This window comes from Pengzhenrongella phosphoraccumulans, assembly GCF_045689905.1.
Classification (GTDB): domain Bacteria; phylum Actinomycetota; class Actinomycetes; order Actinomycetales; family Cellulomonadaceae; genus Pengzhenrongella; species Pengzhenrongella phosphoraccumulans.
In genome coordinates this window covers 56754-170729 of record NZ_CP144210.1, presented here as the reverse complement: position 1 = coordinate 170729, position 113976 = coordinate 56754, and the positions used below count along the sequence as shown (strand labels likewise).

Annotated in this window: 108 protein-coding genes, 2 tRNA genes and 1 pseudogene (2 of these 111 running past the window's edge); 54 read left to right on the top strand and 57 right to left on the bottom strand. The window is 70.0% G+C overall.

Going from position 1 to position 113976, the window contains the following annotated elements; all coding sequences use genetic code 11:
* On the top strand, nt 1-164 hold the end of the coding sequence (locus tag VTA80_RS00830; protein ID WP_407343536.1) for a hypothetical protein. Its footprint begins 427 nt before the window's first position; 164 of the gene's 591 nt are visible here — the last part of the coding sequence; its start codon lies off the left edge, out of view; it ends in the stop codon at nt 162-164.
* 401 nt (nt 165-565) lie between these two features.
* Here the strand turns inward: VTA80_RS00830 and VTA80_RS00825 are convergent, their stop codons facing one another.
* Genes VTA80_RS00825 through VTA80_RS00815 form a run of 3 tightly spaced genes read right to left on the bottom strand, consistent with a single transcriptional unit; the run spans nt 566 to nt 5533 of the window.
* Nucleotides 566-1621: an Eco57I restriction-modification methylase domain-containing protein gene (locus tag VTA80_RS00825; protein WP_407343535.1), complete on the bottom strand. Its 1056-nt coding sequence runs from the start codon at nt 1619-1621 to the stop codon at nt 566-568.
* Nucleotide 1622: 1 nt separating this feature from the next.
* Entirely contained in the window at nt 1623-4982 is a 3360-nt protein-coding gene (locus VTA80_RS00820; RefSeq protein WP_407343534.1) for a DEAD/DEAH box helicase family protein, read from the bottom strand.
* Complete coding sequence (locus VTA80_RS00815; RefSeq protein ID WP_407343533.1) at nt 4979-5533, bottom strand: hypothetical protein; 555 nt, start codon at nt 5531-5533, stop codon at nt 4979-4981. The genes VTA80_RS00820 and VTA80_RS00815 overlap by 4 nt, the downstream gene beginning before the upstream one ends.
* A 359-nt stretch (nt 5534-5892) precedes the next feature.
* Here VTA80_RS00815 and VTA80_RS00810 point away from each other — a divergent pair, with 359 nt between their 5' ends.
* A complete protein-coding gene (locus VTA80_RS00810; protein WP_407343532.1) occupies nt 5893-6153 on the top strand; it encodes a helix-turn-helix transcriptional regulator in 261 nt (86 codons plus the stop codon).
* A gap of 78 nt (nt 6154-6231) precedes the next feature.
* The gene (locus tag VTA80_RS00805; RefSeq protein WP_407343531.1) at nt 6232-7425 is read left to right on the top strand and encodes a tyrosine-type recombinase/integrase; all 1194 of its coding nucleotides are present in this window, start codon (nt 6232-6234) and stop codon (nt 7423-7425) included.
* 288 nt (nt 7426-7713) lie between these two features.
* Here the strand turns inward: VTA80_RS00805 and VTA80_RS00800 are convergent.
* Nucleotides 7714-7787 (bottom strand) — tRNA-Leu (locus tag VTA80_RS00800).
* A gap of 164 nt (nt 7788-7951) precedes the next feature.
* On the opposite strand from VTA80_RS00800, the gene VTA80_RS00795 reads away from it, so the two are divergent.
* Together VTA80_RS00795 and VTA80_RS00790 are read left to right on the top strand one after the other, a co-directional pair.
* Complete coding sequence (locus VTA80_RS00795; protein ID WP_407345639.1) at nt 7952-8575, top strand: ANTAR domain-containing response regulator; 624 nt, start codon at nt 7952-7954, stop codon at nt 8573-8575.
* Nucleotides 8576-8788: 213 nt separating this feature from the next.
* On the top strand, nt 8789-10033 hold the full coding sequence (locus tag VTA80_RS00790) for an ABC transporter substrate-binding protein (RefSeq protein WP_407343530.1): 1245 nt from the start codon (nt 8789-8791) through the stop codon (nt 10031-10033).
* A 179-nt stretch (nt 10034-10212) separates the two neighbouring features.
* Here VTA80_RS00790 and VTA80_RS00785 read toward each other — a convergent pair whose 3' ends face one another.
* The 4 genes from VTA80_RS00785 to VTA80_RS00770 are packed head-to-tail and all read right to left on the bottom strand — an operon-like array spanning nt 10213 to nt 14310.
* The gene (locus tag VTA80_RS00785) at nt 10213-11013 is read right to left on the bottom strand and encodes an ABC transporter ATP-binding protein (RefSeq protein ID WP_407343529.1); all 801 of its coding nucleotides are present in this window, start codon (nt 11011-11013) and stop codon (nt 10213-10215) included.
* Nucleotides 11010-11939: an ABC transporter ATP-binding protein gene (locus VTA80_RS00780; protein ID WP_407343528.1), complete on the bottom strand. Its 930-nt coding sequence runs from the start codon at nt 11937-11939 to the stop codon at nt 11010-11012. The genes VTA80_RS00785 and VTA80_RS00780 overlap by 4 nt, the downstream gene beginning before the upstream one ends.
* Nucleotides 11929-12915, bottom strand: coding sequence for a branched-chain amino acid ABC transporter permease (locus VTA80_RS00775; protein WP_407343527.1), 987 nt, complete (start codon nt 12913-12915; stop codon nt 11929-11931). Before VTA80_RS00775 ends, VTA80_RS00780 begins: the two co-directional genes overlap by 11 nt.
* Nucleotides 12916-12930: 15 nt before the next feature.
* Nucleotides 12931-14310, bottom strand: a complete 1380-nt coding sequence (locus VTA80_RS00770; protein WP_407343526.1) for a branched-chain amino acid ABC transporter permease — start codon at nt 14308-14310, stop codon at nt 12931-12933.
* Nucleotides 14311-14633: 323 nt separating this feature from the next.
* On the opposite strand from VTA80_RS00770, the gene VTA80_RS00765 reads away from it, so the two are divergent.
* Nucleotides 14634-15401, top strand: coding sequence for a GNAT family N-acetyltransferase (locus tag VTA80_RS00765; protein ID WP_407343525.1), 768 nt, complete (start codon nt 14634-14636; stop codon nt 15399-15401).
* Here the strand turns inward: VTA80_RS00765 and VTA80_RS00760 are convergent.
* Nucleotides 15311-15730 (bottom strand): PaaI family thioesterase, encoded by a 420-nt coding sequence (locus VTA80_RS00760; RefSeq protein WP_407343524.1) that lies wholly within the window; start codon nt 15728-15730, stop codon nt 15311-15313. The two genes, VTA80_RS00765 and VTA80_RS00760, sit on opposite strands and share 91 nt — an antisense overlap.
* Here VTA80_RS00760 and polA point away from each other — a divergent pair.
* A complete protein-coding gene (gene polA, locus VTA80_RS00755; RefSeq protein ID WP_407343523.1) occupies nt 15729-18467 on the top strand; it encodes a DNA polymerase I in 2739 nt (912 codons plus the stop codon). The genes VTA80_RS00760 and polA overlap by 2 nt on opposite strands.
* Nucleotides 18468-18480: 13 nt before the next feature.
* Here the strand turns inward: polA and VTA80_RS00750 are convergent, their stop codons facing one another.
* On the bottom strand, nt 18481-19284 hold the full coding sequence (locus VTA80_RS00750; RefSeq protein ID WP_407343522.1) for a class I SAM-dependent methyltransferase: 804 nt from the start codon (nt 19282-19284) through the stop codon (nt 18481-18483).
* A gap of 172 nt (nt 19285-19456) precedes the next feature.
* On the opposite strand from VTA80_RS00750, the gene VTA80_RS00745 reads away from it, so the two are divergent.
* The 6 genes from VTA80_RS00745 to VTA80_RS00720 all read left to right on the top strand — a co-directional run bounded on the left by VTA80_RS00745 (nt 19457) and on the right by VTA80_RS00720 (nt 27336).
* Nucleotides 19457-20482 carry a 6-phosphofructokinase gene (locus VTA80_RS00745; RefSeq protein ID WP_407343521.1) on the top strand — a complete coding sequence of 342 codons (1026 nt, stop codon included), beginning with the start codon at nt 19457-19459 and terminating at the stop codon, nt 20480-20482.
* A 152-nt stretch (nt 20483-20634) separates the two neighbouring features.
* The gene (rpsA, locus tag VTA80_RS00740; RefSeq protein WP_407343520.1) at nt 20635-22143 is read left to right on the top strand and encodes a 30S ribosomal protein S1; all 1509 of its coding nucleotides are present in this window, start codon (nt 20635-20637) and stop codon (nt 22141-22143) included.
* Between the two features lie 136 nt (nt 22144-22279).
* Nucleotides 22280-23161, top strand: coding sequence for a siderophore-interacting protein (locus tag VTA80_RS00735; RefSeq protein ID WP_407343519.1), 882 nt, complete (start codon nt 22280-22282; stop codon nt 23159-23161).
* A gap of 118 nt (nt 23162-23279) precedes the next feature.
* Complete coding sequence (gene coaE, locus VTA80_RS00730) at nt 23280-23906, top strand: dephospho-CoA kinase (RefSeq protein ID WP_407343518.1); 627 nt, start codon at nt 23280-23282, stop codon at nt 23904-23906.
* A gap of 83 nt (nt 23907-23989) precedes the next feature.
* Nucleotides 23990-26089 (top strand): excinuclease ABC subunit UvrB, encoded by a 2100-nt coding sequence (gene uvrB, locus VTA80_RS00725; RefSeq protein WP_407343517.1) that lies wholly within the window; start codon nt 23990-23992, stop codon nt 26087-26089.
* Nucleotides 26090-26322: 233 nt separating this feature from the next.
* Entirely contained in the window at nt 26323-27336 is a 1014-nt protein-coding gene (locus VTA80_RS00720; protein ID WP_407343516.1) for a TerC/Alx family metal homeostasis membrane protein, read from the top strand.
* Here the strand turns inward: VTA80_RS00720 and VTA80_RS00715 are convergent.
* The 4 genes from VTA80_RS00715 to VTA80_RS00700 form a co-directional block, all read right to left on the bottom strand.
* Nucleotides 27315-27605 carry a YciI family protein gene (locus tag VTA80_RS00715; protein ID WP_407343515.1) on the bottom strand — a complete coding sequence of 97 codons (291 nt, stop codon included), beginning with the start codon at nt 27603-27605 and terminating at the stop codon, nt 27315-27317. The genes VTA80_RS00720 and VTA80_RS00715 overlap by 22 nt on opposite strands.
* 78 nt (nt 27606-27683) lie before the next feature.
* Entirely contained in the window at nt 27684-28091 is a 408-nt protein-coding gene (locus VTA80_RS00710; protein WP_407343514.1) for a hypothetical protein, read from the bottom strand.
* 92 nt (nt 28092-28183) lie between these two features.
* Nucleotides 28184-28891, bottom strand: a complete 708-nt coding sequence (locus VTA80_RS00705) for an MBL fold metallo-hydrolase (RefSeq protein ID WP_407343513.1) — start codon at nt 28889-28891, stop codon at nt 28184-28186.
* Nucleotides 28875-30746, bottom strand: a complete 1872-nt coding sequence (locus VTA80_RS00700) for a glycoside hydrolase family 15 protein (protein ID WP_407343512.1) — start codon at nt 30744-30746, stop codon at nt 28875-28877. Before VTA80_RS00700 ends, VTA80_RS00705 begins: the two co-directional genes overlap by 17 nt.
* 87 nt (nt 30747-30833) lie before the next feature.
* Between VTA80_RS00700 and uvrA the strand changes: the two genes are divergently transcribed.
* A complete protein-coding gene (uvrA, locus tag VTA80_RS00695; protein ID WP_407343511.1) occupies nt 30834-33812 on the top strand; it encodes an excinuclease ABC subunit UvrA in 2979 nt (992 codons plus the stop codon).
* Nucleotides 33813-33849: 37 nt separating this feature from the next.
* Here the strand turns inward: uvrA and VTA80_RS00690 are convergent, their stop codons facing one another.
* Nucleotides 33850-34344: an OsmC family protein gene (locus tag VTA80_RS00690; RefSeq protein ID WP_407343510.1), complete on the bottom strand. Its 495-nt coding sequence runs from the start codon at nt 34342-34344 to the stop codon at nt 33850-33852.
* A gap of 37 nt (nt 34345-34381) precedes the next feature.
* Between VTA80_RS00690 and VTA80_RS00685 the strand changes: the two genes are divergently transcribed.
* The 10 genes from VTA80_RS00685 to VTA80_RS00640 all read left to right on the top strand — a co-directional run bounded on the left by VTA80_RS00685 (nt 34382) and on the right by VTA80_RS00640 (nt 44232).
* Nucleotides 34382-34951: a GNAT family N-acetyltransferase gene (locus VTA80_RS00685; protein ID WP_407343509.1), complete on the top strand. Its 570-nt coding sequence runs from the start codon at nt 34382-34384 to the stop codon at nt 34949-34951.
* A gap of 78 nt (nt 34952-35029) precedes the next feature.
* Nucleotides 35030-37159: an excinuclease ABC subunit UvrC gene (gene uvrC, locus VTA80_RS00680; RefSeq protein WP_407343508.1), complete on the top strand. Its 2130-nt coding sequence runs from the start codon at nt 35030-35032 to the stop codon at nt 37157-37159.
* Nucleotides 37156-38106, top strand: coding sequence for an RNase adapter RapZ (rapZ, locus tag VTA80_RS00675; protein ID WP_407343507.1), 951 nt, complete (start codon nt 37156-37158; stop codon nt 38104-38106). The genes uvrC and rapZ overlap by 4 nt, the downstream gene beginning before the upstream one ends.
* 4 nt (nt 38107-38110) lie before the next feature.
* On the top strand, nt 38111-39109 hold the full coding sequence (gene yvcK / locus VTA80_RS00670; RefSeq protein ID WP_407343506.1) for a uridine diphosphate-N-acetylglucosamine-binding protein YvcK: 999 nt from the start codon (nt 38111-38113) through the stop codon (nt 39107-39109).
* Nucleotides 39110-39125: 16 nt separating this feature from the next.
* Complete coding sequence (whiA, locus tag VTA80_RS00665; protein WP_407343505.1) at nt 39126-40106, top strand: DNA-binding protein WhiA; 981 nt, start codon at nt 39126-39128, stop codon at nt 40104-40106.
* 189 nt (nt 40107-40295) lie between these two features.
* Complete coding sequence (gene gap / locus VTA80_RS00660; RefSeq protein ID WP_407343504.1) at nt 40296-41303, top strand: type I glyceraldehyde-3-phosphate dehydrogenase; 1008 nt, start codon at nt 40296-40298, stop codon at nt 41301-41303.
* Nucleotides 41304-41422: 119 nt separating this feature from the next.
* Nucleotides 41423-42622 (top strand): phosphoglycerate kinase, encoded by a 1200-nt coding sequence (locus VTA80_RS00655; protein ID WP_407343503.1) that lies wholly within the window; start codon nt 41423-41425, stop codon nt 42620-42622.
* A gap of 48 nt (nt 42623-42670) precedes the next feature.
* Nucleotides 42671-43468, top strand: a complete 798-nt coding sequence (gene tpiA / locus VTA80_RS00650; RefSeq protein ID WP_407343502.1) for a triose-phosphate isomerase — start codon at nt 42671-42673, stop codon at nt 43466-43468.
* A gap of 135 nt (nt 43469-43603) precedes the next feature.
* Nucleotides 43604-43849, top strand: a complete 246-nt coding sequence (gene secG / locus VTA80_RS00645) for a preprotein translocase subunit SecG (RefSeq protein WP_407343501.1) — start codon at nt 43604-43606, stop codon at nt 43847-43849.
* Between the two features lie 32 nt (nt 43850-43881).
* The gene (locus VTA80_RS00640) at nt 43882-44232 is read left to right on the top strand and encodes an RNA polymerase-binding protein RbpA (RefSeq protein WP_407343500.1); all 351 of its coding nucleotides are present in this window, start codon (nt 43882-43884) and stop codon (nt 44230-44232) included.
* Nucleotides 44233-44348: 116 nt separating this feature from the next.
* On the opposite strand, the gene pgl is transcribed toward VTA80_RS00640, so the two are convergent.
* From pgl to tkt, 6 genes are all read right to left on the bottom strand, one after another.
* On the bottom strand, nt 44349-45107 hold the full coding sequence (gene pgl / locus VTA80_RS00635; RefSeq protein ID WP_407343499.1) for a 6-phosphogluconolactonase: 759 nt from the start codon (nt 45105-45107) through the stop codon (nt 44349-44351).
* Nucleotides 45104-46018, bottom strand: a complete 915-nt coding sequence (gene opcA, locus VTA80_RS00630) for a glucose-6-phosphate dehydrogenase assembly protein OpcA (protein ID WP_407343498.1) — start codon at nt 46016-46018, stop codon at nt 45104-45106. Before opcA ends, pgl begins: the two co-directional genes overlap by 4 nt.
* Nucleotides 46019-46100: 82 nt before the next feature.
* Nucleotides 46101-47642, bottom strand: coding sequence for a glucose-6-phosphate dehydrogenase (gene zwf / locus VTA80_RS00625; RefSeq protein ID WP_407343497.1), 1542 nt, complete (start codon nt 47640-47642; stop codon nt 46101-46103).
* Entirely contained in the window at nt 47639-49420 is a 1782-nt protein-coding gene (locus VTA80_RS00620; protein ID WP_407343496.1) for a glucose-6-phosphate isomerase, read from the bottom strand. The genes zwf and VTA80_RS00620 overlap by 4 nt, the downstream gene beginning before the upstream one ends.
* Nucleotides 49417-50571 carry a transaldolase gene (gene tal, locus VTA80_RS00615; protein WP_407343495.1) on the bottom strand — a complete coding sequence of 385 codons (1155 nt, stop codon included), beginning with the start codon at nt 50569-50571 and terminating at the stop codon, nt 49417-49419. Before tal ends, VTA80_RS00620 begins: the two co-directional genes overlap by 4 nt.
* Before the next feature lie 91 nt (nt 50572-50662).
* On the bottom strand, nt 50663-52825 hold the full coding sequence (tkt, locus tag VTA80_RS00610) for a transketolase (RefSeq protein ID WP_407343494.1): 2163 nt from the start codon (nt 52823-52825) through the stop codon (nt 50663-50665).
* Nucleotides 52826-53109: 284 nt separating this feature from the next.
* Here tkt and VTA80_RS00605 point away from each other — a divergent pair, with 284 nt between their 5' ends.
* From VTA80_RS00605 to xerC, 13 genes are all read left to right on the top strand, one after another.
* On the top strand, nt 53110-54129 hold the full coding sequence (locus VTA80_RS00605; RefSeq protein WP_407343493.1) for a heme o synthase: 1020 nt from the start codon (nt 53110-53112) through the stop codon (nt 54127-54129).
* A gap of 39 nt (nt 54130-54168) precedes the next feature.
* Entirely contained in the window at nt 54169-55122 is a 954-nt protein-coding gene (gene xerD / locus VTA80_RS00600) for a site-specific tyrosine recombinase XerD (RefSeq protein ID WP_407343492.1), read from the top strand.
* Nucleotides 55123-55234: 112 nt separating this feature from the next.
* The gene (locus tag VTA80_RS00595; RefSeq protein WP_407343491.1) at nt 55235-56122 is read left to right on the top strand and encodes a ParA family protein; all 888 of its coding nucleotides are present in this window, start codon (nt 55235-55237) and stop codon (nt 56120-56122) included.
* A complete protein-coding gene (locus VTA80_RS00590) occupies nt 56106-56993 on the top strand; it encodes a segregation and condensation protein A (protein ID WP_407343490.1) in 888 nt (295 codons plus the stop codon). The genes VTA80_RS00595 and VTA80_RS00590 overlap by 17 nt, the downstream gene beginning before the upstream one ends.
* A complete protein-coding gene (locus VTA80_RS00585) occupies nt 56990-57757 on the top strand; it encodes an SMC-Scp complex subunit ScpB (protein WP_407343489.1) in 768 nt (255 codons plus the stop codon). The genes VTA80_RS00590 and VTA80_RS00585 overlap by 4 nt, the downstream gene beginning before the upstream one ends.
* A complete protein-coding gene (locus VTA80_RS00580; protein WP_407343488.1) occupies nt 57754-58629 on the top strand; it encodes a pseudouridine synthase in 876 nt (291 codons plus the stop codon). Before VTA80_RS00585 ends, VTA80_RS00580 begins: the two co-directional genes overlap by 4 nt.
* 7 nt (nt 58630-58636) lie before the next feature.
* Nucleotides 58637-59764: a prephenate dehydrogenase gene (locus VTA80_RS00575; RefSeq protein ID WP_407343487.1), complete on the top strand. Its 1128-nt coding sequence runs from the start codon at nt 58637-58639 to the stop codon at nt 59762-59764.
* An 11-nt stretch (nt 59765-59775) separates the two neighbouring features.
* On the top strand, nt 59776-60504 hold the full coding sequence (gene cmk / locus VTA80_RS00570) for a (d)CMP kinase (protein ID WP_407343486.1): 729 nt from the start codon (nt 59776-59778) through the stop codon (nt 60502-60504).
* Nucleotides 60501-61199 carry a lysophospholipid acyltransferase family protein gene (locus VTA80_RS00565; protein ID WP_407343485.1) on the top strand — a complete coding sequence of 233 codons (699 nt, stop codon included), beginning with the start codon at nt 60501-60503 and terminating at the stop codon, nt 61197-61199. The genes cmk and VTA80_RS00565 overlap by 4 nt, the downstream gene beginning before the upstream one ends.
* Before the next feature lie 26 nt (nt 61200-61225).
* Nucleotides 61226-62764, top strand: coding sequence for a ribosome biogenesis GTPase Der (gene der, locus VTA80_RS00560; protein WP_407343484.1), 1539 nt, complete (start codon nt 61226-61228; stop codon nt 62762-62764).
* A gap of 299 nt (nt 62765-63063) precedes the next feature.
* Nucleotides 63064-63137: transfer RNA gene (locus VTA80_RS00555), tRNA-Pro, on the top strand.
* Nucleotides 63138-63364: 227 nt separating this feature from the next.
* Nucleotides 63365-63601 (top strand): helix-turn-helix domain-containing protein, encoded by a 237-nt coding sequence (locus VTA80_RS00550; protein WP_407343483.1) that lies wholly within the window; start codon nt 63365-63367, stop codon nt 63599-63601.
* 6 nt (nt 63602-63607) lie between these two features.
* Entirely contained in the window at nt 63608-64954 is a 1347-nt protein-coding gene (gene xerC / locus VTA80_RS00545) for a tyrosine recombinase XerC (RefSeq protein ID WP_407343482.1), read from the top strand.
* A gap of 70 nt (nt 64955-65024) precedes the next feature.
* Here xerC and VTA80_RS00540 read toward each other — a convergent pair whose 3' ends face one another.
* The 9 genes from VTA80_RS00540 to VTA80_RS00500 form a co-directional block, all read right to left on the bottom strand.
* Nucleotides 65025-66047 carry a hypothetical protein gene (locus VTA80_RS00540; protein ID WP_407343481.1) on the bottom strand — a complete coding sequence of 341 codons (1023 nt, stop codon included), beginning with the start codon at nt 66045-66047 and terminating at the stop codon, nt 65025-65027.
* Nucleotides 66044-66658, bottom strand: coding sequence for a hypothetical protein (locus VTA80_RS00535; RefSeq protein ID WP_407343480.1), 615 nt, complete (start codon nt 66656-66658; stop codon nt 66044-66046). The genes VTA80_RS00540 and VTA80_RS00535 overlap by 4 nt, the downstream gene beginning before the upstream one ends.
* A gap of 13 nt (nt 66659-66671) precedes the next feature.
* Entirely contained in the window at nt 66672-67121 is a 450-nt protein-coding gene (locus tag VTA80_RS00530) for a hypothetical protein (protein WP_407343479.1), read from the bottom strand.
* Nucleotides 67122-67287: 166 nt separating this feature from the next.
* A complete protein-coding gene (locus VTA80_RS00525; protein WP_407343478.1) occupies nt 67288-69060 on the bottom strand; it encodes a type IV secretory system conjugative DNA transfer family protein in 1773 nt (590 codons plus the stop codon).
* Nucleotides 69057-69623 (bottom strand): hypothetical protein, encoded by a 567-nt coding sequence (locus tag VTA80_RS00520; protein WP_407343477.1) that lies wholly within the window; start codon nt 69621-69623, stop codon nt 69057-69059. Before VTA80_RS00520 ends, VTA80_RS00525 begins: the two co-directional genes overlap by 4 nt.
* Nucleotides 69620-70714 carry an ArdC-like ssDNA-binding domain-containing protein gene (locus VTA80_RS00515; RefSeq protein WP_407343476.1) on the bottom strand — a complete coding sequence of 365 codons (1095 nt, stop codon included), beginning with the start codon at nt 70712-70714 and terminating at the stop codon, nt 69620-69622. Before VTA80_RS00515 ends, VTA80_RS00520 begins: the two co-directional genes overlap by 4 nt.
* Before the next feature lie 27 nt (nt 70715-70741).
* Complete coding sequence (locus tag VTA80_RS00510; protein ID WP_407343475.1) at nt 70742-72256, bottom strand: ATP-binding protein; 1515 nt, start codon at nt 72254-72256, stop codon at nt 70742-70744.
* A 106-nt stretch (nt 72257-72362) separates the two neighbouring features.
* Nucleotides 72363-72821 (bottom strand): hypothetical protein, encoded by a 459-nt coding sequence (locus tag VTA80_RS00505; RefSeq protein WP_407343474.1) that lies wholly within the window; start codon nt 72819-72821, stop codon nt 72363-72365.
* Nucleotides 72822-72879: 58 nt separating this feature from the next.
* Nucleotides 72880-73491: a prepilin peptidase gene (locus VTA80_RS00500; protein ID WP_407343473.1), complete on the bottom strand. Its 612-nt coding sequence runs from the start codon at nt 73489-73491 to the stop codon at nt 72880-72882.
* A 101-nt stretch (nt 73492-73592) separates the two neighbouring features.
* Here VTA80_RS00500 and VTA80_RS00495 point away from each other — a divergent pair, with 101 nt between their 5' ends.
* The gene (locus VTA80_RS00495) at nt 73593-73835 is read left to right on the top strand and encodes a helix-turn-helix transcriptional regulator (RefSeq protein WP_407343472.1); all 243 of its coding nucleotides are present in this window, start codon (nt 73593-73595) and stop codon (nt 73833-73835) included.
* Here the strand turns inward: VTA80_RS00495 and VTA80_RS00490 are convergent.
* The 20 genes and pseudogenes from VTA80_RS00490 to VTA80_RS00395 all read right to left on the bottom strand — a co-directional run bounded on the left by VTA80_RS00490 (nt 73822) and on the right by VTA80_RS00395 (nt 90381).
* Nucleotides 73822-74055, bottom strand: a complete 234-nt coding sequence (locus VTA80_RS00490; RefSeq protein WP_407343471.1) for a hypothetical protein — start codon at nt 74053-74055, stop codon at nt 73822-73824. The genes VTA80_RS00495 and VTA80_RS00490 overlap by 14 nt on opposite strands.
* Before the next feature lie 96 nt (nt 74056-74151).
* Nucleotides 74152-75615 (bottom strand): SCO6880 family protein, encoded by a 1464-nt coding sequence (locus VTA80_RS00485; protein ID WP_407343470.1) that lies wholly within the window; start codon nt 75613-75615, stop codon nt 74152-74154.
* Complete coding sequence (locus VTA80_RS00480) at nt 75612-76871, bottom strand: conjugal transfer protein TrbL (protein ID WP_407343469.1); 1260 nt, start codon at nt 76869-76871, stop codon at nt 75612-75614. The genes VTA80_RS00485 and VTA80_RS00480 overlap by 4 nt, the downstream gene beginning before the upstream one ends.
* Before the next feature lie 29 nt (nt 76872-76900).
* On the bottom strand, nt 76901-77206 hold the full coding sequence (locus VTA80_RS00475; protein WP_407343468.1) for a DUF6112 family protein: 306 nt from the start codon (nt 77204-77206) through the stop codon (nt 76901-76903).
* A 35-nt stretch (nt 77207-77241) separates the two neighbouring features.
* Entirely contained in the window at nt 77242-77532 is a 291-nt protein-coding gene (locus tag VTA80_RS00470) for a DUF6112 family protein (RefSeq protein WP_407343467.1), read from the bottom strand.
* Nucleotides 77529-78731, bottom strand: a complete 1203-nt coding sequence (locus VTA80_RS00465) for a M23 family metallopeptidase (RefSeq protein WP_407343466.1) — start codon at nt 78729-78731, stop codon at nt 77529-77531. Before VTA80_RS00465 ends, VTA80_RS00470 begins: the two co-directional genes overlap by 4 nt.
* A gap of 12 nt (nt 78732-78743) precedes the next feature.
* A complete protein-coding gene (locus tag VTA80_RS00460; RefSeq protein WP_407343465.1) occupies nt 78744-79418 on the bottom strand; it encodes a hypothetical protein in 675 nt (224 codons plus the stop codon).
* Between the two features lie 10 nt (nt 79419-79428).
* Nucleotides 79429-80421, bottom strand: a complete 993-nt coding sequence (locus tag VTA80_RS00455; RefSeq protein WP_407343464.1) for a ParB N-terminal domain-containing protein — start codon at nt 80419-80421, stop codon at nt 79429-79431.
* Nucleotides 80414-81244, bottom strand: a complete 831-nt coding sequence (locus VTA80_RS00450) for a hypothetical protein (protein ID WP_407343463.1) — start codon at nt 81242-81244, stop codon at nt 80414-80416. The genes VTA80_RS00455 and VTA80_RS00450 overlap by 8 nt, the downstream gene beginning before the upstream one ends.
* Entirely contained in the window at nt 81241-81495 is a 255-nt protein-coding gene (locus VTA80_RS00445) for a hypothetical protein (RefSeq protein WP_407343462.1), read from the bottom strand. The genes VTA80_RS00450 and VTA80_RS00445 overlap by 4 nt, the downstream gene beginning before the upstream one ends.
* Before the next feature lie 173 nt (nt 81496-81668).
* The gene (locus VTA80_RS00440) at nt 81669-82586 is read right to left on the bottom strand and encodes a bifunctional DNA primase/polymerase (protein ID WP_407343461.1); all 918 of its coding nucleotides are present in this window, start codon (nt 82584-82586) and stop codon (nt 81669-81671) included.
* A 539-nt stretch (nt 82587-83125) separates the two neighbouring features.
* Nucleotides 83126-83423 (bottom strand): annotated as a pseudogene (locus tag VTA80_RS00435) (transposase); the annotation flags it as partial.
* Between the two features lie 59 nt (nt 83424-83482).
* On the bottom strand, nt 83483-84106 hold the full coding sequence (locus VTA80_RS00430) for a sulfocyanin-like copper-binding protein (protein WP_407343460.1): 624 nt from the start codon (nt 84104-84106) through the stop codon (nt 83483-83485).
* A complete protein-coding gene (locus VTA80_RS00425; RefSeq protein WP_407343459.1) occupies nt 84103-84387 on the bottom strand; it encodes an SHOCT domain-containing protein in 285 nt (94 codons plus the stop codon). Before VTA80_RS00425 ends, VTA80_RS00430 begins: the two co-directional genes overlap by 4 nt.
* A gap of 775 nt (nt 84388-85162) precedes the next feature.
* The gene (gene fdxA, locus VTA80_RS00420; RefSeq protein WP_407343458.1) at nt 85163-85486 is read right to left on the bottom strand and encodes a ferredoxin; all 324 of its coding nucleotides are present in this window, start codon (nt 85484-85486) and stop codon (nt 85163-85165) included.
* A gap of 184 nt (nt 85487-85670) precedes the next feature.
* Nucleotides 85671-86681: an electron transfer flavoprotein subunit alpha/FixB family protein gene (locus VTA80_RS00415; protein WP_407343457.1), complete on the bottom strand. Its 1011-nt coding sequence runs from the start codon at nt 86679-86681 to the stop codon at nt 85671-85673.
* Nucleotides 86682-86753: 72 nt separating this feature from the next.
* Nucleotides 86754-87557, bottom strand: a complete 804-nt coding sequence (locus tag VTA80_RS00410; protein ID WP_407343456.1) for an electron transfer flavoprotein subunit beta/FixA family protein — start codon at nt 87555-87557, stop codon at nt 86754-86756.
* A 194-nt stretch (nt 87558-87751) separates the two neighbouring features.
* Nucleotides 87752-88351 carry a vitamin K epoxide reductase family protein gene (locus tag VTA80_RS00405; protein WP_407343455.1) on the bottom strand — a complete coding sequence of 200 codons (600 nt, stop codon included), beginning with the start codon at nt 88349-88351 and terminating at the stop codon, nt 87752-87754.
* A 105-nt stretch (nt 88352-88456) separates the two neighbouring features.
* Nucleotides 88457-89881 carry a 4Fe-4S binding protein gene (locus VTA80_RS00400; RefSeq protein ID WP_407343454.1) on the bottom strand — a complete coding sequence of 475 codons (1425 nt, stop codon included), beginning with the start codon at nt 89879-89881 and terminating at the stop codon, nt 88457-88459.
* A 29-nt stretch (nt 89882-89910) separates the two neighbouring features.
* A complete protein-coding gene (locus tag VTA80_RS00395; RefSeq protein ID WP_407343453.1) occupies nt 89911-90381 on the bottom strand; it encodes a hypothetical protein in 471 nt (156 codons plus the stop codon).
* Nucleotides 90382-90823: 442 nt separating this feature from the next.
* Here VTA80_RS00395 and VTA80_RS00390 point away from each other — a divergent pair, with 442 nt between their 5' ends.
* Together VTA80_RS00390 and VTA80_RS00385 are read left to right on the top strand one after the other, a co-directional pair.
* Nucleotides 90824-91225, top strand: a complete 402-nt coding sequence (locus VTA80_RS00390) for a hypothetical protein (RefSeq protein WP_407343452.1) — start codon at nt 90824-90826, stop codon at nt 91223-91225.
* A gap of 138 nt (nt 91226-91363) precedes the next feature.
* Nucleotides 91364-92794 carry an FAD-dependent oxidoreductase gene (locus tag VTA80_RS00385; RefSeq protein ID WP_407343451.1) on the top strand — a complete coding sequence of 477 codons (1431 nt, stop codon included), beginning with the start codon at nt 91364-91366 and terminating at the stop codon, nt 92792-92794.
* Between the two features lie 268 nt (nt 92795-93062).
* On the opposite strand, the gene VTA80_RS00380 is transcribed toward VTA80_RS00385, so the two are convergent.
* Nucleotides 93063-93707, bottom strand: a complete 645-nt coding sequence (locus tag VTA80_RS00380; protein WP_407343450.1) for a DUF3105 domain-containing protein — start codon at nt 93705-93707, stop codon at nt 93063-93065.
* Between the two features lie 575 nt (nt 93708-94282).
* On the opposite strand from VTA80_RS00380, the gene VTA80_RS00375 reads away from it, so the two are divergent.
* A complete protein-coding gene (locus VTA80_RS00375; RefSeq protein ID WP_407343449.1) occupies nt 94283-94975 on the top strand; it encodes a DUF305 domain-containing protein in 693 nt (230 codons plus the stop codon).
* Nucleotides 94976-95042: 67 nt separating this feature from the next.
* Here the strand turns inward: VTA80_RS00375 and lnt are convergent, their stop codons facing one another.
* The 5 genes from lnt to VTA80_RS00350 all read right to left on the bottom strand — a co-directional run bounded on the left by lnt (nt 95043) and on the right by VTA80_RS00350 (nt 99822).
* A complete protein-coding gene (lnt, locus tag VTA80_RS00370; RefSeq protein ID WP_407343448.1) occupies nt 95043-96617 on the bottom strand; it encodes an apolipoprotein N-acyltransferase in 1575 nt (524 codons plus the stop codon).
* A 14-nt stretch (nt 96618-96631) separates the two neighbouring features.
* A complete protein-coding gene (locus VTA80_RS00365; RefSeq protein ID WP_407343447.1) occupies nt 96632-96946 on the bottom strand; it encodes a hypothetical protein in 315 nt (104 codons plus the stop codon).
* Between the two features lie 155 nt (nt 96947-97101).
* Nucleotides 97102-97908 (bottom strand): prolipoprotein diacylglyceryl transferase, encoded by an 807-nt coding sequence (locus VTA80_RS00360; RefSeq protein WP_407343446.1) that lies wholly within the window; start codon nt 97906-97908, stop codon nt 97102-97104.
* 178 nt (nt 97909-98086) lie between these two features.
* On the bottom strand, nt 98087-99544 hold the full coding sequence (locus VTA80_RS00355) for a multicopper oxidase family protein (RefSeq protein WP_407343445.1): 1458 nt from the start codon (nt 99542-99544) through the stop codon (nt 98087-98089).
* Between the two features lie 2 nt (nt 99545-99546).
* Nucleotides 99547-99822: an SHOCT domain-containing protein gene (locus tag VTA80_RS00350; protein ID WP_407343444.1), complete on the bottom strand. Its 276-nt coding sequence runs from the start codon at nt 99820-99822 to the stop codon at nt 99547-99549.
* A gap of 257 nt (nt 99823-100079) precedes the next feature.
* Here VTA80_RS00350 and VTA80_RS00345 point away from each other — a divergent pair, with 257 nt between their 5' ends.
* From VTA80_RS00345 to VTA80_RS00330, 4 genes are all read left to right on the top strand, one after another.
* A complete protein-coding gene (locus VTA80_RS00345; protein ID WP_407343443.1) occupies nt 100080-100478 on the top strand; it encodes an antibiotic biosynthesis monooxygenase family protein in 399 nt (132 codons plus the stop codon).
* A 64-nt stretch (nt 100479-100542) separates the two neighbouring features.
* Complete coding sequence (locus VTA80_RS00340; RefSeq protein WP_407343442.1) at nt 100543-100845, top strand: heavy-metal-associated domain-containing protein; 303 nt, start codon at nt 100543-100545, stop codon at nt 100843-100845.
* Complete coding sequence (locus VTA80_RS00335; RefSeq protein ID WP_407343441.1) at nt 100842-101024, top strand: hypothetical protein; 183 nt, start codon at nt 100842-100844, stop codon at nt 101022-101024. Before VTA80_RS00340 ends, VTA80_RS00335 begins: the two co-directional genes overlap by 4 nt.
* A 29-nt stretch (nt 101025-101053) precedes the next feature.
* Nucleotides 101054-103330, top strand: a complete 2277-nt coding sequence (locus VTA80_RS00330; RefSeq protein WP_407345638.1) for a heavy metal translocating P-type ATPase — start codon at nt 101054-101056, stop codon at nt 103328-103330.
* A 154-nt stretch (nt 103331-103484) separates the two neighbouring features.
* Here the strand turns inward: VTA80_RS00330 and VTA80_RS00325 are convergent, their stop codons facing one another.
* On the bottom strand, nt 103485-103919 hold the full coding sequence (locus VTA80_RS00325) for a hypothetical protein (protein ID WP_407343440.1): 435 nt from the start codon (nt 103917-103919) through the stop codon (nt 103485-103487).
* Between the two features lie 311 nt (nt 103920-104230).
* On the opposite strand from VTA80_RS00325, the gene ftsW reads away from it, so the two are divergent.
* The 9 genes from ftsW to VTA80_RS00280 all read left to right on the top strand — a co-directional run.
* Nucleotides 104231-105607, top strand: coding sequence for a putative lipid II flippase FtsW (gene ftsW, locus VTA80_RS00320; protein ID WP_407343439.1), 1377 nt, complete (start codon nt 104231-104233; stop codon nt 105605-105607).
* A 251-nt stretch (nt 105608-105858) separates the two neighbouring features.
* Complete coding sequence (locus VTA80_RS00315; RefSeq protein ID WP_407343438.1) at nt 105859-106431, top strand: TlpA family protein disulfide reductase; 573 nt, start codon at nt 105859-105861, stop codon at nt 106429-106431.
* On the top strand, nt 106428-107285 hold the full coding sequence (locus tag VTA80_RS00310) for a cytochrome c biogenesis CcdA family protein (RefSeq protein ID WP_407343437.1): 858 nt from the start codon (nt 106428-106430) through the stop codon (nt 107283-107285). The genes VTA80_RS00315 and VTA80_RS00310 overlap by 4 nt, the downstream gene beginning before the upstream one ends.
* Complete coding sequence (locus tag VTA80_RS00305) at nt 107285-109006, top strand: cytochrome c biogenesis protein ResB (protein ID WP_407343436.1); 1722 nt, start codon at nt 107285-107287, stop codon at nt 109004-109006. Before VTA80_RS00310 ends, VTA80_RS00305 begins: the two co-directional genes overlap by 1 nt.
* A gap of 35 nt (nt 109007-109041) precedes the next feature.
* On the top strand, nt 109042-109980 hold the full coding sequence (gene ccsB, locus VTA80_RS00300) for a c-type cytochrome biogenesis protein CcsB (RefSeq protein WP_407343435.1): 939 nt from the start codon (nt 109042-109044) through the stop codon (nt 109978-109980).
* Nucleotides 109981-110508: 528 nt separating this feature from the next.
* Nucleotides 110509-111873 (top strand): peptidoglycan DD-metalloendopeptidase family protein, encoded by a 1365-nt coding sequence (locus VTA80_RS00295; protein ID WP_407343434.1) that lies wholly within the window; start codon nt 110509-110511, stop codon nt 111871-111873.
* A gap of 56 nt (nt 111874-111929) precedes the next feature.
* Nucleotides 111930-112613 (top strand): DUF302 domain-containing protein, encoded by a 684-nt coding sequence (locus VTA80_RS00290; protein WP_407343433.1) that lies wholly within the window; start codon nt 111930-111932, stop codon nt 112611-112613.
* A 201-nt stretch (nt 112614-112814) separates the two neighbouring features.
* Nucleotides 112815-113096 carry an SHOCT domain-containing protein gene (locus VTA80_RS00285; protein WP_407343432.1) on the top strand — a complete coding sequence of 94 codons (282 nt, stop codon included), beginning with the start codon at nt 112815-112817 and terminating at the stop codon, nt 113094-113096.
* A 265-nt stretch (nt 113097-113361) separates the two neighbouring features.
* Nucleotides 113362-113976, top strand: the 5' portion of a protein-coding gene (locus VTA80_RS00280; protein WP_407343431.1) for a response regulator. 135 nt of this gene lie beyond the right edge of the window; only the first 615 of its 750 coding nucleotides appear in the window; the start codon lies at nt 113362-113364; its stop codon lies off the right edge, out of view.

The following is a 113976-nucleotide window of genomic DNA, read 5'->3' as shown; positions in this document are numbered from 1 at the left end:
GGCTCGACCCCGGGATCGTGGCATTGGCTGGGCGCCACAAGAGTCAGGAGGCTGTCCGCGCTAACGAACGGTCCGCCGACATGGATCGAACGTCTACACACCAGCGACGGATGGAGGCGGACCGTGTCATTCGAGATGCGGAAGAATTGCTCCGTGGGTACTGAGTACCCCCAATAGGCTCAGCTGAAAGCGGTATTTCATATCTGTTCTCAGTCTTCGACGACACTGTGACCTGGGACAATGCGCGGCGTACTAGTGGTTTGCGGCGTACCCTTGGGCTTGTTGGCTTGCGCATGTCATCGCGTGACGGCCCGGCGACGAGAGTGTCTGAGCGCTCACCAGGCGTACTCGCGGCTCCTGCACGAACACGCTGATCTTCTCGCCGTCGTTGAGGGTGCCCAGGTCCTGACCGCCGATGACCGAACCGTCATCGGCGGGTGTCAGAAATCGAGAGTCAACCGGATGAGTTCACGGTGGGCTTTGACCTCTTCCAGGACCCCGACGACCGCCCTCGGGCATGGCCCATGCTCCATTCAGGCTTCGGCACTTGACGAGATTTCGGTCGTTACTCCATTGGCTTGACGTTCGACTCGATGAACTCGATCTCGTCGTCGGTGAGCCGGTACTTGGCGTAGAGCTGGGCGTCGATGCCGGGGAGGTCCTGCGACCAGTCGATGTCCGAGGTGGGCGTGAAGTCCTGGGTCGGGACGTGCCGCCAAGTGTGCGCGGCGTTGTGTTGCGTCACCTTGAGGACGCCGAGCATCGCGCGAGCGAACTTCGACTTCACGTACTTCAGCAACGCGTCGGCCTCAGCCTTGGTCTCAAACGCTCCGATGGTGAGGAACGTGCCAGTGACGCCGACGTTCGGCCCAAGCACGGTCGGGTTATTCAGTGCTACGCCAAAGAAGTCAGTTGTCGATCCCGACCCGTTCGCCGCCGCGACCGCCACCTTGTAAGCACCGAACGAGGGAGGACCTGTGATGTAGTCGCGGCGGAGCCAACGGGTGGTGCGCTTCCTTCCCGATAGCCCGGACACCTCAACGTAGTCGCGCCCATCAAGGGGCACGTCCTCATGGAAGAGGAATGGAAGTCGCCCGAAGGCGCCAGCGTCGAGCTTGTTTGGGTTGCCTTCCGACATCAAAGCCCTTGCGTCAGGGTTCTCCTCGTGCATCTTGTCCGTGTAGCGATGCTGACGGTCGTTGGTGATGCCTAGGTCGGTGAGCGATCGACTAGCGGACGCCTCGACCTTGTACAGAATTGCATTCAGGTCGGGGTGCTGGGTGAAGAAGCCGATGGGCCCGAGCTTGCGCTCCGAGTCGCGGTAGGTGACCGCGATGCCGCCCTTGATGGGGTCCGTCAGGTCCGGAAACAGTCGCTTTGAGTCGGGCTCGAAATGTGCCACCCTCAAATGCTCGTCCGCGAGCATCTTCTCGTTCCACGCCTTGTCCGTGTAGCCGGCTTTGAAGAGGAACCGTGCCGGCGTGATCAGCACGACCTTGGTGCCCACCTCGTACGCGGCGGCCATGAACTTGTCGTAGATCGGCATGTTGTGGGTTGACTCGCCCACTGACCCTTCCTGGTAGGGCGGATTGCCTATAACGACATCGAACTTCTTTGCCATGTCAGTCGTCTCCCAACATTTCGTCTACCAGCGACTCACGCTCCGCAGGGCTCATCCCGGCCAGGTTCCCGACCCGGAAGTGCCCGGAGTGTTCCAGCCACGCTCGGCGCTCGGGAACGCCGCCGCTGACGGCTTCCAGTGTGATTTCGTGAAGGATCGCGTTGTGGCTCATCTCGAAGACCTGCTTGGTGAAGATGTGCTGTAGCCGCTCGGCGGGGTCCGGGATCACGTCAGCTAGGCCCTTGTCGAGCCGACGGACCAGCTCCATGCAGAACAGCCCAGCGGTGGAGAACAGGTCCGCGAACGTCTTGTCCGGGTCGGTAAAGATGCCCGGCGTCTCCGCCTCCAGGGTGTCGCACATCATCTGCACGACTGGCTTGGGGGTGAAGACGAGGCTTGTCTTCTGCTGCGGGATGTAAGCGAAGATGTCTTCGGTCAAAGCCGGGTCGAAGTAGTTGGCGAGTTCGTTCTTCTTGTCGAGGAACTCCAAGATTGCCTGGTCGAACACTGTCTCGTCGAACAGGCCCGGGACGTGTGTGGTCTCGCCGGTCTTTGGGTCGATGACGTCTCGCCCGTCACGGAGCTTGCGGAAGTCCTCCTCGGAGATGCCTGCGATCTCAGCGAAGACGTCGTCGGGGGTGTAGTCGTCGAAGTTGGCGAGCGTGGTGTTGCGGTCGCCGTAGGCCATGAGGAACATCGGGATGGTCCGGGCGAACCCGCGCAGGTGGTCTCGGGCGGCGTCGAGGGTCTTGTTGACCGCCGCCTGTGCCTTCTTGGTCTCTTCGCGATTGACGACGGTCTCGGTGACGTTGTCGAGGGTGTCGTGGAAGATCGCGAGCACCTGGGCGTCAAGGTCGGCCTTCGCCTCAGACTTCTTCGCCTCGAGTGCCTCGAACTCGGCCTCCGTCGCCGACTCCTTGCTTGCGGCCTCGATGTGGTTGAGCGCGATCTGGTGGTCGATGTAGACGCGCTCCACTTGGGCCTTCACCTGCGCCTCGGTGGCCTTCTCGTCGGCGGTGACCTGCTTGCCCGTCAAGTCGTACTCGGCGGCCAGCCTCTCGCGGGTTTCGCGGGCCTTGTCGTTGACCACCGCAGCGATTTTCTTGGCAGCCTGATCGGCCTTGACCGTGGCCGGGTCGAGCACCGGCACGTCCTCATCGCTGTAGATCGGCTTGCCGATCTGGGCGACCTTCGGGTTGATGACGGTCCCGAAGTCGACCTTCACGTTGCCGTCGGCGTCCGTGGTCGGCGGTGGGGTCGGCACCTCGACGGGCTCGCCCTTCTCGGTCTTCTTCTGCCTCGCGACCGGAAGCTTGTTGAGGATGTCCTCGAAGTGCTCCACGGCCCGAAAGATGCCGTGCACGTTGGCGAATAGCAGGTTCGACAGGAAGCCTCGCCGCACGACCTCGCGCGCCTTGAACACCTGCGGGAAGGTGAGCACCTTCTCGGCGTCGAGCGGGATCATCTGGCCCTCGGTGTCCTCGCCCAAGACGGGGAAGAAGTTGAGCAGCCGTCGGATGTTCGCCCCCCGCTCGCCGCGGTCGACGGGCGGGTGCAAGGCGAGGTTGTTGGCGAACTCGTCGAAGATCATCAGCGTGCGCTCGGGCGCGAAGTCGAAGATGTAGGCGTTCTTCTTGATGTACACCTTGTCGCCGCGCGTGAACGTACAGGGGTTCTGCGACCGGAATGCCGCCTGCATGTAGAGCGCAGGGGACGACAGGTTGGACAGCATGATGACCGCCGTCCACTCGGGGACGGTGACCCCGGTCGTGAGCTGACCGACCGACAGCGTGATCGTCTTGCCGCCTTCGGCCTCCGCCTTGGCGATGGCGTCACGCACCCTGTCGAGTGACCTGCCGATGGTCACCGAGTCGTTGGCGTCCTCATCGAGCCCGTCACCGTCGTCGGTGTTGGGCCGTCCGTCGCCGGCCGCCAGGATCACCGTGTATTCGGAGAACACCGGGTGCGTATTGAGCATCCGTTCCAGCGCCTTGGCTGAGGCGACCCGGTTGAGCAGCCAGAACGAGTGCCTGATCTCGTCACGCAGCTCAGAGGTAGAGAACGGGTACTTCTCCTGGGTCGTCAGCGCATCCAGGAACCGCGCGACGTCGGACTCGTAGACGAAGTAGCCGTTGGCTTTCGTGGAGAAGAACTCCGCCAGATCGAACGTGTAGTCGACGTTCCCGGACTCTTCATCCAGCGCGACGCCTTCGGCTAGGCGGTCGGCCACCATGCGGGAGACCTGGTAGGTGAGCAGGTTGAGGGTCGGGAGCTGGGCATAGGGGTTGTCCTGCGTCCCGTCGGACCACTGGGCCTTGGCGGTCTGCTCGTCCTCGTAACTCCAGTTGTAAATCTGGTCCTGGGTGAACCGGCCCTTGGCGAGCGCCTTGAACGGGGTGCCGGACAGGTGCAGCGTGTGGGTCCGCTTGATCTTGTCGACGGCTATGTCGGTCTTCGTGGTGTCGACGCCCTCGTGCGCCTCGTCGATGACAAGCAAGTCCCACTCGGTGTCAGCGATGTACTTGAGCTTGTCGAACGACCCGCCGAAGAACAGCGATCCCTTGAGGTCTTGGAGGGAGACGAACTCGATGATGCGTGGGTCCAGGTCGATGTTCTCCCGCGAGTACGCCTTCCACTGGTCGCGGGTCATCGGGGTGCGCTTGTCAAGCGACGGGGAGTCGGACACGAACTGAAAGTTCGTCTGGTGGCCGATGAAATTCTCGAAGTCGTCGAACCACGAGTTCGCGATGGCTGGCCGGTTGGTGACGATCAGGGCGCGCTTGACGTCCATCTTGCGCATGAGGTCGTACGTCGTCAGCGTCTTGCCGAACCGTGGCTTGGCGTTCCACAGCGCCTCGTCGCCCTCGACGGTGGGGCCGAACGCGGTCATGGCGTGGTCGACGGCCCGCCGCTGCTCGGGGCGCAGCGTGTAGCCCTGCGGCTCCACGGTCTGCGCGGCAGCAAAGTCCTGCATGATGAACGTTGAGAAGAACCTCTGCGACGTCTTCGGCGCCCCGGCGAACTGGTGCCACTCGGTCTTGCCCTGGTCGACGAACCGCTTGATGCCCTGCTGGTGCAGGTATTTGTGGAAGTCGTGGTCGGTGAACCAGCCGCCGCCCTCGGTGATGAACCGAGCCTTGTAGGCCCAGAGCTTGTGCTTCTCGACGAACGTGCCCATCTGCGACGCCTGCTGGGCGATACGGGCATCGACGGTGTCCTGTTCGGTGTACCCGATCTTTTCCCAACCGCCGTCCTTAAGGGACGTTGCGTGGCAGGTCGGGGTGACGTTCGGGGTCGTCCAGGAGTAGATCATCGGGACGATCTCGTCGAACGTCTTGATCTTGGGGCTATTGGGTGTCACGGGGCTTCCTCGGCGAAGACGCCGTCGATACGGCACGGCGCGTAGACGACCGACTCAATTGAGGCGGCGAACAGGTCGACGACGGGAGGGCTGGCACGTAGGGACCTGAAAGTGAACGGCTCCCGAATCACGAGGTTGTCCGGTGTGCGGTGCCACCACGAGAACTTGATCTCGGACCCGTCCGGCTCCTTGCCGTTCAGGGTGTTGCCGCGCCGGATGTTCGCCTCGATGAGAAACTCCGCCGCCCGGTACAAGTTCGTGCGCTCACCGACGCTGGTGCCGTGCTGCCTATGCCAGGCGAGGAACAGGTGGAGCATCGTGGCCTGCGCGTCAGCGTGGTTGTCTTCCAGCAGCTCGATGCCGTAGATCGAAGCGAGGGCGAACAGAGACTCTCGCTCCCACACCTGCGACGGAAGTCGTGCCTCGACCGCAGCGAGCTTGCGACCCAAGATGGCGATGAGGAAATTCCCATCGCCAGCGGCAGGCTCAAGGAAGGTCGTGTCGACGAACTCCGGCCCGGTCTCCAGTTCTTCGGAGACGATGTCGAGCATCTGGTTGACCATGTGGGCGGGTGTGAACACCTCGCCGTGCGCCTTGACGCGCTTCTTCGACTTGATGAGCGACTCACCCCCCTCGCTTCGCTCGCCGGCCCCCGCAACTACGTCAGGGAGGAGGGCGGTAGCGGTCACGGGTGTGATCGTATCGGCGCTCCGGGCCAGCGAAACCCAGATCCACCTCGAGTGGTGTGGTGTCCGACGCGTCTTGTGCGCATGGAGGTTGCTCTCTGTGTCAGGGAGTCTTCCTGGTTTTCCGACGGCAGTCGGGAGAGCAAGCGGTGGCGGGCTCGATCGATCCGCGAGATCCCCTGCACGGCCCAGAGGAGTTCCCACGCTAGGAAGCAGGCGGGCAGATGGCAACCAAGAATCCGATCGTTAGCAGTCCGGCGACCATCGCGACGAATGGCGGTGACGATGACGGGGTCTTCTCGAACGCAGGGGGGCTCATGTCGATCGACCAGCTCGCCGCCTACACCGGGATCCCAAAGAACACGCTCTACTACTGGCGTGCCCAGGGAAGCGGTCCCCGGGGGATGAAGCTCGGTAAGTACGTGCGCTACCGCCGCGCAGACGTCCAGGACTGGCTCAACGCGTCCCTGGAGCAGGGTCAGTAGTCGCGATGAACGGCGCCGTCCTTGTCTTGTACGCGGCCCTCGTCGGACGGGCCGAGAGACGCCGTGGCTAGGCCGCCGATGCCGCTCGGTACGTGGGGAAAGGTCCAACGTGTCGAGCAGCCGTCTGGAAGGTGGGTCGCCCAGGCCCGTGTCCGGGATTTCGACGGCAAGACCCGGCGCGTCACGGCCTGGGGCAAGACCGGGGCCGCGGCGGAGCGGGCTTTGCTGGCCTCGCTCCACGACCGGGTCGCTACGGAGACCGGAGCGGCAGTGACCCGCGACATGCGGGTAAGCCGACTTTGTGCACTGTGGCTCGAGGAGATCGAGGCGGAGGACCGACTCAAGCCGCAGACCATCGATAGGTATCGCGGGATCGTCCACCACGCCATCATTCCGACGCTTGGCGACATCCGCGTTCGTGAGGTCACGGTGGCGCTGACGGACCGGTTCCTGAGGGCCTACGCAGCCGACGCGCCTGCGCAGGCGCAAGCGGTCAAGCAAGTGTTCGGCCAGATCATCGGTATGGCGGTTCGCCACGACGCGATCCCGATCAATCCCGTGCGAAACGTCTCGCGACTGCGCACGGTGAAGAAGGAAGTCCGAGCGCTCGACGAAACGCAACTTGAGATCGCACGCAGGGGTGTGCGTCAGTGGCGTCAGGAGGACTCATCGGGTCGCCGCCCTGTCGGGCCGAGCCCGAACGGGAACCTGCCGGACATCGTGGACATCTTCCTAGCGACTGGGCTCCGGATCAACGAGGTGCTCGCCCTGCGTTGGTCTGATCTCGATCTTGAAGCTGTCCGTCCGACCCTCACCGTCAGCGGGACGCTCGTACAACTCGAGGGCCGCGGCATCGTTCGTCAAGACGCGACGAAGTCCGCTGCTGGTCGACGCACCGTTTACTTGCCGTCCTTCGCCGTCGACGTGCTGATGCGTCGTCGGGCGGGCGCCACACCAAACGCTCTTGATGCGGTCTTCACCACACGAAATGGCACGTGGGTTTCAGGCCACAACGTGCGCCGACAGTGGCGCTCCATCCGTGAGGGCACTGGGCTGGAGTGGGTCACACCCCACGCGTTCCGCAAGACCGTCGCGACCATGATCGAGCGCGAGGCCAACTCGAAGGACGCAGCCGCGCAGCTAGGGCATGCATCAGAGTCGATGACGGAGACCTACTACGTCATGAAGACCCACCTGGCCCCAGACCTGACACGCATCCTCGAGAAGTTCGCCCCGACCGAGCAGCCCACCCCGGGTGACCAGAACTCCTGAACCCGACTGGGTGGCGAACTTCGCCGGCTGAGAACTTCGCTGCACCTCGACGGTTTCACCCCTGAATCGAGCCGGGCGGTGGCCCGGCGGCCCCTCCTGCGGCCCGGGATCGGCCTCGATTGGGACCGCGTGATCGCGCTAGCTCAGTCGAGTCCGCTCTGGTTCGAGGAAGCCCTCAGGTCAGTCCGTGAATCCATTTCTGGCTAGTTAACGACGAGTAGCGCCGGATTCCGGCCTCGGCCGGGCGACGTTCTCGAACGTTTCCCCAGGTCAAACGCTATCTAGAGGTGCCCCGAGCGAGATTCGAACTCGCACTGGATCGGGTTTGAGCCGAACGCCTCTGCCGATTGGGCTATCGGGGCAGCCCGCCGCGAACGACGTGCCCGGTCAGGTTACCGGGTGTGTGGTGCACAAGACGCCGCAGGCGCGCGTCGGCCCCCGATCACACCGGTAGTCTTGACCGGTGACTTCAGAGAACGCGAAAACGGACAAGCCGACGTCGGCCGTCCCACTTGATCTCCCCGCACTGCTTCCCGAGCCCGTCGCGGCGCCGGTCGCGGCCGCTGGGCGTCCCGCGCGCCGCGCCGTGGTGGCCGAGGACGAGGCGCTCATCCGCATGGACGTCGTCGAGACGCTCCGCGAGGCGGGGTTCGACGTCGTCGGCGAGGCGGGCGACGGCGAAGAGGCAGTCCGGCTCGCGACGGAGTTCAAACCCGACGTCGTGATCATGGACGTGAAGATGCCCATCCTCGATGGCATCTCCGCGGCGGAGCGGATCGGTAAGGCGCACCTCGCGCCGGTCGTGCTGCTGACCGCGTTCTCGCAGAAGGAGCTCGTCGAGCGGGCACGGGACGCAGGCGCCATGGCGTACGTCGTCAAGCCGTTCAGCCCCGCGGACCTGCTGCCCGCGGTCGAGATCGCCATCTCGCGCTACGCGCAGATCAGCGCGCTCGAGTCCGAGGTCGCGGACCTGGCGGAGCGGTTCGAGACGCGCAAGCGCCTGGACCGGGCCAAGGGCCTGCTCATGACGAAGATGGGGCTGTCCGAGCCCGAGTCCTTCCGCTGGATCCAGAAGACGTCGATGGACCGCCGGCTGACCATGCGCGAGGTGGCCGACGCCGTCATCGAGCAGGTCGGCGGCGCGAGCTGAACCGAGTGCCCTGAGCGCTCGGCCCCCGAGGCCCGGTCCCACCCCACCAGGGGAGGGGCCGGGCCTCGCTTGTGTTGCGACTTGGTAACCACCCGGTTTGAGACAGCATTTGTCACATGCCGGACACATATGCCAGGTACCTTTCCGGCACAGACCTCGTCAGGGTGGATCCCCCGCCCCGAGTTGCAGCAATGAGCAGAGGGGTACGACAGCATGATTCGATCCACCAATGCACTCCGCGTGGCCGCCCTGGCCGGAGCGGTTGCCCTCGTCCTGACCGCGTGCAGCAGCAGTGACGGCACGGGTGACGCGTCGCCGGCGGCCGCTCCGCTCATCGTCGGCACCCTCCTGCCCCAGACCGGCTCGCTCGCGTTCCTCGGCCCGCCCGAGATCGCCGGCGTGGGCCTCGCGGTCAAGGAGATCAACGCCGCGGGCGGGGTTCTCGGTGCGGACGTCAAGCTCGAGAACGCCGACTCCTCCGACGCGGACAACGCGGAGATCGCGACGCAGTCCGTCACGGACCTCAAGAGCAAGAAGGTCCAGGTCATCATCGGTGCCGCGTCGTCGGCCGTGACCCGGAACGTGGTCGAGGACATCACCAACGCCAAGATCGTCCAGATCTCGCCGGCCAACACCGCCACGGACCTGAGCGGCAAGAGCCCGTTCTACTTCCGCACCGCGCCGTCGGACATCCTGCAGGGTGCCGCGCTCGGCAAGCTGATCACGGGTGACGGGCACGCGAACATCGGCGTCCTCGTGTTCAACGACGACTACGGCACCTCGCTGCGCGACGTGCTCAAGACCACCGTCGAGGCCGCGGGTGCCACGATCTCGTACGGCAACCAGGGTCAGGAGTTCGACCCGAAGGCCACGAGCTTCGCGGACCCCGTCACCGCCGTCCTCGCGACGAACCCGGACGCGATCGCGATCATCGCCTTCGCTCAGACCAAGCAGATCATTCCCGAGCTCGTGGCCAAGGGCTACGACATGAAGAACGTCTACTTCGTCGACGGGAACCTCAGCGACTACAGCAAGGACTTCCAGCCCGGCACGCTCGAGGGCGTTCAGGGCACGTTGCCCGGTGCGTTCCCCGATGACGCGTTCCAGAAGAAGCTCCTGGCCGTCGACCCCGCGCTGAAGGACTACTCGTACGCCGCGGAGTCCTACGACGCCACCACGCTCGCCGCGCTCGCCGCAGTCAAGGGCGGCGCGACCGACGGGGTGACGATCCAGAAGAACCTGGCGGCGGTCTCCGGCGCTGACGGTGGCACCGAGTGCACCGGCTTCAAGGAGTGCGCCGACCTGCTCGCCGCCGGCAAGGACATCGACTACAACGCGGTCTCCGGCGCTGGTTCGTTCAACGCGCAGAACGACCCGTCCACCGCCCTGATCGGGGTCTACCAGTACGGCGCGGACAACAAGTACACCTTCATCAAGTCCGAGGCCGGCTCGCTCTGATCGAGCGCCGCTGAACCTCGTACGACCGCACGACGACGCGGGCCCGGTGGGATTCCTCCCACCGGGCCCGCTGTTCGTGTGCCGTGCCTCGCCGGCGGGGTGCACGACGACGCGGGCCCGGTGGGGGTTTCCTCCCACCGGGCCCGCAGCTGGTCATGCGTGGTGCCGTGCAGTCAACGCTAGGCGCGCTTGGCCTTGTCCGCTGACTCCTGGTCGGCGGCGAGCGTGCCCAGGTACAGCTCGATCACCTTGGGGTCGTTCATGAGCTCGCGGCCGGGGGCCGTGTAGGCGTTGCGTCCCTGGTCGAGCACGTAGCCGCGGTCACAGATCTGCAGCGCCCGGCGGGCGTTCTGCTCGACGATGACGATCGACACGCCGGCCTTGTTGATCCGGCGGGTGCGGATGAAGGTCTCGTCCTGCCGCACGGGCGACAGACCGGCCGACGGCTCGTCCAGGAGCAGCACCGACGGCTCCATCATGAGCGCGCGGGCCATCGCGACCATCTGGCGTTCCCCGCCGGAGAGCGACCCGGCGCGCTGCTTGCGGCGGTCCCCGAGGATCGGGAACAGGTCGACGATGAACGCGAACCGTTCCGCGAACCGCTTGGGCGCCTGGAACAGGCCCATCTGCAGGTTCTCCTCGATCGTGAGCGAGGGGAACACGTTGTTGTTCTGCGGCACGAACCCGACCCCGCGGCGCACGAGCGAGTCGGCCCGGTGGTTGGTGATGTCCTGGCCGTCGAGCGTGACGTTCCCCGAGCGGACGTTGACGAGCCCGAACAGGGCCTTGAGCAGCGTCGACTTCCCGGCACCGTTCGGACCGATGATCCCGACCAGCTCGCCGCGGAAGACCTCGAGGTCGCACCCGTTGAGGATGTTCACCCCGGGGACGTACCCGGCCACGAGGTTGTCCGCCCGCAGCAGGGGCTCGTCGGTGCGGGGGGTCGTGGCACCCGTGCCGGTGGTGGTCGTGGTCGTCATCGTCGGTTCCCCTCGCGCAGCGCCTCGGCCTCGAGCTGTTCGGCGACCTCGTCGGTCAGCAGGCTGTCGTCGCCGAGGTCGGTGTCGTGGTGCGCGCCGAGATAGGCGTCGATCACCGCGGCGTCGTTCATGACGGCGTCGGGCGGGCCCTCCGCCACCAGGCGGCCCTCGGCCATCACCACCACCCAGTCGGAGATGTGCCGCACCATGTGCATGTCGTGCTCGACGAACAGCACCGTGGTGCCGTCGTCGCGCAGCGCCTTGATGTGGCCGAGCAGCGACTGGGTCAGGGCGGGGTTCACCCCCGCCATCGGCTCGTCGAGCATCACCATGGTGGGCTTGCTCATCAGGGCGCGTGCCATCTCGAGCAGCTTGCGCTGCCCGCCGGACAGGCTCCCGGCGAACTCGTCCCGCTTCTCGATCAGCTTGAACCGCTCGAGCAGCTCCTCGGCCTGGGCCGTGATCTCCCGCTCGCGCGCGCGCCACAGCGGTGGGACGAGCGCGACGAAGAGGTTTTCGCCGCTCTGCCGCGTGGCCCCCAGACGCATGTTCTCGATCACGGTCATCCGGCTCAGGGCCTTGGTCAGCTGGAAGGTGCGGACCATCCCGGCCTGCGCGACGCGCGCGGCGGGCACCCCGGCCAGCGAGCGCCCCTCGAAGCTCCAGGTCCCGGTGTTCGGCTTGTCGAAACCCGTCAGGAGGTTGAAGAGCGTGGTCTTGCCGGCTCCGTTCGGCCCGATCAGGGCCGTGATCGAGCCGCGCTGCACCTCGAGGTGGTCCACGTCGACCGCGTGCACGCCCCCGAAGGTGCGCTGGACGCCGTCGGCCACGAGGATCGCGTCGGGCTTGCGCGCGCCGGGCGTGGGGGAGATCTCCTCCTGCGGCACGGCACCGGTGCCCGGTGTGGTCAGGGGTTCAGTGGTCATGGATCGCCAGCTCCTTCTTGTCCCCGAGGATCCCTTGTGGTCGGAAGATCACCAGCAGCATCAGTGCGATACCCACCAGGACCCAGCCGAACATCTCGATCTGTTCCGGTCGCATGACCGACGCCGGGATGACGTCGCGCATCACGGTCTTGATGAGCATGAGCACGGTCCACAGCAGGATCGACCCGAGCACCGGCCCGAACACCGCGGCGGCGCCCCCGAGCAGCAGGATCGTCCAGATGTAGAACGTCACCGGGCGGCCGAGGGAGTCGGCCTGGACCGCGCGGGGCAGCACGAACAGGATCCCGGCGATGGCACCGAGCACGCCGCCGAGCACGAGCGACTGCATCTTGTACGAGAACACGTTCTTGCCGAGCGAGCGCACCGCGGCCTCGTCCTCGCGCACGCCCTTGAGCACGCGGCCCCACGGGCTGTTCATCAGGCGCCAGACCAGCAGGCAGGCGAGCCCGACGATCACCCACGCGACGATGCGCAGCCACCAGCTGTCGGACAGGTTGTTCGAGTGCTGCCAGGGGCCGAGGGTGAAGTCCCCGTCCGGGAAGGGGGACAGGTTCTCGAAGGTGTACTTGTACTTGTCCCCGGCCAGGCCGGCGTTGCCACCGGTGATCGCGGTCATCGAGGTCGATCTGCCGATCAGGCGCACGATCTCGGCTGCGGCGATCGTGACGATCGCCAGGTAGTCGCCCCGGAGCTTGAGCGTGGGGATCCCGAGGATCGTGGCGAAGACCACCGCACTGGCGATCGCGACGAGCACCGCGGCCCAGATCGGCCAGCCCGCGATCGTGGCGATCGCGAACCCGTACGCACCGAGCAGCATGAAGCCTGCCTGGCCCATGTTGAGCAGCCCGGTGAGCCCGAAGTGGATGTTCAGCCCGATCGCGGCGAGCGCGTAGGCGGCGGTCGTCGGGGCGATGACCTCACCGGCGACCTGACTGAGGATTCTGGTCCAGTCCATGGTTGAGACCTTTCGTCAGCCGACGCGCTCGGCCCGGCCCAGGATGCCCTGGGGCCGGAAGAGCAGGACGAGGATGAGGATGAGCAGTGCGCCGCCGTAGCGCAGGTCCGAGGGGATGACCAGGCTCGACATCTCCGAGACAAGGCCGATGACCAACGAGCCGACCAGGGCGCCGAACGCCGTGCCGAGGCCGCCCAGGGTCACCGCGGCGAACATGAGCAGCAGGATCGTGGCGCCCATGTTCCAGGCGGTCGCGTTGAAGTACAGACCGAGCAGGACCCCGCCGAGGGCCGCCAGGCCGGCACCGAGCGTCCAGACGATGCGCACGATGCGCTCGACCGAGATGCCCGACGCCGCCGCGAGGGCCGCGTTGTCCGAGACGGCGCGCGTCGCTCGCCCTGTCCGGGTCGCCACGAGGAAGTAGGCGACGCCGCCGAGCGCGATGGCCGAGATCGCCAGCGAGATGAGCGACTGCTGCGTGATGACCACGTCGCCGAGGGACACCGTCGTGGGGTTGTCCGTGACGATCCGCAGCGGGCTGCCGCCGAGGAAGAACTGGAAGGTGTACTGCAGCGCCATCGCGAACCCGATGGTGACGATCATCTGCTGGGTCGTGCCCAGGCCGCGCTTGCGCAGCTTGTGCCAGATGAGCGAGTCCTGCAGCCACCCGCTCGCCGCCCCGATCACGACGGCGAGGATCCCCGACAGCAGCAGCGGCATCCCGAAGATCTGGCAGCCGATGTAGGCGAGGATGCCGCCGAAGGTGACCTGCTCGCCGTGGGCGAAGTTGCTCAGGCCCGTCGTGCCGTAGATCAGGGACAGGCCGACCGACGCGAGCGCGAGCAGCAGGCCGAACACGATGCCCGAGGTGAACTGCTGCGCGATGCGCCCCCCGGTGATGCCCGAACCGGCGGCCGGGGCGCTCGTCGACCCGGTCCCCGGCGTGGCTGAGCTGCCGCCGCTCGGGCTGGCCGCGGACCCGCCCGCCGCGGGCGTACCGAGCGGGAAGAGCGCGGCGCCGCTGCTTCCGAGCTCGACCGCCACGGTGCGGGGGTTCTGCGCGGGATCGCGCAGCGTCTCACCAGCGGGCAGGGTCGCGGGGTCGAGCTTCACGACGTAGCTGCCCGCGGCGGTCACGGTGATGGACCACCGACCCTCCGGCCCGGTGGTGACCGCGTGCACGCCATCCGGACCGGTCGCCTCCAGCGCGATGCCGACGGCGGGAGCACCCGCGGCCGTGCGGATCGTGCCGTTGATGCACGCGACCGTCGGACCCGCCACGCACGCCTCGTCCGCCGCATGAGCCGGGCCCGCGGGCACCAGCAGGGCAAGGAGCGCCAGGAACGCCACCAGGGTGGCGAGGAGCGTTCGGCGGGCAAGAGGGGAGTGGTCCATGGTCGCAGCTAGCCGCACCTGGGGCCTCCGTCCGGTCGTCATGAGGGGTCTGGCACGAAGCGGCCACGCTGGCCGACGAACGGGGTCGCTCTACCGGTTGGGACAGGACCCTAGGGAATGAATGTGTCGTGAATATGTCATAGACGGCCGGTTCAATCTGGTCATTGGTCCAAGAGTCACCGGTTGGGGTGATACCGGACTCAAGTCCCCGGGGGTTAGGGTCGATGTCATCAAGGCAGGCGTTGTCCTGCCATCGGGGGTGGGCTGCTCGAGACGAGCGTTCCAAGACGGCCCCGTCCGCCACGTGAAGGAGGCTCGTCGACGTGCGCCCAGGTGCTCAGGTCAGGCTGGCGGTCGCGGAAGACCTCGAGGGTTTGGTCGCGCTCTGCCTGGCCGCCCGGACCGAGTCGCCGGCGAGTCCCGATCCGCGGGGCACGGACGCCGAGGTGCTGCGTGACCAGTTCGCCACCCTCCTGGTCACCCCTGGTACGAAGGTCCTGATCGGCGTGCTGGACGACGACGTCGCGGGGCTCCTGCTCGCGCGAGTCGTGGGGCGCGGTCCCTTCGCCCCCGACATCACCCTGCATGTGGAAGCGCTCTACGTCGCCGACAGCGCCCGTCGGCGCGGCTTGGGTCACGCCCTCCTCGCGGGCGCGTGCGCGGCTGCCGAGCAGGCCGGCGCGACCCAGGTGTTCGCCGTGCACCTGCCCGGAGCGCGCGGCGTCCAGCGGTTCTTCGTCCGGATGGGTTTCGCGCCCGCGGCCGCGCACCGGGTGGTGGCCACGCAGACGCTCCAGCGGCGGCTCGCGGGGGAGCCCGCGAACTCAGGCTTCCGCAAGCGCGGCGCGACCCGAGGGCTCGAAGACCTGATCGCCCGGCGGCGTCAGGTCCGCATCGAGACGGAGACCGGACCGCTCGACCTGCGGGACGTGCGCGCGGTGCTCGACGCCGAAGCAGCAGCGGCGGCGGCAGCGGCCGACGCCGGCGGCCCGGCGGCGGGTCAGACCGCCGGCCGCGAGTCGATCAGCATGCACGTCAAGCGTGCGGTCGCCAGCCGCCGTGACTCGGAGTCTTCCACCACGATCTCGTAGGTCGCGGTGGTCCGGCCCAGGTGCAGCGCCGTCGCCGTCCCCGTGACGAGGCCCGACCGCGCCGAGCGGTGATGGGTCGCGTTGACCTCGATTCCGACCGCGATCCGACCCGCGCCGGCGTGCGCCATCGCCGCCAACGACCCGAGGCTCTCCGCGAGCACGACGTTCGCGCCGCCGTGCAGGAGGCCGTACGGCTGGGTGTTGCCTGCGACGGGCATCGTGCCGACGGCGCGCGACGCGCTGACCTCCAGGATCTCGATCCCCATGCGTTCGAGAAGGGTGCCGGCGGCGAGCGCGCGCAGGCTCTGGGCGGATTCGGTGTCGGTCATGGCAGATAGGTTGGCACCCGTGAGCGTCAATCCACCATCCGCCGCGCCTCGCGCGGCCTCGTCTCCGCCCCGTCTGCTGATCATCGACGGGCACTCCATGGCTTATCGGGCGTTCTTCGCCCTTCCGGTCGACAAGTTCTCGACCTCGACGGGGCAGCCGACGAACGCCGTCTACGGTTTCACCTCGATGCTCGCGAACCTGCTCCGCGACGAGGCGCCGACCCACGTCGCGGTCGCGTTCGACGCCGGCCGCACGACGTTCCGCACCGAGGTGTACCCCGAGTACAAGGGCACGCGCGATGCGACGCCCGAGCCCTTCAAGGGGCAGGTGCCCCTGATCCGCGAGATCCTCGCGACGCTGCACATCTCGGTCCTCGAGAAGGTCAACTTCGAGGCCGACGACATCCTCGCCACGCTCGCGGTCCAGGCGCGCGGGGCCGGGATGGAGGTCCTCATCTGCACGGGTGACCGCGATGCGCTGCAGCTCGTCAACGACCAGGTCACGGTGCTCTACCCGGTCAAGGGGGTCTCGGAGCTCACCCGCATGACGCCCGCCGTCGTCCAGGCGAAGTACGGCGTGCCGCCGGAGCGCTACCCGGACATCGCGGCGCTCGTCGGCGAGACGAGCGACAACCTCCCGGGCATCCCGGGCGTCGGGCCCAAGACGGCCGCGAAGTGGATCCACGCCTACGGCGGGCTCGAGGGGATCGTCGCGAGCGCCGACCAGGTTCCCGGCAAGGCCGGGGAGTCGCTGCGGGCGAACCTCGACCAGGTGCTGCTCAACCGCCAGCTCAACCGGCTGCTCGTCGACCTCGAGCTCCCGCTCGGGCCGGAGGACCTCGCCGTGCGCCCGTGGGACCGCGAGGCGATGCAGACCGTCTTCGACGCGCTCCAGTTCCGCGTGCTGCGCGAGCGGCTGTTCGCGATGGTCCCGTCGGAAGGGGACGACACCGGTCCGGGCGAGGCCGCCGAGCTGTCGGTCGCCGCGCTCGACGAGGGAGCCCTCGAGGCCTGGCTGGCGGAGCGCGTGGGCACGCGGCTCGGGCTCGACGTGCGCGGCTCGGGGGCGTCCTCGGGCGGGGACGCCTGGGGCATCGCCATCGCCGACGGCGCGGGCGAGGCGGTGGCCTTCGACCTGACGGCCGTGATGCCGGTCGACGAGGCCGCGCTCGCGGCCTGGCTCGCCGACCCGACCGCGACCAAGGCGGTGCACGCCTCGAAGGAGGCCTGGCACGCGCTCACGGGTCGTGGCTTCACCCTGGCGGGGGTCACCTTCGACACCGAGCTCGCCGCGTACCTGTGCCAGCCGGACCGCCGCGGGTACGAGCTGGCCGACCTCGCGATCGGGTACCTGCACCGCGAGCTGCGCAGCGACGACTCGTCGGGGGGCGGGCAGGGCGCGCTCGACCTCGAGATGGACGGTTCCGACGAGGGACGGCGCGCGGGGGTGCGCGCCGCCGCCGTCGTCGAGCTGGCCGAGGTCCTCACCGGCGAGCTCGCCGACCGTGGTGGCCTCGAGCTCCTCGAGTCGCTCGAGCTGCCGCTCGTCGACGTGCTCGCGCGGATGGAGCACGCCGGGATCGCGGCCGACGTCGGCTACCTGTCCGAGCTCGAGAAGCACTTCGACGCGATCGTCGTCGGCGCGGCGGCGGACGCCTACCTGGTGATCGATCGCGAGGTGAACCTCGGGTCGCCCAAGCAGCTCCAGGAGGTCCTGTTCGACCAGCTCGGGATGCCGAAGACCAAGAAGATCAAGACGGGCTTCACGACCGACGCCGCGGCGCTGACGGACCTGTTCGAGAAGACGGGGCACCCGTTCCTGCAGCACCTGCTCGACCACCGCGACGCGATCCGGTTGCGGCAGACGGTGGAGGGGTTGCTGCGGTCCGTCGCGGACGACAGCCGGATCCACACCAGCTTTCAGCAGACGATCGCGGCCACGGGTCGGTTGTCCTCGACCGACCCGAACCTGCAGAACATCCCGATCCGCACGGAGGCGGGTCGGCGCATCCGGCGCGCGTTCGTCGTCGGCGCCGGCTACGAGACGCTGCTGACCGCCGACTACAGCCAAATCGAGATGCGGATCATGGCGCACCTGTCCGGCGACGAGGCCCTCATCGAGGCGTTCAACACCGGTGAGGACCTGCACAACTACGTCGCGTCGCGGGTGTTCTCGGTGGGCGTGGACGAGGTGACGCCGGCGATGCGCTCGAAGATCAAGGCGATGTCCTACGGGTTGGCCTACGGCCTGTCCTCGTTCGGGCTGTCCAAGCAGCTCAGCATCGAGGTGGGCGAGGCGGCGAAGCTCATGGAGGACTACTTCTCCCGGTTCGGCGGTGTGCGGGACTACCTCACGGGCGTCGTCGACGAGGCGCGGGCCACCGGCTACACGGCCACGATCCTCGGCCGGCGCCGCTACCTGCCCGACCTCACGAGCGACAACCGGCAGCGCCGCGAGATGGCGGAGCGGATGGCGCTGAACGCGCCCATCCAGGGCAGCGCCGCCGACCTCATCAAGGTGGCGATGCTCGGGGTGGACCGCGAGCTCACCTCCCGGGGGCTCGGCACCCGGCTCTTGCTCCAGGTCCACGACGAGCTGCTGCTCGAGGTCGCGCCGGGCGAGCGCGAGGAGGTCGAGGCGCTCGTGCGCGCCGAGATGGGGGCGGCGGCCGTGCTGACGGTCCCGCTGGACGTCTCGGTCGGCGTCGGCGAGAGCTGGCACACCGCTGGGCACTGACCCTTGGGAGAGGTCAGGGGCGGCGGGTGACGAAGATGGCGGTGCCGGGGAGCAGGGCGCCGCGCACGGGTCCCCAGCCGCCCCAGGTGCGGTCGTGCCCGGCCGGCCAGGTCGGCTCGACCAGACGCTCGACGACCAGGCCCGCGGCCACGACGTCGGCCAGGTGGTCCCCGAGCGTGCGGTGGTACTCCGCGTAGATCACGCGCCCGGCGTCGTCGGTCTCGACGTACGGCGTGCGGTCGAAGTAGGACCGGGTCGCGGTCAGGCCGCGCTCGCTCGGGTCGTCCGGGAAGGCCCACCGGATCGGGTGCGTCACCGCGAACACCCACCGCCCGCCCGGCCGGAGCACGCGGGCGACCTCGGCGTGGACCCGGTCGGCGTCGGGCACGAAGGGCAGCGCCCCGAACGCGGTGAACACGCAGTCGAACGACCCGTCGGCGAACGGCAGGGCGCGAGCGTCCGCCTGCAGCGCGGGCGTGGCGACGCCGGCGGCCGCGTCCAGGCCCCGGCCGGCGGCCAGCATGCCGTGCGACACGTCCGTGGCCACGGCCCGCGCACCCTGCGTGCGCAGCCAGCGCGAGCACTGGGCGGCGCCCGAGCCCACCTCGAGCACGTCCCGACCGGCGACGTCGCCGAGCAGGTGCGCGTCGGCCTCCCGCAGGCCTTCCGGGCACCAGCAGAAGTCGGCGTCCCCGAGGAAGTCGCCGTGCTCGTCCAGGTACTCGAGCGCGTTGGCGTCCCACCAGCCCCGGCCCGCGCGGCCGCCGTCGTCGGGCGGGACGTCGCGAAAGCCCGCGAAGGAGCGTGAGGAGGCCATGGCGGTAGTTTCGCAGTCCGGGGACCGGACGCTTGCGCGGGCTCCGGCGCGCGGGCGGGACCATCGGACCCGGGGAGGGCGACCGGCGGCCCCTAGGCTGATCGTGGCCGGTGCGCAGCAGCGTCGCTTCCCCGGAAATCTGCTCGACACGGGAACGAACTAAGGAGTGCGCATGCGAATCGGTCTGCTGACTGGCGGCGGTGACGTCCCCGGCCTGAACGCAGCGATCCGCGCCGTCGTCAAGCGTGGCGAAGGCGAGCACGGGCACACGATCGTCGGGTTCCGCAACGGGTGGCGCGGGGTGGTCGACGGCGACGTCACGCCCGTCTCGCGCCAGCAGATCCGCAACGTGCTGCAGGTCGGCGGCACGATGCTGGGCACCGCGCGGTACCACCCGACGGCGGCGGACGGCGGCATCGAGGCTGTGCTGGCCACGCTGGAGCAGGAGCGGATCGACGCGCTGATCTGCATCGGTGGCGACGGCACGCTGCACGCGGCGAGCAAGGTGGCCGAGGCGGGCGTCAAGATCGTCGCGATCCCCAAGACCATCGACAACGACGTGTACGGCACCGATCAGTCCATCGGCTTCGACACCGCCGTCTGGATCGCGACCGAGGCGATCGACCGGCTGCACACCACGGCCGAGAGCCACAACCGCGTCATGGTGGTCGAGGTCATGGGGCACCACGCGGGCTGGATCGCGGTGACGTCGGCGATCGCCGGCGGGGCCGAGGTCGTCCTCACCCCCGAGGAGCCGTTCGACATCGAGAAGATCGTCAAGTACCTCAAGCACCGGCACCGTTCGCACGCGAGCTTCTCGATCGTCGTGGTCGCGGAGGGCGCTGTCCCGCTCAAGGGTTCGGCGATGGACTACGAGGTGCCGGTCGGCAAGTTCGGCGAGATCGTCGCCGGAGCCATCGGCGAGCGGGTCAAGAACGAGATCGAGCAGCGCACCGGGTTCGACGCGCGCCTCACCGTCCTGGGCCACGTCCAGCGCGGCGGCAGCCCGACCCCGACCGACCGGATCCTCGGCTCGCGCTTCGGCGTCGCGGCCGTCGATGCGGTCACCCGCGGCGAGTCCGACGTGATGACGGCACTGCGCGGCGAGGACATCGTCATGGTTCCGCTGCCCGAGATCGCGGGCAAGATCAAGGTCGTCCCCGCCGATCTTCTCGACGTCGCGCGGGCGCTGGCCTGACGGAGCGCCCCGTAGCCGCTTTGACCGTGCTACGCGGCACCGATAAGATTCACGCCGGTGACGCACGTCCATGTGACGTCCGGCCGCCATCGAACGCAATCGCACGGTCCCTGTCCGCACTAGATCCTGTCCGCATCGGAGCAAACGACTCAATGACCATCTCCACCTCGGCGAAATCCGCCACCCCGCAGGTCGCTATCAACGACATCGGCTCGGCTGAGGACTTCCTCGCCGCCGTTGACGCCACCATCAAGTACTTCAACGATGGCGACATCGTCGAGGGCACCATCGTCAAGGTCGACCGCGACGAGGTCCTTCTCGACATCGGGTACAAGACCGAAGGCGTCATCCCCTCCCGCGAGCTGTCCATCAAGCACGACGTGGACCCCGGCGATGTCGTCAAGGTCGGTGACGTGGTCGAGGCTCTGGTCCTCCAGAAGGAGGACAAAGAGGGTCGGCTGATCCTGTCGAAGAAGCGCGCCCAGTACGAGCGTGCCTGGGGCACGATCGAGAAGATCAAGGAAGAAGACGGCGTCGTCACCGGTACCGTCATCGAGGTCGTCAAGGGTGGACTCATCCTCGACATCGGCCTGCGTGGCTTCCTGCCCGCCTCCCTCGTGGAGATGCGTCGCGTCCGCGACCTCCAGCCGTACGTCGGCAAGGAGATCGAGGCCAAGATCATCGAGCTCGACAAGAACCGCAACAACGTGGTCCTGTCGCGCCGTGCCTGGCTCGAGCAGACCCAGTCGGAGGTGCGCTCGACCTTCCTGCAGACCCTGCAGAAGGGCCAGGTCCGCCCCGGTGTCGTCTCCTCGATCGTCAACTTCGGTGCGTTCGTCGACCTCGGTGGCGTAGACGGCCTCGTGCACGTCTCCGAGCTGTCCTGGAAGCACATCGACCACCCCTCCGAGGTTGTCGAGGTCGGCCAGGAGGTCACCGTCGAGGTTCTCGACGTCGACTTCGACCGCGAGCGTGTCTCCCTGTCGCTCAAGGCGACGCAGGAAGACCCGTGGCAGGCCTTCGCCCGGACGCACGCCATCGGTCAGGTCGTCCCCGGTAAGGTCACCAAGCTCGTCCCGTTCGGCGCGTTCGTTCGCGTCGAGGACGGCATCGAGGGCCTTGTGCACATCTCGGAGCTGGCCGTGCGCCACGTCGAGATCCCGGAGCAGGTCGTCCAGGTCGGCGACGACGTGTTCGTCAAGGTCATCGACATCGACCTCGAGCGTCGCCGCATCTCGCTCTCGCTGAAGCAGGCGAACGAGGGCCTCGACGCCACCAGCGAGGACTTCGACCCCGCGCTGTACGGCATGACGGCCGAGTACGACGAGGCCGGGAACTACAAGTACCCGGACGGTTTCGACCCGGAGACGAACGAGTGGCGCGAGGGCTTCGACGCCCAGCGCGAGGTCTGGGAAGGCCAGTACGCGACCGCGCACGAGCGTTGGGAAGCACACCGCAAGCAGGTTCTCGCGGCCGCGAAGGCGGACCTCGAGGCTGCGGCCGGTGGCTCCTCCTCTTCGAGCAGCAGCTCGTCGAGCAGCTCTTCCTCGAGCAGCTCGTCGTCCAGCTACTCGTCGGCCGCCCCGGAGGACGAGGCGTCTGGCACGCTCGCGTCGGACGAGGCGCTCGCCGCACTGCGCGAGAAGCTCACCGGTAACTGATCCACCTGCACGTCCCAGCCGGGCCGGTCACCGCAAGGTGCCCGGCCCGGCTGTTTTTGTGCGCCCGACCCCCTGGGCGCCACCGACCCCTGGTGCGCCCGGCCTCGGCTGACGCGTGTGGGTTAGGGTCTTTCCTGTGAATCAGGTCGTGCGGGGCAGCTCCTTTTCGTCCGGTCCGGTGCAAGGGGTGGCCCGACGGCGGATCCCGCACCCGCTCGCGGTGCGGCACCTGACGGTGTCCGCGGTGACGCGGGTGACCCCCGGCATGGTCCGGGTCACGCTCGTGGGTGCGGAGCTCGCCGGGTTCGAGTCCACCGGGCCGACCGACCACGTCAAGGTCTTCTTCCCCGATCCCGCCACCGGTGAGCTCGCCGCCCCGACCCTGACGCCCGACGGCCTCCAGCCGCCCGCGCAGGGCGTCGTGCACTCGCGCAACTACACCCCGCGCGCGTTCCGGCCGGGCGGTCCCGGCGCGACCGCGGAGCTGGAACTCGACCTCGTCCTGCACGACGGCGTCGGGCCCGCTGCGGCCTGGGCCGCTCGCGCCGCGGTCGGCGACCCGCTCGTGGTGGCCGGCCCCAAGACCTCGAAGCTCGTGCCCGAGGGGTTCGCCTCGTACCTCCTGGTCGGCGACGAGACGGCGCTGCCCGCGATCGCGCGCTGGCTCGAGCTGCTGCCCGCCGGCACGTTGGTCCGAGTGCTCGCCGAGGTGTCCTCGGTGGCCGACGAGGCCTACCTGCCGACGCTGCCGCGGGGCACCGAGGTCCTGTGGCTGCGCCGCCGCGGCGAGCCGGGCACCTCCGACGTGCTCGAGCAGGCCGTGCGCCTGTGCGGTCCGCTCGGCGAGCGCACCTATGTGTGGGCCGGCGGGGAGGCGGGGTCGCTCGTGGGCGTGCGCCGGTACCTGCGTCGTGAGCTCGCGCTGCCGGCCCGGCAGGTCGAGATCGAGGGTTTCTGGCGCCGCGGGACGGACGACTTCGACCACCACGCGCCGATCGACCCTGCCGACGTCGACTGAACCAGCTGACCGGCTGAACCGGGCGAAGCGGTCGCTGTCGGACAGGGGTCCTCGGAAGGCGGCCGTCCGCGGGGTGGTCGGCCTGCGCGCGTCGGGTGTGGTGCGGCATCATGGCTCGATGCAACGCATCGGACTGACCGGCGGGATCGCGGCGGGCAAGTCGGTGGTCGCGAGCCACCTGGCCGAGCTCGGGGCTGTCGTCATCGACTCCGACCACTTGGCGCGTGAGGCCGTGCGGCCCGGGTCGATCGGCCTCGAGCAGGTCGTCGAGACGTTCGGCGAGGGCATCCTCGGCGCGGACGGGTCGCTCGACCGCGAGGCGCTCGGCCGCATCGTGTTCGCGGACCCGGCGGCGCTCGCGCGGCTCAACGCCGTCGTCCACCCGATCGTGCGGCGACTGGCCGCCGAGCGTGAGGCGGCCGCCGCGACCGCCGACGCCGGGGCCGTCGTCGTGCACGACATCCCCCTGCTCATCGAGACCGGGCAGGCGGAGACGTTCCACCTGCTCGTCGTGGTGCACACGCCCGCGGAGCAGCGGATCCGCCGCCTCGTCGCCGAGCGTGGCCTGTCCGACGCCGAGGCGCGCGCCCGCATCGGGTCCCAGGTCGACGACGCGACCCGGCTGGCCGTGGCCGACGTCGTGCTCGACGGCACGCGGACCGTCGATGACCTGGTGGCCCAGGTGGACGAGCTGTGGGCCCGGATCTTGCAGGAGCGCAACGCCGAAGTGAACGCCGAGCCCTGAGGTCCCGCAGCCGCGCGGGGCCGCCGTCGTCCGGGTCCTGGGGCCCGACCGCGCGTGTGGGTGGCGCGTCGTACGGTTGACGCATGCGTCCAGTCACTGATCTGCAGCGAACCGTTGCGCCGTTCGAGGTCATCTCCGACTACACCCCGTCGGGCGATCAGCCGAGCGCGATCGCCGACCTCACGAACCGGATCCAGGCGGGGGAGAAGGACGTCGTCCTGCTCGGCGCGACCGGGACGGGCAAGTCCGCGACCACGGCGTGGCTCATCGAGAAGCTGCAGCGCCCCACTCTCGTGATGGCCCCGAACAAGACGCTCGCGGCCCAGCTGGCCACGGAGTTCAAGGAGCTGCTGCCGAACAACGCGGTCGAGTACTTCGTCTCGTACTACGACTACTACCAGCCCGAGGCGTACATCGCGCAGACGGACACCTTCATCGAGAAGGACTCGTCGATCAACGACGAGGTCGAGCGGCTGCGGCACTCCGCGACGAGCTCGCTGCTGACCCGGCGCGACGTGATCGTGGTCGCCTCGGTGTCCTGCATCTACGGCCTGGGCACCCCGCAGGAGTACGTCGACCGGATGGTCCGGCTGTCCGTCGGGGACCACATCGTCCGCGACGACCTGCTGCGCAAGTTCGTCACGATGCAGTACAGCCGCAACGACATCGCGTTCACCCGCGGCACGTTCCGGGTGCGCGGCGACACGGTCGAGATCATCCCGGTGTACGAGGAGCTGGCGATCCGGATCGAGTTCTTCGGGGACGAGATCGAGGCGATCCAGACGCTGCACCCGCTCACGGGGGACGTGGTGCGGTCCGAGGAGCAGATGTTCATCTTCCCCGCCACGCACTACGTCGCCGGTCCGGAGCGGATGGAGAAGGCGATCGGCACGATCGAGGCCGAGCTCGCCCTCCGGCTCGAGGAGTTCGAGCGGCAGGGCAAGCTGCTCGAGGCGCAGCGGCTGCGCATGCGGACCACCTACGACATCGAGATGATGCGGCAGATCGGGTCGTGCTCCGGCATCGAGAACTACTCGCGGCACATCGACGGTCGGGACCCGGGGACGGCGCCGCACACGCTGCTCGACTACTTCCCCGAGGACTTCCTCCTGGTCATCGACGAGTCGCATGTGACCGTGCCGCAGATCGGCGCGATGTACGAGGGGGACCGGTCCCGCAAGCGGAACCTCGTCGACTTCGGGTTCCGGCTGCCCAGCGCGATGGACAACCGGCCCTTGCGGTGGGACGAGTTCGTCGAGCGGGTCGGGCAGACGGTCTACCTGTCCGCCACCCCCGGCAACTACGAGCTCTCGATGGCCGACGGCACGGTCGAGCAGATCATCCGTCCGACCGGGCTGGTCGACCCGCAGATCGTGGTCAAGCCGACCGCCGGGCAGATCGACGACCTGCTCGAGGAGATCCGGGTCCGCGCCGAGCGCAACGAGCGCGTGCTCGTCACGACGCTGACCAAGAAGATGTCGGAGGACCTCACCGACTACCTGCTCGAGAAGGGCGTGCGGGTGCGCTACCTGCACTCGGAGGTCGACACGCTGCGTCGGGTCGAGCTGCTGCGCGAGCTGCGCATGGGGCAGTTCGACGTCCTGGTGGGCATCAACCTGCTGCGGGAGGGCCTCGACCTGCCCGAGGTCTCGCTCGTGAGCATCCTCGACGCCGACAAGGAGGGCTTCCTGCGGTCCGGGACGTCGCTCATCCAGACGATCGGCCGCGCCGCCCGCAACGTCTCGGGCGAGGTGCACATGTACGCCGACAAGATCACCGCCGCGATGGCGAAGGCGATCGACGAGACGACGCGCCGTCGGGCGAAGCAGGTCGCGTACAACCTGGAGCACGGGATCGACCCGACGCCGCTGCGCAAGAAGATCGGTGACATCACCGACATGCTCAACCGCGAGGACGTCGACACCGCCGAGCTCCTCGCCGGCGGGTACCGCAAGGACCCGCGGGGCCGGGCTGCGGTGACCGGCCGTGGGGCCGCTCCCGTCGGCTCGCGGATCGGGTTGGCGGGCGTGGCCGCGGGCGAGCTGGCCGAGCTGATCCAGGAGCTCAGCGACCAGATGCACGCCGCCGCGGCCGAGCTGCAGTTCGAGCTCGCCGCGCGCCTGCGCGACGAGATCTCCGGGCTCAAGAAGGAGCTGCGGCAGATGAACGCGGCCACCGCCTGAGGGGCTACGCGCCGTGGGGGATGCCTACCAGCGCGGCCGCGGGCTGGGACCCCCGCGGGCATGCGAGGGGAGCGATGGCTTAGGCTTGTTCTTCGTTGGGGAGTACTCCCGCGCGGTGGTGTCGTCATCACGGCCGACTTCGAAAGTCGTCCCGGTGCCATCGGTCCAGGTCGCTCGCGACAGGGCGGAGGAGACCTTCGGTTCCCGTCGTTCGCGTACCGGAGGTTTGCTCTGTGGATGTGTCCCCGCTCGTCTGGCTGGTGTCGCTCGGCCTCGCCGTCGGCCTGCTCGTCGTCGACATCGTCATCGTCGGACGGCGCCCGCACGTGCCGTCGACCGCCGAGTGCCTGCGCTACCTGGCGCTCTACATCGGCCTCGCGCTGCTGTTCGGCCTCGGCGTCTGGGCCGTGAGCGGCGCGCGGTACGCGGGGGAGTTCTACGCCGGCTGGCTGACCGAGTACTCGCTCTCGGTCGACAACCTCTTCGTCTTCCTGCTGATCATGGCCAAGTTCGGCGTGCCGCGGAAGCTGCAGCAGTCCGCGCTGCTCGTCGGCATCATCCTCGCGCTGGTGTTCCGCGGGATCTTCATCGGGCTCGGGGCCGCCGCGATCTCGAACTTCTCCTGGGTCTTCTACCTCTTCGGTGCGTTCCTCATCTGGACGGCCATCAAGGTGGGCCGCGAGGGCGAGCTGGACGACGACGAGTTCCACCCGCCGTTCGTGCTGCGCTGGCTTCAGCGCGTCCTGCCGTCGACGCCGGACTGGCACGGCGTGCACCTGACCGTCCGCGAGGGGACCAAGCGGTTGGTGACCCCGATGCTCCTGGTCCTCGTGGCGCTCGGGGCGACCGACCTGCTGTTCGCGTTCGACTCGATCCCGGCCATCTTCGGTCTGACGAGCGAGCCCTACCTCATCCTGATGGCGAACATCTTCGCCCTGATGGGGTTGCGGCAGCTGTACTTCCTGCTCGGTGAGCTGCTGACCCGGCTCGTGTACCTCAACATCGGGCTCGCGGTGCTGCTCGGCTTCATCGGGGTCAAGCTGCTGCTCAACGCGTTGCACGAGAACGAGCTCCCGTTCATCAACGGCGGGCAGTCGGTGGAATGGGCCCCGCAGCTGTCCATCGGGGTCTCGCTCGGGGTGATCCTGGTGACCCTGCTGGTCACCACCGTCGTGAGCCTGGCCAAGGTCCGCCGCGACGACCGGCGCGCGGCCAAGGCTGCGGTTCAGGCGGTCCAGGGTCCGTAGACCTGGACCCACTCCCGGATCACGCGCGCGGCGATCAGGCCGTCGCGGACGAACGGGTCGTCGTCGAGCATGCTGGCGGCCTGCACGTCGGAGTCCGCCGCCACGATCAGGAGCGCGCCGGGCGCGTGACCGTCGTCGGCCAGGGGGCCCGAGGCCAGCAACGACCCCGCCTCGGCGAGTCCGGCGAGGAACGCGCGGTGGGCGGGCCGCACCTCGTCTCGGCGGGCGGTGCGGCCGTCGTACGTGTACTGCACAGCGAAGGTGGTCATGGCGGCCATCCTGCCGCAGTCCGGGCGACGGTCGGCGCGGGGTCCGGCGGGGTCGAGCGGTCGCCGCCTGCCGGCTGATCAGGCGCGGTTGCGGCGGGCCCGGGCGCGCGTGCGCTGCGCGCGGATGAAGGCCCGGACCGCCGCGACCGGGAGGACGGCGACCACGAGGATCAGCGGGAGACCGATGGCGCCGTCGATCAGCCACGCCGACAGGTTGAAGCCGTCGTAGCGCTGCGTGACGTCGATCGCCAGGAAGACGAGCGCGACGACCGCGAGCGCCACGGCCCACCAGAAGACCCAGTCGCGGGTCCTGGGCCGGATGAACGGGAAGCCGACCCCGGTCGGGGCAGGCGCGCCGGCAGGCTCGGCCCGGGGGCGTAGGCGCTCGCCCGCGGCGAGGCGCGTGCGCCGCATGCGCTCGTTGTCCCACCAGCGCCGCGGCGCGGCCTGGTCGTCATCGGGCGCAGGGCCGGTGGCGGGGTTCACAGCTGTCTCCTGGCGGATGGCATCGGGTGGGGCGTCGAGCGTAAGCCAGCAATGCCCCCCACCGTGAGCGGGCCTGGTCGGCGCCGCCCTGGTCACCAGCCGCGGGCGCGCCACTGCGGGAGCTGAGGCCGCTCGACAGCGAGCGTGGTGTCGGCCCCGTGGCCGGGATACACCCAGGTCGTGTCGTCGAACCGGTCGAACACGCGCGTCGTCAGATCGCCCAGGAGGCGGTCGAACTCGGGCGGGCCGGCGGTCTTGCCGGGGCCTCCGGGGAACAGGGAGTCCCCGGTGAACAGGTGGACGCGACCGGGCGCGGCCTCGCCGGGCCCGGCGGCGGACCCGGGTTCCCGGGCGGGCTCGCGGTAGGCGAGCGCGATCGACCCCGGGGTGTGCCCGCGCAGCGCGACGACCTCGAGCGTGAGGTTCCCGAGCGCGAGCACGTCGCCGTCCCGCAGGGTGCGGACGGTCGGGACCGCGATCCCGGCGGCGTCCTCGGCGCCCGCGGCGGTCGTCGCACCGGTGGCGGCGACGACGGGGGCGAGCCCCTGCTGGTGGTCCGCGTGCCGGTGCGTGGTCACGACGAGGTCCAGCCGCGACCAGGCCGAGCCCTCCCGCACGAGCGCGAGCAGGCGGTCGGGCTCGTCGGCGGCGTCGATCAACGCCTGCGCGCCGGTCGCGCGGCAGGTCAGCAGGTAGGCGTTGTTGCTCATCGGCCCGACGGTGGCCTTGCGCACGGTGAGCTCGTCGAGCTCGCGGACGTCGGTCGGTCCGCCGGGGACGACCTCACCGGTGTAGGGCACGGGTGGCCTCCTGGGTCTCGGGCGAGCGGTCCGAACCCCCGGTGCGGGCGGCGCGGCGCACGGCGCAGTCGTGGCTGTAGACCGCGCGCACGAGCGCGAGGTGCGACAGGGCCTGCGGGAAGTTCCCGACCAGCCGGCCACCGGCGGCGTCGTACTCCTCGGAGAGTAGCCCGACGTCGTTGGCCAACGCGGTCAGGCGGTCCAGCAGCCGGCCCGCCTCGGCCTGGTCGCCGGTGCGGGCGACGGCGTCGGCCAGCCAGAAGCTGCATGCGAGGAACGGGTGCTCGCCGCCGGGCAGCCCGTCGTCGGTCAGGTCCGTCCGGTAGCGCCGCACCAGGCCGACGTCGGTCTCCAGCTCGGCCCGGATCGCGGCCAGCGTGCCGAGGAATCGAGGGTCGTCGGCGGGCAGGAAGCCCACCTGGACCATCTGGAGCAGCGCGGCGTCCGTGTGGGTGGCGCCGTAGTACTGGACGAACGTGCCCCGCACGGCGTCGTACCCGTGCGCGAGCACGTCGGCGTGGATCTCGGCCCGGACCGCGCGCCAGCGCTCGACCGGCCCGGTCAGCCCGTGCTCCTCGACCGCGTGCACCGCGCGGTCCAGCGCCGCCCACGCCATCACCTTCGAGTGGGTGAAGTGGCGGCGTGCCCCGCGGACCTCCCAGATGCCGTGGTCCGGCTCGCGCCACCGGGTCTCGAGGTGCTCGACGAGGCGGCGCTGCAGCGCCCAGGTGTCCCGGGTGTCGAGCAGCCCGGCGTGCCGGGCCAGGTGCAGCGCGCACATGACCTCGCCGAGCACGTCGTTCTGGAGCTGGCTGACCGCGCCGTTCCCGATCCGCACCGGGCGCGAGCCGGCGTACCCCGGCAGGTGCCCGAGCTCGCGCTCGGGCAGGTCCCGCCGGCCGTCCGCGCCGTACATGATCTGCAGGTCCTGGGGGCGGCCGGCGACCGCGCGCAGCAGCCAGGCCCGCCAGTCGGCGGCCGCGTCGTTGTAGCCGTACTCGAGCAGCGCCTCCAGGGTGAGGGCGGCGTCGCGCAGCCAGCAGTAGCGGTAGTCCCAGTTGCGCTCGCCGCCGAGGTCCTCGGGCAGCGAGGTCGTGGCCGCCGCGACGATCCCGCCGGTGTCGGCGTCGGTGAGCAGCCGCAGGACCAGCAGCGACCGGAGGACCGACTCCCGGTACGAGCCGTGATAGCGGCAGCTGCGCGCCCACTCGCCCCACCGGGCTCGGGTCGCCTCCAGGCGGTCGGGGATCGAGAGCTGTACCGGTACGGGCGCCCACGACGGTGTCCAGGTCGTGGCGAACTCCACGGACTGGCCCGCCGTGAGGTCGAACACGTCCCGATGACGGTGGCCGGACGCCTTCGGCAGCCGGTCACCGCGCAGCACGAGCGAGTCCGGGCCCGCGATCGCCCGGATCGCGACGTGACCGTCCGGGTCGGTGACGCGTCGCACCCAGGGCTGGATCGCGCCGTAGCCGAACCGCACGATCCACTCGTGCTCGACCGTGACCGTGCCGGTGAGCACCTCGAGGCGTCGCACGAGGTCGGCGCGGCCGTCCCCCAGCGGCATCGCCTCGCGCACCACGGCCGTGCCCGACGGCGAGACATAGGTCGTGAGCAGCACGAACGAGTCGCCGTCGTACCGGCGGGTGACCTGCGTCGCGTCGGGGACCGTGAGCAGCCAGCGCCCGTGCTCGGGCCCGCCGAGCAGGGCCGCGAAACACGCCGGGGAGTCGAACCGGGGCAGGCACAGCCAGTCGACCGAGCCGTGCAGGGAGACGAGGGCGGCGGTCTGCCCATCGCCGAGCGCGGCATAGTCCTCGATCGGGATCGGTGGCACGAACCGAGTAGTGGTCACCGGAGTCAGTCTGGCGTCGTTGGCGTGACGAGGCCCACCAAACGGGTGCCTTCGAACAGGTGTACGCACGGGATTTTTCGCCGTAGCATGGTCGACGTGAACGACCGACTCATAGTCCAGGGTGCTCGCGAGCACAACCTTCGCAACGTCGATCTCGATCTCCCTCGGGACAAGCTCATCGTGTTCACCGGCCTGTCCGGCTCCGGCAAGTCCTCGCTGGCGTTCGACACGATCTTCGCCGAGGGCCAGCGCCGCTACGTCGAGTCGCTGTCCGCGTACGCCCGCCAGTTTCTCGGGCAGATGGACAAGCCCGACGTCGACTTCATCGAGGGCCTGTCGCCCGCGGTGTCGATCGACCAGAAGTCGACCAACCGCAACCCGCGGTCGACCGTCGGCACGATCACCGAGGTCTACGACTACCTGCGCCTGCTGTTCGCGCGCGCCGGCACCCAGTTCTGCCCGGAGTGCGGCGAGCAGGTCAGCAAGCAGACCCCCCAGCAGATCGTGGACCGGCTGCTCGAGCTGCCCGAGGGCGTGCGCTACCAGGTGCTCGCCCCGGTCGTGCGCGGCCGCAAGGGGGAGTACGCCGAGCTGTTCAAGGAGCTGCAGGCCAAGGGCTTCGCCCGCGCCCGGGTCGACGGCGTCGTGATCCAGCTCTCCGAGCCGCCCACGCTGGAGAAGAAGCTCAAGCACGACATCGAGGTGGTCATCGACCGGCTCGTGTCCAAGGAGGGCGTGCGTCGCCGGCTGACGGACTCCGTCGAGACCGCGCTCGGCCTGGCCGGCGGCCTGCTCGTCGTCGACCTGGTCGACGCCGACGTGGACGACCCCACCCGCGAGCGCCGGTTCTCCGAGCACCGGGCCTGCCCGAACGACCACCAGCTGGCGCTCGAGGAGATCGAGCCGCGCACGTTCTCGTTTAACGCGCCGTACGGCGCCTGCCCCGAATGCACCGGGATCGGCAGCCGGCTCGAGGTCGACCCCGATCTCGTCATCCCGGACGAGGACCTCTCGTTGGCCGACGGCGCCGTCGCGCCATGGGCACAGATCTCGTCGGAGTACTTCGAGCGGGTGCTGTCCGCGCTCGCGAGCGATCTCGGCTTCTCGATGGACGCGCCCTGGCGCGCGCTGCCGCAGCGCGCGAAGGACGCGGTGATGTACGGCGAGAACCACGAGGTCAAGGTCAAGTACAAGAACCGCTGGGGTCGCGAGCGGCAGTACTCGACCGGGTTCGAGGGCGTCATCACGTTCCTGCAGCGCCGGCACGGCGAGACCGAGTCGGAGTGGAGCAAGGAGAAGTACGAGGCGTTCATGCGCGAGGTGCCGTGCCCCGTCTGCGAGGGCGCACGGCTCAAGCCCGAGGTGCTCGCCGTCAAGGTTGGCGGCTCGTCGATCGCCGAGGTCTGCGCGCTGCCGCTGCGGGAGGCGCGCGACTTCCTCGCCGCCCTCGAGCTCGGGGTGCGCGAGAAGGCCATCGCGGCGCAGGTGCTCAAGGAGATCCAGGCGCGCCTGGGCTTCCTGCTCGACGTCGGGCTGGACTACCTCTCGCTGGAGCGTCCCGCGGGGACGCTGTCCGGCGGAGAGGCGCAGCGGATCCGGCTCGCGACCCAGATCGGCTCCGGCCTCGTCGGGGTGCTCTACGTCCTGGACGAGCCGAGCATCGGTCTGCACCAGCGCGACAACCGGCGCCTGATCGAGACGCTCACTCGCCTGCGCGACCTCGGCAACACGTTGATCGTCGTCGAGCACGACGAGGACACCATCCGCTCGGCCGACTGGATCGTCGACATCGGTCCCGGCGCGGGCGAGCACGGTGGCCGCGTCGTGCACTCGGGGGACCTCGCGGGGCTGCTCGCCACCCAGGACTCGGTCACCGGGGCGTACCTGTCCGGGCGGCGGTCGATCCCGATGCCGACCGAGCGACGCCACATCGACCCCGACCGGATGCTGACGGTCGTCGGGGCGCGCGAGCACAACCTGCAGGGCATCGACGTGTCCTTCCCGCTGGGCACCCTGGTCGCGATCACGGGCGTCTCAGGGTCGGGCAAGTCGACGCTGGTCAACACGATCTTGTACACGGTGCTCGCCAACGAGCTGAACGGCGCGCGGCAGGTCGCGGGTCGGCACAAGCGGGTCACGGGCCTCGAGCACCTGGACAAGGTCGTGCACGTCGACCAGGGTCCGATCGGCCGCACGCCGCGGTCCAACCCCGCGACGTACACCGGGGTGTGGGACCACGTCCGCCGGCTGTTCGCGGAGACGACCGAGGCCAAGGTGCGCGGCTACGCGCCCGGTCGGTTCTCGTTCAACGTCAAGGGCGGTCGCTGCGAGGCGTGCTCGGGCGACGGCACGCTGAAGATCGAGATGAACTTCCTGCCGGACGTCTACGTGCCGTGCGAGGTGTGCCACTCCGCGCGGTACAACCGCGAGACGCTCGAGGTGCACTTCAAGGGCAAGACGGTCGCCGACGTGCTGCACATGCCGATCGAGGAGGCCGCGGAGTTCTTCGCCGCGGTGCCGGCGATCGCGCGGCATCTGCGCACGCTGGTCGACGTCGGCCTCGGGTACGTCCGGCTCGGTCAGCCCGCCCCGACCCTCTCGGGTGGCGAGGCGCAGCGCGTCAAGCTGGCCGCGGAGCTGCAGAAGCGGTCCACCGGCCGGACGATCTACGTGCTCGACGAGCCCACGACCGGGCTGCACTTCGAGGACATCCGCAAGCTGCTCGGCGTGCTGCAGTCGCTCGTCGACAAGGGCAACAGCGTGCTGGTGATCGAGCACAACCTCGACGTGATCAAGAACGCCGACTGGGTCATCGACATGGGCCCCGAGGGCGGCAGCGGCGGCGGCATGGTCGTGGCCGAGGGCACCCCGGAGCACGTGGCGACGGTCGAGGCCAGCTACACGGGCCAGTTCCTCGCCGCCACGCTGAAGGCCGGTCCGGCTGTCGCCCCCGCGCGCAAGCCGGTGGCGGCGGCGTCGAACGGGACCTCGAAGGTCACCGCTGCGGCGAAGCGCAAGACCCCGGCGCGCAGCGCGAAGGCGCGTGCGGCGGCCAAGTCGAGCTAGGGGAACTTCACGCGCGCAGTCGTCGGCCCCGTTCGACCTAGGGGCCGACGACGATCCGGGTCGGCTCGATCAGGACGGGGAAGTTGACCGACCGCGACACGAAGCAGTGCTCGTGCGCGAGCTCGTGCACGGCGGCGAGCCGGGCGTCGGTGACCGGACTGGCATCGGGTGCAGCGATCCGGACCGTGACGTGCGGGCGTAGCACGACGTTCATGAACTGCCCGGCGCCGGCCGACTCGACCCGCATCGTGCCGACCGCCTCGTCCTGGTAGCCCGTGACGACCAGGCCGTCGCGCGCGGCCAGGTGCAGGAACCAGAGCATGTGGCACTGCGAGAGCGACGCGACGAAGAGCTGCTCGGGGCTGTACCGGGTCGGATCGCCGCGGAAGGCCGGATCCGCCGAGCCGAGCAGCACCGGCCGACCGGGGATCGCCACCTCGTGGTCGCGGCTGTACGCGGTGTAGCTGGTCGTGCCGGTGTGCCCGGCACCGGTCCAGGTGACATCGACGGTGTACGTGTGCGTGGCTGTCATCTCAGCACGCTATCGGTGTTGGAGCATCATGGTGCGGGTGTCCGCTGCCGTGAATCCCGTCGTCCTGCCCGGGTCGCTGCGGGCGACCGCGCAGCCCGACCTGGCCGTGTCCCGCCTGCTGCTGCGCCCCTGGCGACCGGACGACGACGGCGACGTCGCCGCGGTTCTCGCGGCGTTCGCGGACCCGGAGATCCAGCGCTGGGGGATGCGCGACGTGTCCAGCCCGGCGCAGGCCCGCGCCTGGATGCGCCGCTGGGCGACCGGGTGGTGGGACGAGACCGACGCGTGCTGGGCGGTGGTGACCGACGGCGTCGTCGTCGGCCGGGCGGCAATGCGCCGGCTGGACCTCGCGGGCGGGGTCGGCGAGCTCACCTACTGGGTCCTGCCCGACGCCCGGGGGCGCGGGATCGCGAGCGCCGCGGCCGGGGAGGTCGCGCGGTGGGCGCTCGAGCAGGTGGGGCTGCGCCGGGTCGAGCTGTGGCACTCGGTGCACAACGAGGCGTCCTGCGCGGTCGCGCGGCGGATCGGGTTCCCGCTGGAGAAGACCCTGCGCGACGGCGTCCTGCTCGTGGACGGCTGGCACGACGTGCACCGGCACGCGCGGTAGGTCCGATCCGGAGGGTGCGCCGACGGGGCGCGAGGTGCGCCGGCCGGGGTGTGGGAGCGACGAACTACGCTCACCGGTATGGCCGATCCCTCGACGTACCGCCCCGCGCCGGGGCAGGTGCCGGACTCGCCAGGGGTCTACCGGTTCCGCGACGAGCACGGCCGCGTGATCTACGTCGGCAAGGCGAACAGCCTGCGCTCGCGCCTGGCGAACTATTTCCAGGACCTGTCGGCGCTGCACCCACGCACCCAGTCGATGGTGACGACGGCGGCGTCGGTCGAGTGGACGGTCGTGAGCACCGAGGTCGAGGCGCTCTCGCTCGAGTACTCGTGGATCAAGGAGTTCGATCCGCGGTTCAACGTCAAGTACCGCGACGACAAGTCCTACCCGTACCTGGCGGTCACGCTCGCGGACAAGATCCCGCGCGTGCAGGTGATGCGCGGCGCGCGGCGCCCGGGCACCCGCTACTTCGGGCCGTTCGCGCACGCGTGGGCGATCCGCGAGACGGTCGACCTGCTGCTGCGGGTCTTCCCGGTGCGCACGTGCTCCGCCGGGGTGTTCAAGCGCGCGGCGCAGCAGGGCCGGCCGTGCCTGCTCGGGTACATCGACAAGTGCGCGGCGCCCTGCGTCGGCCGCATCAGCCCGGACGACCACCACGCGCTCGCGGAGGACTTCTGCGCGTTCATGGCCGGCGACACCGCGAAGTTCATCCGGCGCCTGAGTGAGCGCATGCGTGAGGCAGCCGAGATCCAGGACTACGAGCAGGCCGCCCGCCTCCGCGACGACATCGGCGCGCTCGAGCGCGCGACCGAGAAGAACGCCGTCGTGCTCTCCGACGGCACGGATGCCGACATCTTCGCGCTCGTGGGCGACGACCTCGAGGCCGCCGTGCAGGTGTTCCACGTGCGCGACGGCCGCATCCGGGGCCAGCGCGGCTGGATCGTCGAGAAGGTCGAGGACGTCACGGACGCCGAGCTCGTCGAGCACCTGCTCCAGCAGGTCTACGGCGCCGAGGAGCTCGCGTTCATCGGCTCGGGGTCACGGTCCCGTGGCGAGCCTGCGCCCGCGGTCCGCGCGGCGGCCGGGGCGGTGCCGCGCGAGGTGCTCGTGCCGGTGCTCCCGCCCGACCCCGCGCAGGTCTCCGCCTGGCTCGCCGGCCTGCGGGGCAGCCGGGTCGACGTCCGGGTCCCGCTGCGCGGCGACAAGCGCGAGCTCGCCGAGACGGTGCGCCGCAACGCCGAGTACGCGCTCGCGCTGCACCGCACCCGGCGCGCCGGCGACCTGACCACGCGCAGCCAAGCGCTCCAGGAGATCCAGGACGGGTTGGACCTGCAGGCCGCCCCGCTGCGGATCGAGTGCTACGACATCTCGCACACGCAAGGCACCTACCAGATGGCCTCGATGGTCGTGTTCGAGGACGGGCTGCCGCGCAAGAGCGAGTACCGCACGTTCGCGCTCCGGGGCCCCGACGGTGACGGTGCGCGCGACGACACCGCCGCGATGTACGAGGTCATCACGCGCCGCTTCCGGCGGTACCTGTCCGAGCGCGCCCGGTCGGGCGACGTCGAGCTCGAGCTCGGCACCGACGAGGACGACCAGGACGCAGGCGCCGGGCGGCCCGGCGTCAGCGGCGAGGTCGGGGCCGGGATCCCCGCGAAGAAGGCACGGTTCGCCTACCCGCCCAACCTCGTGGTGGTCGACGGCGGCCCACCGCAGGTCGCGGCGGCGGCGCGCGCGCTCGAGGAGCTCGGCATCGACGACGTCGCGCTGTGCGGGCTCGCCAAGCGGCTCGAGGAGGTCTGGGTGCCGGGGGAGGCCTACCCGGTCATCCTCGAGCGCAGCTCCGAGGGCCTGTACCTGCTCCAGCGCGTGCGCGACGAGGCCCACCGGTTCGCCATCACCGCGCACCGCAAGCGCCGTGGCAAGGGCATGACCGTCTCGGTGCTCGACGACGTGCCGGGGCTGGGGCCGGCCCGTTCGGGCGCGCTGCTCAAGCACTTCGGCTCCCTCAAGCGGCTGCGGGCCGCCTCCGTCGAGGAGATCGCCTCGGTGCAGGGGATGGGGGACCGGACGGCGGCCGCCGTCGTGGAGGCGCTGGCTGCCGCGGCTCGTGCCGTGCTGCCGTCCCTCGACGAAACCGCTCCGGTCACCGCCGACCCGGCCGACCCGTCGGCCTCGATCGATCTGCCTGGCATGCTGGACTCATGACCGGCGAAGGCGAACCAGACCCCACGACCGTTCCGTTCGGCATTCCCGCTCTGGACGCGGCGGCGACCGCACCGCGGCTCAACGCTGCCCAGGTGCTCATCATCACGGGCATGTCCGGCGCCGGGCGCACGAAGGCCGCGACCGTGCTCGAGGACCTCGACTGGTACGTCGTGGACAACCTGCCGGCCCAGATGCTCGCGCCGCTCGTCGGGATGATGAACCGCGGCGCGCCCGGGGTGGGCGTGCAGCGGCTCGCGGCCGTGGTCGACGCGCGGGGCGGCGAGTTCTTCACGGACCTCGCGGCGGTCCTGGAGACGCTGCGCGAGACCGGCATCGAGTACCGCATCCTGTTCCTCGACGCGTCCGACGCCGTGCTCGTGCGCCGCTACGAGGCGGTGCGACGTCCGCACCCGCTGCAGGGGACGGGCGGGGTCCTCAACGGCATCGAGGCTGAGCGAAGGCTCCTGTCCGACCTGCGCGAGCAGGCCGACGTCATCATCGACACCTCCGGCCTGAACGTGCACGACCTGGCCCGCGAGGTGCGTAGCGCCGTGGCCGGCACGTCCGACGAGACCCTGCGCATCACGATCATGTCGTTCGGGTTCAAGTACGGGATCCCGCTCGACGCCGACCACGTCGTCGACGTCCGGTTCCTCGCCAACCCGTACTGGGTGACCGAGCTGCGGCACCTGACCGGGCAGGACGCCCCGGTGCGCGACTACGTGCTCGGCCTGCCCGGGGCGCGGGTGTTCGTCGAGAGGTACGTCGCCGCGCTGGAGCCGGTGCTCGCGGGGTACCTCAAGGAAGAGAAGCGGTACGTCACGATCGCGGTCGGCTGCACCGGCGGCAAGCACCGCTCGGTCGCGATCAGCAACGCGATCGCCGGGGAGCTGCGCGCGCTCGGCCAGCAGGTGACGGTCGCCGCCCGCGACCTCGGCAAGGAGTAGCCGGATGTGCGCAGCCCGGGTCGCCGGGCCCGTCGTCGTCGCGCTCGGCGGTGGTCACGGACTGGCCGCGACCCTTTCGGCGCTGCGCCTGATGTCCGACCACCTCACGGCGGTGGTCACCGTGGCCGACGACGGCGGCTCGTCCGGTCGGCTGCGCGACGAGCTCGGCGTCCTGCCCCCGGGCGACCTGCGGATGGCGCTGAGCGCGCTCTGCGACGACTCGGAGTGGGGCCGCACCTGGAGCAACCTGCTGCAGCACCGGTTCAAGTCCGCGGGCGGCCTCGACCAGCACGCCGTGGGCAACCTGCTGATCGTCGCGCTGTGGGAACAGCTCGGGGACACCGTCGCGGGGCTCGACTGGGTGGGCCGGCTGCTCGGCGCGCAGGGCCGCGTGCTGCCGATGGCCGCCGTCCCGCTCGCCATCGAGGCCGATGTGGCGACCACGACCGTCGGGCCCGACGGCGACGTGGTGACCCGCCGGGTGGTGCGGGGGCAGAGCGCGGTCGCCGTCGCGCCCGGCTGCATCGAGCAGATCCGGATCGTGCCCGCCGACCCGCCCGCGTGCCCCGAGGCGGTGGCCGCCGTCGACGAGGCCGACTGGGTGGTGCTCGGTCCGGGCTCCTGGTACACCTCGGTGCTGCCGCACCTGCTCGTGCCCGAGCTCGCCGCCGCGCTGCACCGCACCCCGGCCCGGCGCTGCGTCACCTTGAACCTCTCCCCGGAGAAGGACCGCGAGACGGACGGCATGTCCGCGACCGCGCACCTGCGCGTGCTGCACCAGCACGCGCCCGATCTGCGGATCGACGCGGTCATCGCCGACCCACGGGCGGTCGAAGAGGTCGAGCCGCTCGAGGACACCGCTGCCGAGATGGGCGCGCGACTGCTGTTGCGGCAGGTCGGGACGGGTGACGGCACGGCACGGCACGACCCGCTCCGGCTCGCGGCGGCATATCGGGACGTATTCGATGACTTCCTCGGAGACGTGGGAACCGCGTCGCGGTAGATGGCAGGATGACGCCATGGCGCTGACGGCACAGGTGAAAGATGAGCTCGCTCGGCTCCACATCGACAAGACCTCCTGCCGCAAGGCCGAGGTGTCGGCGACCCTGAGGTTCGCCGGCGGCCTGCACATCATCTCGGGGCGGATCGTCATCGAGGCGGAGCTCGACACCGGGATCGCGGCGCGTCGGCTGCGCCAGTCGATCGCCGAGGTCTACGGGCACACGAGCGACGTCATCGTCGTGTCGGCCGGCGGGATCCGCCGCGGCAGCCGGTATGTCGTGCGCGTGGTCAAGGACGGCGAATCCCTCGCGCGTCAGACCGGGCTGCTCGACAACCGGGGTCGGCCGGTCCGGGGCCTGCCCCCGCAGGTCGTCTCGGGTGGCATCGGCGAGGCCGAGGCCGCATGGCGCGGGGCGTTCCTGGCGCACGGTTCGCTGACCGAACCGGGCCGGTCCGCGGCGCTCGAGATCACGTGCCCCGGTCCCGAGGCGGCGCTGGCGCTCGTGGGTGCTGCCCGGCGGCTGGGGATCGCGGCCAAGGCCCGCGAGGTCCGCGGCGTCGACCGGGTCGTCATCCGCGACGGCGACGCGATCAGCGCGATGCTCGTCCGCCTCGGCGCGCACGACGCGATGATGGTCTGGGAAGAGCGCCGGATGCGGCGCGAGGTGCGGGGCACGGCGAATCGTCTGGCGAACTTCGACGACGCGAACCTGCGCCGCTCGGCCCGCGCGGCGGTGGCCGCCGGAGCGCGCGTCGAGCGCGCGTTCGAGATCCTGGGCGCGGAGCTGCCCGACCACCTGCGCGAGGCCGGCGAGCTGCGGCTCGCGCACAAGCACGCGTCCCTGGAGGAGCTCGGCAAGCTTGCCGAGCCCGCACTCACCAAGGACGCCGTGGCGGGCCGGATCCGCCGGCTGCTGGCCACGGCGGACAAGCGCGCGGCCGACCTGGGGATCCCCGATACCGAGTCCGGACTGAGCCCTGACCTGCTCGATCTCTGACGGCGTCTCACGAGTGACGTAGGTCCCTGACCCGGGTAACGCGGCGGTATAGGCTCGTTTCATCCGGTGGCCCGCAGCGGGTCAGCAGGCGAAATCTCGCGTGGGTACCGGAAACGCTCTCCAGTGTGTGTGTATTCATTTGTCATGGCAATCGTGTGCGCCGGCGATGGCCGGCGCTGAGGAGGCAACGTGACCATTCACGTCGGAATCAATGGCTTTGGCCGTATCGGCCGCAACTTCTTCCGGGCCATTCTGGCTTCCGGGGCAGACATCGAGATCGTGGGTGTCAACGACCTCACGGACGTCAAGACGCTCGCGATGCTCCTCAAGTACGACTCGATCCTCGGCAAGCTCCCCGCCGAGATCACGTTCGACGACAGCTCGATCACCGTCGACGGCAAGTCGTTCAAGGTCCTCGCCGAGCGCGACCCGGCGAACCTCCCCTGGGGTGCCCTGGGCGCCGACATCGTGATCGAGTCGACCGGGTTCTTCACGGACGCGACCAAGGCGAAGGCGCACATCACCGCCGGCGCCAAGAAGGTCATCATCTCGGCCCCGGCCAAGAACGAGGACGGCACGTTCGTCGTCGGTGTCAACCACACCGACTACGACGCGGCCACGCAGCACATCATCTCCAACGCGTCCTGCACGACCAACTGCCTTGCGCCGATGGCCATGGTCCTGGACAACGCGGTCGGCATCGTGAGTGGTCTCATGACCACGATCCACGCCTACACCGGTGACCAGAACCTGCAGGACGGTCCCCACAAGGACCTGCGCCGCGCCCGCGCCGCCGCGATCAACATCGTGCCGACGTCGACCGGTGCCGCCAAGGCGGTCGCGCTCGTTCTCCCGCAGCTCAAGGGCAAGCTCGACGGCTTCGCGCTGCGCGTGCCGGTCCCGACCGGCTCCGCCACGGACCTCACGTTCACGGCCTCTCGCGAGACCACCGTCGAGGAGATCAACGCGGCCATCAAGGCGGCCGCCGAGACCACCGGGCTCAAGGGCATCCTTGAGTACACCGAAGACCCGATCGTCTCCACGGACATCGTGACGAACCCGGCCTCGTCGATCTTCGACGCCGGCCTGACCAAGGTCAGCGGCACGCTGGTCAAGGTCGTCTCCTGGTACGACAACGAGTGGGGCTACTCCAACTCGCTCGTCAAGCTGACCACGTACGTCGGCGAGCGGCTCTGACGCTCCCTGATCTGAGCAGCTGACATGCGTCCGCGTGCGCCGCGCGACCCTCGGGTCGGCGGAGCACGCGGACGCTGCTGCGTCACGACCCCCAGAACCTGCGACCTTCGGAGTGCCCCATGAAGACCATTGACGACCTCGGCGACCTGCGCGGAAAGCGCGTGCTCGTGCGCTGCGACCTCAACGTCCCGCTCGACGGGACCACGATCACCGACGACGGCCGCGTGCGCGCAGCCGTCCCGACGCTCAAGAAGCTGATCGACGCCGGCGCGAAGGTCGTCGTGGCGGCACACCTCGGTCGCCCGAAGGGCGCCCCCGAGGCCAAGTACTCGCTCGCCCCGGTCGCCGTGCGCCTCGGCGAACTGCTCGGCGCGCCCGTGCACCTCGCGACCGACACGATCGGCGAATCGGCCACGGCCACCGTCGCCGCGCTGAGCGACGGCGAGGTCGCCATGCTCGAGAACATCCGGTTCGACCCGCGCGAGACGTCCAAGGACGACGCCGTGCGCGGCACGCTCGCGGACGACCTCGCCAAGCTCGCGGACTTCTACGTGTCCGACGGCTTCGGCGTCGTGCACCGCAAGCAGGCGTCGGTGTACGACATCGCGCTGAAGCTCCCGTCCGCCGTCGGCGGCCTGGTGCTCAAGGAGGTTTCGGCGCTGCGCAAGGCGACCGAGAACACCGAGCGCCCGTACGTCGTCGTGCTCGGCGGGTCGAAGGTCTCCGACAAGCTCGGGGTCATCGCGAACCTGCTCGGCAAGGCGGACCGGCTGCTCATCGGCGGCGGGATGGCGTACACGTTCCTCGCCGCGCAGGGCTACACCGTGGGCAAGTCGCTGCTCGAGCAGGACCAGGTCGAGACCGTCAAGGGCTACCTCGCTACCGCCAAGGAGCGCGGCGTCGAGATCGTCCTGCCGACCGACACGGTCGTCGCGGACGGCTTCGCGCCCGACTCGCCGCACGACGTCGTGCTCTCCACGCAGATCCCGGACGAGCGCATGGGCCTGGACATCGGCCCGAAGTCGATCGCACTGTTCCGCAGCAAGCTCCTCGACGCCAAGACGATCGTCTGGAACGGGCCCATGGGCGTGTTCGAGTTCGAGGCGTTCTCCGCCGGGACCCGCGGGCTCGCGCAGGCCATGGTCGACGCCGGCGAGCTCGGCGCGTTCTCGATCGTCGGCGGTGGCGACTCCGCCGCGGCCGTGCGCCTGCTCGGCTTCGACGAGAGCAAGTTCGGCCATATCTCCACCGGTGGCGGCGCGAGCCTCGAGTTCCTCGAGGGCAAGACCCTGCCGGGGATCGCCGTCCTCGACGCCTGAACCACTGTCACTGAAACTCATCGAACCACCGAACTGAAGGAGCCCCTCGTGGCCACCGCACGTACCCCGCTGATGGCGGGAAACTGGAAGATGAACCTCGATCACCACGCAGCCACGCACTTCGTGCAGAAGCTCGCCTGGACCCTCAAGGACGCCAAGCACGACTTCTCGACCGTCGAGGTCGCCGTCCTGCCGCCGTTCACCGACCTGCGCAGCGTCCAGACCCTCGTCGACGCCGACAAGCTCGAGATCGTCTACGGCGCGCAGGATGTCTCGGCGCAGCTGTCCGGCGCCTACACCGGCGAGATCTCGCCGGTGTTCCTCGCGAAGCTCGGCGCCACGTACGTCGCCGTCGGCCACTCCGAGCGTCGCCAGTACCACCACGAGGACGACGCGACCGTCGCGGCCAAGGCGAAGTCGGCCTTCAGCCAGGGCGTCGTGCCGATCGTCTGCGTCGGCGAGGGCCTCGACATCCGCAAGGCCGGCAACCAGGTCGAGTACACGCTGACTCAGCTCCGGGGCTCGATCGCGGGCCTGACCGAGGAAGAGGCAGCGCAGGTCGTCATCGCCTATGAGCCCGTCTGGGCCATCGGCACCGGCGAGGTCGCCACCCCGGAGGACGCGCAGGAGGTCTGCGGCGCGATCCGTGCGGAGCTGGCCAAGCTGTACACCGACGCCGTCGCGGCCGCCGTGCGCGTGCTCTACGGCGGTTCGGTCAAGTCCGGCAACGTCGCGTCGATCATGGCGAAGCCCGACGTCGACGGTGCCCTCATCGGTGGCGCGAGCCTGGACGCCGAGGAGTTCGCCAAGATCATCCGGTACCAGTCGCACGCCGTCGGTCTGTGATCCGGATCGACCTCTGAGCTTCAACCGGCGACGTCCCGCCCGCGCGGGACGTCGCCGGATCAGGCGCTCGTCGCCTACCCTTGACCCGGCGCCCGAATCCGGTGCCGACCGAACCTTCAGGAAGCGACTCGCCACGTGGATGCCCTGCGTATCTCTCTCCAGGTCCTGCTGGTGATCACCAGCGGGCTCCTCATCCCGCTCGTGCTCCTGCACAAGGGCAAGGGCGGTGGCCTGTCCGACATGTTCGGCGGTGGAGTCTCGAGCAGCATCGGCAGCTCGGGCGTCGCCGAGAAGAACCTCAACCGCCTCACGATCATGATCGCCGTAGTGTGGGCTGTGTTGATCGTGCTGCTGGGACTCATTCAGCGCGTCACCAACTGACTGCGTCACCCAAACGACATCGGAGGTCGATCGTGGCGAGTGGTAGTGCGATCCGAGGTTCTCGCGTAGGCGCGGGACCGATGGGGGAGGCCGAGCGGGGCGACAGCGCGCCGCGGGTCTGGATCTCTTACTGGTGCTCGAACGGCCACGAGACCCGACCCAGCTTCGCCGAAGAGGCGGGCCTCGCGGCCCCCGTGACCTGGGACTGCCCGCGCTGCGGGTACCCGGCCGGCCAAGACCAGGAGAACCCTCCTGCGCCCGTCAAGAACGAGCCGTACAAGACCCACCTCGCGTACGTGAAGGAACGCCGCACGGACGAGGACGGCGAGGCGATCCTCGACGAGGCGCTGACCGCCCTGCGGCTGCGTCGCGGCGGCGCCTGACACCAGACAGATCGATCGAGCCCGTCCCGGGCGGCAGTGCCGCCGCCGGGGGCGGGCTCGAGCTGTCTGTGTCGACATCCGTGCCGGTCCCTGCGGGGCCGGGGCGTTGGTCGGGTTCAGTCGGGCGGGGTGGCGTCCGCGTCGAGCAGCCACAGGGTGCGTTCCTGCCCGACGGCGCCTACGACCGGCAGCGCAGCGGCCGGCTCGCCCCCGAGCGCAGCGGTGATCGCCGCCCGTTTGGACGCGCCGGCGGCCACGACCCAGACCTCGCGCGCAGCCCGGATCGCCTCGAAGGTGAGCGAGACGCGCTCCGGCGGCGGCTTCGGCGAGCCGTGCACCCCGACCACGGCGGTGCCCACCGCGTCGAGCGCCGGGTTCCCCGGGAACAGCGAGGCGACGTGCCCGTCGGGGCCCATCCCGAACATCAGGACGTCGAACGCCAACAGGCCGAGGTCGCTGGCGCCGTCGGCGAACCCGGCCAGCTCGCTGGCGTAGGCGGCGGCGGCGTCCTCGGGCGAGCCGATCCCGGGCGCGCCCGCGGCCGGCATCGGGTGCACGTTCTCGGCGGGCAGGGCGTCGGCGAGCGGGTCCAGCAGCGCCCGGCGGGCTTGTGTCTCGTTGCGTTCGGGGTCACCCACAGGTAGGAACCGCTCGTCGCCCCACCACACGTGCACGCCGGACCAGTCGACGGCGTCGCGCAGCGGACTCGCGGCCACCGCCGCGAGGATCTCGATCCCGATGGTGCCGCCGGTGACGCCGAGGTGCGCGGGGCGGCGTACGGACTGCACGTCCAGCAGCCGGGTCAGCAGGCGGGCCGCGACGGCCTGGGCCAGCACGGCGGCGTCCGGGTGGACGACGACCTCGCGGGGCTTCATCCGAGCCTCGCCAGGCCCTTCGTCAGCGTCTCGGCGTAGACCTCGTCGGCATCGAGGCGGCGGAGCTCCTCGGCCAGGCATTCCGACAGCTGGCGGATCGGCAGCGCGATGCGGTGCTCGGGCTGGTCGGGCTGACGCAGCGCCGCCGTCTTGCCGTCCGGGCGGTCGAGGACGATCGCGCCCGACTTGCGCTCCAGGCGGACCAGCGTGATCGCCGGGGCGTCCACCTGCCGTTCGATGTCCACGGGGCAGCGCAGCTCCTGGGCGAGCCAGGCGGCGATCAGGTCGACGCTCGGGTGCGTGCTGTTGCCCGCGACGACGGCGTGGATCACCGACTCGTACGGCGGCTGGTCCAGCGCGGCGGCGAGGAGCCCGCGCCACAGCGTGATCCGGGTCCAGGCCAGGTCGGTGTCGCCGGGGGCGTAGACGGTGCTCAACCGGTGCAGCGTCTTGAGCGACTCGCTGCACTTGGTCGAGTCGGTGATGCGGCGCTGGGCCATCCGGCCGATCGGGTCGGCGGCGGGGTTGGCCGGCGGCTCGAACGGCCACCACGCCACGATGGGCGCGTCCGGCAGCAGCAGCGGGATCACCAGCGTGTCGCCGTGCGCGCGCAGCTCGCCCGACGGGTGCAGCACGATCACCTCGCTCGCGCCGGCGTCGCCGCCGATGCGGATCTGGGCATCGAGCTCGTTGGTCTCGCGCTCGAGGTTCGGCGCGATGACGATCACGCGGCAGGGGTGCTCGCGGCTGGCGAAGTTCGCGGCCGCGATCGCCTCCTCGACGCCGTGCAGGCCGACGTCGATCACGAGCGTGAGCACGCGACCGAGCGCGACCGCGCCGCCCTCGTCGCGGAGCTTGACGAGCCGCTTGTTGACGTCGTTCGTCGTGGTGCTGGGCATCTCGATGATCACAGGGAGGGCCTCCTCGTCCAGACGGTGGTGCTGCTGCTGGTGCGGCCGCGGTGGGTGCGGCTGCTGGTGGTGCGCGCGCGGGTCACGGTGCGCGCCAGGTCCGGCCGTCGCGGGCCATCATGGCCTCCGCCGACGCCGGCCCCCACGTGCCGGAGCGGTACGGCTCGGGCTTGCCCTTGGCGGCCCAGCTCTGCGTGATCGGGTCGAGGATCTTCCAGGACAGCTCGACCTCTTCATGCCGCGGGAACAGCGGCGGGTCGCCGAGCAGCACGTCGAGGATGAGCCGCTCGTACGCCTCGGGGGAGGACTCGGTGAAGGCGTGCCCGTACCCGAAGTCCATCGTCACGTCGCGGACCTCCATCGCGGTGCCGGGCACCTTGGCGCCGAACCGCATGGTGACGCCCTCGTCCGGCTGCACGCGGATGACCAGGGCGTTGTTACCGAGCTCCTGAGTCGCGGTCGACTCGAACGGCAGGTGCGGCGCGCGCTTGAACACGACGGCGATCTCGGTGACCCGGTGCCCGAGCCGTTTGCCCGTGCGCAGGTAGAACGGCACGCCGGCCCAGCGGCGGGTGTCGATGTCGACCCGGATCGCGGCGAACGTCTCGGTGCCCGACGACGCGGGGATGCCGTCCTCCTCGAGGTAGCCCTTCACCTCCTCACCGCCCTGCCAGCCGGCCGAGTACTGGCCGCGGGCGGTGTGCTTGGCCAGGTCGCGCGGCAGCCGGACCGCGGAGAGGACCTTGATCTTCTCGGCGCGCAGGTCCTCGGCGGAGAACGAGACGGGCTCCTCCATCGCGGTGAGGGCGAGGAGCTGGATGAGGTGGTTCTGGATGACGTCGCGCGCCGCGCCGATGCCGTCGTAGTACCCGGCGCGACCGCCGATGCCGATGTCCTCGGCCATGGTGATCTGCACGTGGTCGACGTAGTGCGCGTTCCAGATCGGCTCGAACATCTGGTTCGCGAACCGCAGCACCAGGAGGTTCTGCACCGTCTCCTTGCCGAGGTAGTGGTCGATGCGGAAGACGTCGTCGGGCGCGAAGACCTCCGAGACGACGTCGTTCAGGGACCGGGCGCTGGCGAGGTCGTGCCCGAACGGCTTCTCGATGACGACCCGCCGCCAGGAGCCCTCGCGCGACTTCGACAGCCCGGACTTGGCGAGCTGGCGGCACACGAGCGGGAACGCGCTGGGCGGCACCGACAGGTAGAACGCGTGGTTGCCCCCTGTGCCGCGCTCGACGTCGAGGTCGTGCACGGTGGTGGCCAACCGCTCGAAGGCCTCGTCGTCGTCGAACTCGCCCTGGACGAACCGGATGCCCTCGGCGAGCTGACGCCAGGTCGCTTCCCGGAACGGCGTCCGGGCGTACTTCTTGACGGAGTCGTGCACGATCTGGGCGAAGTCCTGCGTCTCCCAGTCGCGCCGCGCGAACCCGGTCAGCCCGAAGCCGGGCGGGAGCAGCCCGCGGTTGGTGAGGTCGTACACCGCGGGCAGCAGCTTCTTGCGCGCGAGGTCGCCCGTGACCCCGAAGATGACCAGCCCGGAGGGGCCGGCGATCCGGGGCAGGCGGCGGTCGCGAGGATCGCGCAGGGGGTTGTCGTCGGCGGTGACCTTGTGCGGGCTCATGCAGGGACTCTTCTCGAACGGAGGAGGTGGGTCACGTGCGCGAGCGCGGCCGGGGAGGTGAGATGCAGGCGCAGGATCGGGCGGCCGAGCGCGGCCAGGGCGGCGGCGTCGTCGGCCGCCTGGGCCGAGATGAGCTGCCCGAAGGTGAAGGGCCGGCCGGGGACGGGGAAGTCGACGAGCGGGGTCGCGGTGAGCTGCAGGAAGACCCCGACCGGGGGACCGCCCTTGTGCAGCTGGCCGGTGGAGTGCAGGAAGCGGGGCCCCCAGCCGAACGTGACCGGGCGCCCGGTGCGGATGGCCAGCGCGTCGCGGACCGTGGCGAGCTCGACGTGCTCGGCGCGGTCCAGGAAGGCCATGACGGCGAGGTAGCCGTCGTCGGGGACGCTCGTGAGCAGCGCGTCGAGCACGCCGGCGACGGTCTCGATCCGGACGCCGACGGCGTCGGCCAGGAGGTCGGCGGTGGCCCGCACCTCGACGCCACGCTCGACGAAGTCCGCGGGCTCGGGCTCCGGGGTCGCCGCGAGCAGAGCGCGCGCGGCGGCCTTGGCCGCCTCGATCTCCGGCTGGTCGAACGGGTTGATCCCGAGCAGGTGGCCCGCGACGACGGTCGCGTACTCCCAGAGCAGGAACTGCGCGCCGAGCGACCCGGCGACGGTGACCTCGTCGCCCGGGAGAGCGATCTCCCCGGACAGGTCGTCCACGGCGTCGACGAGCGGCACGAACCGCACCGCGAGCACGTCGCGCGCCGGGTGGTCGAGCTCGGGCGGCTCACCGGCGGGGCTGTTCGTCACGACGGGGAGCAGGCCGCGGCCGGCCTTCCCGGTGGACTCCGAGACGAGCTGTTCGGCCCACTCGGCGAGCCCGATCAGGCCGGAACCCTCGTCGACGAACACGAGCTTGTCCCGCAGCGGCGTCGTCCCGGCGATCGACGCCGCGAGCACGATGGCGGGGTTGGAGTCCTCGTCCTGGGTGAGGATGTCGGCGACCTCGGCGGCGTCGTCGAGCAGGCGCGCGACGTCCACCCCGGCGAGCCCGGCCGGCACGACGCCGAACGCGGACAGCGCGGAGAAGCGCCCGCCGACGTTCGGCTCGGCGAGGAAGATCGCGCGGTAGCCGGCCTGCTGGGCGAGGTGCTCCAGCGGCGAGCCGGGGTCGGTGACCGCGACCAGGTGCCGCGCGGCGTCGAGCCCCGCGACGGTGAAGGCCGCCTCGAAGACGCGACGCTGCGAGTCGGTCTCGACGGTGTCGCCGGACTTGCTCGACACCACGAGCACCGTGCGCGCGAGGTCGCCCGCCAGCGCGGTCCGGACCTGCTCGGGGTCGGTCGAGTCGAGCACGACCAGCGGCACCCCGGCGGTCTGCGTGATGACCTCGGCCGCCAGCGACGCACCACCCATCCCGGCCAGCACGATCCGGTCGATCCCGTCGGCGGCGAGCTCGGCCCGCAGCCGGTCGAGCGCGGGCAGGATCGCCCGGGTCGTGGCGTGCAGGGCCGTCCACCCCAGGCGCCGGGCGGAGTCCGCCTCCGCCGCGGGGCCCCACAAGCCGGCGTCGTTGGCCGCGATGCGCGACGCGACGCGCGCGTCGGCGAGCCGCGCCGCGTGCCGCCCGACGGCGGTCGCGGCGGCGCCCCCGGCGGTGACCTCGAGGAGCGCCTCCTCGCCGTCGCCGGCCCAGGACATCACCCAGCCGCCGTCGCCGCTGGTGTCGACGCCGGTGGCGTCACTCATGTCGTCGGCTTTGGGCACACCCGCGGGCCGCCCCTCGTCCGTGCTCACCGGTGGGGGTCTCCCTCAGGTGTCGTGGCGGCCGACCGGGCGAGCCCGGCGCTCACCGTGGCCAGGAGGTCCTGCCAGCTCTTGATGAACTTGGCCACGCCCTCACTCTCCAGCGCGGTGGTGACGGCATCGATCGAGATGCCCAGGCCGGCGAGGCCGTCGAGCACGCGACGCGAGTCGTCGTACGTGCCGGTGATGGTGTCCCCCCGGATGTCGCCGTGGTCGGCGACGGCGTTGAGCGTGGCCTCGGGCATCGTGTTGACGACGCCGTCCGCGACAAGCTCGTCGACGTACCGGGTGTCGGCGTAGGTCTTGTCCTTGACCCCGGTCGACGCCCACAGCGGGCGCTGCGGCTGGGCACCGGCGGCGGCGAGCCGCTGCCAGCGCTCGCCGGCGATGATCCGCTGGTACAGCTCGAAGGCCAGCCGCGCGTTGGCGATCGCAGCCTTGCCGCGCAGCTCGGCCGCGGCCGGCGTGCCGATCGCGTCCAGCAGGGGGTCAACGGCGGTGTCGACCCGGGAGACGAAGAAGGACGCGACCGACCCGATCGGGGCGAGGTCGAGGCCGGCGGCGCGCGCGCCCTCGAGACCGGACAGGAACGCGTCGAGCACCTGGCGGTAGCGCTCGAGGGAGAAGATCAGGGTGACGTTGACGCTGATCCCGGCGGAGAGCGCAGCGGTGATGGCGGGCAGGCCCTGCGTGGTCGCAGGAATCTTGATGAACACGTTCGGCCGGTCCACCCGCGCCCACAGCTCCTGGGCCTGGGCGATCGTGGCGGCGGTGTCCAGTGCCAGGCGCGGGTCCACCTCGATGGACACGCGTCCGTCGACGCCGCGGGTGGCCACGTGCAGCGCGGTGAACACGTCGGCCGCGGAGCGCACGTCGTCGGTCGTGATGGCCCAGACGGCGTCGGCCGCGGGGATGCCGGCGGCGGCGAGCTCGCCGAGCTGGGTGTCGTAGGCGGAACCGCTGGCCAGCGCGCCGGCGAAGATCGACGGGTTGGTGGTCACGCCCACGACCCGGTGGGTGCGGGTCAGGGCGGCGAGGCTCCCGGAGCGCAGGCGCTCGCGGGACAGGTCATCGAGCCAGATGGCGACCCCCGCCCGGGCCAGAGTGTCGAGCGGCGTCGGCATGGATGGGTTCTCGGTCATGACCGTCCTCCTGGTTGGTGCCGTCCGGGCCCGACGCCCCCGCGCGTACTGGCGGAGGCGTCGGGCGTCGGTGCTGCGAGGTGGCCGCAGGTCAGAGCTGGTCTCCCGCTCTGGACTGCGTCGGTGCGCTCGGGGTGCTCGACGGCGTCGCACCGGCGGCGGCGGCTGCGAGGGACTCCCGCGCTGCGGCCACGACGGCGGCCGTGGTGATGCCGAACTCCTCGAAGAGGATCTCGGCGGCGGCCGACGCGCCGTAGTGCTCGAGCGACACGGAGCGGCCGGCGTCGCCGACGAGCTTGTGCCACGAGAGCGCGATCCCGGCCTCGACGGACACCCGGGCCTTGACCGCGGCCGGCAGGACCTGCTCGCGGTAGGCGTCGGACTGCTCGGCGAACCACTCCTGGCTCGGCATGGACACCACGCGGGTGGCGATGCCCTCGGCCTCGAGGATCGTGCGCGCCTCGACGGCGAGCTGCACCTCGGAGCCGGTGCCGATGAGGATGACCGCGGGGATGCCGCCGGTTGCCTCGAGGAGCACGTACGCGCCCTTGTCGAGGCCCGCGGCGGGCGCGAAGCCCTCGGTGCCGCGGGGGAAGGTCGGCACGTTCTGGCGGGTCAGGATCAGGCCGACCGGGCCGGAGTTGCGCTCGAGGAGCGACTTCCAGGCCTGGGCGGTCTCGTTGGCGTCCGCCGGCCGCACGATCGACAGGCCGGGGATGGCGCGCAGCGCCGCGAGGTGCTCGACCGGCTGGTGGGTCGGGCCGTCCTCGCCGAGGCCGATCGAGTCGTGCGTCCACACGTACGTGACCGGGATGCCCATCAGGGACGCCAGGCGCACGGCGCCGCGCATGTAGTCGCTGAACGTGAAGAACGTGCCGCCGTAGGGCCGGGTCAGGCCGTGCAGCGAGATGCCCGTCAGGATGGCGCCCATCGCGTGCTCGCGGATGCCGAAGTGCAGCGTGCGGCCGTACTCGGTGCCGGCGAACTCGGTGGTGGAGTGGCGGGCCGGGATGAACGACGGCTCGCCCTTCATCGTGGTGTTGTTGCTGCCGGCGAGGTCGGCCGAGCCGCCCCACAGCTCGGGGAGCACGGCGGCGATCGACGACAGGACCTCGCCCGAGGCGGCGCGGGTGGCGACGGCCTTGCCGGGGGCGAACACCGGCAGGGACTCCGCCCAGCCCTCGGGCAGCTGGCCGGCCTGCAGCCGGTCGAGCAGGGCAGCGCGGTCCGGGTTGGCCAGGCGCCACGCGTCGTAGCCGGTCTGCCAGGCGGCGCGGTCTGCCGCACCGCGTTCGCCCACGGCGCGGGTGTGCGCCAGGACGGCCGGGTCGACGTCGAACGCCTTGTCGGGGTCGAAGCCCATGACCTCCTTCAGGCCGCGCACCTCCGCGGTGCCGAGCTTGGAGCCGTGCGAGCCGTGCGTGTTCTGCTTGGTCGGCGACGGCCACGCGATGATCGTGCGCAGCCCGACGATCGAGGGCCGCGGGTCGGTCTTGGCGGCGTCGAGGGCCGCGTTGAGCGCGTCGATGTCCTCGACGTACTCGGTGCCGCCGGAGGTCCAGTCGACGAGCTGGGTGTGCCAGCCGTACGCGGCGTACCGCGCCAGGACGTCCTCGGTGAACGCGATGTCGGTGTCGCCCTCGATCGAGATGTGGTTGTCGTCCCAGATCACGGTGAGGTTGCCCAGCTCCTGGGTGCCGGCGATCGAGGACGCCTCCGCGGAGACGCCCTCCTGCAGGTCGCCGTCGGACGCGATGACGTAGATCGAGTGGTCGAACGGGCTCGTGCCCGGCGCGGCGTCGGGGTCCAGCAGCCCGCGCTCGCGGCGCGAGGCCATCGCCATGCCGACGGCGGACGCGATGCCCTGGCCGAGCGGACCGGTCGTGATCTCCACGCCCGCGGTGTGACGGAACTCGGGGTGACCCGGCGTCTTCGAGCCCCAGGTCCGCAGCGCTTCCAGGTCCTCGAGCTCGAGGCCGTACCCGGCCATGAACAGCTGGATGTACTGCGTCAGGGACGAGTGCCCGCACGAGAGGACGAACCGGTCGCGGCCCAGCCAGGTCGGGTCGGAGGGGTTCAGCCGCATCCGGTTCTGATACAGCAGGTAGGCGACCGGCGCCAGGCTGATCGCGGTGCCCGGGTGGCCGTTGCCGACCTTCTCCACGGCGTCCGCTGCGAGGGCGCGGACGGTGTCCACGGCCTTTCGATCGAGATCTGACCACTTGACCTGGTTGGCCGGGGCGAACACGTTCACCGAACCTCTTCCCTGCCCGGATCTGCTCGACCCAGGACGTCGCGACAACCCTCGAACCGCTGGCCTGCCCCATGACCGGGGTGGCCCGAACTGAGCCTACCGACCCTGGCGCGTGCGGTACCGCTGGGCCGCACCGTGGACGACGACGGGCGCCCGGGACCAAAGTCACACGATCGGGCGCCGTAGAGGGGTTCGCGTGCGCGTGTTCGGCCGTAACATGGCCTCCGATCTCCTGATGTCCTGGCCCGCCTCGTCGATGACCCGGCGATGTCCCGTCGATACGAATGGAAGAAACCACGCGCGTGCGCCTCTCGAGCCCGATCCCGATCGATGACACCTCCGGCGAACCCCGGGTGGTGCCGGCCCGCGTCGCGCGGCTGCGGCCCTCGCGGGTGGGGTCGGACGCCGTCGGGCTGGCTCGGGTGCGCGAGCGCGTCGGCGCGTACGTGGCGCTGACCAAGCCGCGGATCATCGAGCTGCTGCTCGTCACGACGGTCCCGACGATGATCCTGGCCGAGCGCGGGTTCCCGTCCGTCGCGCTGGTGCTCGCCACCCTGGTCGGCGGCACCGCCGCGGCCGGCTCGGCGAACGTCCTGAACTGCTACATCGACCGCGACATCGACCAGCTCATGAACCGCACGAAGCGGCGCCCGCTCGTGACCGGGGAGATCTCGCCGCGCGCGGCGCTCGTCTTCGGGTTCGTGCTCGGCGCGCTCGCCCTGGTGTGGTTCGCCCTGGTCGTCAACCCGGTGGCGGCCGCGCTGACCGCCGGGGCGATCGTCATCTACGTCGTCGGCTACACGATGATCCTCAAGCGCCGCACGCCCCAGAACATCGTCTGGGGCGGGATCGCCGGGTGCATGCCCGTGCTCATCGGCTGGTCGGCGGTCACCGGCTCGCTCACCTGGGCGCCCGTCGCGCTGTTCGGCGTGATCTTCTTCTGGACGCCGCCGCACTACTGGCCGCTGTCGATGAAGTTCCGCAAGGAGTACGCCGCCGCCGGCGTGCCCATGCTGCCCGTGGTCGCCGGGGACAAGAAGGTCGCCACCGAGGTCATCACCTACGCGGTCGCGATGATCGTCTGCTCGCTCGCGCTCGTGCCGCTGGCCGGGATGACGTGGGTGTACGCGGTCGCCGCGCTCGGCCTCGGCCTGTGGTTCCTGGCGGCGTGCATCGGGCTCTACCGCCGCGCGCTGCACCCCGGCACGGTCAAGCTCGGCGAGATGCGCCTGTTCCACCTGTCGATCACGTACCTGACCCTGCTGTTCCTCGCGGTGGCAGTCGACCCGTTCCTGCCCTTCTGATCGATCGTGCCTGAGCCGTCGGTCTCGATCGATCCAGGGGTGAGCTCTACCCCGGAGCCCGGCACGCTGCGCGTCGTCGTGCAGGAGTACCTCGCGCACCTCGCCGTCGAGCGCGGGCTGTCGGTCAACACCCTGGCGGCCTACCGGCGCGACCTCGACCGGTACGTCGCCCACCTCGAGGCCCGCGGCCGCCGCACGCCGACCAGCATCACCGCGGCCGACGTCGAGGAGTTCGTCGTCGCGCTGCGCACCGGGTCCGACGGCGGCGCGCTGCTGTCGCCGTCGTCCACGGCGCGCGCGGTGGTCGCCGTGCGCGGCTGGCACCGGTTCTGCGCGCTGGAGGGGCTGGTCACCGTCGACCCGGCGAGCGCCGTCCGGCCCCCGGCCCAGCCCAAGCGCCTGCCCAAGGCGATCTCGACGTCCGACGTCGAACGCCTGCTCGAGGCTGCGAGCGTCGGCGACGGCCCCGGCCCGCTGCGCGACCGCGCGCTGCTCGAGCTGCTGTACTCCACCGGCGCCCGGATCTCCGAGGCGATCGGGCTCGACGTCGACGACGTCGACCTGACGGTGGACCGTGCCTCGGTCCGGCTGTTCGGCAAGGGCCGCAAGGAGCGCATGGTCCCGGTCGGGTCGTACGCCGTGCAGGCGGTGGAGAACTACCTCGTGCGGGCCCGGCCGATGCTGGCCGCGCACGGCCTAGGCACCCCAGCCCTGTTCCTCAACGCCCGCGGGGCGCGCCTGAGCCGGCAGAGCGCGTGGGCCGTGCTGCGGGCCGCCGCGCGTCGCGCGCAGCTGCCTGGTGCCGAGCACATCTCGCCGCACACCCTGCGGCACTCGTTCGCCACGCACCTGCTGGCCGGGGGAGCGGACGTGCGCGTGGTGCAGGAGCTGCTCGGGCACGCGTCGGTCACGACCACGCAGATCTACACGCTCGTCACGCCCGATACCCTGCGCGAGGTCTACGCCGCCTCGCACCCGCGCGCGCTGGGCTGAGCTCCCTCGCGCACGGCGCTGTTCGAGGCGGACGAGGCAGGCAAAACCGCACGTCGCCACGCGCGGCGCGTTTGTGCGTCGACCCACCGAGCCGCTGGGGTAACTTGAGTGCGTGAGCAGCCAGACCAGTTCCGGAACGTCCGCCACAGCGGAGGCAGCCCTTCTGGACCCGGTCGGCAGGCTCCTGCCGATCTTCCCGATCCCCGCCCTGCTGACGTCGCACGGTCCGGCGCGGATCATCGCCCTGTGCAACCAGAAGGGTGGCGTCGGCAAGACGACCACCACGATCAACCTCGCCGCCGCGCTCGCGGAGTACGGCCGGCGCGTGCTGGTCGTCGACTTCGACCCGCAGGGCGCCGCGTCCGTCGGCCTCGGCGTGAGCCCGCACGAGCTCGACCTCACCGTGTACAACCTGCTGATGGAACGCAACGCGTCCATCCACGACATCATCTGCAGCACAGGGATCAAGAACCTCGACCTGCTGCCGGCGAACATCGACCTGTCCGCCGCGGAGGTCCAGCTCGTGGGCGAGGTGGCCCGCGAGTCGGCGCTCAGCCGCGTGCTGCGCCCGGTGCTCGACGACTACGACGTCATCCTGGTCGACTGCCAGCCCTCGCTCGGGCTGCTGACCGTCAACGCGCTCACCGCCTCGCACGGCGTGCTGATCCCGCTCGAGTGCGAGTTCTTCGCGCTGCGCGGCGTCGCGCTGCTCGTCGAGACCATCGAGAAGGTCCGCGACCGCCTCAACCCGCGCCTCGAGGTCGACGGCATCCTCGCCACGATGTACGACTCGCGCACGCTGCACTCGCGCGAGGTCATCAACCGGGTCAAGGAGGCGTTCGGCGACACGCTGCTGCACACCGTCGTCGGGCGCACCGTGAAGTTTCCGGACTCCTCGATCGCCGCCGAGCCGATCACCACCTACGCGCCGACCCACGCGGGCGCCACCGCGTACCGCCAGCTCGCCCGGGAGCTCGTCGCGCGTGGCGACGCAGCCTGACGCTCTGCCCGAGAACGCAGTTCCAGCGGCCGCCGGGCAGCCCGACGCCGTCGTCAGCCCGATCGGGTCGTCGGCGTTCGAGGTCCACCTGGAGATTTTCTCCGGCCCGTTCGACCTGCTGCTCGGCCTGATCTCCAAGCGCAAGCTCGACATCACCGAGGTCGCGCTCGCCGAGGTCACCGACGAGTTCATCGGGTACCTGCGCGCGTCGGACGCCGCGGGTGGCCCGCAGTGGGACCTGAGCCAGGCCAGCGAGTTCCTGGTGATCGCCGCGACGCTGCTCGACCTCAAGGCCGCCCGACTGCTGCCCGCGGGCGCGGTCGAGGACGCCGAGGACCTCGAGCTGCTCGAGGCCCGCGACCTGCTGTTCGCGCGGCTGCTGCAGTACCGCGCGTACAAGGAGGTCGCCGCCGCGATCGCCGTCCGGCTCGCCGCGGAGGGTCGCCGCTACCCGCGCACCGTCTCGCTCGAGCCGCAGCTCGCGGCGCTGCTGCCCGAGCTCGTGTGGCAGATCGGCCCCGAGCAGCTCGCCGCGCTCGCGGCCAAGGCGATCGCGCCGCGCGCGCCGGCGCCGGCGGTCGACCTCAGCCACGTGTACGCGCCGGCGGTGAGCGTGCGCGAGCAGGCCGCGATCCTGGTCGAGCGCCTGCGTCGCGGCGGGGCGGCGTCGTTCCGCACCCTCGTGGCCGACGCCGGCTCGCCGCTGGTCGTCGTCGTCCGCTTCCTCGCGCTGCTGGAGCTGTTCCGGGAGGGCGCGGTCGGGTTCGAGCAGGTCACCCCGCTCGGGGAGCTGACGGTGCGGTGGACCGGGACCGACAAGGGCGAGATCGAGGTCGTCGACGATTACGACGACGTGGAGGAGACCACATGAGCGAGTCCCAGACCAGCGCGGACGAGGCTGCCGACGTGGATGCGGTTACGGACGTGCCTGAGGCCGCCGACGTGCCGGAGGCCGCCGACGTGAGCCAGGCCGCCCAAGCGGTCGCGGCCGGCATCGCGGCGGACGAGCTCGCGTTCGACGTCGCGGACCTGCCCGGCGGCGCGCTCGCCGCGCTCGAGGCCGTGCTCATGGTCGCGGACGAGCCGATCCCCGCGGTCCAGCTCGCGAGCGTGCTCGCGCTGCCGACGGCGGTCGTCGAGGAGCTGTGCCGCGAGCTCGCGGCGGAGTACCGGGGCGAGGCCGTCGTCGGGCAGGCTGGCGAGGCGGGGCAGCCCGCAACCCGGCCCCGCGGGTTCGACCTGCGCCGCGCCGGCAACGGCTGGCGGATCTACACGGCCCCCGCGTACGCGGACGTCGTCGGCCGCTTCGTGCTCGAGGGCCAGACGGCGCGCCTGACCCAGGCCGCGCTCGAGACCCTCGCCGTGATCGCGTACCGTCAACCGGTCACCCGCGGGCAGGTCTCGGCGGTGCGCGGGGTCAACGTCGACGGCGTCGTGCGGACCCTCACCTCGCGCGGCCTGGTCGCCGAAGTGAGCGTCGATCCGACCAGCGGTGCCGTCCTGTACGGGACTACGGGATACTTCTTGGAGCGGATGGGGCTGGGTTCGCTCGAAGAGATGCCGCCCCTGGCACCGTACCTTCCAGATTTCGACGCCTTCGAAGGCGTAGACGATGTAGCAGGAGATGACACGTGAGCACGAGCACTGGTGGCAATCGCCCGGAACGCGGACAGCGGGGAGCGGGTCGCACCTCCGGCGGAGCGCCGGCCCGGCAGCGGCCCACGCTCGGCCGACCGGCCCGTCCGGTGACCCCGCCCGAGCCCGAACGTGACGTGCACGTCGCCGACGGCATCCGCCTGCAGAAGGTGCTCGCCACCGCGGGTCTCGGCTCGCGGCGCGCGTGCGAGGACCTCATCTCGTCCGGTCGCGTCACGGTCGACGGCGTCCAGATGCACGAGCTCGGCGTGCGGGTCGACCCGGCCAAGGCGATCATCCACCTCGACGGGATGCGCATCCAGCTCGACACCTCGCTGGTGACGATCGCGCTGAACAAGCCGCTCGGCGTCGTCTCCACGATGCACGACCCCGAGGGTCGCCCGTCCCTGGCCCGTTTCGTCGCCGACCGCGACGAGCGCCTGTTCCACATCGGCCGGCTCGACGCCGAGACCGAGGGGCTGCTGCTGCTCACCAACGACGGCGAGCTGGCCAACCGGCTCGCGCACCCGTCGCACGTGGTCCCCAAGACCTACCTCGCGTACGTCGAGGGCCGCGTGGCCTCGAACGTCGCGAACAAGATGCTGCACGGCATCATGCTCGAGGACGGCATCGCCAAGGTCGACAAGTACCACGTGGTCGACTCCACCCCGCAGGCCGCGCTCGTCGAGATCGTGCTGCACGAGGGCCGCAACCGCATCGTGCGTCGCCTGTTCGAGGAGGTCGGCCACCCGGTCAACCGCCTCGTGCGCACCCAGATCGGCCCGATCCGGCTCGGCGACCTGCGCTCGGGCACGACCCGCGTGCTGTCCCAGCCCGAGGTCGGGTCGCTGATGTCCACGGTCGGGATGTGACCGCGGCGTGAGCCTCGACGCCCCCGCTCCGGTCGCCACGCGCGGCCCGGTGCGGGTCGTCGGCACCGGCCTGCTCGGCGCGAGCGTCGGGCTGGGCCTGTCCACCCGCGGCGTCGACGTCGTGCTGTGGGACCCCTCGCGCACCGCGCTCGCCCTGGCGCGCGACGTCGGGGCGGGCCGCACCGCCCGGCCCGACGACGCCCCGGTCACCCTCGTGGTCGTCGCCGCGCCGCCCGACGTGACGGCCGACGTCGTGCTGGCCGAGCTGGCCGCGCACCCGACGGCGATCGTCACCGACCTCGCGAGCGTCAAGGGCCACGTGCTCGACTCGCTGCGCGCCGCGGGCGCCGACCTGAGCAGGTACGTCGGCTCGCACCCGATGGCGGGCGGGGCGCGCTCCGGCCCGGCCGGCGCGCTGCCGGACCTGTTCCTCGGCCGCCCCTGGGTCATCACCGACTCGGGGGAGTCGTCCCGCGAGGCCCTGCTCGCCGTGCGGACGCTGGCGGCCGACCTCGGCGCCGTGCCCGTCGCGATGCACCCGCGCGCGCACGACGACGCCGTCGCGGTCATCTCGCACGTGCCGCAGGTCGCCGCGAGCCTGGTGGCCGCCCGGCTGCGCGACGCCGAGCCCGCCGCCCTGGACCTGTCCGGCCAGGGGCTGCGCGACGTGACCCGGATCGCCGCGAGCGACCCCGCGCTGTGGACCTCGATCCTCGCGGCCAACGCCGAGTCGATCGGGCCGGTGCTCGTCGAGATGCGCGCCGACCTGGACCGCATCATCGACGCCCTCGCGCAGGCCGCCGCCCCCGGCGCCGCGCCCGAGAGCGTGCCCGGCGCCCTCGGCGTGCTCGCCCGCACCATCGCCGACGGCAACGCCGGCGTGGCCCGGATCCCCGGCAAGCACGGCGGTACTCCGCGGGCGTACGCGGTCGTCACCGTGCTCGTGCCCGACGCACCCGGCGAGCTCGCGCGGCTGCTCACCGATGTCGGCGCCGCAGGCGTCAACCTCGAGGACCTGCAGCTCGAGCACTCCTCGGGCCGGCCCGTCGGCATGGCCGCGGTCTGGGTGCTGCCCGGCCGCGCCGACCACCTCCAGAAGGAGCTGACCGCACGCGGTTGGCGCCTCGCCAGCTGATAGGACCTTCCATGCTCGGCACGACCACCGTTCCCCTCCCGCTCGTCATCGCGATCGACGGGCCGTCCGGTTCCGGTAAGTCCTCGGTGTCCAAGCGCGTCGCGGCCCGGCTCGGGCTCGCCTACCTCGACACCGGCGCGATGTACCGCGCCGCGACGTGGTGGTGCCTCGAGCGCGGCGTCCGGCTGGACGACGCCGACGCCGTGGCCGCCCAGGTCGTCGCGCTGCCGCTGGTAATGGGCGTCGACCCTGCTGCGCCGACTGTGTTCGTGGGCGGTGTGGACGTCGGCGAGGCGATCCGCGACACCGCCATCTCGACCGCCGTCAGCGCGGTCGCCACGAATCTTGCGGTGCGCGCCGAGCTCATCCGGCGCCAGCGCGCGGAGATCGCCGCGCAGGCGTTGCCCGGTTCGTTCTCCGGCGGGCGCGGCGTGCTCGCTGAGGGCCGCGACATCACCACGGTGGTGGCGCCCGACGCCGACGTTCGCGTGCTGCTCACGGCGAGCGAGGACGCCCGGCTCGCGCGCCGCGCTCTTGACGTCCATGGCAGCGCCAGTGCCGCCGCGATGCTCGCCACCCGCGACCAGGTGCTTCGCCGCGACGCCGACGACTCGACGGTGGTCCAGTTCCACGTCGCGGCCGACGGCGTGACGACGGTGGACTCCTCCGACCTGGACCTCGAGCAGACCGTGCAGGCCGTGCTCGACGTGGTCGCCCGCGTCGCCGGACGCCAGGGGTGACTGGCACCGAGCGGACCGGGCCGTCGGCGTGGGGGCCGCGCTGGTCGCACTGGGTCGGGCATTTTCTCGCCTACGGGGTGTGGGACACGCAGGTGACCGGGCTGGCGCACGTGCCGGCGAGCGGGCCGGTGCTGTTCGCCGCGAACCACACCAGCGCCATCGACGGGCCGATCCTCGTGGGGGTGACCCCGCGGCCGGCGCACTTGTTGGTCAAGGCGGCGAGCTTCACTGGGCCCACCGGCGTGCTGCTGCGCGCCGCGGGGCAGATCCCGGTCGAGAAGGACGGCGGGCGGCTCGCGCTGCACAGCGCGCTGGACGTGCTGCGGCGCGGGGGAGTGGTCGGGGTGTTCCCCGAGGGCACCCGCGGCCGCGGCGACGCGACCAGCGCACAGGCCGGCGTCGCCTGGCTCGCGTTGAACGCGCCCGCGCCGGTGATCCCGGTCGCGATGCTGGGGACCCGGCGCACGGGGGACGGCGTCGGGCGCGTGCCCGGGCTGGGGCGGTGCATGGCGGTGGAGTTCGGCCGGCCGCTGGTGCTGGAGCGCACGCCGGGCACGTCCGGGCGGGCCGCGCTGGAGGCCGCGAACGAGGCGATCCGGGTCGCGCTGGCCGCCCTGGTGACCTCTGCGGCGGCACGCACGGGGCTCGCGCTGCCCACCGACGACCCCCTGCGATCGGGAGCCGGTTCGGAGTAACTCCCGCGGGCTGGGAGGATAGGGGTATGAGTGGACCTGACCAGACCCTGCCCGACGAGTATGTGCCTGACGTGACGGCACCCGTCGTGGCCGATGCAACCGCGGTGTCGACCGCGGACGAAACTGAGATCGACCTGGCCCGGGAGCGCGCGCTGCGCGCCGGGATGGCCGAGTACGAGCTCGAGGACGACGACCAGGAGCTGCTCGACGGCTCCGGGGCCGGCCCCGAGGGCGAGGGGCCGTCGGCCCCGCTCCCGGTGCTGGCCGTCGTCGGCCGCCCGAACGTGGGCAAGTCGACGCTGGTGAACCGCATCCTCGGCCGCCGCGAGGCCGTCGTGGAGGACAAGCCCGGCGTGACCCGTGACCGGGTGAACTACCGCGCCGAGTGGGCCGGGCGCCACTTCACCGTGATCGACACCGGTGGCTGGGAGGTCGACGCCAAGGGCATCGCCGCGCGGGTGGCCGAGCAGGCGGAGATCGCGATCTCGCTGGCCGACGCCGTCCTGTTCGTCGTCGACGCCCAGGTGGGCCCGACGGCGACCGACGAGCGCGTCGTGAAGCTGCTTCGCAAGGCCGGCAAGCCGGTCGTGCTGTGCGCCAACAAGGTCGACGGGCCGCGGTCCGAGTCGGACGCGACCGACCTGTGGAGCCTGGGCCTCGGCGAGCCGCACCCCGTCTCCGCGCTGCACGGGCGCGGCACGGGCGACCTGCTCGACGCCGCCATGAAGGCGCTGCCGACCGTCTCCGCCCATGGCGCTGAGATCCCCGAGGGGGGCCCGCGCCGGGTCGCCCTGGTCGGGCGGCCGAACGTCGGCAAGTCGTCGCTGCTGAACAAGATCCTCGGGCAGGACCGCGTGGTCGTCGACTCCGTCGCCGGCACCACGCGCGACCCGGTCGACGAGCTGGTGATGCTCAAGGGCAAGCCGTGGTGGTTCGTCGACACCGCCGGCATCCGCCGCCGCGTGCACCAGACCTCGGGTGCCGACTTCTACGCGTCCCTGCGCACGCAGACCGCGATCGAGAAGGCGGAGGTCGCCGTCGTGCTGGTGGACGCCTCGGTGAAGATGACCGAGCAGGACACCCGCGTGATCTCTCAGGTGGTCGAGGCCGGCCGCGCGCTGGTGATCGCGTACAACAAGTGGGACCTGATGGACGAGGACCGTCGCCCGTTCCTCGAGCGCGAGATCGACCAGGACCTGGTGCAGGTGCAGTGGGCGCCGCGGATCAACTTCTCCGCGAAGACGGGGTGGCACACGGACCGGATGGTTCCGGCGCTGGAGCGCGCGCTGGCTTCGTGGGAGACGCGGATCTCTACCGGGAAGCTGAATGCGTTCCTGGGGGAGCTCGTGGCGTCGCACCCGCACCCGTTGCGTGGGGGGAAGCAGCCTCGGATCCTGTTCGCCACGCAGGCGGCTACTTGTCCGCCGCGGTTCGTGCTCTTTACCACCGGGTTCCTTGAGGCCGGGTACCGGCGGTACATCGAGCGGATGCTGCGGGAGACGTTCGGGTTCGAGGGGACGCCGATCTCGATCTCCGTGCGGGTTCGGGAGAAGCGTCGGCGTTGAGGCTTGTGAGGTGAGGCGGCCCCGGTTGCTGGACCCGAAGGGGTTCGGCGGCCGGGGTTTGCTGTTGTTTGGGGGCTGTTGCTCGGCTCCGTTGGTGCCGGACGGGCGTCCGGTCGCGTTGGCCGTCCGAGGGCCTTGTGGGGGCGGGGGGTCGGCCGTGGCGGTGACTGCGGGCGGGGCCGCTGGTCGTGCCCGACGACGTCTGCCCGTCTCGGTTGGTCCCCGCTTGGCTCGCGCGGGGGCGGGTCGGGAGTCGGGGCGTCGGTGAGGTAGTGTTTCCGCTGGCCCTCCGGGGCCGGCGGGCTGTAGCGCAGCTTGGTAGCGCACCTGACTGGGGGTCAGGGGGTCGCAGGTTCAAATCCTGTCAGCCCGACCGTGTGAGATGGTCTCGGACCTGCATATGTGCAGGTCCGGGGCTATTCTTGTTCTCCGAGATGGACGGTGACCGCAACCGAAAGGTCGCCGAAATTGAGTCACAGGGGAAAAACAGGGGAAAAACTCCTCCGCGGGGCCCGCACCGAGTGTGGTCACCGGCCGTCCGGCCGAAGCCACGTCCGAGCCAGGCCGAGGTGGCTGGAGCGGGCCGCACACCTGTCGTGCATGAAGACCAACTCCATGCCCAGCGGCGGGCTTGAGCCGCTGATGAGTATCGATGCCCTCTCGGAACTTCTGGGGGTGCCGATCAAGACGATCAAGGACTGGCGGACCAAGGGTGAAGGCCCCACCGCCTACAAGATCGGCAATCACGTGCGGTACGCGGCCTCGGACGTGCGCGCGTGGCTCGAGCAGTGCCGCGAGCAGTCGGCTGGCATCGCGCCCGGATACGGGAAGCGGTGATCGACGGTGGCACGACCGCGCACACCTATCGGCGCTTACGGCGAGACCTACTTCGAGGAAACCCCCAGCGGCAAGATCCAGGCCGAAGTCCGATTCCGCGATCACGCCGGTCGACCGCGCAAGGTCAAGGCCACCGGACGATCCAAAGCCGAAGCACTTCGCAAGGTCAAACGCAAGATTGCCACCGACGAGCTGGCTACCGCAGGCACCGATGAGCTGACGGCGGACTCGCCCTTCACTGACCTGGTTGACGCCTGGCTGGCAAGCCTTGACGGTTCCCACCGGCTGGCCCCCAGTACCCGGTACAGGTACGAGCGGGACATGCGCACCCTCGTGCTCCCGGCTTTCGAGCACTTCACGCTGCGAGAGATCACTGTGCGCAAAGTCGACCGGCTGCTCAAGGAGCTGTACCAGCTCAGCTACAACCGAGCACAGAAGGCGAAGGTCGTGCTCAACCTGTGCTTCAAGCTTGCGGTGCGCTGGGAGGCGATCGACCGCAACCCCGTCGCCGGGGTCGAGACTCTGCATCAGCCCGCGCACCAGGCCAGCGCTCTGACGCTGGAGACGGTTGAAATCGTCCGAGCAATGGTGGCCGCGTGGGAGCGACATCCCGATGGCAAGCCAGGACCGAAGCCTGATGGGCAGGTAGGGGCGATCATCGAGACGATGCTCGGCACATCGGCCCGAATCGGTGAGGTGCTTGCCCTGCGCCGTTGCGACGTGGACCTCGAAACGATGCCGCCGACGGTGCGGATCGCCGGCACGATCATCTCGCTCGACGATGGACCGACGTTCCGTCAAGACCACCCAAAGACAAACAGATCGCGGCGGACCGTGACCATCCCCGCGTTCGCAGCCACAGCGCTGGCACAGCGCCTCGCGAGAATCGGCGACGTCGAACCGGAACACCTGGTCTTCTTCACCCGCAACGACACCCCGATCACGACAAACAACTTCCGGCGCACGCTGCGGACCGTCCTGAAGAAGTCGGATGCGGCAGGGGTGACGCCGCATGCGTTTCGTCGGACGGTAGCCACGACCATCGATCGGGCCGGCGGTATTGACCTTGCCGCCGAGCTGCTCGGACACACCTCCACCGAGATCACGCGGGTGCACTACATCGAGCCAAATGAGCTTGTGAACCCAAAGACGGCCGACATCCTCGAGCGGATGCTTGCGCCTGGGGCGAATCCGCTCGGCCCAAAGAAGGACCCGCACCCAAAACGGGTGAGCGCGTCCAAGAAGAAGTCCCCCAACTCGGACGGTGTCAAGAAGTCGAAGGACTCGAAGAAGTCCAACAAGCGACGGCTCGGCGAGAGCAATGATGGCCCGCCTATGAGCGTCATCGTGTGAACGGGCCGGACGGTCACCGTCCTCACGGCGGCGGCTGAGGAAGTCCCGCCCCGCTCGAGCGCGGGTCCGTTCACCAGAGTCCGAGCCCTGGTTCGCCGTGGGCTGGGTCGTCCCAGTCGGGCGCGTCGTCACTGGTGCCCGGCTCTCGGTCCATCGCCGGTGCCGCGTTCAGACTCGCGCCGCCCACCGCGTGTTGCTCCGCATCGTGGGCTGCGACGTCGAGGCGGGTGGCGCGCGACTCGTACGTCAGGCCTGCCTGGCGCGCCTGGGTGGCGATGTCCTCCAGGGCGTCGCTCAGGTCGGCCTCGAACAGCGCTGGGTCGGCGGTTACGGTCAGCGCGTTCGGGCCGCCGTTGAAGGGATCGACGCCAATCTGTCCGAGCACGTAGTCGGGTCGTTCGTCGAAGTAGTTGTTCAGCAGGAGCATCCGACCGTCAACGGTGATCGGGGCTGCGTAAATGAAGTCGAGCTCTTGGCGCACCGTGCCGGGCGCTGCGCGGTGCAGGAGCAGCAGGTCGGTCGGGTTGTCGGTGCCGGCGATGTTGCGTTGGATGCCGCCGGGTAGGCGCACCGCTCCGATGAGTTCGGCTTGGTCGGCAATCTGCTGTCGGACCTTGGTGTGGGGGGAGTCGAGCAGGTCGTGGGAGGCGAGGATGACGGTGAGTCCGCCCGGTCTGGTGAGGTTCAGGGAGGCCAGGGTCAGCAGGTCCTGCCAGGCGTTGCGTTGCGTCTGGTGGGCGGGGTGGGTGAACTTGACGTCGTTGTACGGCAGGGCGCCGATGACGAGGTCGAATCGCTCGGTGACGTCGGTGAACTTCTCGGCCTGGACTGGGTAGCCGAGATGATCGGCCGGGCCGACGGTTGCGGTCAGTGAGGCGAAGCCGTGGCCTTTAGCCTGGGGATGGCCGAGGAACGCGGTCGGGTCGTCGCCGTGGACCAGGACACGCCCGGAATCGAAACCCAGGGTGCGCAGTGCCATCCACAGGTGTCCGGTCATGATGCGGTGCGGGCGCAGTGCGCTGGTGTGCTCGCTGTCGTCCATCGCGACCCGGTCGGCGCGCTCTCGCCATGACGGATCGTCGGGGCCGGTCATGACGCACCAGCCTCGGTCTGACCGAGCCAGTCCTGGCCAATCAACAGCGTCAACACTCCCCGATCGGCGCCTGCAGCTTCCCGGCGCCGGGCGACGTCCGCGGTCACGAACGCCTGGAAGTCGGCCTGACGGTCGACGATGGGTCGCTCGGGGGCGATGGTGTGCGGCGCTTCGCCGGGCCAAGCGGTCTGCCGGGTCGGTCGGTCGGTGTCGATCTTCGTTCCGCAGGTCGCGACCCACTCGCGCAGCCGGGTGCGCGATTCGGCGAAGTACCGTTGGAACATCAGCGGCGACGTGGCTTGCGCGCCGGGGCCGTAGGCGTTGAGCCAGTACGTGTGCAGCGCGGACAGCTCCCACACGAGCTCCGGGTGGCGGTGCCACAGCGGCGGGATGACGTTGGGCGCGAGGCCGTAGTCCTTGCGCACCTGGGTCACCCACCGGTCCAGCCGGTGCCACTGCGCGCGGGCGTCGGCAGGGGTCAGGTCATGCCAGTTGACGACCGGGATCCGCGGCGGTTGGAGGGAAACGGGTTGGTCACGGGTCGCGTTGGGCGGCTGTTGGCCGGTCGTGCCAGTGCGACGCGCGGCGGTGTCGGTGGGGTCGCTGGTCATCGTCGCGGGCCCCTTAGATGGCGCCGGCTGGCGCGGGGATGGCCGCGACCGCCGCGTCAGCGGTCGGCGCGGTAGAGGTCGCCTGCTCGTCGAGCTCGCGGCTGCGGGTGGCGCGCCGGCTGCGCTGGCGGGTGCGGACCACCCGGTAGGTGGTTCGCTTCGCGTCGTGGCCGATCCGCTCGGCGACGAAAACGCTCCCGGTCGACGGGGCGTAACCCACCCGGCCCGAGGCGACAAAGACGTCGCCGCTACGAAAACGACGCGACACCCGCTCGGCCGCGTCGCCATAGACGTACAGGAAGAAGTAGATCCTGCCCGCGGGTCGGCCGGGCCCGACCGGGTCGTTCACCGGCGCGTCGACGCCGACCCGGGCCCGCACGTAGTGCACGCCTTTGACTGTTTGCTCGAGCGTGCCCATCGACACGATGAACCCAGCAACGCAGGTCTGGGTAGGGATCGTCATCGCAACCTCCAACTGCCGGGCGGTGCCGGATCGGCAACCGCTGTCGACTGTTAGGTGTGCGCGGCACCCCGGGGTCGCGATCGCCGAAGGGCACCGGAGCCGTCGCGCCCGGCGGGCTAAGCACGCACAGGTGCGAGCGGGCAGGACGGTCAGCACTCGGTTGCGGCTAGGTAGCGCGCCGCAAGGACCGTTCGACGGCGGCACGATCGGCGGCGAGCTGGGTGGCGTCGGGGCGCCGCGTCCAGGGACGCAGGTCGGTGACCAGAGGTGGCGCGGAGCGCAGCAGGACCAGGGCGGTACCAAACGGCAGGGTGCGGATCACCTCGGGTGGCATGACCGCCACGCGCCTGGTTGATTGCTGAACCGATCGTGAGCCGTAGTCGCCCCGCGTGACGGAGTCGGTCTGCTCGTCGCGTTCGCCGACCAGGGCGGACAGGTCTTGCAGGTCGCGCGCTGCGGAGGTGCCACCCAGGACGATCTTGACGATGGACGCGTCCCAGATCGCTCCCGCAGCGTGGTCACCCCACTTGTCTCGCGCTTGGGACAGGGACTGCAGCACGGTCATGGTGGTGATGCCGGTGCCACCGCCTTCGGCCATCAGCACCGGCAGGGACGGCAACGGCGACAGGTTCCCGATCTCGTCCAGGGCGAGCAGCAGTGGTGGATCCAGGCGGGCGCCGGTGGAAGCTGCAGCGAGGTGACGAGCCGTTTCGACGAGGTCTTCGATGAACGCTGCAACCAGGGACCAGGACGCGCCGGCGCCGGCGCCGGTGGCCAGCAGGTACAGGGTGCCGTTGCGGGTGAGGAACGTGGTGGGGTCGAAGTGCTCACCGGGTCGGGGGGTGACGGCGTCCATGACGCGCGGGTCAGCCAAGCAGGACAACGCCAGGGACACGCCCATCCAGATGGAGTCTCGGGTGCGCGGGTCGGAGTGGATCATCGCGTCCAGGGACTCCGACCAGCCCGGTGCGGCGTGGGGGTGGGAGGCGAGGATAGCGACGGCGTCGGCCGCAGTTGAGGGTGACAGCGACCAGGAGAACAGCTGGCGGGGGGTGCACTCTCCCAGGGCGGCGGCGTGCAGGAGGGCTTGGAGTGCGGTGCGGGTCTTGCCTTCCCAGAACCCGCCGGACTCGACCCCGCCGCTGGACAGTCCGGTGGCCGAGGACAGGCCGGTGGCGCGGATCATCGCGGTCAGCGGGTTCTCACACCCGCGCACCGGCGACCAGCGAAACCCGGTCGGGAGCCCTTCGGCCAGCTGTTGTGGGTCGAACACGGCCACGGGCCCGCGATCGCGCCGGGCGGTGATCGTGGCAGCGAGGTTGTCCGGTCGCGTCGAGGTCGCGATAACCGCCCCCGGGGCGTCAAGGATGGCGTTGATGACCAGGTGCAGGCCTTTGCCTGAGCGGGGCGGGCCGAGCAGGAGCATGGAGTCTTCGACGCAGGACCACACGGTCTGCCGGTGGGCGGAACCCAGCAGGTAGCCCACGTCGCACGGTCGGGGACTGCTCAGCGAGGGGCGCAGGGTGGTCGAACGTTTCAGCAGGGACTTCGGTGAGGCGAAAACGGCGACGTCGCGAGCGGTCGCGGTACCGACCAGGCGGTGCGGGTCGGGCGACGTCGTGCGTAGGCGCGCTCTGAGCCGCCACCCGAACCAGGCCACCGCAGCGAGCCCTGCGAGCAGGAGCGCCACGACGATCCAGTACCCGACGGGGTTCAGACCCGGTGCGTGCAGCGCGGTGGCGGGGTTGGCCGGATCGGTGAGCACCCGCACCCCGGACTCGAGCCCACCGGCGGGTTGGTCGGTGCGGGCGATGAAGGCGGTGATGGTGGCGGCGAACCGGAGCAACCCGGCCAGGGCGGCGAAGCAGATCAGCAGGACCAGGGCGAAGTTGACCAGTTCGTCGTTGACCGCGCCGGAGCCCTGGTGGGGGGCGCTCATGCGGCCCGGTCGCCACCGGCGGCGGCGATCGCCTCACCGGTGGGGTCGGAGACGATCAGCGTCTGGGATTCCAGGCCGAACATGATCAGCACTCCGGGGATCCGGTTGAGCAGGGCGCCGGGCAGGGGGAGCCGGGCCACCCCGTCCGCACGCGCGGTGCGGGTGGAGACAACGACGGCGATGTAGACATCCTCACCCGGTGCGAAGCCGTCACCGGAGATGCTGAACGCCGGCTCCGGCCCCCGTGGCGTACTTGCCGGGTTCCCCGCCGCGCGGGTGTTCGCGAGCGGGCGGGGTGACGGGTCAGGGGTTTGCGGGTGGATCGGCACGTCGGGGTCGAACACGTGGGTGTACCGCTCACCGGTTGAGTCGGTGAGCTCGGCGAACACGCACCGGTCGATCAGGCGCGCGAGGTCGCGGGCTGGCTGCCACGGGTCGGGGATTGTTTGGGCGTAGTCGGCGGGGAGGTCCTGGGTGCGGCCATCGACTGCGACGCTCAGCGACTTGTCCGCTCGCTCGAGGATGAACATGCGCGGCAGGTCAGGCTGCGGCTGGGAGTTCACAACGTCACCCCTTCGGGGTCGGCGGACAGGTTGAGGGCGAGATCTGGATCCGGCTCGCCGCTGGGCTCGCCAGGCGCTGGTTCGGTGGGGTGGGTCGGGCGGCCCGGGTGTGGTGCGCGGTTCAGGCCGGGTGGGTCGCCCGTGGGGATCTTGTCGGTCTCGAGGCGGTCCAGGATCGCGAGTGCGGTGGTGCGCACGCGGTCGGCGGTCGCCGCGATCACCTCGACCGGGTCCTTGCCGGGCACCGATGACGCCCACGTCGCCACGTACGGGACGGTGTAGGGGGAGCTGTCCATCTGGTGGGCTGCGAAGAGCATCAGGGCCACACTCTCCGCTTCGACTTCCGCGACCCCTCGATGCCCGGCTGCGTCGGGGCTGCCGGGTCCATGCATCAGGACGTGGGCGAGTTCGTGGCCCAGGGTGCGGCATTTTGACGCGTCGTCGACGTCGCTGCGGATGGACACGGTCCGGGTCAGGTAGTTGGTGGTGCCGTTGGCGCCATCGATGGCTGCCGCGTTCGGCACGGCGGTCAGATCGAACCCGTGGTCGGTGACCTGTTGGGCGAGCCCTGCCCACAGCCCGTCGGGTGCGCGACCTTGGAGCAGTTGTGGTGCAGGCGGCGACGGGAGCGGGGGACCGTCGGTGCTGGACACGTCCCACACGTGGGCGACTTTGGTGTTGACGAGCTGGGTGCGCAGGATCTCACCGCGTCCGGGCTTCTCACCGGGGCCGAGGCGGTGCCACGCGCTGCGGGGGTCGGACCAGTGGTTCGCGGCGAAGCGCGCGACGACCGGGGCGAGGATCGCGTAGCCGTGGGCTCCGCGGTGGACTTGGTGGCCGATGGACTGCCACTGGCGGTATCCCGCCACGAACGTCGGCACCGGTTGGCTCACCTGACCTTGTTGGTACGCCTGGTGATGCTGGACGTAGATCAGCAGGGTGTTGCTGAACGAGCGCGAGCGGAACCGTGCGGCGAACTCCATCGCCCGGCGCCAGTCCTCGCCGGTGACCAGCGCCGCTACGGACTGCGCGAGCGTGGTGTGCACGGCGGCGAGCTTGGCCTCGCGGTCGGTCGTGGTCTGGTTCGCCATGGCAGCCTCCTGGAGATCGGGGTCGGTCTACCCAGTAGGTGTGCGGACGCCCCCAGCGGTTTCCCCCCGGGCGCGGCGACCCGTGTCGAACAAGGTCGCCTCGTCGGGGTGGAGCTGTGCCTGCACAACAAAGCTGCGGTTGCGGATGCGCCACAGTCTTTGGCCGTCCCCGAGGGTGGGCAGCAGGGCTTGCTCGGTGCGGGTCAGGGCGAGCGCGGTGGCGGTGTGCGCGAGCTGGTCGGGCTCTTGGCGGTAGATGACCCGGGTCTCGGCGTTCGCGAGCAGCGAGGACGCGATCGCCCGCAGGGCCGAGCCTTGGTCGCCGACGTTGTCCAGGTCGGAGAGCTTGTGGAAGATCAGCACGTTCGCGATGCCGTAGTGGCGGGCCAGGCGCCAGTGGGCGTCCATGCGGCGCAGCAGCGCGGGGTGTTGCATCAGGCGCCACGCTTCGTCGTAGATGACCCAGCGTTGCCCGCCGTTCGGGTCGGCCAGGGCGGATTCCATCCACGCCGACGAACACGTCATCAGCACCGACAGGGCGGCGCTGTTCTGCGCGACGCGGGACAGGTCGAGGGACATCATCGGCAAGGTCGGATCAAAGCGGACCGTGGAGGGCCCGTCGAACATCCCGGCCAGGTCGCCGGCCACGAGTCGGCGCAGCGCGTGGCCGACCAATCGGCCGTCTTCGGTCAGTCGCCGGTCGGCGCCGTGGCGGTTGTTGGGTGCCAGGATCCGGTCCACGACCATCGGGAGGACCGGCACCTGCGACGAGCGCACGGTCTCGGCCAGGGCCACGTCGATGGCGGTGTGTTCGAGCGGCGTCAGGCGCCGATCCAGGACGGTCTCGGCGAGCGCACCGAGCAGGTCGCGGCGCCGGGTTGCCAGGTGGATGGTCCACTGGGCGTCGTCGAAACCGGTGGGGCGGTGGCCCTCGTCGAGGGGGTTGAGCCTGTTCGCCAGGCCAGGGCCGAGGGCGATGGCGCGCCCGCCCACGGCTTCGGCGACCGCGGTGTGCTCACCTTTGGGGTCACCGGGTACGTAGACGCGGCGTCCGAATGCGATCGATCGCGTGTACAGGGACTTGACCAGGGACGACTTGCCCGACCCGACGATGCCGGCCAGCACCATGTTGGGGGCGGTGATCAGCCCACGCTGGTAGAGCACCCACGGGTCGTACACGAACGAGCTGCCGGAGTACAGGTCTTGGCCGACGAAGACTCCGTCGGCGCCGAGGCCACCTTCGGCCAGGAACGGGTACGCGCCCGCCCAGGTCGCTGAGGTGTCTTGGTGGCGCGGTAGCCGCAGCCGGCCGTGGGTCCGCAGGGCCGCGGGGCCCGGCTCGCCGGCCTTGGGCAGGTACGCCGTGGCGCGCCGCTGGTCCCGCTCGGTGCGTAGATCGGCCACCGCGGCGGCCTTCGCGGCGTCCTGCTCGAGGGCGCCCAGGCGGGCGGCGGCCGCACGGCGAGCTTTGCGCAGCTGGCGCCGCTCACCTGTGGGTGCCACGAGGACTGCGGTGCGCAGCCGCGAGGGTGCCCGGTTCATCGCGGCTCCCGGATCTGCGCGTGGCCGTGGGCGACAGCGTGCATCGTCGCGGTGGCAGGGTCGTCGCGGCGGTGCGCGGCGGCGATCTGGGCCATGGGCGGACCCTTCAGTCGTTCAGGCCGGGGCCGCCGGCTTCGCGGTGCGCGCCGAGGTCGAGCCCGTCACCGTCGGCGGTGATCTCGACCTGGGGGGAGCGCTGCTGCTGGGGTGGGGCGGGTGGGTACCACGCGATGCGACCGGACTGGACGGAGGCCTCACCCAGTTCGTCGTCGACCTTGCCCAGCAAGGCCGCCGCCCGACGCAGCGCCATCGCCGCGTTGTGCGCATGGGCGCGCCCTTCCAGGGCGTTGCCGGCGTCGGTGTGCGCCAGGTCCTGGTGGGTGACGTGCGCGGTGGCGAGCTGGGCGTAGACCTGCTGCATTCGGCGGTTCGCCGCCAACAGGCTGCCCAGCACCCAGTACGTGTCGCCGGCCTTGCCCTCGAAGCTGCGCGTCGCGTTCGCGAGCGCCCGTACCTGATCGGCCAACTCGTTGGCCGAGTCCATGGGGTCAGAAAAGCTCGTCATCACAGCCTCCAGATTCGGGCGCAGAACACATACCAGGAGGTGTGCGCGGCGCCCCAGGTCAGGACGCGACCCCGACTAGGGCGATGGCGAGATACGCGCCGCCGACAAGCGCCGGGCCGAATGGCACGTCATCTGCCCCCTGGTGGGCCAGCTGCCACAGTGCGAACGGAAGCGCCAGCAGGTGGGCTAACACGACGAACGCGACCACGCACGGCCAGCCGGCCCATCCCGCAAAGATGCCCAACGCTGCGGCTAACTTCACGTCGCCGGCCCCGACGCCGACGAAGCGCCACAACACCAGGTAGAACACTGCGACCGCAACGCCCGCGGCGAGCGCGCGACCATTCGTCGCCGGGGCGCCGATCGACGCGGCCGCCACACCAAGCCCGACGACGCCCACCGTCGCCGCCGCCACAGTCAGCGGTGTCGGGATGCGTCGGGTCGCCGCGTCCACGACCCCCGCCGCCGCAGCGATCGGACACAGCGCCACAAGCGCGGCCACCAGCAGCGGGTCGCCAACCCCGAACACGGCCACGCAGCCCAAGATGAGCGTCACGACGATGATCTCGGGGCCGTGCGCCGCCACGAGTTGACCCGTGGTTGCGCGCACGGGGTCGGCGTCGGTGGCCGTGCCAGCCGACGACCTACCCTCGCGGGCACCCTTGATCACCGGCCCACCGTAGGGAGCACCGCACACATCACAACAGATCCGTTGTTGGGGCTGTGGACGACGGTGAACCCACTCGCTCGGGTCGTGCAAACGTAGGGGCGGTGACGACCGACCAGCCCCCGCGATTCATCAGCCTGGCTCGCGCGTGCCAGACGTTGGGTATCAGCTCGAGCCAGGGGTACGCGCTGGTCAAGAGCGGCCAGATCCCCGCGATCCAGATCGGTGGGCGCGGAATCTGGCGCATCGAGGTCGGCGAACTGGAGGCGTACATCCAGCAGCGGTACGCCGCCACCCGGACAAAGGCCGAGCAGGCCGGTGGGGCGGGCGACATCAACGGCGGGTGACGGCGTTGGCCCACACCCACGCGAAGCCTTCACGCCCGTGGGGGTCGAGGTAGCGAACATGAACCTGCCGGATCGTCCAGCCGACCGCATACCCGTCGCATTCATGGTTGCCGGACTGGTGCGCACCGATCCACACCCGCACCGGCAGCGGATCGGCCGGCTCAACGACCCGCTGCCCCTGGCGTTCCTCCTTGGGTGCGTCATGGGCAGCGTCGCGCATCGGGACCTGCTCGATACCCGTTGCGCCGACGCGTCGGCGTCCCTCTCCGGTCACCGCACCCAACTCCCGTCCTCGAACAAGTGTTCGAGGATCAGTCTAGGTCGGTCGGCACAGTGGTAGGGCTGCGGCGGTGAACGCTTGAGCTTGTTGTCCCCACAGCCTGCGGGTCTCGCACGAGGCTTGGATGGCGGCTTGCTCGATCGCGGCCACGGCCCGCTCGAGTTCGGTGGGGTCCGGGGCGCTGACGGTGATCAGCCCGGTGGCACGCAGGATGCCGTGGCCGGCGGTGAGGTCCGTTTCTTGTTGGAGCACGTCGGCGTACTCGGCACTTTGGGACGCGTCCTCGATCTGACCGATCTTCGCGCGTTGGGCGGCGTCGGCGAGGTACTCGGTCTTCTTCTTGCGGATGTCCCTGGCAGCGACGTCGGCGCGCACGGGGGTGAAGAGCATCGTGAAGGTGCGGCGCACGCCCGAGGTCCCGATCAGCGGGGCCAAGAAGGAGGGGTAGACCACGGAGCGGGGCCACTCGGAGATCCACAGCACGCAGTGGTAGGCGGAGTCGGACCGGGTGTGCTGCCATTCTTCGGCGGCCGAGACCGGTCCGGCCGTGGCCAGGTCGCGGCCGGTCGTACCGCGGCGGTCCAGGGCAGCGGCCACGACCGGGTCGTAGGCCGAGCGCAGGATGAGTGCCAAGTCCGCGGGGGTGAGCAGGTCCGAGGGGGCCAGGTCCGCAGCCCGTAGCGCCGAGGCCAAGGACTCCATCTCTTGGCGCAGCACTGCGGCCGCACCACGCATCGCCCCGCCGGCCGCGCGGATGGGGCGGGCGCAGGCGCGCAGGTCGATCGAGAGCGAGAGGGTCGACGCGTGGCGTTCACCTGCGGGGCCGGCGCGGTCGATGAGTTCGCCGTAGGTGCGCGTGACCCAGGTATCGGCGCGCGACCCGTGCGCAGCCCACCAGTGCGCCAGGCCCTTGCCGGAGTCGGGCACGGTTCGCTCGCAGACCTGAAGGGCGCCGACGCGACCGGAACGGCAGGCGGTGGCGAGGACGCGGCCCCAGCCGGCCACGCGGCGCTGCTGCTCGGCGGGATCGAGGAGGATGAAGGCCGGGTGGGTGAGGTTGACGATCGCGGTGAGGGTCCCGGCGTGCGGGTCGTGGATCATCGCGCCACCGGTGACCGCGTCGGTCCACAGGCGAAGCCTCGCGGCGTCACCGGGTAGGGCCAAGGTGCCGTAGGGGCGGGGCATGGTCAGGCGCCGGTGGAAGACGTTCTGGCCGGTGGCGGCGCGTTGGGCGAAGCGGGCCGCGATCGGAACCCACGCGATGACCGGGCTTCCGGCGATCCGCACCCACACCAGCGCGGCGAGTACGGCGAGGACCGGTGCGGTGTATGCGAGCGCGTGGCCGCCGAGGTAGAGGGACGCCACCAGGGTGAGTGCCCCGATGCCGACGACGGTGAGTTGGGCCAGGGACAGGCCCAGCAGCACCCCGCGACGGGCCAGCCGGGAGAACTTGACCGATTCGACGTCCGAGGTGGCGCCGGTGTGCGGGGTGGTCGTCATCGTTGGTCTCCTTGACTGGGGGAGGTGGCGGCGTCGTGCTGGCGCTGGGTAGCCCCGGCAACGGAGTGCCCGGTGGCCTGGCCGGCGGCCCAGGTGCGCTGGGTGGCCACGGCTGCGGCGGCTACCGCACCCACACCGGCGCCGACCGCGGCGCCTCCACTAGCACCGGCCGCCGCACCGCGGGTCGACCCGCCGCCCGCCCCTGCGGTCGCGGGCGCCGACGGCGCGGGCGCCGCCGGGCTGGCCGAGGAGGTGGTGGGAGGCCGGGGCGGTGAGGACCCCTTGGCGCCCTCGAGCACGGGGGCCGGGGCGGGGCGGGTGAAGCTGCTCGGGGTTGGCAGCGGCCGGTTCAGGGCGTGCTTGGCTTCTTGTTCGCTGCTCATGGCGTGGTAGAAGTCCACGCCCATGAAGCTGATTGCCTTGTACGTCAAGTACGGGGCGAAGCCGGCGATGAGCATCAACACGACACCGGAGATCGGGTCTGACAAGGACTGCAGGTCGGAGCTGATCGGCGCGGCTTGCTCGGTGACAGCGAGCAAGAAGAACACCACGATCACAAGCTTGCTCACGATGAGTGCGAGCACGAGGGTGGCCCAGCGCGAGACCCAGCCCCGGGTGGCGTCCCACGACATCCCGGCCATCGCGATGGGGGCGAAGACGATCGCGACCAGGAGCAGGGCTTTGCGCACGAGCAAGCTGATCCAGATGATGAACGCACCGCCGATCGCCAGGGACGCCACGAACAAGCTGAGCAGGGCGCCGACACCCGGGGCGAGAGGGATGGTCAACGTGATGCCACCGGCGAGCAGGGCGATCCTTGCGCCGAGATCCTCCATCGTGGTCCCGGCGGCGCCCACGATGCCGATCGTGAGCTGGTCGGTGATCTGCAAAGCGATCGCGATCAGGGTCAGCACAATGAACGAGCTCAAGATCGACTTGGCCAGCCCCACCGCGGCGCGCGAGAGTGCGGCGCCTTCACGGCGGACCATCGCGGCAGTGACTTGAAGCAAGAAGAACGCGAGCATCACGAACACGGCGATGCCGAACAGCTGGTTGTACACGGACGTGAACCGGCCGCTGGTGATGTCGACGAAGGTTGTGGCTTCGAAGATGGACCACATCGACTCGAACAAGTACGCCGCGGCCTGCCCGGCGACCTGCGCGGCCTGTTCGAACCCGGTGATGAACCAGTTTGTTGCGCCCTGCGTTGCGGCCGCACACAGGCCACCGACGACGGGTACTTCGCATACGCCCATGAGTGGTCGCCTTCCTTGCGATTCGGTGCTCAGATGCTTTGGCCGACGGTCCAGAAGAAGTTCACGAGGGTGACCGACGCGCCGCAGATGATCGCCGCGCCCAGGGCGATCAGGACGCCGGTCTTGCCGCGGCCGGCCAGGTGCGGGTTGGAGGAGTTCGCACCCATGGCCCACACGATCGCGGAGATGATCAGCGCCAAGACGGCGAGGATCAGTCCGACGGTCATGATCGCGCCCACGATGGTCCGCAGCGCTTCGATGCCGGGCAGGCCGGTGGTGTTGGGGGTGATATCGATGCTGGCCAGGGCGCTGGCCGCAGTTGTGATGGGCAACATGGTGGTTCTCCTTGGTTCGCAGGGCAGGTGGCGGCTCACAGGGATGCACCGGTGTTCAGGAGCCAGTTGGTCCACGCGAGGGCAGCGCCGGTCAACACCGCCCCGCCCAGGGCGACCAGGACCCCGGTGCGGGCGCGGGCGGCGGTATGCCAACTGCCGGCATTGGACGAGATCGCCCACGCGGCCGCGCAGAGAACGAGCATCCCGACGGCGGTGATCAGCGCGACGGTGAGTAGCGCCCCGACGATGCGGGCGAGATCGTCGGACGCCGCGACAGCGCCGAAGTCGGGGCCGACGGTGCCAGCCAAGACGTGCGCGCGGCTCACGGGTTCACCCCGCTGTTCGCAGCGTTGGCCGGGCACGTCGACGTCGGCCCGGCAGTGATCAGTTCGCCTGCGCTCAGATGAGCTGCGCCATCGAGCCACGGCTGTGGGTCGATCGCGGGCCGGTCGGGCCCGCCGGGGCGCAGCTCAAAGTGCAGGTGCGGGCCTGAGGAGATGCCGGTCGAGCCGACATCGCCGATGTGCTGGCCCGCGGTCACGAGGTCGCCAACCGCGACGTGGATGCCGCCGTCGAGCAGGTGCCCGTAGACCGAGGCGACGGTGTCGCCGGCGGTGGGCCCCGCGCCGGTCGCGTGCGTGAGGGTGATGCGGTTGCCCAGCCCGCCGCCGGGCCCGGCCGCCACGACGCGTCCGTCTGCGGTGGCCAGCACCGGCGTTCCGGCCGGGGCGGCGAGGTCCGCGCCGGAGTGCAACGCCCACACGTGGGTAACCGGGTTCAGGCGCATGCCGTATCGGCTGGTCGGCGACCAAGTATCGCCGGGCAGCGGGAAGACCCGTGCCGAGGAAGCCACCGGAGCCGGCACCGTCGTGGCGGGCGTGTCGGGCGTGGTGAGCGCGGCGAGGATCGCTGCGGCGACTGGCTCGTACCGGGCGTACCGGTCTGGATAGGCGGACACCTCGACCGCCTGCGCCGCGGCGCCCGCGGGTAGCTCGCGCCAGGAACTGATGTCCAGCAGTCCGCGTGGGGACCCACCGTTGGGGCCGTCGAGTCCGCCGAAGAAGGCTCGCGCCTGATAGGTCGGGTCCATGAGGTTGGTGACCGAGCCCCACCCGGCCGCGGGGCGCATCTGGAACATGCCCAGGGAGTCGTTGTCGGCCCCGTCACCGTCGTGCGGGTAGTTCGCCGACGTCGGGTAGGCGGTGGTATTGGCGTACATCCGCAGTCCGGACTCGGTCAGCCCCGCCATGAGCGCAACCAGCAGACCTCCAGGTCCCACCCCGGTGATGCGTGAGCCGACGGCCATGATCGTCGCCGCGTGGCCCAGCTGTGTGCGGTCTAATCGGACCGGTGAACCGTCCGCCGCAGTGGCCTGCAGCTGTTCGGGAATGGGTCCGATCGTGACCGGGGTGGCCGTCGAGCACGCTGCACCGACAATCGAGCCCACGAACAAGGTGAGGACGACCACGACAGCACTTGGGCCGGCGAGGACGGCAACCACGGCGGCGACGACGATGCGGTGCATGGCGTTGGACCCTTATCGCAGCGGTTTGTCGAGCTGCGTCAGGCGCAGCAGGGAGCAGGTGGGGTAGGTCGGCTCGCACCCGACAAAGGCGGTCAACGCGACGTCGAACTGGTCGGTGACCGGTTCCCCATCCCACGTGCCGGCCCGGTGCCGGATGCCGGTGATGGTCACGGCGAACGTGCCGGGAGCGACCAGGTTCGGGTCCCGGCCGATGGCGTCCGTCCACGCATCCGGGACGAGCGCGCCGGTGACCTCCAACCACTGCCGGGTGTCGTACCCGCGCAGGTGCTCCCACGCGGGCGGGCTCGGCAGGTAGGTCGCCAGGTCCAGGGCCAGGCCAGCTGACTCTTGGCCGCTCGGATCGGCGAGGACCAACAGGCGCCCCCTGTACTGGGCCAAGGCCACCGGGATGGTGGTGTCCCACTCGAACAGTGCACGCGCCGCCGACGTCGCGAAATCGACCGGGTCGCGCGAGGGCACTACCGGCGCCAGCGCGTCGCGGGACATGGGCGCGGTCGCGGGCCTCGTGGTGTCGACCGTCGTCGACGTCGATGTAGCCGGGAGTGCGGGTGTGTCGGGCTGGCCGAACGTGGAGATCGCGAGCCCGACGACGCCGACGAGTAGCACGACAGTGACGCCGACGAGTGCGGCGCGAACCAGGCCGAAGCGGGTGGGGGAGTACAGCATCGCCGGCGCCCTAGACCATCTCGCGCACGACGTCGCGCTCGGCGCGGCCCGCTTCGGCGAAGGCGGTCATCTGCGCCAGGACCCGCTCGAACGTCGCCCACTCGGCGGCGCTCACCGACGTCGCCAAGTCCGCCGGGTCGTACCCGCCGAGCCATCCGTCCAGGTCCCGGAACGTGAGCACCCACATCCGCCGCGAGCCGGTGAACCCGGTCGGTGACGGTGGCGGGTTCGCCCCAGGTCGGGACTTGCCCTTGGTCGGGGCCTGGCTCCGTTTGAGGGTGGCCTGGACCACAGCCTCGAGCTCGGCGTCGGTGGGCCGCGGTCGTTCTGGGGTGGCGGCGGTCTTGCCCAGCGCGGCCTGGACCGACTGGTAGGCCGGGTTGACCGGGTTCCCGGCGCGGATGTGCTCCAGGGCTCTGGTCGCCACGTCGCGGATCCGCTGCGGCTGGGCGGGGTCGGCGGCCAGATCGCGGATCTGTCCGATCTGCTCCATCCGGGTGGATGACTCACTGCCGGTCACCAGGAGCGCGGCCCGCTTGCGGGAGTTGCCGACCAGGTCACGCGGTGTGCTCGAATCGAGCACACCGTGTTCTGCTCTTGTCGTCGCGGCCCGGTTGCCGAACTGCGTCGCGGCGCGGTGGCGGTCGGCCTCCTCTGCGAGCAGGGTCTTGATCTCGCGGTACAGCTCTTCGGCTTCCAGGTCCGTGTAGGGCTTGCGGATGGCGTTCTCGTCCTGCTCGGCGAGCAGGCGATGCGCACCGTCGGAGACCCGGCGCACCCACACGTTCGTGGTCCGCCAGCCGAGCTGCTTGATCGCCTCGAGCCGCCGCAACCCGCACACCAGTGCGCCGTCGGGGGTGATCGTGATCGGCTGCAGCAGGCCCCGGTCGGCGATCGAGCGGGCCAGCACCCCGAGGTCGCCGAGGTCTTTGCGGTGCCGGGCACCGACCGTGATCGAGTCCACGCTGCGGTCGAGCTGGAGGAATCCGCCCATCTCAGACATCGCTGGGCCTTCTTTCTCGCGGTGCGGATGACGCCAGGGCGGAAACGAGGCCGGTGTCGGTGGCGACCAGGTCGAGGGGGGAGCCGGCGAGGATCCGCAGGAGCATCCCTTTCCCGGTCGGACCCAGGCCTCGGTCGGGGTCGGGGCTGCCCAGCACAGCGGTCAGCACCGCGGTCCAGGCGTGCTGGCCGATGTCGAGGTGAGCGCGCGCGACCTTGTCGCGGCGCAGGTACTCGAACGCCGTTGCCGGGTTGCCTGCCAGTTCCAGGCGGCCGCCGATGTACTCCAGCGCGAACTGGGCGGCGTCGGGTGGCCAGCCGCACGCCCGCAACAGTCCGACGGCCTCGTTGACGGCCGAGCCCAGTTCGACCGGCGCGATATCGCCGGCCTTCGTCCTGCGTGGGACGGGGGCATCGTCGTTGTCGGTCTCGGGGCTGAGCTGGGCCTCGAGGAAGGTCCAGTCGCGGTCGGTGATCCGCTGCGGGTCGTGCACGTCGACGGCGCGGCGCGCCGCGCGATCCCCGCACAGCAGCGAGTCGCCGGTGAACTGGGCACTGAAGGAGCGCTTGACCGCAGTGGTCACCACGGCCCACGGGTCATCGGCGTCGAGCAGGTGCGGGTCGCACATCACCTCGAACGCGAACGACGCAGCATCCTGCGGGGGCTGCCGATACTTGCGAGCCAACGGCGTGAAGCGTGCGATGCAGTGCCGCGCGAGCGCGTCACCTTCTGGCCCGTTCCACTGGGATGGGTGAGTTGGATCGGCGAATCGGCGCAACAGTTCGCGTAGTCCGCCGGGCGTGGTGAAGGCCGGGGTGCTCATGTCAGTTGCACCCCCTGCTGGTCGGGACCATCAAGGAACTCGTCGGCGTCGACTCCGCGAGCATCGACGCCCGGAGGTGGTTTGAGTCCGGCGTCCGGTTCGGGCGTCTGCGTGTGGTCGTGGGTTGCGATCGCGGCCCGCGTGATGCGTGCCGGGGCACTCCAGCTTCGATGGGCGAATGCCGCCTGCACCTCGACCGCGCGGCCGAGGAGCTCGCGTCCGACAAGCGTCGGCATGTCAGCCGGCCGCATCCAAGCGACCTGCGCGCGCTGGGCGCGGTCGGTGGCTTGGGTGAGTGCGAGGTTCGGGTCGGGTGCCGGGCGGGAGGGGTCGCCATGCACAGCCAGCGGTGACGGCGCCGTCGGGGCAGCGGGCGGTTCCGCCAGCGGCGGCTCTGGTTCAAGGTCACGGAAGTCGTCAGTGCTCACAGTGACACCGCCTCAGGTCCGAAGGGGTGCTCGGGGTCGTCCCGGCTCATCTCGCCCAGGTCGGGTCGGGCGGACGTGTGGCGGAAGGCTGAGCGCACCGTGGTCTCGGCTTCACGTGCGCTCAGGCCGGCGTCCACGCCAGCGGCGCCGACGCAGCCGAGAGTCGATGTGAAGTCGAAACCTGCCTCGACCATCCGGCACGCTGCCCAGAACAGGGCGCCGTTGCGGTCGCCCTGGGGGCGTGAGCGCACGTGGTTCGCCAGCCGCTCAGGATCCACGTCAGCGCTTGTGGCCCAGTTCCGCGCTGGGCGTTGGGGTAGGGGAGGGTCGAGCAGTCTGCGGAGCCCTGCAGCGTCGACGGGGCCGGGCGTGTGCGTCGCGATTGCGACGACCTCGTATCGGCGTTGCTCGCCGTCGACTTCGATACGTGAGGGGGGCGCGATCACATATCCGCCGTCCCCGCGGAAATCGATGTGGGTACGCGGCGACTGCCACGACCGCTGCTGGCTTCCCGGCGGATGCGGGAAATACGCGTGGAGCCCACCCGAGGGTGTGCGCACCACCCACAACCACGTGTTCACGAGCTGCGCGTCGCGCGCCCGCTCAAGCGCTGGAAAGCCCGACGCTTGGCCGTGAACGTCAATGTCGACGACGTCCACCCCGGAGGCGGCACCCGTGGGCAACCCGACGTTCGCGTCCGGGTGTTTGCGCCACCACGACTCGACCCGGTTCGGGTCAGCCGAGGCATCCTTGAACCCATGCGCGGTCAGCGGCACTTTGCCCAAGGACACGCACGGAAAGACCGCGATGCCCGCCTGCGCGAATCCGAGCGCCGCCTCAGCGAGCGACTCTCGCGACGACGCGACCGGGAGCGTGTCGTACGTCCAATGCGGGGTTCTGATCCGTGTCTCCATGCCCACCACAGTGGCGAGCGTGCGTAACCGGATGCGTATCCCCAAACTGCGTATCCCCCAGGGGATACGCAGTGTTTGCGCAGGTCAAGTGAGTAGCCCAAGAAGTCCAGAGCAGGGGTTGCGAAAGGGGTTCGGGGCCATGGCGCTGCCCTGAATCGCCGGGGGATACGCAGGGGATACGCAACGGGATGCGCACCTCGCGGAGAGAGACGCACCCCTGAGGGTAGGTGCGCATCTCCTCCAAGACCGAAGGATCGACACGATCACCGATCAGGAGCCCGAGTTGCACCACCCCAGGGGACGCACCCCGAACCGCACGGGAAAGCCCGCAATCGCGCGCTGTCCACAGGCTGACCCTTGCGGGTGCTCGTCGGCGCCGTCGTCGTTCTCAGTGGTGGGCGACCTGATGTGGGCGTCGCCCCCACGCCTCGGGACGGGGCTGGCTCGAAGGACTCTGATCTTGCCCACCTCGCCAGCTCGAAACCGCTGCTCCGGACGAGATCCGGCGGCAACATCGGCATAACCCAGACGTCCGCACAATGGATTACGCAGGTCTGCACCAGGGCGAGCTCCCACGTGGTGGTGATCGCGTCGGGCAGGCCCTTGAGTCCGTCGCAGACCACGATGCACACGTCGTCGACGCCGCGGTTCTTGATCTCGGTGAGCACGGCGAGCCAGAACTTCGCGCCCTCGCCGCCGTCGCCGGCCCAGATCCCAAGGATGTCCCGCTCCCCGGCCGTGCTCACGCCGGAGACCGGCGTAGAACGGTTTGTTCATCACCTGCCCGTCGCGGACCTTCACCACGATCGCGTCGATGAAGATCACAAGATAGACCTGTGCGGCTCCGGCAGAGAGGCTGCGGCGGTGACAAGGTCGGGGCCCGAGCCGACTGACAGTTACGTCACCGTGAGATCGGTGTACATCCCGGCGGCGTAATGACCGGCGAGGTTGCAGACCAGCTCGTAGTGTCCGGGAGCCAAGTTCAAGGTCACCCACCCGGATGTGCCTGGGCGGATTCCTGTGCCGGTCCCTTCGCCATCGGTGTTCGACGCTTCGCCGAGGCTGCCCGACTCTTCGATCCTGTTGTCGTCACCGACGACTTCGTTGCCAGCTGTCTGTCCGTCGGAGAGCGGCAGAATGACCAGTTCGTGGTCGATGCGGCCATTGTTTGTCACCAAGAACGAGACCGTTCCGGTGGCTACCCTTGTGCGATCGGCGCTGAGGTGCATCACGCCACCGGGCGCGGAGGTGCTCCCGCCCATCATCGGTCCACCCATGTCTACCAGCGAGATGCGAACGACCGCCCCGGGAAGATCCGGAGCCGACTCTGCCGCGACGGACGGGTGCCCCAGCCCGCCGAAACCGGAACCCATCATCGAGGTCCCCGCTCTCGGACCCCAAGTCCCGCCCCACGTCACTGCGGCAAAGACGGAGCCGAGCAGGACCGTGAGGGTGGCAGCGAGTGCCGCGACCAGCCATCCCCTGCCCGATCGCCGCACCGTCGTCAGTGATGCAGTCATCGGTGGCCTCCTCGGGCGGCGTCGAGGGCCGAGCGGTGTGTCTCGTAGGTCTGCGCGTCGATGTCACCTTCGGCTAATCTCCGGTCGAGGATCTCGAACGGAGACTCCGGCCCAGGTGTTGCGAGCCGCTGCCCGGACATCGCCGGCGCAATGCGAGGTTTCCTGTTCGAAGGCAGGAGCCGGAGCACCAACCAAGCGATCAGCGAGATCAGCGCGATCCAGAACAGGCCAATGAAGACCCACCCGCCGCTGCTCATGCCGTTCCCGTACCAACCCATCATGTCCGTCTCCTTCGGTTGCTTGCCTTGTCCTCGGGTGCAACTTCAGCCTCACGCCGCGACGCGAGGATCCCAGCGAGGAACGACGAAGATCCGACGAAGATCGGCGATCCGCATTTCCCCGGATGTCGTCGACCGTGAGGCCGGCGCTGTGATGGCATCGCGCAAGGTTGTGTTTGTCACTCGGAGAGTGCAGGTCGGTCGGCGCCAGGCGTGCTTGGCGGGGCGGAGGCGGTGGGCACGTACTCGCAGCGGTGTCTGTCGGTGACCTCAGCGCAGGAAGGCGAGGAACTCGCCGAGCCATCGCCGGCGCAGTGCTAAGGGCGTGGCGTGCCGGTTCGCCGGGCTGGCTCCGCGCACCGCGGGGTAGCCGATCAGGCCAGGCGTGGCCAGTCACACCCGAACGACTCGGGGCGCCCGGTGTCAACGGCAACCGAAAACTGATCGGATTCCGGCGTGCTGATCAGTATTCAGTTGCCGTCGACAGCCGGTGCGACCCGGTGCTCGCCGATGGTTGTGCTCGGGCTAGCAGCCTGTTGCGGTCCTCCGCCCCAATCAACGGGGAGCGGCCGGACCACAGCCATGAGGATCGGTGCTCCCTCGCGGACGGGCTGACGTCGGCACCGAACACGACGGCGGAGATCGGGCGCTGTAACTACGTGACCGTGTCGCCGATGCGCGACGCCCATCGGGTGCGCGCCGGGCATCGAAATTACGAGTGCTAAGGAGGGCTCGAAGGGCTAAAGAGGGTCGTTCGCGCGATCCTGGAGGTCGTTCCCTACTGAGGGCCTTGGGGCGGGAGGGCGGCCACGATGGGGTGGTCGTTGGCGATCGGGCCGAGATTGGCGGCAGCTCCGGGGGATCCCAGGTCAGTGAAGAACTCGATGTTGGCCGTGTAGAACGCGCTCCATCGTTCCGGGAGGTCTGCTTCGAAGAAGATCGCCTCGACCGGACAGACCGGCTCGCACGCGCCGCAATCGACGCACTCGTCGGGGTGGATGTAGAGCGAGCGGCTACCTTCGTAGATGCAATCCACGGGGCATTCTTGAATGCATCCCTTGTCTTTGACATCCACGCATGGTTGCGCGATCACGTAGGTCACGGCTGGATCCTCCTGAGTACTCATCGACCGAGCGCTTCGCGCGCGACCGCTGCTGGGCGTGCATTGGGAGCCGGATTCGATCTCGGCGAGAGCGACGTAGACGTCCGATCGCCTTCGGCCCACTGTGTGGCAGGTCAAACTGCTCGCGCTTGTATTTGATGCGGACGGCCACGCGAGGCGGAGATCACTTCATCCCCTCGGCATGCGTGAGGCTGTGGAGCTCGGCGGTGATTTTGGGCAGGACGGTGAACAGATCGCCGACGATCCCGAAGTCGGCGATCTCGAAGATCGGCGCCTCGGGGTCGGAGTTCACCGCCACGATCGTGCCGGCGGACTGCATCCCGCCGCGGTGGTGCACCGCACCGGAGACCCCGGCCCCGATGTACAAGCGCGGCGTGACTGTTACGCCGGTCTGCCCGATCTGCGCCGCGCGGTCGATCCAGCCCTCGTCGGTCGCCACGCGGGTCGCGCCGACCCCGGCGCCGAGCAGATCCGCGAGCTCCTCGATGACCGAGAAGTCGCCGTTGGTGCCCCGCCCGCCGGCGATCACGATCTCCGCCTCGCCGAGCTCGGGCCGCCCCGACGGCGGGCGCTCGGAGCGCTCCACGAGCGTCACCGGGCTCACTCGGTCGCTGACGCCCGCCGCGACCTCGACTACGTCGGGCGTGGTCGCGACGGCCGCGTCCTCGGCGTGCACGGAGTTGGCCTTCACTGCGATGATCGCGAGCGGCGTGGTGATCGCGCAGCGGGCGAGCCAGGTCCCGGCGAACGCCGACTTCTCTGCGACGAGCCGGCCGTCCTGGACGGCGAGCGCCCCCGCGTCCACGACGACGCCGGCCCCGGTCGCGGCGCCCACACGCGCGGCGATCTCCTTGTTGTCGAACGTGGAGGCCAGCAGGACGACCGCGGGACGCTTCTCAGCGACGAGCGCGGCCAGCACGTCGGCGGCGACCGGTGTGCTGCGCAGGTCGGCGCGGACGCCACCCTGCGTGCCGGCTCCGACGCGGTAGACGACCTCGACCCCAGCCAGCCCGAGTGCGGGCACAGCCCCCTCGAGCCCGTCGCCGAACCAGATGCCGTGCACGGGGATGCCGAAGGTGCGCGCCGTGGTTAGCAACTCAAGGACCGGCGGGCGCAGGTGACCCTCGTGGTGGTCGAGCAGGACGAGCGCGGGACTGGAGAGCGAGGACGTCATCGCGAGGACTCCTTGGGCTTGGTGGCGGCCGCACCCGGTCGGGTGCGGACCTTCGGACGAACGGGTGGGTCGTCAGATGAGCTTGTGCTCTACGAGGTAGGCGGCCAGCTGGGCGCCGGCCGTGCCGTCGTCGGTCATCAGGATGCGGTTCTCGCGCGCCGGCCGCGCGGCCGCGTCGAGCACCTGCGTGCGGGCCCCGGCGGCGCCGACCGTGGCTGGGTTGACGCCGAGGTCGGCGAGAGTGAGGACGGTGACGGGCTTCTTGCGGGCCGCCATGATCCCCTTGAAGTTCGGGTAGCGCGGCTCGTTCGCCTGATCCGTGACGCTCACCAAGGCCGGCAGCGGCGCTGTGAGAACCTCGGTCACGGTGTCGAGCTCGCGCCGCACGCGCACGGTCGAACCCTCGAGGGTGACCTCGGCCGCCAGCGTGAGCTGTGGGAGGTCGAGGAGGTAGGCGAGCGTGGCCGGCAACATCGAGGTGAGGCCGTCGAGCGCGGCCATGCCGGTCACGACGAGGTCGACGGGCCCGGTCGCGGCGAGGTGCTTGATTGCGGCCGCGAGCACGGTGGCGGTGCCGAAGACGTCGGACCCCGCGATCGCGTCGTCGAGCACGTGGACCGCGACGTCAGCGCCCATCTGCAGCCCGCGCCGCACGGCGTCCTCGGCGTCGTCGGGCCCGACGGTGAGCGCGATCACCTCGCCCGTGCCACCGCCGTCGACGTGGGCCTCGAGCAGGGCCAGGGCCGCTTCGACGGCGTTCTCGTCGAGCTCGTTGAGCGTCCCGTCGCCGCCGTCCCGGACCACGTGGCCGTCCGAACCGATGCTTCGTTCGGACTGGATGTCGGGCACGTGCTTGACGCAGACCACGATTCTCATCAGGACAATCCCTCTTCTGCGGCGCCGACGGGCGCGGGCTCCTCGTCCTCGTCGAACGATCGCCGACGGGTAAAACATTGGGTTGTGGTGGTCGGGCTCAGTTGGCGTCGTGCGGATCGTGGCGTGTTGCGACCGGATGTTGTGGCAGCTGTCTGATTCGCGCCGGCGGCCGACACTTGCTCGCCACGCCACCGTTAGCCGAACACGGCGGGGCCGTACTTCGCCAGGATGAGCGCGATCAGCAAGATCAGCCAGGCTGCGACGAAGAAGACGTCGTTGTCGCTGCGGACGAACTCGAGTGCGCGACGTTGCAGGCCCGCAGGCAGGTACAGGTTGCCCTCGCGCAGGTTGTAGTGGGTCAGGCTCCAGAAGACCAGCGTGGTCGACAGCGTGATGAGCAGGCACCACGGGCACAGCGCGTTGATGACGAGCATGGACTGGCTGAACAGCCAGTAGGCGAAGATCAGCCCGAGCGTGTAGACCGCCTGGGCTGACGCCATGAACCATCTCGGGAATCGGACCCCGCCGAGCAGCGCGACCGCGACGGTGATGACGACCGATTCGGCGATCAGGCCGAGGAAGGCGTTGGGGAACCCGAACAGGCTCGCCTGCCAGGAGAGCCCGACCTGCCCGCAATTGATCACCGTGTTGATGTTGCAGCTCAGGGCCGCTGCCGGATCGCGGGCGAGCTCGACCGCGTCGACGGAGAGCACGAAGGAGGCGAGCAGGCTCAGGCACGCGGAGAAGAGCATGGTGCCGAAGATCCAGCCCTCGGAATGGCGCAGTCGGTGCATGCGATTCACACGCTCGTCGGTTGCCACGCTCATGAGTGCCCCACTTCTGTTGGTCCGACGCGAAGCTCGCGTCGAGGTCAGCTCGCCTCTGGTTTGCTGCTGCCCTCACATCCGCATGGCCATGGGTAGCAGGAAGAAGTAGACGTTCAGCGCGCCGAGCAGCGCGATGATCACGATGTACGGCGCGAGGGTGGTGCGTCGTCGGGCGGCGGTGTGGTAGCGGCGGTGGGCGATGCGCCGGGCGGTGTAGAGCGATCCGACGAGGCCCACGGCAAGCAGGATGAACTGCAGCACCTGGATGGTGCCGGTGCTGACCAGGGCCATGGACCCGCTGCCGGACGGGCCGCCGAGCATCGCGGTGATCGTGTAGAACACGGACTTGCCCTCGGCGAGCAGGTGGAACAGGTTGTGGGCGATGTGGGCCGCGACGTCCAGCGGGATCAGGGCGTACCCGAACCGGGCGAAGTTCATCCGGGTGCTTTCGAGGTTGCGGGCCGCGGCGAGCCGGGACGCGCCGGCGAGCAGCCCGACCGGGAGGCCGACGGCGACCACGAACGCGACGGTGAAGATGACCGGGTAAGAGGTGACCCCGGTGGTGCGTTCGATCGCGTCGAGCACGTCTTGCCAGACCTCGAGCATGGTGACGTTCTGGATCAAGACGATGCCCATGATCGCCGCGGCGAGGAAGGACTGCTCGAGCTGGGGCTTGCGGATGAACCACAGCTCGCTGGCGGGTTTGCGGACCCGGAGCTGGATGGCGTCGTTGGGGCAGGACTTGATGCAGTTGGCGCACAGGTTGCAGTTGGCGCTGTCGTCCATGGTGCGCGGGAAGCTGAACAGCGGGCAGCCGGCGACCTTGTCGTTGCCGTTGTAGCAGACCGCGCGGGCCTTGCAGGTCTTGCAGATCGCGCTGTCCGCACGGAGCTCGACCATGCCGACGCGGGCGTAGTTCCCGGCCATGCCGCCCAGGAAGCACAGGTACCGGCAGAAGGTGCGCCGCTGGTAGAACGCGCCGGAGCCGATCACGAGGGTGGTGAGAATGAGCAGCAGCACCCCGGACCCCCAGGGCGACTCCACCACGCCCCACACGTGGTCGGACCAGGTGATCAGAAGGAACGAGGCGTCGATGATCCAGATGCCGTACTTCTTCAGGAACACCGGGACCGGCCGCTGGGCGCCGACCATCTTCTGGACGAAGTCGGACAGCGCGCCGAACGGGCAGACCGCGCACCAGAACCGCCCGACCAGGACGAACACGATGGGGATCAGCGGCCACCACAGCACCCACATCAGGGCGGTGCCGGGGTTGTCGTGGGCGGCGTCGGGACCGAGCAGCAACTGGTAGGCGACCAGGCCGAACACCGCCGCGATCGGGACCTGCAGGATGCCCGGGTACCAACGGCTGCGCAGCGCCCGGCGCACCAGCGGGATCGCCAGCAGGTTGCGGCCCACCGGAGCGGGGGAGAGGTCCTCGCACTCGTCGGGGTCGGCGGTGTGATCGTGCGGGCGTGCCGGGGCGGGTGCGGGCATGGGGATGTCCTCGAGGGTGTAGGGCGGGTTCAGGCGGTGGCGGGCGTGGTGACCCGGGTGCTGCGCTTGGGGTGGTGGGTGTTCTTCGTCTTGCGACGTAGCACCGCAGCGCTGATCAGGACGGCTCCGTTGATCCCGGCGAACACACCGAGCACCGCGCCGCGAGGCCGGGAAACGGTTCCGGCGTGCTCCGCTCCGTCAGTGGTCATCTCGTCCGCGGGCATGTCCATTCCCGGCATGTTCTCGGCTGGTTCGCCGGGGCTCGTCTCCACGCCTGCGGGCATGTCTTGCGCCGGCATGTCCATCCCTGGCATCGACTCGGCGCCGGCGCCGGCGCCGTCGCCGGGGTCTGTGGTCGAGTCGGCGACGATCGCAGTGGGCGGCGTGCTCGGGACCGCGACCGCCGGTGCGGCACCCGCGATGAGCAGCACCGCGACACCGACGGTCGGCAGCGCGCGGTGCAGATACCGCATCACGATGTCGTCGGTTGTCGTTCTCATGGTCGATCTCCTGAGTCGTCGAGGCCGTGGTCTTTGCGCAGCTGCAAGAGATGGTTGTCGTGGCGCGTCATGACCGTACGGCTCGAAAATTCCGCAAACCCGGGCAGGGGCGGAACCGGCGCGGATCTTCAGGGAATCTTCATTGTTCGGCGATCGCTTCTTGATGGTTTCGATCGCGTTCGGGGGAAATCGGCCGGTTTGGGCGTATTAACTGAAGGCAAAGTTGGATTGCGGGTGTCGCTACACAAGACACGCAGAACTCCACGTCCCTGCCTCTCGTGCGCAGTGCGGGCGTTCTTGTCAACCTTCAGTGAATCTTCATCGAACGATCGTCATTCGAGGCGCCTTTGTCGTGGAACCTGGGACCAGGCCCACCGGTGCCGGTGGCGGGGTGATGTGTGGTCCCCCGAGAGACTTTGAAGGCCAACAGATGGAGGAGCGCATGTTCGTCGCGATTGCCCGGTTCCCAGAGGTCTCTGCTGAGCGACGGGCGGGCTTCGAGGCGTGGTTTGTCTGGTCCATCGACGAGTGGCGCGAGGTCGACGGGTTGACGGGTCGGCGCCTGCTGCGAGCCTCGGATGGCACGTACGCCACCGTGGTGGAGCACGAAAGCGCGCAGACGTTCGCGGCCATGAACGCGACCGGCGTTGCCGCTCACGTTCAGTCGAGGCTGAGAAAGATCCTCAAGGACGCGCCGGTGACCGCAACGCACGAGGTCGTCGTCGACCTGGCAGTCTCCGGGTCCTGCTGCGGTGGCACGGGCGGGGGTGGGGGTGCGTATCAAATAGTCGCACTTCCGGTGGTGACCGCCGCAGCCGAGTCCGGAGGTTGCTGCCGAGGCTGACTTGCCCGCACTGCTGCTCGGACCCTGAGTCCGGCGGTCAGATCACCTGCTGCATCGATGCCCGATCAGATCTGCGCGGCCCAGTGGCCGACGCGGTCTGACACAGGGCTCGTACCCCACCGAAAGGCACTACCGCCCGTGAGCACCCGATCCTTGCGTGTCGCCGTCGTCGGCGCCGGCCCGGCCGGCATCTACGCCGCTGACATCCTGTCCAAGACGGACCTGGACGTCAGCATCGATCTCTTCGAGCGGCTGCCCGCGCCGTTCGGGCTGGTGCGCTACGGCGTGGCCCCCGACCACCCCCGGATCAAGCAGATCATCGTCGCGCTGCACAAGGTGCTCGAGCGCGGGGACATCCGCCTGCTCGCAGGCGTGGAGTACGGCGTGGACCTCAAGCTCGAGGACCTGCGCCAGTTCTACGACGCCGTGATCTTCTCCACCGGCGCGATCCGGGACCACGCGCTGCCGATCCCCGGCATCGACCTGCCCGAGTCCTACGGCGCGGCGGACTTCGTGTCCTGGTACGACGGGCACCCCGACGTGCCGCGCACCTGGCCGCTCGAGGCCACCTCGGTCGCCGTCCTCGGCGCCGGCAACGTCGCGCTCGACGTCGCCCGCATGCTCGCCAAGCACGCCGACGACCTCCTGCCGACCGACATCCCGGCGAACGTGTACGAGCAGCTCAAGGCGTCCCCGATCACCGACGTGCACATGTTCGCGCGGCGCGGCCCGGCCCAGGTGAAGTTCTCCTCGCTCGAGCTGCGCGAGCTGGGCAAGGTGCCCGACGTCGACGTGGTCGTCTACCCCGAGGACTTCGAGTTCGACAAGGGGTCGATGGCGGCGATCCAATCCTCCAACCAGACGAAGCAGGTCGTCACGACCCTCACCGACTGGACCCTGAACGAGCCGGCCGACCAGACGGCCTCGCGGCGCATCCACCTGCACCTGCTGCACCGCCCGACCGAGGTGCTCGGCCAGGACGGCCACGTGGTCGGCGTGCGCACCGAACGGACCGCGCTCAACGGCGACGGCACGGCGTCCGGCACGGGCGAGTTCCACGACTGGCCCGTCCAGGCCGTGTACCGCGCGGTCGGGTACTTCGGGTCGCCGCTGGTCGACATCCCGTTCGACGACCTGCGCGGCGTGATCCCCAACCGCGAGGGCCGCGTGATCGACGTCGACGGCGAGCGGGTCCCCGGGATCTACGCGACCGGCTGGATCAAGCGCGGCCCGATCGGCCTGATCGGGCACACCAAGTCCGACGCGTCCGAGACGATCCGCCACCTGGTCGAGGACGCGGCCGAGGCCGACGGCACCGCGATGCTCACCGCGACGGAGCCCGAGCCCAGTGCCGTGACGGACTTCCTGGCCGCCCGCGGGGTGTCCGTGGTCGAGTGGTCGGACTGGGAGCTGCTCGACGCGCATGAGATGGCGCTCGGGGCCGCCGTCGGGCGTGAGCGGATCAAGGTCGTGCCCCGCGACGAGATGACGGCGATCGCCCTCGGCGAACAATCGACCGGCCCGGTCGCAGCAGATTCGAGATCACGCCTCATCCACGAGGTGGGTTGAGGATTTTCCCGAGGCGGGCTGAGCGTGGTTTGAGCGAGAAGCTTCAGCCGTCCTGCACGCGGTCCCCGACGGACACCTGGTCCCGCGATGCACGACTCGGATCCGGGTATAGCCGCGTGGGCTCTCGCGCCGAGCTGGGTGCCGGACGGTCGCAGGCTTGGGGCGACGACCGTCCGGCGGATGTGGGTCGGATCGCTTACGCAGCCAGGCCGCTGCGCTCGCATCCTGCTTCGCGAGGTCGGCCTTCGCCGACCCCCAGGTGATCGTGCTACTCCGGGGTACCGACTCCGTCAGAGCACGAAGCGCCGGGCTCCGGCGTCTGGGGGCCATTCACGTAGGCGGCCAGGAACAAGGGCAGCCGCTTGTCGGCCGCCGAATCGAGTTGGAGCTGAACTCCCCAGGCGCTCGCCACGACCGGCGAGGCGAGCCCGTCGCGCGGGCTCACCAGGACGTAGTTGTCCTTGGCCGCGAAGGCGCGGAGCGAGTCGACCTGACCTGGGGCCAGGCTGGGGTCGTAGGTGATCCAGACGGCACCGTGCTCGAGTGAATGCACGCCGTTCTCATCGACGATCGGCTCGGAGTAGAAGCCGCAGACCTGTCCAACAGCAGAGTGCGCGCCACCCGTGGGCGGGTTCTGGGCGTAGTCGACTGCGGTGGAGACATGGTCCTGGGAGAGGCCCGTGAAGGTCTTGACGCCCCGAATCGGTTCTTTCGCCTGGGCAGCGAGATCGGCGTTCTTGGCGCCCTGATCGACCACGATCGCGATCGTGGTGCCGATCAGACCCAGGACCAGGACGCCCGCGACCGAGGCGATGATCCAGGTGCGCTTTCGCTCGGCCTTCTTCTGCTCGGCCTTAACCTGCGCGAGGCGTGCCTGGCGTTCAGTCAGCTCGGTCTTGCGATTGCGGTTCACGATCGGAGGGCTCCTCTTGAGCGGCAGGTCGTAGGAAAACGTCGATCTCCCGTCGAACCGGGAGTGGGGCGCGTGATCGACGGTACGCGGCTCTCCCGTGACGACCCAGGAGTAGAGGCGGCCTGAGACGGATCTTCAGGAACTCTTCATAGTTTCGCGATCGTTCCTTGACGAACCGACGAGAGACTGGTGCACGGTGGTGGTCGCCGTGCAGCGCGTCCCTTCGTGAGTCGTTCATGCGGTCTCAGTGTCCGTTGCACGGCGGCTGCCCCTCGAGACGAGGGTAATCGTCGTCGTGGTCGTGCCAGCAGGGGCCGGCCAACTCCCTGAGCTGGAGGCGGCCTCGCGGCGTCCTGGCGAATCGAAGTGGCTGGCGAAGCGGCCGAGGGCAACCCCGCAGTTCCATCGGGCCCAACTGTCGCTGCCACGGGCATCTTCATCAGATCTTCATCAAAACTCGACGCCACGTGCGGGGTTGGCCGACCAATCTTGGCTGCTCGTCCGACGGTGGTCACATCGCATCCTTGGTGCAAGAGACCGTCGTATGCGACGTCGCGGCTCTGCCCGACGGGTCCATGACCGCACATCACGTCGTACGGCACACCTACGAGCCGATCGTCCTGTCCACCGAGCCTTGGAGAAACATCATGAACGTCAAGACCCGCATGACAGCTGTGGGCGGCGCACTCGCGCTCGCCGTCGTCCTGTCCGCCTGCGCCGGCCAGGAAAGCGCCCCGGCCGCGAGCAGTCCCGCCAGCGCGGCGTCCGAGTCCGCCGCCGCGTCCGTCGACGACAGCCACAACGACGCCGATGTGACGTTCACCCAAAACATGGTTGTTCACCATGAAGGCGCCATCTTGATGGCCGACCTCGCGGGACGCACAGCCAGCACCGCTGAGGTCAAGGCACTGGCGGATCGGATCGCTGCCGCCCAGGAACCAGAGATCCTCACGATGCAGTCGTGGCTCGTGGCGTGGGGCGAGCAGAGCGCGGCCGACGCCGACATGGGCGGGATGGACATGGGCGGCATGGACATGGGCGGGCTGAACCAGGACGAGGCGATGACCGAGCTCAAGTCCGTGACCGGAGCGGAATTCGATCGTCGCTTCCTCGAGCTGATGATCGAGCACCACCAAGGCGCCATCGAGATGTCTCAGACTGAACTGGCTGCGGGCAGCAACCCTCAGGCTCTCGAACTTGCCCAAGCCATCATCGACGCACAGAAGGCGGAGATCACCGAGATGGCGCAGCTCCTCCAGGGGCTCTAGTTCGATCGTCCGCATCCGCGGGCGAGCGCGCCGTGCGCCCGCCCGCGGATGATGTGCGATGGCGACGTCAAAGGAGCCGTCGGCGGCGCCGGAGCAGCGACCGAGTGGCCGGCGTCAACGGCCGGGCAACGAGGACCGCCAGGGCGAGAGTGATCATGGGAAGGTCGCCGACGCGGGCATAGGGCGTCAGGCCCGATCGAAGTGGGATGCGTTCGCGGAGCAGGGTCGCGGCGCCCAGCTTGCTCTGCGCGGCGACGGTGCCGTTCGGGAGGATGACGGCTGAGTAGCCCGTAGGTGCAGCTTGGAGAACGGCTCGGCCGAACTCCCGAGCTCGAAGTCGCGCTGCTGCGACTTCGAGTGCCGGAACCTCCGGAGTGAGGTAGGACGCGGCGTTGGTCGGCACGAGCACGACCTGGCCGCCGGACGTCACCGCTTCGCGGACCCGGTCGGCGAAGAACACTTCGTAGGAGATGACAACTCCCAGCGGCCCGACGGGAGCGCTCAGGAGCGCCGATCCCTCACCGGGGATCGCGTCGCGGGGGACCAGCGTCGTGGCGTCCGAGACGACCTGCAGCAGGCGGCGGGCGGGGAGGTATTCCCCGAAAGGGACTCGATGCTCCTTTTCGTACCGGTCGAGCCGTTCGCCGTCGGGTCCCCACAGCACGGCCGCATTGCGGAACTTGGTGCCCGATTTCTCGACGATCCCCACGACGACGCTGGTATCGAGTCGCCGCGCCTGGGCCCTGATCTGGCTGTCGGGGAGGGATCCCGCGATGGAGCCGTCGACGTCCACGACATTCTCGGGCAGGACCACGAGGTCGGGAGAGCCGACGATCTGCTGCATCACGGCAAGGTGGCGTGCGGTGACTCGGGTGGGGTCGGCGAGGACACCGCGAGGGCCGCCGCCTTGGACGACTGCCACGTCCAGGGTCGAGATCGTTCGGGTGGTGATGGTGGCACCGACCAAGAGGGGGGCAAGAATGATGCCCACGGCACCGCCGACGGCGGCAATCCGGCGGGACCCGCCGGGCATCACCAAGAGGCCCGCCAGAGCGACGCCGCTGACTGCGGCAAGCGCCGTCACCAGGAGCGAGCCCCCGAGCGGTGCGGCCATCGCGAACGGCCCACCCGCCTGGCTCAGCGCGAGGCCAGGGAGAGGAAACCCCCCAAGGGGAAATCGGAGCTGTACCGCCTCGAGCAGCACGAGCGCGGCAGGAAGCGTCCACCAGCCGCCGGCCCATCGCCCGGATCCGGGCGCCGGAATCAGGGCGACCGCCGCCGCGAGCATGCTCGTCTCGAGCCCGACCATCGCGACGTAGCCGGGCACGCTGAAATCCATGAGCCACCGCAACGTCAGACCATAGAACACGACCCCGGTCAGGCCGCCGAACAGGCATCGCTCGCGTGCGCCCCGTCCGTGCAGGGCAAGGGTGAGGAAGGCGACCCCGAACGAGAGCATCGGCCACCACCCCCGCGGCGGCGCGGCCAATGCCCACGCGACCCCGGTGGTGAGTGCGAGTGCGATGCGAACTGTGCTCCCGTGCCACTGAAGGTGAGCTGCAATCCACGTCACGGTCGAGAACCTGATCGCCGAGGAACTCAGTTCGGCCTCGACGATCAGGTCGTCGGCTCGGCTCGCCACGGAATGCTGGCTCGTCAGTTCCGGTCGGCGGGCTTCGATGCCCTGGATGCGGTGAAACTGGTCTCGTCGGACCACGGGGCCGGCGCGTTGTGATCGTGGTGGTCGGTCGGTGCGTTGTTGTCGTGCTGGTGGCTGTTGTTGCCGCCGCGCATCATGAACATCATCCCGATCATCATCACCGGGCAGGCCAACAGCGCAGCGAGGGGCAGTGCCTCCCCGAACGACTTGCCGGCAAAAAGCAGGACGACCAGGACGAGTGCCCCGATGCCGACCATGCCGTACAGATGGCTCTTACCGCCGTGATTGTGTCCCTGCATGTTGGTGTTCATGGTCGATCAATCTCCTATGGTTTGTCGGGCTGTGATCGGCGGTCGAGATCCCCCTGGGGAAGACTCTTTCTGCCGGTCGAATTGAGTTGAGTGTGATCGTTGAACCCGCTCGAATTGGTGCAGGAATGACGAAGAAATGCTGAAGTTCGCGTTGTTCAGCTGACCGACCGGGTGTCCGCGGTCTCGACATCGGGCATCGCAGCAGCGTCGGGTCGGTGCAAGGCCAGCGGTCGGGTGCGGGCGATCAGGGCGCCGCCCACGATGAGACTGGCCAGCGCCCAGAGTTGGGGTTGGGTCAGGCCGAGCAGGGCGGGCTCGTTGATGCGCAGGTACTCCACGAGGAACCGGGAGAGCCCGCTCAGCATGAGGTAGGCACCGAAGACGGCCGTTGGGTTCCAGTGCTTGCCGATCGCCCATAGCGCGCTGGCGATCGCGATGGCGGCGAGGGCTTCGTACAGGGGCGTCGGGTGCACCGGGACGCTCGTGGGCACGACCCCGTGCGTGAACGTCATCCCCCATGGCAGCGAGGTGGGCCGACCGTAGGTGCCGTCGCCGGAGAGCAGGCACCCGATCCGTCCGATCCCGTACGCCACAGTGAGCGGGACAGCGGCGGCGCCGGCGACCGTGCCGAGGGGCAGGTGGTGGCGGCGCACGATCACCAACGCGGCTATCACACCGCCGATGAGGCCGCCGTACCAGGTGAAGCCCATCCCGCCGAGGTGGTGCAGCTCGAAGGTCGGTTGTTCGAGCAGGAAGTAGATCTTGGCGCCGACGAAGCCCCAGATCGTGGCCCACATCACCAGCGAGTAGGCCGAGTCCCGCTTGAATCCGAGCCGTTCGAAGGCGCGCGCGAGCAGGTACGCGGCGACTAGGGCGGCCACCGCCTTGCTCACCCCGTAGGACTGGACGTCGAGTCCGAAGATCGAGAACAGGACCGGCCGCACGTGTGTTGCTCCGCTCATCCACGGGCGCCGGCGGGAGAGTCGGATCACCCCCGGACCATTGCGTCCTTGGACCAACCATGGCCCACAACGATGAAGGGCTACCCATGGGAAGGGTCAACATTTGATGAAGGCCGGACCGGCCGTTGAGGTCTGGGCGCGCCGAGGCAACAGATGTTCCGGGCCCACGAATTTCGGCTCAGGTGACCTCGACGACGCCCATCATCCCGGCGTCCTCGTGGTCAAGGATGTGGCAGTGGTAAACGGTTCGTCCGGTGAAGTCGCCGAACGCGATCCGCACGACGGCCTGGCCGCCGGCCGGGACGTTGACGACGTCGCGCCACGTCGGCTCCGCCAGGGCCGTGCCGTCGTGCTCGACGACCTGCATCGGCCACACGTGCAGGTGGAAGGGGTGGTCCATGGGGGCGGTGTTCCGGATGGTCCATTCCTCCATGGCGCCGGCGATCACCGCCTGGTCGGTGCGTCGGTGGTCGAACTCCTGGCCGTCGATCGTGAAACCCATACCCATCTGGGCGCCCATGCCAGCCCCCGTCCCTGCACCCAGCGTGAGCTCGCGGCGGCGCGTCGGCTCCCGCCTGCGCAGGTCCGCCGCACGCGCACGATCGGGCACGCCGGGCAGGGGCGAGACCGCGCTCCCGGCGACGGCGAGCGTTGCGAGCGTGACTGGGCCCGACGACGACGAGCGGCCGCCCATCATGCCCATCCCGCTCGAGCCGCGGTCGTAGCCCAGGGCGCGCAGCGCGCTGGTTCCGGCGCGCACGGTGATCAGGAGGTCGGCGCGGTTTCCGGGTGCGAGCAGAACCTCGTCGACCTCGAGCGGGTGGGCCAGCACGTCGGAGTCGAGGCCGAGGAGCTGGACTTGCTGACCGGGCAGCGCCAGGCGTAGGTAGCGCGATGTGCACGCGTTCACCACCCGCCACCGTTCACGTTCGCCGGGCCGCGCCGCAAGGTGCGGGTTGAGCTGGCCGTTGACGAGCACGAGCTCGCCCTCGCGGCCCATCATCACATCGGCCATGGTCGCCGCGGCGACGCGGCCCGCGCCGTCAAGGGTGATGTCCGAGATGACCAGGAGACGTTCGCGTGCGCTCGCCGGTTCGTTATCGCCGGTGATCACGATCGCCCCGTACAGCCCGCCGAAGACCTGGTCCGCGACCGATCCGTGCGGGTGGGGGTGGTACCAGTACGTGCCCGGTGGGTGGTCGATCGGGATCTGGAAGTCGTAGTCGAACCCCTCGCCCGGGCCGATGCTGACGAACGGGTTGTCGCTGTTGCCCTGGGGGGAGACATGCAGACCGTGGACGTGCAGGTTCGTCGGGGTGGTGAGGCGGTTGACCATTGTTACCTGCATCCGGTCGCCGGGCCGCAGATGCAGGGTCGGCCCGGGCACCTGACCGTTGAAGCTCAGCGCCGTGGCGCGCTGCCCCGCCAGGGTGACCTCCCGCTCGGCCGCCTCCAGCTCGACCCGCAGGATTCCCTCGCGGCTGTTCAGGACGGACGGCTCGACGAATGCCGCGCCGCCGGACCCCCGGGGCGTCCGGGCGTCCGTCGCTTGGACGAGCCCGGCGCCGCCGATCGCGACCCCGGCTACGCCCAGCACGCCGAGCTGGAGCGCTTGACGGCGACTGATCGGTTCCACGATTACTCGTCCTGAAGGAGTTGCAGACGCTCCTGGTACTCCGCGGTGTCGATCTCCCCGCGCGCGTACCGCTCGGTCAGGATCTGGCGGGCACGACTGCGCCCCGTGGGCGCCTGCTCGTTCACGCGTGACGTCGGCTTCGGGGAGGGCTCGCGCCGGATTCCGCCGCCGACCAGCCGGACGACCAGGATGACCAGGAGCACGATCCCCACGATCGCGACCACAGCGAAGATCCAACCCCCGCCCATGCCGCCGTTCATACCAAAGCCGTTACCCATGTCGAATCTCCTTGTCTGTTCTCTCGCGCAGGACCACTCCTGGCCCCCGCCGCATACCGCAGGGGGTATACCCCAGGGTAGATCCGTGATGAGGGCACAACGTGCCCGCCGGACCCCGGGGCGCTCGATCTTCATGGGATCTTCATCAGACCTCGACGTGACGTGCGTGGTCGGCGGACGAACCTGAACCGTCCGGCCCCGGACACTGAGCCGCGGGGTTCGGCACCGAGCAATTGAGCACCACCGTGGAGGAAGACATGTTTGTTGCAATCGCCAGCTTCCCTGAAGTCCCCACCGACCGACGGGACGAGTTCCACGCCTGGTTCGCCTGGTCCAACGCCCAGCTGCGCGGGACGGACGGCCTCGAGGGGCGGCGCCTGCTGCGCACGACGGAGGGCACGTACGTCGCTCTCGTCGAGCACCAAAGCGCGGAGACGTTTGCCGCGATGCACGCCACCGAGCAGGCCACCCGGGTGCAGGCGCGCCTCGCAGAGATCCTCACCGCCTCGCCGCGGGCGGCAAAGTACGAGGTCGTCGCCGAGCTCCCCGCCTCGGGCTCCTGCTGCGGTGGCGGTGGCCATGGACACCCGCAGAAGGCCGCCGCTGTGGAGAGAGCCGGCCTGCAGGTCGCGGGCCGATGCTGCCACGACTCCTGACGGTCGCCTTGTTCGGCCCTCATCGGCGCCGCCTCGCGCCTCTGCTGCCATACCCCCAGGGGGTATGCTCGAAGTGCTCGCTTGGCAGGATCGCGGGCACGCCGGAGCACAGTTCGGCATCTTTCACACCAAGGAGATCGACATGACTACCACCAGCTACACCGTTTCCGGGATGACCTGCAGCCACTGCGTGGCAGCGGTGACCGAAGAGGTCATGAAGCTTGACGGAGTGGCAGAGGTCCAGATCGCCCTGGTCGAGGGCGGAGAGTCCCAGGTGTCGGTCGTCAGTGCGGCGCCGCTGACCGATGCGGCGGTTCGAGCGGCGGTGGATGAGGCGGGCTACGAGCTCGTCGGCGCGTCGGCGTGAGCGACGCGGGACGCCTTGCGGGGTTCGGGATCGGGCTCGCGGCGGCTCTGGGTCTGGGCTTTGGCCTCGGCGCGCTGGTGGGGCCGGTCGACACCGGTCGCGCACCCGCTGTCGTGCATGAAGACGGCAGCGTTGCACCCGGTGGGCAGGCGACGATGGACACGGAGGCAGGTCAGTGAGCCAGACGATCGAGCTGGAGATCGGCGGGATGACGTGCTCGTCGTGCGCCGCGAGGATCGAGAAGCGCCTCAACCGGATGCCGGGCGTGGAGGCGAGCGTGAACTACGCCACGGAGAAGGCCAAGGTCGCGCTGCCCGAGGGCACCACCCTGCAAGACGCCGTGGCGACGGTCGAGGCCACCGGGTACACCGCCCGCCTGCGCGAACCGGTCCGACCCGTCGAGGCTGGGGCCGCTGGTGCGACGGCAGCGGACGTGATCGACGAGTCGGCGCCGTTGCGCCATCGTCTGATCATGTCCGCGGTCCTGACTGCACCGGTCCTGCTCCTGGCGATGGTCGAGCCGCTGCAGTTCGACAACTGGCAGTGGCTGTCCTTGACCCTGGCGGCACCGGTTGTGCTGTGGGGCGCCTGGCCGTTCCACCGCGCCGCATGGGCCAACGCCAAGCACGCCGCGGCCACGATGGACACCCTGATCAGCGTCGGGGTCCTGGCCGCGTTCGGGTGGTCGCTGTACGCGCTGTTCTTCGGGGCCGCCGGCATGACCGGCATGCGCATGGCGTTCAACCTCACCCCCCAGCGCGGCGCCGCCTCGGGAGAGATCTACCTCGACGTCGCCTCCGCCGTCACGGTGTTCATCCTGCTCGGACGCTACTTCGAAGTCCGCGCCAAGCGACAGTCGGGCGCAGCCCTGCGGGCGCTGCTCGAGATGGGCGCCAAGGACGTCGGCGTGCTCCGCGACGGCGCCGAGGTCCGCATCCCGGTGGACCAGCTCGCGGTCGGGGACGAGTTCGTCGTGCGGCCCGGGGAGAAGATCGCCACCGACGGGCAGGTCGTGAACGGCGCGTCCGCGGTGGACGCGTCCATGCTCACCGGTGAACCCGTCCCCGTCGAGGTCGGCCCCGGTGACACCGTCGTCGGTGCCACCGTCAACGCCGGCGGACGGCTCCTGGTGCGGGCCACCCGCGTGGGCGCCGACACCCAGCTCGCCCAGATGGCCCGACTGGTGGAGGACGCGCAGACCGGCAAAGCGCCCGTTCAGCGCCTGGCCGACCGCATCTCCGCTGTCTTCGTCCCGATCGTGATCACCTTGTCCGTGGCGACGCTGGGCTTCTGGCTCGGCGCCGGCGCCGGTGGCGAAATGGCCTTCACCGCGGCAGTGGCCGTCATGATCATCGCCTGCCCCTGCGCGCTGGGCCTGGCCACGCCAACAGCGTTGATGGTCGGCACCGGGCGCGGAGCGCAGATCGGCATCCTGATCAAGGGCCCCCAGATCCTGGAGTCCACCCGCCGCGTGGACACCATCGTGCTGGACAAGACCGGCACCGTCACGACCGGGAAGATGCAGCTCGTTGACGTCATCCCCGCCACGGGCACCGACGCCGACCTGCTGCTGCGCTTGGTCGGGGCCCTGGAGGACGCCTCGGAGCACCCCATCGCCACCTCGATCGCCGCCGGCGCACGCGAGAAGCTCGGCGAGCTGCCCACGGTGGAGTCCTTCGCCAACAGCCAGGGCCTGGGCGTCTCGGGCGTCGTGGACGGCCACGCCGTGGCCGCCGGGCGCGTGGCGTGGATGGCGCAGCAATGGGCGCAGAGTCTCGACGAGAACCTGACCGCCCAGCTCGACCAGGCCGAGGCCGCCGGGCGCACCGTCGTCGCGGTCGGCTGGGACGGCCAGATCCGGGGCCTGGTCGTCGCGGCGGACACCGTCAAGGCAACCAGCGCCCAAGCCGTGGCCGAGCTCAAGGCCCTCGGGCTGCGCCCGGTCCTGCTCACGGGCGACAACGCCCGAGCGGCCCGTTCGATCGCAGCCGAGGTCGGCATCGAGGAGGTCATCGCCGAGGTGATGCCCGCCGACAAGGTCACCGTGGTACGCGACCTGCAGGCCCAGGGCCGCGTCGTGGCCATGGTCGGCGACGGCGTGAACGACGCCGCGGCCCTTGCCCAGTCCGACCTGGGTATCGCGATGGGTACCGGCACCGATGTCGCGATCGAGGCGAGCGACCTCACGCTCGTGCGGGGCGACCTGCGCGCTGCCGTGGACGCGGTGCGCCTGTCGCGTCGGACCTTGGCGACGATCAAGGGCAACCTGTTCTGGGCGTTCGCCTACAACGTGGCCGCGATCCCGCTCGCGGTCTCCGGGTTGCTCAATCCGCTCATCGCTGGCGCGGCGATGGCGTTCTCCTCGGTGTTCGTCGTGAGCAACAGCCTGCGGCTGCGCCGATTCCGGGCCGTATCCATCGACACGGTCACGCAGCCGCCCGCGGACCGCACCCGCGAGCTCGAACCAGTGGGCGTTGCGGGCTGACGAATGTCGTCGGCACAGATGTTTGCCTCGGGCCCGTGGAGGCCCGTGGAGGCCCGTCGATAGGTCGGTGGCCGGGTAGGACTCGGGGGGTTGGTGAACTCACGAGCAGCGCGTGCCGGCCCGTGAACGTGCGGGCCGGCACGACTGGTGGTGCTCAGGAGTGGTGGGCGTCGTGGTTGATCTCGGTGACGCCGGGTGTGGCCGGCTCATCAGGTGCGCTGATCAGCGGTCCGATCACGAACGAGGAGATGAGGAACATGGCCGTGAAGACCCCCAGTGCGATGGCCGGCGCCCACCAGTTCGAGAATCGGCGGTGCAGCTTGATGAGCATCGGCACGGAAGCGGCCAGGCCGAGGATGCCAAACAACGCAGTCCCGCCGGCTCCGGCCACAAGTGCGGTGCCGACCAAGGGGCCGACGTGGTGCAGCACATGGGGGGCCAAGCCGACGATCCCACCAAGAGCGCCGCTGAGTACCGTCCAGATCGAGCGGGGATGCCGATCGACCTTGCCATCCACCGCAACGTCGGTCGTGGCCAGCGCCGGGGCGGCGGAAGGGGCCGGAGGGGAGGGGAGATTCGAGTTGCTCATCACTACACGATGCCGTTCCGCCACTGGAGTCACGATGGAGAAACGATGAAGAATCGATCAACATCGGCCTTTGGCGACGCGAGACATTCGCGGTCCGGCGCGCTCGGCGACCTCGAGTCCCGCGATCGCGCGGTGGCGAGCGAAAGGCGGCCGGCCGCGGTGTTCAGGGCCAGCCCGGAGTTGGACCCGCTGGTGCTCGCCCCTTGCGCCCCGAAGGATCGTGTGGTCGAGCGGGACGCGGGTGAGCCTTTGCCAGTGCTCGCCGCGGCCGAATCCGAAGGATCCTTGGTGGCGAAACGGAGTCAGGCTGATTGCCCGTCTTCGCCGTCCGTTCTTCGGGCGCGGTATTTCTGGCCCACGAGTCGCACTTTCGGACGTCAATGACGCCGGGTATTCGGGCGAGTGTGCCGGCACCGCGAGCGCCGAAGACCGTTGGGGTCCGCGTTTCGGGCTCGAGGTTAGGGGCCTGGAACAGTGCCGTCACGAGCTACTACGTCCTGACGGGTGCGACGGCAGTCCTCGTGGTGCTCGGCCTGGTGATGGTCCTGTCCAGCTCGAGCGTCGAGTCCCTCGCAGTTGACCAGTCGCCCTACACCGAATTCGCAAAACAGGCCAGGTACGCGCTGATCGGGTTGCCGGTGCTGTGGGTCGCCTCCCGACTACCAACCGACCTGTACAAGAAGGTCGGGTGGGTTGCCCTCGCGGTCGCGTGCCTACTGCAACTCCTGGTGTTCACGCCGCTCGGGCTGTCCGCAAACGGCAACCGCAACTGGCTGGCTCTCGGCCCCGTATCTGTTCAACCGTCCGAGATCGCCAAAGGGGCGTTGGTGTTGTGGCTCGGCGCGGTACTCGCCCGAAAGCAACCGCTCCTGAACGATTGGAAGCACGCCGTCATCCCGGTTGTCCCCATTGCCGGAGGGCTCATCGGGCTGGTGCTGCTCGGCAATGATCTGGGCACAGCCATGGTGCTGATCTTGCTCGTCGGTGGCGCGATGTTCATCGCGGGCGTGCCCATGCGGGTCTTTGGCGTCGCAGCCGCGTTCGTGGCGGTGGGCGTCGCCCTCCTTGCAGCAACGAGCGGCAACCGGGTCGCCCGGATCTCGTGCTGGATCAGCAACACCTGCGACCCCACCGACGGGGGCTACCAGACGCTGCACGGTACCTGGGGCTTGGCCACCGGGGGTTGGTGGGGCCTGGGACTCGGGCAGAGCCGCGAGAAGTGGTCCTACCTCCCCGAGGCGCAGAACGACTTCATCTTCGCGATCATCGGTGAGGAGCTGGGCCTGGTAGGTACCCTGCTCGTCCTGGCGCTCCTCGCGCTGATCGCACTCGCGATGAGCCGCGTAATCCGCCGGCACCCGGACCCGTTCGTCAAAATCACCACGGCTGCGGTCGCGTTCTGGGTCATCGGCCAGGCTCTCATCAACATCGCTGTGGTGATCGGACTGGCTCCCGTGATCGGCGTCCCGCTGCCGCTGGTCTCCGCCGGAGGATCCGCCCTCATCATGACCATGTCTGCGCTCGGCGTCGTGATCTCGTTCGCGCGCTCGGAACCGGGTGCGGCGGAGGCGCTCCGTTCCCGGCCGAGTGTGGTGCGCCGGTCGCTCGCCGTGATCGGCCGAGCCCGTCGGGGATCCGGAATCCGTTCGCGCCCGCGTTTCGACCGTCCCACCGCGCGACGGTCGTAGTGGTGTCCCAGCCAGCATGGGCGGCCGCCAAGATGGGGAGTCTCAGGATCGAAAAGCAGCTCCGGTCGAGTCTGGCGATTTGGGACACTGTCCGCATGATTCGCGTTCACCCTGCATCTTGTGCACGACAGCGTCGGCCCCGGTCCAACCCGCGGGCACCACGAGCGGGTGCTCGCTTGGCGGGGCCACTGATGGCGACTCAACGTGAGGCGCCGCGAGCCCAAGGGCCGAAGCGTGTCTTGGCGGCTTTCATGTTCATCGCTGTCGGGTTTCTGGCGGGCTGTTCGAGCGCCACGTCGGGCGACGGGACGAGCGTCGTCGACCAGGGCTACCAGTCGGGTGACGGCAGCACCAAGATGTGGGCCCCCGGCGACCGCGGCGTGCCCGTCGAGCTCAGCGGTACCGACTTCGCGGGGGTGCCGGTCGACGTCGCCGCTTGGCGTGGAGACGTTGTCGTCCTGAACACGTGGTATGCAGCGTGCCCGCCGTGCCGCAAGGAGGCGCCCGACCTGGTGGCGCTCGCGGCCGACTACGCCGACCAGGGCGTGCACTTGCTCGGGATCAACGGCACCGACGCCGCGGGGGCCGCCCAGGCCTACGAACGTAAGTTCGCCGTGACCTACCCCTCGATCGCGGACAGCAACGGCGCGGCGATCGCGGCCCTGCAGGGTGCCGTGCCGGTGCAGGCCGTGCCGACCACGGTCGTCGTCGACCGCGAGGGCCGCGTCGCCGGCCGCATCCTTGGCCTGGCCGACCCCTCGACCCTGAGCGCGCTCGTCGACGACGTTCTCGCCGAGCCCGCCGCGACGGGTGCCGCCTCATGATCGCGGCGGACGTCTGGGGGGACCTCGGGGGCGCGTTCGGGACGGCCGCATTCTCGGGCTCGATGCTGCTCGCGGTCCCCGTGGCGCTGATCGCCGGGCTCGTCTCGTTCGCGTCGCCGTGCGTGCTGCCGCTGGTGCCCGGCTACCTCGGCTACCTCGGCGGGATGACGGGCGCCACGCTCGGGTCGACGTCAGACACCCGGAACGGGTCTGGGCGCCGGGCCCAGCGAAGCTCGGCCGCCGGCCGCCGCGGGGCGACGGGAGCCCTGGACTCCGGCCGGGGCCGGCTCCTGCTCGGCGTCGGGCTGTTCGTGGGCGGGTTCACGCTCGTGTTCGTCGCGCTCGGCACGCTGGCCGGGTCGATCGGCGCGGAGCTCGGGCGCCTGCAGGACCCGATCAGCCGGGTGCTCGGCGTCGTGGTGGTCCTCCTGGGGGTCGCGTTCCTCGGCTTCATCCCGTTCCTCCAGCAGGACCGGCGCGTGCGGGTGAGCCCGACGGCAGGGCTGTGGGGGGCGCCGGTGCTCGGCATCGTGTTCGGCCTCGGCTGGGCCCCGTGCATCGGCCCGACGCTCGCCGCCGTGATCGCGCTGTCGCTCGACGGCGGGTCGGCCGGGCGGGGCGCGCTGCTGTCGGTGGCGTATTGCGTCGGGCTCGGCGTGCCGTTCCTGCTGATCGCGCTCGGCTACCAGCGCAGCACGCGCGCGCTCGGCTTCGCGCGCCGGCACCGGCTGGCGATCATGCGGCTCGGGGGAACGATGCTCATCCTGATCGGCCTGGCGCTCGTCTCGGGCCTGTGGGGCACCTGGACGCAGTCGCTGCAGGGGCTCGTGAGCGGCTTCGAGCCGGTGGTCTGATGAGCATCTACCGCCCCGAGGGCATCGACGACTCGTACACGAACGACGGCGCCACCCCGACCCTGCCGCGCCTCGGCGTGCGCGGCACGATCCGGTGGGTCTGGCGTCAGCTGACGTCGATGCGCGTCGCGCTGATGCTGCTGATGCTGCTCGCCGTGGCGGCCGTCCCGGGGTCGGTGCTGCCGCAGCGGCCCGTCGACCCGGCCAAGGTCGCGGCGTACCTGGTGGACCACCCCGGCTCGGGCGCGTGGCTCGACCGCCTCAGCGCGTTCGACGTGTACTCCTCGCCCTGGTTCTCCGCGATCTACCTACTGCTGTTCGTGTCGCTGATCGGCTGCATCCTGCCGCGCACGCGCGCGCACCTGGCCGGGGTCCGGGCCCGCCCACCGCGCGTGCCACGCCGCTTCGACCGGTTCGGGACCTCCGCCGGCTTCACCACCACGACGGACCCGCACGAGGTCGCCCGAGCGGCCGCCACGGCGCTGCGGGACCGGTCGCGGTGGCTGCCCCGGTTCCGGGTCGACGTGCGCGAGGAGCCGTCCGCCGCGACCCCGACGGGGACGACGGCGCCGTCCCGCGCGTGGGCCGTGTCGGCCGAGCGCGGGTACGTGCGCGAGTCGGGCAACCTCGTGTTCCACCTCGCGCTGCTCGGCCTGATCGTCGCAGTCGGCACCGGCCAGCTCCTGCACTACCGGGGGCAGGCGATCATCGTGCAGGGTCAAGGCTTCGCGAACGCCGTCGTCAGTTACGACACGTTCGAGAGCGGGTCCGGCTTCGACCCCACGAGCCTGGTGCCGTTCTCGCTCACACTCGACCGTTTCACCGCGCGGTTCGACGCCGAGACCCTCGCCTCGCGCTACTTCCGCGCCGACGTCACCGTGCGCAACCCAGACGGTACCGAGCGACCCGAGACCATCCGGGTGAACCACCCGCTCGACGCGGGCGGGGCGAAGATCTACCTGATGGGCAACGGCTACGCGCCGGACGTGACGGTGCGCGACCCGGCCGGGCTGGTCGCCTTCGCCGGGCCGGTGCCGTTCCTTCCGTCCGACACGGTCTACACCTCGCGGGGCGTCATCAAGGTCCCCGACGTCTCGACGGGCGACCAGCTCGGCATGGTCGGGTTCCTGCTCCCGACGGCGCTCGAGACGTCCCCCGGGCTCTGGCGATCGGTGAACCCGCAACCGAACGCCCCGCTCCTCGTGCTGTCGGTGTGGACGGGTGACCTCGGGCTTGACAACGGCATCCCGCAGAACGTCTACCAGCTGGACCAGAAGGGCATGACGCAGGCCGTCGACGCCGCCGGGGCGCCCGCGACGCTGTACGTCCGGCCGGGCGAGACGGTCGAGCTGCCGGACGGGCTCGGCTCGGTCTCATTCGACGCGCTGCCGCGGTTCGTGGCCCTCGACCTGCGGCACGACCCGTCGCTGGCGTTCGTCCTGGGGTTCGCGCTCGCCGCGCTCGCCGGTCTGGCGACCTCGTTGTTCACACCGCGACGCCGGGTCTGGGTGCGCGCGGCGCCGGACGGGTCGGGGCGCACGGTGGTGACCGCTGCCGCGCTGGCACGCGGGGACGACCTCGGCCTGCAGGGTGAGCTCGACCGGGTGCTGACCGCGCTGGCGGGCGCGGGCGTGGTCCCGGTGGGCGCCGCCCTTGACAACGACCGCGATGATGGCAGACGGCAAGACGACACAGTGACCGCACCGGAGGCGAGACCATAAACGTCGCAGAGCTCGGTGACCTGAGCACGACTCTCGTGTGGGGCGCCGCAACGGCGTACACCGTCGCGCTGGTCGCCTACACGCTGGACCTGGCCCGGTTGACCGAGCGGGCGGGGACCGCCGCGCGGGTCGCGCGCCGGTCCGCGTCCGGGTCGGGGCCCGCGGCCGCCGGCACGACGGCGAGCCTGGTCGCGGACCGCCCGGACCCTCGCCGCAGCTCCCGGGCGCGGGGCATCGCGCGGTCGACCACCGTGCTGGGACTCGTCCTGCAGGTCGCGGCCGTGGTGCTGCGCGGGATCGCCGCGGGTCGCACGCCGTGGGCCAACATGTACGAGTTCGCGCTGGTCGGCACGATGGTCGCGGTCGCCGTGCTGCTGCTCGTGCTGCGCAGGCGCGACCTGCCGTTCCTCGGGGTCGCCGTCACCGGGCTCACGGTCCTCGCGCTCGCGGTCGCCCTGCTGGTCTTCTACGTCCGGGCCGACGGCGTCCAGCCCGCGCTCGACAGCTACTGGCTCGTCATCCACGTCGGGGTCGCGATCACCGCAGCCGGGGTGTTCACCGTGGCGTTCGCGGCCAGCGTCCTGCAGCTGCTGCGCAGCTCGCGCGAACGCGGGTCGACCGCGCTGTCCCGGCCGGTCTGGCTTTGGCTCGACACGGTCCCCGGCCTGACCGAGCTCGAGGCGCTCGCGTTCCGGCTGAACGCGGTCGGCTTCGTGCTGTGGACGTTCACCGTCATCGCCGGTGCGATCTGGGCCGAGCACGCGTGGGGCCGGTACTGGGGCTGGGACCCCAAGGAGGTCTGGAGCTTCGTGATCTGGGTCGTCTACGCGGCCTACCTGCACGCGCGCACGACGCGCGGCTGGGCCGGGCGCCGCGCCGCCTGGTTCGTCGTGGTCGGCTACTCGTGCGTGCTGGCCAACTTCACCCTGGTCAACCTGTTCTTCGCGGGCAAGCACACGTACTCGGGGCTGTAGGTCCGGGCGTGGTACCCAGCGGCGAGCCTGCCAGGGCCATGTGAACGTTCGGGGTGCCGAGGGCAGTGGTCGAGCTTGCCCAGCTCGTGCCCAAAACTGTCGTCGTTGGGATCACGCGCGAGCAGATCGGCTCGTCACGCGGACGCGGGATCCTTGTCGCCGCCGCCGACCGGCACACCCCGCCGACCAAACCTGCGAATCGCATCATTTTGCCCACCTCGCGGCGAAAGGGATGTCCAGCGGGCCTCGATAGAGCCCAGCGGATGGACGGCGTGTCGCTTACTTCATCCAGCAACCTACGATCAGCGACTCTGGGCGCGATCTGGGTCGCTGGTGACAGGTTGGTGGTTCATCCGGTCGGGAGCGTTGGCGGGGCCGCTCCTAGCGTGTCGGCGGCCGCTGACTTCGACGCCCGCCTAATATTTCGAGGTGATCGTGCGCGTCAACTGTCTCCGCGCGCTGGCCAACGGCGATCGGCTGGCCCCGATCCATCCTTGTCCCGTTGAGCCGACGTAAGGTGCGAGCCGCATGACGCAGGACCGCACGACGAAGTCACGACGTGGCGCTATCGCTGGTGCTATCGCCGCTCTCCTCATCGTGCTGTCCGCGGTTGCAGGGCCGGCACTGGCGGACGATTTTGATATCCAGCGGCGCGCAGCCGAAGCACGTGCGGCCGCCGCAGACTCGCGTGCGGCCGAGTTGGAGGAGTCGATCGAGGGTTTGAGCGCCGAGCTCGGGCAGGCTGTGCTTGACCTGGGGGCGACCCAGGCCCGCCTGCCGATCGCGCAGGCCGAGCTAGCTGTTGCTAAGGCCGACCTCGAGCGCTCCCAGCGTGAGGCCGTCCTGATCGCGGCTCGGCTTGAGGACGCGAAAACGCAGCAGGCCAGCATCACGACGACGATCACGACCGACCAGGTGCGCGGCGAGGAGATCCGCACCGCCGTCGCGCAGATGGCACGGCGCGCATACAAGGGCGAGACGGCTGTCACGAGCCTGAGCGTCGTGATGGACGCCACGACCACCGAGGACTTCGTCAGCCAGTACGGCATGGTCTCGACCGCGCTGCGCACCCAGACCAAGGCGCTCGACGAGCTCGACCAGATCGCTGCGACGAACCGGAACAGTCAGTCGCGCCTGACGGCCGTCAAGGACAAGGTCGCAGCGCTCAAGCTCGAGGCCGACCAAAAGGTCGTCGAGGCTGACGCCGCGCGCGCTGCGGCGCAGGTGCGGGAGGACGAGATAGAGAATCTGATCGCCGAGCAGGCCGCGAGGCAAGCGGCCATCGAAGCGATGAAGGGTCAGGCGCTGGCCGAGCAGGCTGCCATTGACGATTCGCGTGCTGCCATCGCTACCGAGCTCGCCGACATCATCGCCAAACAGCGGGCAGCGGACGAAGCGGCGAGAGCCGCGAAGGCCGCAGCGGCAGCAGCAGCGGGAACTCCCGCACCCCCCGCCGTTCAAGCGCCGACGGGCAACGTGTCCGGAGCGCTCTTCGGAAACCCGACGGCAACGAACCCGATGTATGTGACGTCCGAGTACGGCATGCGGATGCATCCGATCTTGGGGTACATCCGGTTGCATGCAGGTATCGACCTGCGCGCCCGTTGTGGCACCCCGCTGTACGCACCCCGGGCAGGGACAGTCCAGTGGGCCCAGCCCCGGTCCGGGTTCGGCAACCAGTTGATGATCAACTACGGGTCGGTGAATGGAAACTCGCTCATGACCAGCCTGAACCACCTGACCAGCTTCACCGTGCGCTCCGGCGAGAGTGTCTCCCGTGGGCAGCTCGTCGGATACGCAGGGAACACCGGGCTCTCCGGGGCGTGCCACCTGCACTTTGAGGTCTACGTCAACGGCGCGACCGTCAACCCGCGCCCACTGCTCGGTCTCTAGCGACGTCGGCACGTATAACCTTCACCCCGAAGCTCACACGCGACAACGTGACCGCGATGCTTGACCGCCAGGACCCGCCGATCGTCGCGCAGAACGAGGTCGTCGAGAGCCTCAAGACCGGCCAGGCGGGCATGACGGACAAGCTCAGCGACCTCAAGCAGCGCCGCGACTCCCTCGTCGCGCGGGCGAAGAGCGCCGAGGCGGGCCCGCATCGCAGGCCAGGCCGAGATCGCGAACTCGTCGGCGCCCAGTTCGAATACCGGGAAGACACCTCGGCGACTAACGTCCGGTCGCACACCTATTTCCGCGCTCAAGGAGAGGCTTACATGTCCTACACACATACGCTATCGCTTTCAACATCCTTTGAGGAGACCGTCGACCTTGTCCAGGCTGCCCTCGCGGCTCAGGGCTTTGGGGTGCTGACCGAGATCGATGTCCACGCCACATTTGCCGCCAAGCTTGGTCCGGACGCGGCGGCCGAGGTTGGCGACTATCTGATCCTCGGTGCCTGCAACCCCCGGTTGGCGCACAGGGCCGTCACCACGGACCCCGCCATCGGCGTCTTGCTGCCCTGCAACGTCGTCGTTCGACGCAGTCCCGGTTCTGGCGAAACTGTGATCCAGGCCATCGATCCGGCCACCCTGACCGAACTCAGCGACCAGCCGGGTATCAAGGAGGTCGCAGACGAGGCAGACACACTCCTGCGGGCTGCACTCAGCGCCCTGGGATCGGCAGCCTGACGTAGAGCCGACTCGTAGTTCGACGAGCACCCTCACGCGGGGTCGATCGCGGGTCTGTGCCACTCCCCGAAACTCGTCTGCGGTCGTCGTCTCGGGCATTTGGATCTTTGTCGGATCTTTGTCGTTCCTCGCCGGGATCCTCGCGTGGCGCTGCGAGGGTGGTGCAGTACCTAGAACACCGAACGAGCGAAGGAGACGGACATGATGGGTTGGTACGGAGGAGGAATGGGTGCCGGGATGTGGCTCTTCATGGGTCTGTTCTGGATCGCACTGATCGCGCTGATCATCTGGTTGGTGATCCGGCTGCTCCCGTCCCACGCGGAGCCCGGCACCACGACAACCTCGGTACAGCCAACGGCGTCGGCGATGCAGGAGTCCCCGATGGACATCCTTGACCGCCGACTCGCGCAGGGCGAGATCGATCTGGACACGTACCAGGCGCACCGCGCAGCGCTGATTTCCGCGCGAGGTGCCCAACGATGACCACCGTTGCGACAGCGCGGCAGGGCCGGCGCGGATGGCTGATAGCAGCCCTGGCGGTCGCGAGTGCGGTCCTACTCGGATCGATCTTGGCCGTCGGGGTGCGGGGTCTGGGCCCGGGCCCGGTGGGCTCGGGCACCGGCCTCATCCAGCACCACCGAAGCGAGAACTATGGGCCCATGATGAGGAGCGACCGGCGCTCGGGTAACGAGTCGGACCGCCGTTCGGGCGGCGTGGGCCACATGGACGGGTGGGGGAACAGCTGAGCATGGCGACATCGGGTGACGACGTCACGTCCTCGCTGGAAACGCCGGCAGGCGCGACTGCACGCGTCCGCGCTCTGGTCGTGGATGACGAGCCGGCGCTGGTCCGGGTCGTGGCGGCGTACCTCGAACGTGACGGGTTCGACGTCGTGACGGCGGCCGATGGGTCCGAGGCCCTGGAGCTGGCGCGCACGACCCAGCCCGACGTCGTCGTCCTCGACGTGATGATGCCCGGCATCGACGGGATCGAGGTCTGCCGACAGCTGCGAACCTTCAGCGACGCCTACGTGATCATGCTCACCGCTCGGGCCGAGGAGATCGACACCCTGATCGGATTGTCGGTCGGAGCCGACGACTATATGACCAAGCCGTTCTCGTCCCGCGTGCTCGTCGCCCGGATCCGCACCCTGCTGCGTCGGCCACGGACTCCCGCCGAGCCCACCGACGCTACCCCGCAGCGGCGGTTCGGCGACCTGATGATCGACCCGGAGCCGCGAGAGGTATGGCTGGCAGGTGCAGCCGTCACTCTCACTCCGATCGAGTTCGACCTGCTGGAAGTCCTTTCGTCGCGTCCGCGCCTGGCCTTCACCCGTGCGCAGCTCATCGAGCGGGTGTGGGGG

Bases quoted from the DNA above. Each gene is read 5' to 3' on its own strand.
- VTA80_RS00825 (WP_407343535.1), bottom strand. From the start codon at position 1,621: ATGGCAAAGAAGTTCGATGTCGTTATAGGCAATCCGCCCTACCAGGAA.
- VTA80_RS00815 (WP_407343533.1), bottom strand. From the start codon at position 5,533: ATGCTCGACATCGTCTCCGAAGAACTGGAGACCGGGCCGGAGTTCGTC.
- VTA80_RS00810 (WP_407343532.1), top strand. From the start codon at position 5,893: ATGGCAACCAAGAATCCGATCGTTAGCAGTCCGGCGACCATCGCGACG.
- VTA80_RS00805 (WP_407343531.1), top strand. From the start codon at position 6,232: ATGCCGCTCGGTACGTGGGGAAAGGTCCAACGTGTCGAGCAGCCGTCT.
- VTA80_RS00790 (WP_407343530.1), top strand. From the start codon at position 8,789: ATGATTCGATCCACCAATGCACTCCGCGTGGCCGCCCTGGCCGGAGCG.
- VTA80_RS00785 (WP_407343529.1), bottom strand. From the start codon at position 11,013: ATGACGACCACGACCACCACCGGCACGGGTGCCACGACCCCCCGCACC.
- VTA80_RS00780 (WP_407343528.1), bottom strand. From the start codon at position 11,939: ATGACCACTGAACCCCTGACCACACCGGGCACCGGTGCCGTGCCGCAG.
- VTA80_RS00775 (WP_407343527.1), bottom strand. From the start codon at position 12,915: ATGGACTGGACCAGAATCCTCAGTCAGGTCGCCGGTGAGGTCATCGCC.
- VTA80_RS00770 (WP_407343526.1), bottom strand. From the start codon at position 14,310: ATGGACCACTCCCCTCTTGCCCGCCGAACGCTCCTCGCCACCCTGGTG.
- polA (WP_407343523.1), top strand. From the start codon at position 15,729: ATGGCAGATAGGTTGGCACCCGTGAGCGTCAATCCACCATCCGCCGCG.
- VTA80_RS00760 (WP_407343524.1), bottom strand. From the start codon at position 15,730: ATGACCGACACCGAATCCGCCCAGAGCCTGCGCGCGCTCGCCGCCGGC.
- VTA80_RS00750 (WP_407343522.1), bottom strand. From the start codon at position 19,284: ATGGCCTCCTCACGCTCCTTCGCGGGCTTTCGCGACGTCCCGCCCGAC.
- VTA80_RS00745 (WP_407343521.1), top strand. From the start codon at position 19,457: ATGCGAATCGGTCTGCTGACTGGCGGCGGTGACGTCCCCGGCCTGAAC.
- rpsA (WP_407343520.1), top strand. From the start codon at position 20,635: ATGACCATCTCCACCTCGGCGAAATCCGCCACCCCGCAGGTCGCTATC.
- coaE (WP_407343518.1), top strand. From the start codon at position 23,280: ATGCAACGCATCGGACTGACCGGCGGGATCGCGGCGGGCAAGTCGGTG.
- uvrB (WP_407343517.1), top strand. From the start codon at position 23,990: ATGCGTCCAGTCACTGATCTGCAGCGAACCGTTGCGCCGTTCGAGGTC.
- VTA80_RS00715 (WP_407343515.1), bottom strand. From the start codon at position 27,605: ATGACCACCTTCGCTGTGCAGTACACGTACGACGGCCGCACCGCCCGC.
- uvrA (WP_407343511.1), top strand. From the start codon at position 30,834: ATGGTCGACGTGAACGACCGACTCATAGTCCAGGGTGCTCGCGAGCAC.
- VTA80_RS00690 (WP_407343510.1), bottom strand. From the start codon at position 34,344: ATGACAGCCACGCACACGTACACCGTCGATGTCACCTGGACCGGTGCC.
- uvrC (WP_407343508.1), top strand. From the start codon at position 35,030: ATGGCCGATCCCTCGACGTACCGCCCCGCGCCGGGGCAGGTGCCGGAC.
- rapZ (WP_407343507.1), top strand. From the start codon at position 37,156: ATGACCGGCGAAGGCGAACCAGACCCCACGACCGTTCCGTTCGGCATT.
- yvcK (WP_407343506.1), top strand. From the start codon at position 38,111: ATGTGCGCAGCCCGGGTCGCCGGGCCCGTCGTCGTCGCGCTCGGCGGT.
- whiA (WP_407343505.1), top strand. From the start codon at position 39,126: ATGGCGCTGACGGCACAGGTGAAAGATGAGCTCGCTCGGCTCCACATC.
- VTA80_RS00655 (WP_407343503.1), top strand. From the start codon at position 41,423: ATGAAGACCATTGACGACCTCGGCGACCTGCGCGGAAAGCGCGTGCTC.
- pgl (WP_407343499.1), bottom strand. From the start codon at position 45,107: ATGAAGCCCCGCGAGGTCGTCGTCCACCCGGACGCCGCCGTGCTGGCC.
- zwf (WP_407343497.1), bottom strand. From the start codon at position 47,642: ATGAGCCCGCACAAGGTCACCGCCGACGACAACCCCCTGCGCGATCCT.
- tal (WP_407343495.1), bottom strand. From the start codon at position 50,571: ATGACCGAGAACCCATCCATGCCGACGCCGCTCGACACTCTGGCCCGG.
- VTA80_RS00605 (WP_407343493.1), top strand. From the start codon at position 53,110: ATGGAAGAAACCACGCGCGTGCGCCTCTCGAGCCCGATCCCGATCGAT.
- VTA80_RS00585 (WP_407343489.1), top strand. From the start codon at position 56,990: ATGAGCGAGTCCCAGACCAGCGCGGACGAGGCTGCCGACGTGGATGCG.
- cmk (WP_407343486.1), top strand. From the start codon at position 59,776: ATGCTCGGCACGACCACCGTTCCCCTCCCGCTCGTCATCGCGATCGAC.
- der (WP_407343484.1), top strand. From the start codon at position 61,226: ATGAGTGGACCTGACCAGACCCTGCCCGACGAGTATGTGCCTGACGTG.
- VTA80_RS00550 (WP_407343483.1), top strand. From the start codon at position 63,365: ATGAAGACCAACTCCATGCCCAGCGGCGGGCTTGAGCCGCTGATGAGT.
- VTA80_RS00540 (WP_407343481.1), bottom strand. From the start codon at position 66,047: ATGACCGGCCCCGACGATCCGTCATGGCGAGAGCGCGCCGACCGGGTC.
- VTA80_RS00535 (WP_407343480.1), bottom strand. From the start codon at position 66,658: ATGACCAGCGACCCCACCGACACCGCCGCGCGTCGCACTGGCACGACC.
- VTA80_RS00530 (WP_407343479.1), bottom strand. From the start codon at position 67,121: ATGACGATCCCTACCCAGACCTGCGTTGCTGGGTTCATCGTGTCGATG.
- VTA80_RS00525 (WP_407343478.1), bottom strand. From the start codon at position 69,060: ATGAGCGCCCCCCACCAGGGCTCCGGCGCGGTCAACGACGAACTGGTC.
- VTA80_RS00515 (WP_407343476.1), bottom strand. From the start codon at position 70,714: ATGGCGAACCAGACCACGACCGACCGCGAGGCCAAGCTCGCCGCCGTG.
- VTA80_RS00510 (WP_407343475.1), bottom strand. From the start codon at position 72,256: ATGAACCGGGCACCCTCGCGGCTGCGCACCGCAGTCCTCGTGGCACCC.
- VTA80_RS00505 (WP_407343474.1), bottom strand. From the start codon at position 72,821: ATGACGAGCTTTTCTGACCCCATGGACTCGGCCAACGAGTTGGCCGAT.
- VTA80_RS00490 (WP_407343471.1), bottom strand. From the start codon at position 74,055: ATGCGCGACGCTGCCCATGACGCACCCAAGGAGGAACGCCAGGGGCAG.
- VTA80_RS00485 (WP_407343470.1), bottom strand. From the start codon at position 75,615: ATGACGACCACCCCGCACACCGGCGCCACCTCGGACGTCGAATCGGTC.
- VTA80_RS00480 (WP_407343469.1), bottom strand. From the start codon at position 76,871: ATGGGCGTATGCGAAGTACCCGTCGTCGGTGGCCTGTGTGCGGCCGCA.
- VTA80_RS00475 (WP_407343468.1), bottom strand. From the start codon at position 77,206: ATGTTGCCCATCACAACTGCGGCCAGCGCCCTGGCCAGCATCGATATC.
- VTA80_RS00465 (WP_407343466.1), bottom strand. From the start codon at position 78,731: ATGCACCGCATCGTCGTCGCCGCCGTGGTTGCCGTCCTCGCCGGCCCA.
- VTA80_RS00460 (WP_407343465.1), bottom strand. From the start codon at position 79,418: ATGCTGTACTCCCCCACCCGCTTCGGCCTGGTTCGCGCCGCACTCGTC.
- VTA80_RS00455 (WP_407343464.1), bottom strand. From the start codon at position 80,421: ATGTCTGAGATGGGCGGATTCCTCCAGCTCGACCGCAGCGTGGACTCG.
- VTA80_RS00450 (WP_407343463.1), bottom strand. From the start codon at position 81,244: ATGAGCACCCCGGCCTTCACCACGCCCGGCGGACTACGCGAACTGTTG.
- VTA80_RS00445 (WP_407343462.1), bottom strand. From the start codon at position 81,495: ATGCGGCCGGCTGACATGCCGACGCTTGTCGGACGCGAGCTCCTCGGC.
- VTA80_RS00440 (WP_407343461.1), bottom strand. From the start codon at position 82,586: ATGGAGACACGGATCAGAACCCCGCATTGGACGTACGACACGCTCCCG.
- VTA80_RS00430 (WP_407343460.1), bottom strand. From the start codon at position 84,106: ATGACTGCATCACTGACGACGGTGCGGCGATCGGGCAGGGGATGGCTG.
- VTA80_RS00425 (WP_407343459.1), bottom strand. From the start codon at position 84,387: ATGATGGGTTGGTACGGGAACGGCATGAGCAGCGGCGGGTGGGTCTTC.
- VTA80_RS00415 (WP_407343457.1), bottom strand. From the start codon at position 86,681: ATGACGTCCTCGCTCTCCAGTCCCGCGCTCGTCCTGCTCGACCACCAC.
- VTA80_RS00410 (WP_407343456.1), bottom strand. From the start codon at position 87,557: ATGAGAATCGTGGTCTGCGTCAAGCACGTGCCCGACATCCAGTCCGAA.
- VTA80_RS00405 (WP_407343455.1), bottom strand. From the start codon at position 88,351: ATGCACCGACTGCGCCATTCCGAGGGCTGGATCTTCGGCACCATGCTC.
- VTA80_RS00400 (WP_407343454.1), bottom strand. From the start codon at position 89,881: ATGCCCGCACCCGCCCCGGCACGCCCGCACGATCACACCGCCGACCCC.
- VTA80_RS00395 (WP_407343453.1), bottom strand. From the start codon at position 90,381: ATGAGAACGACAACCGACGACATCGTGATGCGGTATCTGCACCGCGCG.
- VTA80_RS00390 (WP_407343452.1), top strand. From the start codon at position 90,824: ATGTTCGTCGCGATTGCCCGGTTCCCAGAGGTCTCTGCTGAGCGACGG.
- VTA80_RS00375 (WP_407343449.1), top strand. From the start codon at position 94,283: ATGACCGCACATCACGTCGTACGGCACACCTACGAGCCGATCGTCCTG.
- VTA80_RS00365 (WP_407343447.1), bottom strand. From the start codon at position 96,946: ATGAACACCAACATGCAGGGACACAATCACGGCGGTAAGAGCCATCTG.
- VTA80_RS00360 (WP_407343446.1), bottom strand. From the start codon at position 97,908: ATGAGCGGAGCAACACACGTGCGGCCGGTCCTGTTCTCGATCTTCGGA.
- VTA80_RS00350 (WP_407343444.1), bottom strand. From the start codon at position 99,822: ATGGGTAACGGCTTTGGTATGAACGGCGGCATGGGCGGGGGTTGGATC.
- VTA80_RS00345 (WP_407343443.1), top strand. From the start codon at position 100,080: ATGTTTGTTGCAATCGCCAGCTTCCCTGAAGTCCCCACCGACCGACGG.
- VTA80_RS00340 (WP_407343442.1), top strand. From the start codon at position 100,543: ATGCTCGAAGTGCTCGCTTGGCAGGATCGCGGGCACGCCGGAGCACAG.
- VTA80_RS00330 (WP_407345638.1), top strand. From the start codon at position 101,054: ATGACGTGCTCGTCGTGCGCCGCGAGGATCGAGAAGCGCCTCAACCGG.
- VTA80_RS00325 (WP_407343440.1), bottom strand. From the start codon at position 103,919: ATGAGCAACTCGAATCTCCCCTCCCCTCCGGCCCCTTCCGCCGCCCCG.
- VTA80_RS00315 (WP_407343438.1), top strand. From the start codon at position 105,859: ATGTTCATCGCTGTCGGGTTTCTGGCGGGCTGTTCGAGCGCCACGTCG.
- VTA80_RS00310 (WP_407343437.1), top strand. From the start codon at position 106,428: ATGATCGCGGCGGACGTCTGGGGGGACCTCGGGGGCGCGTTCGGGACG.
- VTA80_RS00305 (WP_407343436.1), top strand. From the start codon at position 107,285: ATGAGCATCTACCGCCCCGAGGGCATCGACGACTCGTACACGAACGAC.
- VTA80_RS00295 (WP_407343434.1), top strand. From the start codon at position 110,509: ATGACGCAGGACCGCACGACGAAGTCACGACGTGGCGCTATCGCTGGT.
- VTA80_RS00290 (WP_407343433.1), top strand. From the start codon at position 111,930: ATGCTTGACCGCCAGGACCCGCCGATCGTCGCGCAGAACGAGGTCGTC.
- VTA80_RS00285 (WP_407343432.1), top strand. From the start codon at position 112,815: ATGATGGGTTGGTACGGAGGAGGAATGGGTGCCGGGATGTGGCTCTTC.